At 52.7% G+C, this 115343-nt stretch carries 121 protein-coding genes, 1 tRNA gene, 1 pseudogene and 1 other annotated feature (2 of these 124 cut by a window edge); of the genes and pseudogenes, 12 read left to right on the top strand and 111 right to left on the bottom strand.

All coding sequences use genetic code 11. The features are described from left to right. The 6 genes from ACTID9_RS13760 to ACTID9_RS13735 form a co-directional block, all read right to left on the bottom strand. On the bottom strand, positions 1-891 hold the 5' portion of the coding sequence (locus ACTID9_RS13760; protein ID WP_441072018.1) for a glycosyltransferase family 4 protein. The gene continues 297 nt to the left of window position 1, outside the view; 891 of the gene's 1188 nt are visible here — the first part of the coding sequence; the start codon lies at positions 889-891; its stop codon lies off the left edge, out of view. Next, complete coding sequence (locus tag ACTID9_RS13755; RefSeq protein ID WP_441072016.1) at positions 872-1216, bottom strand: hypothetical protein; 345 nt, start codon at positions 1214-1216, stop codon at positions 872-874. Before ACTID9_RS13755 ends, ACTID9_RS13760 begins: the two co-directional genes overlap by 20 nt. Before the next feature lie 147 nt (positions 1217-1363). Then, a complete protein-coding gene (locus tag ACTID9_RS13750; protein WP_441072014.1) occupies positions 1364-2038 on the bottom strand; it encodes a DnaD domain-containing protein in 675 nt (224 codons plus the stop codon). A gap of 154 nt (positions 2039-2192) precedes the next feature. Continuing rightward, positions 2193-3482 carry an asparagine--tRNA ligase gene (asnS, locus tag ACTID9_RS13745; RefSeq protein WP_441072012.1) on the bottom strand — a complete coding sequence of 430 codons (1290 nt, stop codon included), beginning with the start codon at positions 3480-3482 and terminating at the stop codon, positions 2193-2195. Between the two features lie 155 nt (positions 3483-3637). Then, positions 3638-4870, bottom strand: a complete 1233-nt coding sequence (pepT, locus tag ACTID9_RS13740) for a peptidase T (protein WP_441072010.1) — start codon at positions 4868-4870, stop codon at positions 3638-3640. A 270-nt stretch (positions 4871-5140) separates the two neighbouring features. After that, complete coding sequence (locus tag ACTID9_RS13735) at positions 5141-6049, bottom strand: LysR family transcriptional regulator (protein WP_441072008.1); 909 nt, start codon at positions 6047-6049, stop codon at positions 5141-5143. A 166-nt stretch (positions 6050-6215) separates the two neighbouring features. Here ACTID9_RS13735 and ACTID9_RS13730 point away from each other — a divergent pair, with 166 nt between their 5' ends. After that, the gene (locus tag ACTID9_RS13730) at positions 6216-8396 is read left to right on the top strand and encodes a malate synthase G (protein ID WP_441072006.1); all 2181 of its coding nucleotides are present in this window, start codon (positions 6216-6218) and stop codon (positions 8394-8396) included. Positions 8397-8473: 77 nt separating this feature from the next. Here ACTID9_RS13730 and ACTID9_RS13725 read toward each other — a convergent pair whose 3' ends face one another. The 20 genes from ACTID9_RS13725 to ACTID9_RS13630 all read right to left on the bottom strand — a co-directional run bounded on the left by ACTID9_RS13725 (position 8474) and on the right by ACTID9_RS13630 (position 33028). Beyond that, positions 8474-12994: a WIAG-tail domain gene (locus tag ACTID9_RS13725; protein ID WP_441072004.1), complete on the bottom strand. Its 4521-nt coding sequence runs from the start codon at positions 12992-12994 to the stop codon at positions 8474-8476. A gap of 198 nt (positions 12995-13192) precedes the next feature. Further along, positions 13193-14695 carry an AAA family ATPase gene (locus tag ACTID9_RS13720; RefSeq protein ID WP_441072002.1) on the bottom strand — a complete coding sequence of 501 codons (1503 nt, stop codon included), beginning with the start codon at positions 14693-14695 and terminating at the stop codon, positions 13193-13195. Further along, a complete protein-coding gene (locus ACTID9_RS13715) occupies positions 14688-15218 on the bottom strand; it encodes a hypothetical protein (RefSeq protein ID WP_441072001.1) in 531 nt (176 codons plus the stop codon). The genes ACTID9_RS13720 and ACTID9_RS13715 overlap by 8 nt, the downstream gene beginning before the upstream one ends. A gap of 249 nt (positions 15219-15467) precedes the next feature. Then, positions 15468-16097 (bottom strand): fumarylacetoacetate hydrolase family protein, encoded by a 630-nt coding sequence (locus ACTID9_RS13710; protein WP_441072000.1) that lies wholly within the window; start codon positions 16095-16097, stop codon positions 15468-15470. Positions 16098-16116: 19 nt separating this feature from the next. Then, complete coding sequence (locus ACTID9_RS13705) at positions 16117-16602, bottom strand: cell wall elongation regulator TseB-like domain-containing protein (protein ID WP_441071998.1); 486 nt, start codon at positions 16600-16602, stop codon at positions 16117-16119. Between the two features lie 77 nt (positions 16603-16679). Further along, a complete protein-coding gene (locus tag ACTID9_RS13700; RefSeq protein WP_441071996.1) occupies positions 16680-17384 on the bottom strand; it encodes a hypothetical protein in 705 nt (234 codons plus the stop codon). Between the two features lie 406 nt (positions 17385-17790). After that, entirely contained in the window at positions 17791-19086 is a 1296-nt protein-coding gene (locus ACTID9_RS13695) for an amidohydrolase (protein ID WP_441071994.1), read from the bottom strand. 18 nt (positions 19087-19104) lie between these two features. Then, positions 19105-19743 carry a redox-sensing transcriptional repressor Rex gene (locus tag ACTID9_RS13690; protein WP_441071993.1) on the bottom strand — a complete coding sequence of 213 codons (639 nt, stop codon included), beginning with the start codon at positions 19741-19743 and terminating at the stop codon, positions 19105-19107. A gap of 2 nt (positions 19744-19745) precedes the next feature. Beyond that, on the bottom strand, positions 19746-20666 hold the full coding sequence (locus ACTID9_RS13685; protein WP_441071991.1) for a ComEC/Rec2 family competence protein: 921 nt from the start codon (positions 20664-20666) through the stop codon (positions 19746-19748). 81 nt (positions 20667-20747) lie between these two features. Beyond that, a complete protein-coding gene (gene dinG / locus ACTID9_RS13680) occupies positions 20748-23582 on the bottom strand; it encodes an ATP-dependent DNA helicase DinG (RefSeq protein ID WP_441071989.1) in 2835 nt (944 codons plus the stop codon). Between the two features lie 24 nt (positions 23583-23606). Continuing rightward, on the bottom strand, positions 23607-25109 hold the full coding sequence (locus tag ACTID9_RS13675; RefSeq protein ID WP_441071987.1) for a tetratricopeptide repeat protein: 1503 nt from the start codon (positions 25107-25109) through the stop codon (positions 23607-23609). Positions 25110-25204: 95 nt separating this feature from the next. Then, positions 25205-26071: a pantoate--beta-alanine ligase gene (gene panC / locus ACTID9_RS13670; RefSeq protein WP_441071985.1), complete on the bottom strand. Its 867-nt coding sequence runs from the start codon at positions 26069-26071 to the stop codon at positions 25205-25207. Beyond that, positions 26068-26928, bottom strand: a complete 861-nt coding sequence (gene panB, locus ACTID9_RS13665; protein ID WP_441071984.1) for a 3-methyl-2-oxobutanoate hydroxymethyltransferase — start codon at positions 26926-26928, stop codon at positions 26068-26070. The genes panC and panB overlap by 4 nt, the downstream gene beginning before the upstream one ends. A gap of 318 nt (positions 26929-27246) precedes the next feature. Beyond that, a complete protein-coding gene (locus tag ACTID9_RS13660; RefSeq protein ID WP_441071982.1) occupies positions 27247-28227 on the bottom strand; it encodes a biotin--[acetyl-CoA-carboxylase] ligase in 981 nt (326 codons plus the stop codon). After that, positions 28181-29452, bottom strand: coding sequence for a CCA tRNA nucleotidyltransferase (locus ACTID9_RS13655; RefSeq protein ID WP_441071980.1), 1272 nt, complete (start codon positions 29450-29452; stop codon positions 28181-28183). The genes ACTID9_RS13660 and ACTID9_RS13655 overlap by 47 nt, the downstream gene beginning before the upstream one ends. A 126-nt stretch (positions 29453-29578) precedes the next feature. After that, positions 29579-30700: an N-acetyl-alpha-D-glucosaminyl L-malate synthase BshA gene (gene bshA, locus ACTID9_RS13650; protein WP_441071978.1), complete on the bottom strand. Its 1122-nt coding sequence runs from the start codon at positions 30698-30700 to the stop codon at positions 29579-29581. A 32-nt stretch (positions 30701-30732) separates the two neighbouring features. Then, positions 30733-31434 (bottom strand): bacillithiol biosynthesis deacetylase BshB1, encoded by a 702-nt coding sequence (gene bshB1, locus ACTID9_RS13645; RefSeq protein WP_441071976.1) that lies wholly within the window; start codon positions 31432-31434, stop codon positions 30733-30735. A gap of 8 nt (positions 31435-31442) precedes the next feature. Next, complete coding sequence (gene mgsA, locus ACTID9_RS13640; protein WP_441071974.1) at positions 31443-31844, bottom strand: methylglyoxal synthase; 402 nt, start codon at positions 31842-31844, stop codon at positions 31443-31445. Positions 31845-31867: 23 nt separating this feature from the next. Then, a complete protein-coding gene (gene dapB / locus ACTID9_RS13635) occupies positions 31868-32689 on the bottom strand; it encodes a 4-hydroxy-tetrahydrodipicolinate reductase (RefSeq protein WP_441071972.1) in 822 nt (273 codons plus the stop codon). Positions 32690-32695: 6 nt separating this feature from the next. After that, a complete protein-coding gene (locus tag ACTID9_RS13630) occupies positions 32696-33028 on the bottom strand; it encodes a nucleotide pyrophosphohydrolase (protein WP_441071970.1) in 333 nt (110 codons plus the stop codon). A gap of 169 nt (positions 33029-33197) precedes the next feature. Here ACTID9_RS13630 and ACTID9_RS13625 point away from each other — a divergent pair, with 169 nt between their 5' ends. Beyond that, the gene (locus ACTID9_RS13625) at positions 33198-34058 is read left to right on the top strand and encodes a YitT family protein (protein WP_441071968.1); all 861 of its coding nucleotides are present in this window, start codon (positions 33198-33200) and stop codon (positions 34056-34058) included. Between the two features lie 117 nt (positions 34059-34175). Here ACTID9_RS13625 and ACTID9_RS13620 read toward each other — a convergent pair whose 3' ends face one another. From ACTID9_RS13620 to ACTID9_RS13405, 44 genes are all read right to left on the bottom strand, one after another. Further along, the gene (locus ACTID9_RS13620) at positions 34176-34982 is read right to left on the bottom strand and encodes a sporulation protein YpjB (RefSeq protein ID WP_441071966.1); all 807 of its coding nucleotides are present in this window, start codon (positions 34980-34982) and stop codon (positions 34176-34178) included. Between the two features lie 50 nt (positions 34983-35032). Continuing rightward, the gene (locus ACTID9_RS13615) at positions 35033-35635 is read right to left on the bottom strand and encodes a DUF1405 domain-containing protein (RefSeq protein WP_441071964.1); all 603 of its coding nucleotides are present in this window, start codon (positions 35633-35635) and stop codon (positions 35033-35035) included. Positions 35636-35745: 110 nt separating this feature from the next. Beyond that, a complete protein-coding gene (locus ACTID9_RS13610; protein WP_441071962.1) occupies positions 35746-36531 on the bottom strand; it encodes a c-type cytochrome in 786 nt (261 codons plus the stop codon). Between the two features lie 29 nt (positions 36532-36560). Beyond that, positions 36561-37232 (bottom strand): menaquinol-cytochrome c reductase cytochrome b subunit, encoded by a 672-nt coding sequence (qcrB, locus tag ACTID9_RS13605; RefSeq protein WP_122920738.1) that lies wholly within the window; start codon positions 37230-37232, stop codon positions 36561-36563. A 1-nt stretch (position 37233) separates the two neighbouring features. Further along, positions 37234-37758: a ubiquinol-cytochrome c reductase iron-sulfur subunit gene (locus ACTID9_RS13600; RefSeq protein WP_441071960.1), complete on the bottom strand. Its 525-nt coding sequence runs from the start codon at positions 37756-37758 to the stop codon at positions 37234-37236. Between the two features lie 245 nt (positions 37759-38003). Beyond that, on the bottom strand, positions 38004-38426 hold the full coding sequence (locus tag ACTID9_RS13595) for a DUF2487 family protein (RefSeq protein WP_441071958.1): 423 nt from the start codon (positions 38424-38426) through the stop codon (positions 38004-38006). A gap of 62 nt (positions 38427-38488) precedes the next feature. Continuing rightward, complete coding sequence (locus ACTID9_RS13590) at positions 38489-38662, bottom strand: IDEAL domain-containing protein (RefSeq protein WP_342772415.1); 174 nt, start codon at positions 38660-38662, stop codon at positions 38489-38491. Between the two features lie 42 nt (positions 38663-38704). Beyond that, entirely contained in the window at positions 38705-39823 is a 1119-nt protein-coding gene (locus ACTID9_RS13585) for a hypothetical protein (protein WP_441071955.1), read from the bottom strand. Positions 39824-39922: 99 nt separating this feature from the next. After that, a complete protein-coding gene (locus ACTID9_RS13580) occupies positions 39923-40870 on the bottom strand; it encodes a tetratricopeptide repeat protein (RefSeq protein WP_441071954.1) in 948 nt (315 codons plus the stop codon). A gap of 92 nt (positions 40871-40962) precedes the next feature. After that, positions 40963-41616, bottom strand: a complete 654-nt coding sequence (locus ACTID9_RS13575) for an anti-sigma factor family protein (protein ID WP_441071952.1) — start codon at positions 41614-41616, stop codon at positions 40963-40965. Further along, positions 41613-42206, bottom strand: coding sequence for an RNA polymerase sigma factor (locus ACTID9_RS13570; RefSeq protein ID WP_441071950.1), 594 nt, complete (start codon positions 42204-42206; stop codon positions 41613-41615). The genes ACTID9_RS13575 and ACTID9_RS13570 overlap by 4 nt, the downstream gene beginning before the upstream one ends. A 206-nt stretch (positions 42207-42412) precedes the next feature. Beyond that, the gene (locus ACTID9_RS13565; RefSeq protein ID WP_441071949.1) at positions 42413-43540 is read right to left on the bottom strand and encodes an amidohydrolase family protein; all 1128 of its coding nucleotides are present in this window, start codon (positions 43538-43540) and stop codon (positions 42413-42415) included. Between the two features lie 254 nt (positions 43541-43794). Next, positions 43795-45078: a 3-phosphoshikimate 1-carboxyvinyltransferase gene (aroA, locus tag ACTID9_RS13560; protein WP_441071947.1), complete on the bottom strand. Its 1284-nt coding sequence runs from the start codon at positions 45076-45078 to the stop codon at positions 43795-43797. A 21-nt stretch (positions 45079-45099) separates the two neighbouring features. Then, on the bottom strand, positions 45100-46200 hold the full coding sequence (locus tag ACTID9_RS13555) for a prephenate dehydrogenase (protein ID WP_441071945.1): 1101 nt from the start codon (positions 46198-46200) through the stop codon (positions 45100-45102). A gap of 88 nt (positions 46201-46288) precedes the next feature. After that, complete coding sequence (gene hisC / locus ACTID9_RS13550) at positions 46289-47386, bottom strand: histidinol-phosphate transaminase (RefSeq protein ID WP_441071943.1); 1098 nt, start codon at positions 47384-47386, stop codon at positions 46289-46291. A 27-nt stretch (positions 47387-47413) separates the two neighbouring features. Next, entirely contained in the window at positions 47414-48232 is an 819-nt protein-coding gene (gene trpA, locus ACTID9_RS13545) for a tryptophan synthase subunit alpha (protein WP_441071941.1), read from the bottom strand. 1 nt (position 48233) lies between these two features. Further along, positions 48234-49457, bottom strand: coding sequence for a tryptophan synthase subunit beta (gene trpB, locus ACTID9_RS13540; protein WP_441071939.1), 1224 nt, complete (start codon positions 49455-49457; stop codon positions 48234-48236). Then, the gene (locus ACTID9_RS13535; protein ID WP_441071937.1) at positions 49435-50088 is read right to left on the bottom strand and encodes a phosphoribosylanthranilate isomerase; all 654 of its coding nucleotides are present in this window, start codon (positions 50086-50088) and stop codon (positions 49435-49437) included. Before ACTID9_RS13535 ends, trpB begins: the two co-directional genes overlap by 23 nt. Further along, positions 50085-50891 (bottom strand): indole-3-glycerol phosphate synthase TrpC, encoded by an 807-nt coding sequence (gene trpC, locus ACTID9_RS13530; RefSeq protein ID WP_441071936.1) that lies wholly within the window; start codon positions 50889-50891, stop codon positions 50085-50087. Before trpC ends, ACTID9_RS13535 begins: the two co-directional genes overlap by 4 nt. Further along, positions 50881-51906 carry an anthranilate phosphoribosyltransferase gene (trpD, locus tag ACTID9_RS13525; protein WP_441071934.1) on the bottom strand — a complete coding sequence of 342 codons (1026 nt, stop codon included), beginning with the start codon at positions 51904-51906 and terminating at the stop codon, positions 50881-50883. Before trpD ends, trpC begins: the two co-directional genes overlap by 11 nt. After that, positions 51894-53423 carry an anthranilate synthase component I gene (gene trpE, locus ACTID9_RS13520; protein ID WP_441071932.1) on the bottom strand — a complete coding sequence of 510 codons (1530 nt, stop codon included), beginning with the start codon at positions 53421-53423 and terminating at the stop codon, positions 51894-51896. Before trpE ends, trpD begins: the two co-directional genes overlap by 13 nt. Positions 53424-53716: 293 nt before the next feature. Continuing rightward, positions 53717-54085, bottom strand: a complete 369-nt coding sequence (gene aroH, locus ACTID9_RS13515) for a chorismate mutase (protein ID WP_441071930.1) — start codon at positions 54083-54085, stop codon at positions 53717-53719. Further along, the gene (aroB, locus tag ACTID9_RS13510) at positions 54082-55185 is read right to left on the bottom strand and encodes a 3-dehydroquinate synthase (RefSeq protein ID WP_441072591.1); all 1104 of its coding nucleotides are present in this window, start codon (positions 55183-55185) and stop codon (positions 54082-54084) included. The genes aroH and aroB overlap by 4 nt, the downstream gene beginning before the upstream one ends. A gap of 2 nt (positions 55186-55187) precedes the next feature. Beyond that, positions 55188-56348: a chorismate synthase gene (aroC, locus tag ACTID9_RS13505; protein ID WP_441071928.1), complete on the bottom strand. Its 1161-nt coding sequence runs from the start codon at positions 56346-56348 to the stop codon at positions 55188-55190. 267 nt (positions 56349-56615) lie between these two features. Beyond that, a complete protein-coding gene (locus ACTID9_RS13500) occupies positions 56616-56759 on the bottom strand; it encodes a hypothetical protein (protein WP_441071926.1) in 144 nt (47 codons plus the stop codon). 126 nt (positions 56760-56885) lie between these two features. Then, on the bottom strand, positions 56886-57665 hold the full coding sequence (locus tag ACTID9_RS13495) for a CheR family methyltransferase (protein ID WP_441071924.1): 780 nt from the start codon (positions 57663-57665) through the stop codon (positions 56886-56888). Between the two features lie 135 nt (positions 57666-57800). Further along, a complete protein-coding gene (gene ndk, locus ACTID9_RS13490; protein WP_441071923.1) occupies positions 57801-58244 on the bottom strand; it encodes a nucleoside-diphosphate kinase in 444 nt (147 codons plus the stop codon). An 84-nt stretch (positions 58245-58328) separates the two neighbouring features. Further along, positions 58329-59294, bottom strand: coding sequence for a heptaprenyl diphosphate synthase component II (gene hepT / locus ACTID9_RS13485; RefSeq protein ID WP_441071921.1), 966 nt, complete (start codon positions 59292-59294; stop codon positions 58329-58331). 10 nt (positions 59295-59304) lie between these two features. After that, complete coding sequence (locus ACTID9_RS13480; protein ID WP_441071919.1) at positions 59305-60165, bottom strand: menaquinone biosynthetic enzyme MqnA/MqnD family protein; 861 nt, start codon at positions 60163-60165, stop codon at positions 59305-59307. Between the two features lie 6 nt (positions 60166-60171). Further along, on the bottom strand, positions 60172-60774 hold the full coding sequence (locus ACTID9_RS13475) for a UbiX family flavin prenyltransferase (protein WP_441071917.1): 603 nt from the start codon (positions 60772-60774) through the stop codon (positions 60172-60174). After that, positions 60771-61637 (bottom strand): UbiA-like polyprenyltransferase, encoded by an 867-nt coding sequence (locus ACTID9_RS13470; RefSeq protein ID WP_441071916.1) that lies wholly within the window; start codon positions 61635-61637, stop codon positions 60771-60773. The genes ACTID9_RS13475 and ACTID9_RS13470 overlap by 4 nt, the downstream gene beginning before the upstream one ends. Positions 61638-61679: 42 nt before the next feature. Continuing rightward, on the bottom strand, positions 61680-62399 hold the full coding sequence (locus ACTID9_RS13465) for a demethylmenaquinone methyltransferase (protein ID WP_441072589.1): 720 nt from the start codon (positions 62397-62399) through the stop codon (positions 61680-61682). 6 nt (positions 62400-62405) lie between these two features. Continuing rightward, a complete protein-coding gene (locus ACTID9_RS13460) occupies positions 62406-63239 on the bottom strand; it encodes a heptaprenyl diphosphate synthase component 1 (RefSeq protein WP_441071915.1) in 834 nt (277 codons plus the stop codon). A 97-nt stretch (positions 63240-63336) separates the two neighbouring features. Next, positions 63337-63852, bottom strand: a complete 516-nt coding sequence (locus tag ACTID9_RS13455) for a hypothetical protein (protein ID WP_441071913.1) — start codon at positions 63850-63852, stop codon at positions 63337-63339. A gap of 70 nt (positions 63853-63922) precedes the next feature. Further along, on the bottom strand, positions 63923-64141 hold the full coding sequence (gene mtrB / locus ACTID9_RS13450) for a trp RNA-binding attenuation protein MtrB (protein WP_441071911.1): 219 nt from the start codon (positions 64139-64141) through the stop codon (positions 63923-63925). A 46-nt stretch (positions 64142-64187) separates the two neighbouring features. Next, positions 64188-64880, bottom strand: coding sequence for a lytic transglycosylase domain-containing protein (locus ACTID9_RS13445; protein WP_441071909.1), 693 nt, complete (start codon positions 64878-64880; stop codon positions 64188-64190). Positions 64881-65052: 172 nt separating this feature from the next. Further along, positions 65053-65129: transfer RNA gene (locus ACTID9_RS13440), tRNA-Pro, on the bottom strand. Positions 65130-65265: 136 nt separating this feature from the next. Next, positions 65266-65832 (bottom strand): GTP cyclohydrolase I FolE, encoded by a 567-nt coding sequence (folE, locus tag ACTID9_RS13435; protein WP_441072587.1) that lies wholly within the window; start codon positions 65830-65832, stop codon positions 65266-65268. A 195-nt stretch (positions 65833-66027) separates the two neighbouring features. Beyond that, the gene (locus ACTID9_RS13430) at positions 66028-66300 is read right to left on the bottom strand and encodes an HU family DNA-binding protein (RefSeq protein ID WP_122920708.1); all 273 of its coding nucleotides are present in this window, start codon (positions 66298-66300) and stop codon (positions 66028-66030) included. A 229-nt stretch (positions 66301-66529) separates the two neighbouring features. Further along, positions 66530-68008, bottom strand: a complete 1479-nt coding sequence (spoIVA, locus tag ACTID9_RS13425) for a stage IV sporulation protein A (protein WP_441071907.1) — start codon at positions 68006-68008, stop codon at positions 66530-66532. A gap of 196 nt (positions 68009-68204) precedes the next feature. Then, the gene (locus ACTID9_RS13420) at positions 68205-68888 is read right to left on the bottom strand and encodes a hypothetical protein (RefSeq protein ID WP_441072585.1); all 684 of its coding nucleotides are present in this window, start codon (positions 68886-68888) and stop codon (positions 68205-68207) included. Between the two features lie 61 nt (positions 68889-68949). Beyond that, positions 68950-69300: a 2Fe-2S iron-sulfur cluster-binding protein gene (locus ACTID9_RS13415; protein ID WP_441071906.1), complete on the bottom strand. Its 351-nt coding sequence runs from the start codon at positions 69298-69300 to the stop codon at positions 68950-68952. Between the two features lie 14 nt (positions 69301-69314). After that, a complete protein-coding gene (locus ACTID9_RS13410) occupies positions 69315-69611 on the bottom strand; it encodes a 2Fe-2S iron-sulfur cluster-binding protein (protein ID WP_441071904.1) in 297 nt (98 codons plus the stop codon). 12 nt (positions 69612-69623) lie between these two features. Beyond that, positions 69624-69812: a DUF2768 family protein gene (locus ACTID9_RS13405; protein ID WP_122920703.1), complete on the bottom strand. Its 189-nt coding sequence runs from the start codon at positions 69810-69812 to the stop codon at positions 69624-69626. Between the two features lie 144 nt (positions 69813-69956). Between ACTID9_RS13405 and ACTID9_RS13400 the strand changes: the two genes are divergently transcribed. Then, positions 69957-70505 carry a hypothetical protein gene (locus tag ACTID9_RS13400; RefSeq protein WP_441071902.1) on the top strand — a complete coding sequence of 183 codons (549 nt, stop codon included), beginning with the start codon at positions 69957-69959 and terminating at the stop codon, positions 70503-70505. 134 nt (positions 70506-70639) lie between these two features. Here the strand turns inward: ACTID9_RS13400 and ACTID9_RS13395 are convergent, their stop codons facing one another. The 15 genes and pseudogenes from ACTID9_RS13395 to ACTID9_RS13325 form a co-directional block, all read right to left on the bottom strand. After that, positions 70640-70906 carry a stage VI sporulation protein F gene (locus tag ACTID9_RS13395; RefSeq protein ID WP_441071900.1) on the bottom strand — a complete coding sequence of 89 codons (267 nt, stop codon included), beginning with the start codon at positions 70904-70906 and terminating at the stop codon, positions 70640-70642. 100 nt (positions 70907-71006) lie between these two features. Next, positions 71007-72035 (bottom strand): NAD(P)H-dependent glycerol-3-phosphate dehydrogenase, encoded by a 1029-nt coding sequence (locus ACTID9_RS13390; protein ID WP_441071898.1) that lies wholly within the window; start codon positions 72033-72035, stop codon positions 71007-71009. Positions 72036-72047: 12 nt separating this feature from the next. Further along, positions 72048-72659, bottom strand: coding sequence for a glycerol-3-phosphate 1-O-acyltransferase PlsY (gene plsY / locus ACTID9_RS13385; RefSeq protein WP_441071897.1), 612 nt, complete (start codon positions 72657-72659; stop codon positions 72048-72050). A gap of 16 nt (positions 72660-72675) precedes the next feature. Next, on the bottom strand, positions 72676-73989 hold the full coding sequence (der, locus tag ACTID9_RS13380; protein WP_441071895.1) for a ribosome biogenesis GTPase Der: 1314 nt from the start codon (positions 73987-73989) through the stop codon (positions 72676-72678). 105 nt (positions 73990-74094) lie between these two features. Further along, a complete protein-coding gene (locus ACTID9_RS13375) occupies positions 74095-74277 on the bottom strand; it encodes a capping complex subunit for YIEGIA (protein ID WP_441071893.1) in 183 nt (60 codons plus the stop codon). Between the two features lie 3 nt (positions 74278-74280). Continuing rightward, positions 74281-75189 (bottom strand): YIEGIA family protein, encoded by a 909-nt coding sequence (locus tag ACTID9_RS13370; RefSeq protein WP_441072583.1) that lies wholly within the window; start codon positions 75187-75189, stop codon positions 74281-74283. A 9-nt stretch (positions 75190-75198) separates the two neighbouring features. Further along, on the bottom strand, positions 75199-75834 hold the full coding sequence (locus ACTID9_RS13365) for a YphA family membrane protein (RefSeq protein WP_441071891.1): 636 nt from the start codon (positions 75832-75834) through the stop codon (positions 75199-75201). Positions 75835-75908: 74 nt separating this feature from the next. Further along, entirely contained in the window at positions 75909-76970 is a 1062-nt protein-coding gene (fni, locus tag ACTID9_RS13360; RefSeq protein ID WP_441071889.1) for a type 2 isopentenyl-diphosphate Delta-isomerase, read from the bottom strand. Between the two features lie 122 nt (positions 76971-77092). Continuing rightward, the gene (gene rpsA / locus ACTID9_RS13355; RefSeq protein WP_441071887.1) at positions 77093-78256 is read right to left on the bottom strand and encodes a 30S ribosomal protein S1; all 1164 of its coding nucleotides are present in this window, start codon (positions 78254-78256) and stop codon (positions 77093-77095) included. A gap of 166 nt (positions 78257-78422) precedes the next feature. Beyond that, the gene (locus ACTID9_RS13350; RefSeq protein WP_441071885.1) at positions 78423-79019 is read right to left on the bottom strand and encodes a lysophospholipid acyltransferase family protein; all 597 of its coding nucleotides are present in this window, start codon (positions 79017-79019) and stop codon (positions 78423-78425) included. Then, positions 79016-79693, bottom strand: coding sequence for a (d)CMP kinase (cmk, locus tag ACTID9_RS13345; RefSeq protein WP_441071884.1), 678 nt, complete (start codon positions 79691-79693; stop codon positions 79016-79018). The genes ACTID9_RS13350 and cmk overlap by 4 nt, the downstream gene beginning before the upstream one ends. An 11-nt stretch (positions 79694-79704) precedes the next feature. Next, on the bottom strand, positions 79705-79902 hold the full coding sequence (locus tag ACTID9_RS13340; RefSeq protein ID WP_441071882.1) for a hypothetical protein: 198 nt from the start codon (positions 79900-79902) through the stop codon (positions 79705-79707). A 30-nt stretch (positions 79903-79932) separates the two neighbouring features. Continuing rightward, positions 79933-80619, bottom strand: a complete 687-nt coding sequence (locus tag ACTID9_RS13335; RefSeq protein WP_441071880.1) for a flagellar brake protein — start codon at positions 80617-80619, stop codon at positions 79933-79935. A 105-nt stretch (positions 80620-80724) separates the two neighbouring features. Continuing rightward, entirely contained in the window at positions 80725-82098 is a 1374-nt protein-coding gene (gene ypeB, locus ACTID9_RS13330) for a germination protein YpeB (RefSeq protein WP_441071878.1), read from the bottom strand. Positions 82099-82125: 27 nt separating this feature from the next. Continuing rightward, positions 82126-82494 (bottom strand): annotated as a pseudogene (locus ACTID9_RS13325) (cell wall hydrolase); the annotation flags it as partial. Positions 82495-82639: 145 nt separating this feature from the next. Here ACTID9_RS13325 and ACTID9_RS13320 point away from each other — a divergent pair. After that, on the top strand, positions 82640-82969 hold the full coding sequence (locus ACTID9_RS13320) for a hypothetical protein (protein ID WP_441071876.1): 330 nt from the start codon (positions 82640-82642) through the stop codon (positions 82967-82969). On the opposite strand, the gene ACTID9_RS13315 is transcribed toward ACTID9_RS13320, so the two are convergent. The 3 genes from ACTID9_RS13315 to prsW all read right to left on the bottom strand — a co-directional run bounded on the left by ACTID9_RS13315 (position 82944) and on the right by prsW (position 84740). After that, a complete protein-coding gene (locus tag ACTID9_RS13315) occupies positions 82944-83714 on the bottom strand; it encodes a DeoR/GlpR family DNA-binding transcription regulator (RefSeq protein WP_441071874.1) in 771 nt (256 codons plus the stop codon). The two genes, ACTID9_RS13320 and ACTID9_RS13315, sit on opposite strands and share 26 nt — an antisense overlap. Before the next feature lie 163 nt (positions 83715-83877). Continuing rightward, the gene (locus ACTID9_RS13310; RefSeq protein ID WP_354092162.1) at positions 83878-84039 is read right to left on the bottom strand and encodes a hypothetical protein; all 162 of its coding nucleotides are present in this window, start codon (positions 84037-84039) and stop codon (positions 83878-83880) included. A 41-nt stretch (positions 84040-84080) separates the two neighbouring features. After that, on the bottom strand, positions 84081-84740 hold the full coding sequence (prsW, locus tag ACTID9_RS13305; RefSeq protein ID WP_441071872.1) for a glutamic-type intramembrane protease PrsW: 660 nt from the start codon (positions 84738-84740) through the stop codon (positions 84081-84083). A gap of 84 nt (positions 84741-84824) precedes the next feature. Here prsW and ACTID9_RS13300 point away from each other — a divergent pair, with 84 nt between their 5' ends. Beyond that, positions 84825-85793 carry an asparaginase gene (locus ACTID9_RS13300; RefSeq protein ID WP_441071870.1) on the top strand — a complete coding sequence of 323 codons (969 nt, stop codon included), beginning with the start codon at positions 84825-84827 and terminating at the stop codon, positions 85791-85793. A gap of 70 nt (positions 85794-85863) precedes the next feature. On the opposite strand, the gene ACTID9_RS13295 is transcribed toward ACTID9_RS13300, so the two are convergent. Beyond that, positions 85864-87156 carry a Glu/Leu/Phe/Val family dehydrogenase gene (locus ACTID9_RS13295; RefSeq protein ID WP_441071869.1) on the bottom strand — a complete coding sequence of 431 codons (1293 nt, stop codon included), beginning with the start codon at positions 87154-87156 and terminating at the stop codon, positions 85864-85866. A 232-nt stretch (positions 87157-87388) separates the two neighbouring features. Here ACTID9_RS13295 and ACTID9_RS13290 point away from each other — a divergent pair, with 232 nt between their 5' ends. Further along, positions 87389-88138: a PIG-L deacetylase family protein gene (locus tag ACTID9_RS13290; protein ID WP_441071867.1), complete on the top strand. Its 750-nt coding sequence runs from the start codon at positions 87389-87391 to the stop codon at positions 88136-88138. Positions 88139-88218: 80 nt separating this feature from the next. Here ACTID9_RS13290 and ACTID9_RS13285 read toward each other — a convergent pair whose 3' ends face one another. After that, entirely contained in the window at positions 88219-88815 is a 597-nt protein-coding gene (locus ACTID9_RS13285) for a genetic competence negative regulator (protein ID WP_441071866.1), read from the bottom strand. Between the two features lie 354 nt (positions 88816-89169). Between ACTID9_RS13285 and ACTID9_RS13280 the strand changes: the two genes are divergently transcribed. Then, positions 89170-90009: a polysaccharide deacetylase family protein gene (locus ACTID9_RS13280; RefSeq protein ID WP_441071864.1), complete on the top strand. Its 840-nt coding sequence runs from the start codon at positions 89170-89172 to the stop codon at positions 90007-90009. Between the two features lie 113 nt (positions 90010-90122). Here ACTID9_RS13280 and ACTID9_RS13275 read toward each other — a convergent pair whose 3' ends face one another. Genes ACTID9_RS13275 through ACTID9_RS13255 form a run of 5 tightly spaced genes read right to left on the bottom strand, consistent with a single transcriptional unit; the run spans position 90123 to position 95076 of the window. After that, positions 90123-91061: an NAD(P)/FAD-dependent oxidoreductase gene (locus ACTID9_RS13275; RefSeq protein ID WP_441071862.1), complete on the bottom strand. Its 939-nt coding sequence runs from the start codon at positions 91059-91061 to the stop codon at positions 90123-90125. A 58-nt stretch (positions 91062-91119) separates the two neighbouring features. Further along, positions 91120-91788 carry a LysM peptidoglycan-binding domain-containing protein gene (locus ACTID9_RS13270; protein WP_441071860.1) on the bottom strand — a complete coding sequence of 223 codons (669 nt, stop codon included), beginning with the start codon at positions 91786-91788 and terminating at the stop codon, positions 91120-91122. Then, on the bottom strand, positions 91789-92367 hold the full coding sequence (locus ACTID9_RS13265; protein ID WP_441071859.1) for a lysostaphin resistance A-like protein: 579 nt from the start codon (positions 92365-92367) through the stop codon (positions 91789-91791). Continuing rightward, on the bottom strand, positions 92354-93949 hold the full coding sequence (locus ACTID9_RS13260; protein WP_441071858.1) for a RecQ family ATP-dependent DNA helicase: 1596 nt from the start codon (positions 93947-93949) through the stop codon (positions 92354-92356). Before ACTID9_RS13260 ends, ACTID9_RS13265 begins: the two co-directional genes overlap by 14 nt. Then, positions 93946-95076: a helix-turn-helix domain-containing protein gene (locus ACTID9_RS13255; protein WP_441071856.1), complete on the bottom strand. Its 1131-nt coding sequence runs from the start codon at positions 95074-95076 to the stop codon at positions 93946-93948. Before ACTID9_RS13255 ends, ACTID9_RS13260 begins: the two co-directional genes overlap by 4 nt. A 195-nt stretch (positions 95077-95271) precedes the next feature. On the opposite strand from ACTID9_RS13255, the gene ACTID9_RS13250 reads away from it, so the two are divergent. From ACTID9_RS13250 to serA, 5 genes are all read left to right on the top strand, one after another. Next, positions 95272-96102 carry a hypothetical protein gene (locus ACTID9_RS13250; RefSeq protein WP_441071854.1) on the top strand — a complete coding sequence of 277 codons (831 nt, stop codon included), beginning with the start codon at positions 95272-95274 and terminating at the stop codon, positions 96100-96102. 105 nt (positions 96103-96207) lie between these two features. Then, complete coding sequence (locus ACTID9_RS13245; protein ID WP_122920678.1) at positions 96208-96417, top strand: ferredoxin; 210 nt, start codon at positions 96208-96210, stop codon at positions 96415-96417. 261 nt (positions 96418-96678) lie between these two features. Continuing rightward, on the top strand, positions 96679-97767 hold the full coding sequence (locus ACTID9_RS13240) for an HD-GYP domain-containing protein (RefSeq protein ID WP_441071853.1): 1089 nt from the start codon (positions 96679-96681) through the stop codon (positions 97765-97767). A gap of 258 nt (positions 97768-98025) precedes the next feature. After that, positions 98026-98274, top strand: a binding site (T-box leader). Positions 98275-98340: 66 nt separating this feature from the next. Beyond that, positions 98341-99495 (top strand): pyridoxal-phosphate-dependent aminotransferase family protein, encoded by a 1155-nt coding sequence (locus tag ACTID9_RS13235; RefSeq protein WP_441071851.1) that lies wholly within the window; start codon positions 98341-98343, stop codon positions 99493-99495. Beyond that, positions 99488-101071, top strand: coding sequence for a phosphoglycerate dehydrogenase (serA, locus tag ACTID9_RS13230; RefSeq protein ID WP_441071850.1), 1584 nt, complete (start codon positions 99488-99490; stop codon positions 101069-101071). The genes ACTID9_RS13235 and serA overlap by 8 nt, the downstream gene beginning before the upstream one ends. A gap of 109 nt (positions 101072-101180) precedes the next feature. On the opposite strand, the gene ACTID9_RS13225 is transcribed toward serA, so the two are convergent. The 16 genes from ACTID9_RS13225 to ACTID9_RS13150 all read right to left on the bottom strand — a co-directional run. Then, positions 101181-101546 carry a histidine phosphatase family protein gene (locus ACTID9_RS13225; RefSeq protein ID WP_441071849.1) on the bottom strand — a complete coding sequence of 122 codons (366 nt, stop codon included), beginning with the start codon at positions 101544-101546 and terminating at the stop codon, positions 101181-101183. Between the two features lie 153 nt (positions 101547-101699). Beyond that, positions 101700-102836: an HAD family hydrolase gene (locus ACTID9_RS13220; protein WP_441071847.1), complete on the bottom strand. Its 1137-nt coding sequence runs from the start codon at positions 102834-102836 to the stop codon at positions 101700-101702. A gap of 33 nt (positions 102837-102869) precedes the next feature. Beyond that, entirely contained in the window at positions 102870-104627 is a 1758-nt protein-coding gene (locus tag ACTID9_RS13215) for an ATP-binding protein (RefSeq protein ID WP_441071845.1), read from the bottom strand. 1 nt (position 104628) lies between these two features. After that, on the bottom strand, positions 104629-105345 hold the full coding sequence (locus tag ACTID9_RS13210; protein ID WP_441071843.1) for a response regulator transcription factor: 717 nt from the start codon (positions 105343-105345) through the stop codon (positions 104629-104631). A 44-nt stretch (positions 105346-105389) separates the two neighbouring features. Continuing rightward, on the bottom strand, positions 105390-106619 hold the full coding sequence (ccsB, locus tag ACTID9_RS13205) for a c-type cytochrome biogenesis protein CcsB (RefSeq protein ID WP_441071841.1): 1230 nt from the start codon (positions 106617-106619) through the stop codon (positions 105390-105392). Positions 106620-106636: 17 nt separating this feature from the next. After that, positions 106637-108286, bottom strand: a complete 1650-nt coding sequence (locus ACTID9_RS13200) for a cytochrome c biogenesis protein ResB (protein ID WP_441071839.1) — start codon at positions 108284-108286, stop codon at positions 106637-106639. Between the two features lie 13 nt (positions 108287-108299). After that, the gene (resA, locus tag ACTID9_RS13195) at positions 108300-108833 is read right to left on the bottom strand and encodes a thiol-disulfide oxidoreductase ResA (protein ID WP_441071837.1); all 534 of its coding nucleotides are present in this window, start codon (positions 108831-108833) and stop codon (positions 108300-108302) included. Positions 108834-108933: 100 nt separating this feature from the next. Further along, positions 108934-109680 carry a pseudouridine synthase gene (locus ACTID9_RS13190; protein ID WP_441071835.1) on the bottom strand — a complete coding sequence of 249 codons (747 nt, stop codon included), beginning with the start codon at positions 109678-109680 and terminating at the stop codon, positions 108934-108936. Positions 109681-109784: 104 nt separating this feature from the next. Then, a complete protein-coding gene (locus tag ACTID9_RS13185) occupies positions 109785-110318 on the bottom strand; it encodes a spore maturation protein (protein ID WP_441071833.1) in 534 nt (177 codons plus the stop codon). Positions 110319-110330: 12 nt separating this feature from the next. Further along, a complete protein-coding gene (locus tag ACTID9_RS13180; protein ID WP_441071831.1) occupies positions 110331-110921 on the bottom strand; it encodes a nucleoside recognition domain-containing protein in 591 nt (196 codons plus the stop codon). Then, entirely contained in the window at positions 110914-112092 is a 1179-nt protein-coding gene (locus ACTID9_RS13175) for a D-alanyl-D-alanine carboxypeptidase family protein (protein WP_441071829.1), read from the bottom strand. Before ACTID9_RS13175 ends, ACTID9_RS13180 begins: the two co-directional genes overlap by 8 nt. Positions 112093-112165: 73 nt before the next feature. Continuing rightward, complete coding sequence (scpB, locus tag ACTID9_RS13170; RefSeq protein WP_441071828.1) at positions 112166-112753, bottom strand: SMC-Scp complex subunit ScpB; 588 nt, start codon at positions 112751-112753, stop codon at positions 112166-112168. Next, on the bottom strand, positions 112743-113510 hold the full coding sequence (locus ACTID9_RS13165) for a segregation/condensation protein A (protein ID WP_441071826.1): 768 nt from the start codon (positions 113508-113510) through the stop codon (positions 112743-112745). The genes scpB and ACTID9_RS13165 overlap by 11 nt, the downstream gene beginning before the upstream one ends. Positions 113511-113566: 56 nt before the next feature. Beyond that, complete coding sequence (locus tag ACTID9_RS13160; protein WP_441071825.1) at positions 113567-114241, bottom strand: site-2 protease family protein; 675 nt, start codon at positions 114239-114241, stop codon at positions 113567-113569. A gap of 139 nt (positions 114242-114380) precedes the next feature. Continuing rightward, positions 114381-114809, bottom strand: coding sequence for a peptidylprolyl isomerase (locus ACTID9_RS13155; protein ID WP_441071823.1), 429 nt, complete (start codon positions 114807-114809; stop codon positions 114381-114383). 44 nt (positions 114810-114853) lie between these two features. Continuing rightward, positions 114854-115343 carry the 3' portion of a GGDEF domain-containing protein gene (locus tag ACTID9_RS13150; RefSeq protein ID WP_441071821.1) on the bottom strand. The gene runs 1691 nt beyond the window's last position, so 490 of the gene's 2181 nt are visible here — the last part of the coding sequence; its start codon lies beyond the right edge, outside the window; the stop codon is at positions 114854-114856.

Below are 115343 nucleotides of genomic sequence, written 5' to 3'. Positions count from 1 at the left end.
CGCTTCCAGATTGACGCGGCAAAACGGCTCCTCCCAGGTAGATGGCGTCGCGACGACATGTCCAAGCTGGAAATAGAGCGGCATGTCGTGCGACGGTACAAAATTTTGGAAGATCACCTGCTTTTCGACCGGTTTCGCCAGCGCATGCAGCTTCTTCACATAGTCGTTGAGGCGATTGCTGCCATAGCCGGTTCCCCCCACGATCAAAAGAATCGCTTTTGGATCTTGACGGGCGATTTTTTGGAACGATTCAAGCAAAACGTGTACGCCTTTTGCCGGTATCAGCCTGCCCGCAAAAAACAGGACGCGGTGATTGGCGGTGATGCCCAGCTTTTTGCGCAGCTTGTTGAGTTCAGGCGAATCCGCCTGCTTCTGATACGGTTGTGTATCAACGCCAAGATGCACCGCATGCGCCTTATGTTCGGGAATGCGGTGCTCCTTCATCAAGCGCTGTCGTAAAAAGTGGCTGTTGGTAATAAGGCCATCCATCTGCTTCACGACTTTTTTCATCTTCGCTTTACTGATCAACGGCGCTGTAGCATATACATGCGAATGCATGTTCAGCACGATCGGGATGCGGGGAAACACCTTGCGCAGCGCCAGCACAAAGTGGGGCCGGTTTTCGACCATGATGATGTCGGGCGGCGCCTCTTTTTTGATTTCCTTGATGACCCGCCTGATGTAATCGCTTTGACCCTCGTATCGCAGCCGAAGGTAAAAGATGTTGTCTTTTCGCCCGGATTTCGGATATGTGGAGCATTTGCGCGTATAGATGGTGATGTTGTGCTCACCGGGCATCGCTTTGGTCACTTCATCGATGTCATGCTCAACCGAGCTACCTTTCACCGGGGGTACGGTAAAAGGGCCAGGGCTAACGATAGCGATGTTCATCTCGCGCTCGCTCCCATTCCTGCTTCAACAAAAGAACCATTTGGTAGAGTCGCTCACGCTCGCGTTTATGCTCCAGCTGCACCACTTTCAGACGATCCTCGAACTGCTTCAGCGTGTCTTTCAGTAGCGCGACCTCTGCCACAAGTGCAGCCATTTCCTCTGATTTTGCCGTTTCCATGACGGGATGAGCGGCACCTCCCGTCCACTCTTCCTGCTGCGCTACGACGGCTGGCACGCGCTGGACGGCATCCATCGCCTCCACCTCGCCGTAAAAAACACCGGGAATCGTCCAGTGCGAGCTTTCCTGTTTTCTTTTCTTTTCCATGCGAATCCCTCCTTACAAACCTCGGGCCTGCAGCCTGCAGCCTTCAGCTTCTCCTATAGCGTATGTAGGGAGGTTTTAATGGGTACGTGTGCAGGTGAGAAAATTAGAAAAACCGTTGCGCATGTGCGTAACGGTTTTGGGCTATGGTTATCGCTGCATGGATGGTCGGCGAAACCGCAAGCTGTAGTTGCGCGCTTCCTCCACAGTCGTGATTTTTTGCCTGGTCCATTCCAGCAAAATCCGGTCGATATAGCGGATGTACAGCTTCCCGACCGACTGCGCCTCACGCAGGGCGGTCATGATCAGCTCTTCCGAATACCGGTCCTGCTCCACCCAGCATTGCATCGTCTCGATCTCAATCGAGGAGAGCGGCCGGCCAAACGTTTGCTCGAACTGTGAATAGAGGCTCTCGGGATGTTCGCCCCCGTCTGTATCCAATCGCGGAGACGGAAACGATTCAGAAACCGGCACCACGAACGACTGCTCTTCCATCAGCAAACGGTTCAGCTTGTAATACAAAGGCTGCAAATTATATTGCTCGTAGCGCTTTCCATTTTCAGGGTCAACGATTTCATCGATCGCAATCCAATCTTCCTTGGTCAACTTTTGTAAGGATTGAATAAGGCGAATTCCCGGCATCGACAGCCGCTCCTCTAACTGGGAAAGAGTTGGAAACCGATTTCCTTCCTGTTGAAAGGAAAGCAGATGAATGATCAGCATCATTTCCTCGTCAGAAAGAGACAAGCGCTTGTATCGTTTCAAGAGCAGGTTGGTGATGGTGGTGGCCCCTTCCTGCAATAACTGTAATATTTGTCGATCCATGTCGTTTTTTCACCTCACCCTTCATTATACCAAGCGTGCCTGTCCACGCCTAGATGCTAATGTGCCCACATTTTTGCAGGTTTTCGCCCACCCGAGGGCAAGTAAAAAAAGCGCATCCCCCTGCAAACCGGGAATGCGCTTGTCGTTGCTCTTCTTATGGATAGAGGCGATACAGCAGGCGTGGGAAGGGGATGGTTTCGCGTACGTGATCCAATCCGCAAATCCAGGCGACGGTGCGCTCCAAGCCCAGGCCAAAGCCGGAGTGAGGCACTGTGCCGTATTTGCGCAGGTCCATGTACCATTTGTAGGCATCCTCGGAAAGCTCGTGCTCTTTGAAGCGCGCTTCCAGCAGTTCCGGATCATCAATCCGCTGCGAACCGCCGATGATTTCGCCGTAGCCTTCCGGTGCGATCAAGTCGGCACACAGCACGACTTCAGGACGATCTGGATGCGGCTTCATGTAGAACGCCTTGATTTCGGTTGGATAGTGCGTGATGAATACCGGCTTGTCAAAATGCTCGGCAATCATCGTCTCATCCGGCGCTCCGAAATCGTCGCCCCATTTGATTTCGCTGCCTTTTTCCTGCAACAGCTTGATCGCATCGTCATACGTGATGCGCGGGAACGGCGCTTGCACGTTTTGCAGCTTGGTCACGTCGCGCTCCAGCGTTTTCAATTCGCGCTGGCAATTTTTCAGCACGGACTGAACGATATGGCTGACGAAATTTTCCTGAATTCGCAAGTTTTCTTCATGATCCACAAACGCCATCTCCGGCTCGATCATCCAAAACTCGATCAAGTGTCGGCGTGTTTTCGATTTTTCCGCACGGAACGTTGGTCCAAACGAATAGACGCGGCCCAGCGCCATCGCTGCAGCTTCCATATACAGCTGTCCGCTTTGCGAAAGATAAGCGTCTTCTTCAAAATATTTGGTGTGGAACAGGTTGGTCGTTCCTTCCGCAGACGTTGGTGTCAAAATCGGCGGATCGACTTTGTAAAACCCGTTCTCCTGGAAAAATTCGTATACGGCCCGAATGATCTCGGAGCGGATCGCCATCGCAGCGCGCTGACGTGGCGAACGCAGCCACAGGTGGCGATGATCCATCAAAAAGTCGACACCGTGCTCTTTCAGCGAAATCGGGTAATTTTCCACCAATTGAATGATTTCAATACCAGTTACGGTCAATTCATAGCCGCTTTGCGAGCGCTCTTCTTCGCGCACCACGCCGGTTACGTACAGGGAACTCTCCTGGGTCAGCTGCTTCGCAGCTTCCCACACATCTTCACTAACTTCCGCTTTGACGACAACACCCTGGATGAAGCCGGAACCATCGCGGAGCTGGAGGAATTGAATTTTACCGCTGCTGCGTTTGTTGTACAGCCAGCAGCCCAGTTTTACTTCTTGCCCTACATGCTGCCCGATTCGAGCGATTGTTGTTAACATCAACAATTTCCCTCCATTTACCATGACAATGAAACCCTATCAATTATACTATTGCCGTGATTCAATTTCAACGAGCGGCAAAAAAGTTTTGAATGGATGGTTTTTTGGTTGTCATAATGTATGTTATGTAAACAATCGATAAAAACTTGACGAATCTAGTATCTTTGTTCATACAGCTTCACGATTTCGATGATCGTGTTCACTGCCTGCACCATGTTGTCTACGGAAACATACTCGAACCGTCCGTGGTAATTTTCCCCACCCGTAAACAGATTCGGGGTTGGCAGCCCCATGTAGGATAGCTGGGAGCCATCCGTGCCGCCGCGAATCGGCTGAATCACCGGCGCGATTCCGAGGTTTTCCAGCGCCTGTTTCGCGATGTCCACGACCTCCATGACAGGCTCGATCTTTTCTCTCATGTTGAAGTATTCGTCTTTGATTTCCAGCTCAATTCGCTTTTCTCCGTATTTCTGCTGTAAGTCTTCGACGATGCGGGCCAGCTCGGACTTTCTCTCCTGAAACCGATTCCGATCGTGGTCCCGGATCAAATAGCGAAGCTGTGTCTGCTCGACGTCGCCCTGAATGGAAGACAGATGATAGAAGCCTTCATAGCCTTCCGTCTTCTCAGGGGTTTCATCAGCCGGCAGCCTTCCATGCAGCTCCATGGCTATTTTTGCAGAGTTGACCATTTTTCCTTTGGCCGAGCCGGGGTGAACGTTCTTCCCTTTGCACGTAATGAAGGCTGATGCTGCGTTAAAGCTCTCATACTCGAGCTGGCCCAAAGGACCGCCGTCCATCGTATACGCATAAACCGCGTCGAAAGCGGACACATCAAACTTATGCGGGCCTCTTCCGATTTCTTCATCTGGAGTGAATGCGACGCGTACTTTCCCGTGTTTCAGTTCCGGATGTTGAATCAGATACGCCATAGCCGTCATGATTTCGGCAATACCGGCTTTATCGTCAGCGCCAAGCAATGTGGTGCCGTCTGTCGTCAGTAACGTGTGGCCTTTGTAGCCGGCCAACTCTGGAAAATCGCGCGGCGAAAGGACGATATTCAGCTCTTCATTCAGGACAATGTCCTGTCCGTCATAATTTTCGACGATTTGCGGCTTCACGCCGGCCCCGGTAAAATCGGTGGCCGTATCCATATGGGCAAGAAAACCGATTGTGGGAATCTCTTTGTCTGTATTGGCAGGAAGGGTTGCCATGACATAACCGTTCGAATCCACCGTAACGTCCTGCATCCCTATGGCTGCAAGCTCGTCCACGAGCATTTTGGCCAGCACGAGCTGCCCTGGTGTCGAGGGGCACGTTTCGCTGCTCTCATCGGACTGTGTATCAACTTGCGCGTAAGAGATGAATCGATTCATGATCTCCGTTTTCATCGTCTGCTTTCAACTCCAATACAATTCGTTAGCGAACACGCCTCTTGATTACCTGCAACATGATCGAAGAAAGAGTGGTTTTTCTCTAGTATCGTTTGAACCATTCCCCTTATTCACGAAAGCGACGATCGCATGACAAATTCTACCACGGCCGCCGTCGCCCCTACAAGGATTGCGCAGGGACGTCACAGCTGATGAGGCGTTACGCCAATGGAAAAAGAAGCTGCGCTTGTTTCCGTTTATGCCCAGCCCCCCTTGCTCTGCCCGTTTTCATGCGTCATCCGCCTTTACCGGATCATGAATCTTCTGCTGCGTCATGTCAATAAACTTGCGGACGCAATACGGCACATACTTCTCTTTCTTCCAAATCAACCCCAGCTCCAGGCGAATGTCCGCATCGTGCAATGGCCGTGCAACCACTGCGGGATGGTCCAGCTCGCTGCAGATTTTGCTCGGCAGAAACGTAATTCCCAGCTTTGCCTCCACCAGCTCGATCATAAAGTCTTTTTGGGAACTCTCGCAGACGATTTTGGGAGCGAATCCGTGTCTGGCGAACTCGTCTAAAATACGGTCGTGCAGCGAAAAATCTTTCCGATACAAAATCAACGGTTCGCCTGCGATTTCCGTGATACGGATAGACGGTTGGGCAGCCAGCCTGTTATCCTTGTGAACGACCAGCATCAGCGGGTCCTGCAATAATTTCATCCCTTCAAAACCGTCGTTTTGCAGCGGATAACTGCAGACCAATCCAACATCGAGCGAACCTTCCTCGATTCCTTGTTTGATCATTTTCGTGCCGACTTCACTCAGGCGAATATCAATATCGGGATACATCGCTTTGAACTGGATGATGAGTTTTGAATAGAAGGCCGCACCGACGATGGGAGGGATGCCGATCCGAATTTCGCCCTTTTTGATTTCCATCACGTCGTTTAACTCCGACGTGAGGTTATGAAACGATTCCAGGACGTTTTTGGCGTTTGTCAACACCGCTCTGCCCGCGTCCGTCAGCTCCAGCTGTTTCGTCGAGCGATAAAACAACGGGACACCCAGATCCGCTTCCAGACTCTTGATCGCTTTGCTGATGGATGGCTGTGATACGTACAAGGCTGCAGCTGCTTTGGAAAAGCTCAAATGCTTGGCTACTTCCGAAAAATACGCCAGATGTCGAATGTCCACTAGTCGTCACCCCACTTTATAACGAAAATGCATAAAGAATTTTCCGAATATATATGATTGTCATAATGACCATTATTGTACAATACATACAAGTCAGTTGCATGGGTTTTGTGAATCCCCTTGCACGGTGATGTTGCGTTTTTATGAATAGAAGGAGGAGAGGTAGATGGAGCATTACATGGAGATCGGGAACCTGCGTGTTTCCCGCATTCTGTATACGTTCATCCAAAATGAGGCATTGCCAGGCACAGGAGTGTCCAGTGAACAGTTCTGGTCCGGCTTTGACAAATTAATTCACGACTTCACCCCAAAAAACAAGGCGCTGCTTGCAAAGCGCGACCATCTGCAGCACCAAATTGACAGCTGGCACAAGGAACATAGGGACGCGTTTTCTTTCCCGGAATATAAGGCGTTTTTACAACATATTGGCTATCTGGAGCCGGATGTAGCGGATTTTGAAATTGATACGGCGGGAATCGACGATGCCATCACCTTGCAGGCCGGCCCGCAGCTCGTCGTGCCGGTAAACAACGCCCGCTATGCGATCAACGCTGCAAACGCCCGCTGGGGAAGCCTTTATGACGCACTGTATGGCACCGATGCGATCGAGGAGGATGGCGGCGCCGAGCGCGGCAGCACTTACAACCCGGTGCGCGGCGAGAGAGTCATCGCCTTTGCCAAACAGTTCCTCGACCAATCCGCGCCGCTGCAAGGGGCATCCCATTCAGAAGCCGTACGGTATTCCATCGTCGATGGGACGCTTTGCGTTGAACTTGGCAACGCCAAGACGACAACTCTGGCTGATGCTTCCCGTCTCGCGGGGTATTCCGGCGATCCTGCTGACCCTACCGCTGTCCTGTTGAAAAATCACGGGCTGCACTTTGAAATCCAGATCGACCGCGCCCATCCAATCGGAAGCACGGATGCCGCAGGAGTAAAAGACATCCTGATGGAATCAGCCCTGACCACCATCGCGGACTGCGAAGACTCGGTCGCTGCCGTTGATGCGGAAGACAAGGTGCTTGTGTACCGCAACTGGCTTGGTTTGATGAAAGGCGACTTGTCGGCTGCCTTCCAAAAGGGTGCGAAGACGGTCACCAGAACCTTGCAGCCGGACCGAAAGTACCTGTCGCCTGCCGGCGAAGCGTTTACCTTGCCAGGCCGCTCTCTTCTGCTTGTCCGCAACGTCGGTCACCTGATGACCAACGGAGCCATTCTGGATCAAGACGGCCAGGAAGTGCCGGAAGGAATCATGGATGCCGTCGTAACCAGTCTGATCGCCAAGCACGATTTGCTGCGCAACGGCCGCTTCGTCAACTCCGCCAAAGGCTCCATTTACATCGTCAAGCCCAAAATGCACGGTTCGGAAGAAGTGGCTTTTGCCAACGAACTGTTCAACCGGGTGGAAGACTTGCTGGGACTGCAGCGTCACCAGATCAAAATCGGTGTCATGGATGAGGAGCGCCGCACGTCCCTCAACCTGAAAGCTTGCCTCTTTCCGGTGAGAAACCGGATCGTATTTATCAACACCGGATTCCTCGATCGGACAGGTGACGAAATCCACACTTCCATGGAAGCCGGACCGATGATCCGCAAGAATGAAATGAAAACCACACGCTGGCTGCAAAGCTATGAGCGGTCTAACGTGCGTATCGGGCTCGCCTGCGGTCTGAAAGGCCGCGCCCAGATCGGAAAAGGCATGTGGGCCATGCCTGATCTGATGAAAGAAATGCTGAAGCAAAAAAGCGGCCACCTGCTGGCAGGCGGGAATACCGCTTGGGTCCCTTCTCCGACGGCAGCGACACTTCACGCCATCCACTATCATCAAATCGACGTCAACGAGGTGCAGAACAGGTTTAAAGCGGACATCCGTGATTACCGCGATGACATCCTGGACATTCCGGTGGTCACCAACCCACAGTGGACACAGGAGGAAATCCAGCAGGAATTGAACAACAACATCCAAGGAATCCTCGGTTATGTCGTGCGTTGGGTCGAACAAGGCATAGGCTGCTCCAAAGTGCCGGACATCAACAACATCGGGCTGATGGAAGACCTCGCGACCCTGCGGATCTCCAGCCAGCATGTCGCCAACTGGCTGCACCATGGTGTGGTCAGTGAAGAGCAGGTCCTCACTACGATGAAAGTCATGGCGAAAGTCGTGGATCAGCAAAACGCGGGCGACCCGGCGTATACGCCCATGGCTGCCGACTTTGACAACTCTGTTGCCTTCCAGGCAGCGGTAGAGCTGGTCGTAAAAGGGTGCGAGCAGCCAAACGGATACACCGATCCGATCCTGCACCGGAAGCGCTTGGAGTTTAAAGCCAAGATGGCAAGCAAGGTGTAACCGTTCTGCGAAGACAAAAACTACCCGGCTCTTTCTGACGACGGGTAGTTTTTTTGCCTTGCCGTTCGCTTACACCATTACGCTTCGCCTAATTTCGTAGGGGCTGGATCGCTCGACTCGCTCCACTGGTCTGCATCGCCATCCTCTTCCTCAAGGAAGCTCTCCAAATCTCTTTCCAGTTCCGCCTCATCCAGCTCTTCCCCGATCAAATCTTCTTCATCGAGTTCCTCATCCCAATACTCATCTTCCTGTTCGTTTGAAAACAATGCCTGGTCAACGGTAGTTGACTCTTCGTCCTGCATGATGACCATACCCAACTCGGCTGATTGGGCAGATTCCGTCCATTCGCTCTCGCCTGACTCATTTTCTTCTTCCAGTTCTACAGCAGCCGTTGATTCCTCCAGCTGTGGCTGTTCCATGCCATCGTTTCCATTCTCACCCTCGGTCTCGCTCGCATCCGGCTTGATCGCTTCCTGCCCATCCACCGGCTCGTGCCACTGCGTCTCTACAATCGCGCCCGCCTCATCGGCGTGCGTGATTGGCTCAGCCTGTTCGTCTTGCAGTTCCGCCGTCTCTTCCTCCATGACCTGGACGTCCGTTTTCTCCACAACTTCTGCCGCACGCTCCGTCGGTTGCTGTGTTCCGATCGCGATCCAATACAACAACCCTTGCATGCTCCATCCCGAATCGCGGCGGACGACATACAATCTCGCTTCCCGATTGCTCACGACTTTCAGCGTTGTATAGCAGGTCGGCTGATTGGTCATTCCGACGATGACGACCTCGTCATTTTGATACTCCGTCGGAAACGTGATCGCCACTTCCGCCATCACTTCATCGGTATCCAGTGTAAACGGCACGATCCCGAACTGCTGGAATGTCACTCCTTCCGCCTTATTGGTCTGTACAGGCTGGAAGGCGAGTTTTTCCGGTGTAACCGACTGGTCGGCAATATGCTTCGTGGTCACTGCAGCCTGTGCGAGCTGTTCCCCTGTAACCGCTCCTGCTTGCAAGTGCTGTGTACCGACAGTGCCCATTCCGAGGTGCCGCGACTCCACCGCGCCCAGACCCAAATGTCTGCTTGCAACCGCGTTTGCTGCCAGTTTATCGCTGTTTACGGCGCCATCGCGGAGCTTCAGGCTGGTGACCGACCAGTCTTGCAGTTTCTCGCTGGTTACCGCCTGCATTTGCAGCTTGTTTGTCGAAATGCTGCCATCTTGCAATTTTTCGCCACTGACCGCTTGATTGGCCAGTTTCTCGGTCGTCACGGCCGCATCGACCAGTTTTTTCGACGAGACGGATGCATCCCGCAGCTTTTCTTCCGTGATCGACTGATCGTGCAGCTTCTCCGCGGTCACTGCGCGATCCTGGATGATCGGCGTGGTGACGGCCTGCTCGGCGAGCTTGCTTGTCGTGATCGCTTGATCCTTCACTTTCTCCGTCGTAACTGCGTGGTCTTGCAGTTTACGCGTCGCGACGACCTTATCCTGCAATTTGTCGAGGGAGATGGCGCCATCGCGTATTTTCCAATTGCTCACTGCCCAATCTTGCAATTTTTCTGTCGTGACCACCTGGTTTTGCAGCTTGCTCGCCGATACGCTGCCGTCCTGCAATTTTTCGGCGCTGACCGCGTTGTCGGCCAATTTCTCCTTTGTCACCGCAAAATCTTGCAGCTTCTCCGTCCCGACCGCCTGATGCTGCAGCTTCTCCGCTGTCACGGCTTGATCCTGCAATTTTTCGGTACTGACCGTGTTATCTGCGAGCTTTTCCGTGGTCACCGCTCGATCTTTCAGCTTTTCTGTTCCGACCGCTTGATTTTGCAGCTTCGCCGCAGTCACCGCTTCATCCTGCAGCTTTTCCGCCGTCACCGCCTGGTTTTGGATGGCGGCTGCCGAGACAGCCTGCGCACCGAGCTTGCTTTCGGTGATGGCATAGTCCTGAATTTTCCCGCTTGTTACCGCATCGTCTTGCAGTTTGCTTGTCGACACGCTGCCGTCTTTCAGCTTCTCTGCGCTGACAGCGTGGTTGGCAAGCTTTTCGTTCGTCACCGCATGATCTTGCAGTTTTGCCGTTCCAACCGACTGATTTTGCAGTTTGGCAGCAGTCACGGCTTCATCCTGCAGCTTCTCTTTACTGATCGCGTTGTCCGCCAGCTTTTCCGTGGTGACTGCGTTTTGCTTCAGCTTTTCCGTCCCAACCGACTGATTTTGCAGTTTTTCGGCGGTGACCGCATCATTCTGCAATTTGTCGGCCGTCACCGATTGATCCTGGATAGCGGCTGCAGAAACGGCTTTGGGGCCGAGCTTGCTTGCCGTGATGGAATGATCCTGAATCTTCTCGCTTGTCACCGCATAGTCTTTCAGTTTGTTCGTGGCCACGCTGCCATCTTTCAGCTTCTCTGCGCCAACGGCATGATCGGCGAGCTTTTCTGTCGTTACCGCGCGGTCCTGCAGTTTCGCAGTACCGACCGCCGAATCTTGCAGCTTTTCTGACGTCACAGCCTGATCCTGCAGCTTCTCTGCCGTCACTGCTTTTTTGCTGATATGCTTGGTTCCGATCAAGGACGGGTTCAAATGGTTGGTATGGATGGCCTCCGCCGCGATTTTCTCATGCGTGACGGCTCCATCCACGAGATGGTTGGTATCGACCGAGTGTGACATGATTTTGTTTCCGTCAATGCTTTGCTCCGCTATTTTTGCGGATGTGACAGAACCATCGAGCAACTTCTCGGTCGTCACCGCATGATTGGCCAGTTTATCGCTCGTCACGGCATCGGTGCGCAAATGCTCGGTCTCGACCGCCCCCATTGTCAAATGCTCGGGCAAAATCGATTGGAAATCAATCTTCTCGGCGGTAATCGCCCCATTGATGACGTGATCGGTATCGATCGAATGGGTTGCGATTTTGCTGCTATCGACGCTTTGCTCGGCAAGTTTTTCCCGTGTGATCGCGTGATCCTGCAATTTTTCCGTGCGCACCGCTTTATCGCGCAAATGCTCGTGGTTGATCTCATAAAACCCGATGTGTCCGCCCGCGATCGCCTGCCGCGCGATGTGCTCCGCTTTGATCAAGCCTTTGGCCAAATGTTTGCTGCTGATCGATTCGTCTGCAAGCTTTTGCCCCGTGACGGAGTGATCCAGCAGTTTTTCTCCGGTCACGCTGCCATCTGCAAGCTTATTGACCGTGATGGAATTGTTGGCGATTTTGTTCTCTGTCACCGAATGATCCGAAAGCTTGCTCGCTGTGACCGAGCTGTCGGCAAGGTGCTGCGTTTCGATGATCCGATCGCACAAATGAGAAGCAACGATCGAGCGCCCGCCGATTTTTTCCTTTGTGACGGACCCTTCCTGCAAATGCTCGGTCTGGATGGTTTCCGAATTGAGATGAAATCCATATATATTGCCAGGAGCAATTTTTTCGGCCGTGACCGCATGCTCCGCTAATTTTCTCGTCGTCACTTGCTGATCGCCCAATTTTTTCTGGGTAACAGCCCCATCGACTAGATTGCGCGTCTGAATCGTATTGGATTGAATGTGGAACTCGCTTACAGCCTCTGGTGCGAGCTTGGCGCTGTTGACCGCATTGTCGGCAATTTGCTGACTCGTAATCGCTTGTTTGGCGATTTTCTCGGTTGTCACCGATTCTTTCGCCAGATGCTCCTGGTGGATGCTGTTGGCCGCAATGTTTTCCTGGTGGACGACATTTTCACCCAAATGACGGTGGAGCACCGACTGATTACGGAGATGGTAGCTGTCGACGCTGTCTTCCTCAAGTTTTTCGGAGGTAATGGCCCCGTTCGCCAGTTTTTCAGACGTTACTGCCCCATCCTCGATCTTTGCACTGTCAACGGCCCCGTTCGCCAAATTTGCCGTTTGGATCGAGCCGATCCTGATTTTGCTTGCGGTAATGGACTGATCCTGGATCAAATCCGTCGTGATCGCCTGCGGATGCAAATGCTTCGCTTCGATCGATTGTTCGGCGATTTTCATCGCATCGATCGTTTTGTCCGCCAGCTTGTCGCTGGTAATGCTATTGTTCATCAATTTGTCTCCGGAAATGGAGCGATCCAGCAGTTTTTTCCCCGAGATCGCATTGTCTGCGACATGGAACTCCTCGATCACATGCGGACTCAGCTTGCTGGACGTGACACTGTAGTTGGCCAGTTTTGAGCTGTCCACCGCATAGTCCTTCAACAGATTGGTGCCAATGCTGCCAGGCTTGATCTTGCTTTCGTCGATCGACCGGTTGGCGATTTTTTCCGTCGTAATGATGTTGTCGGAAAGATCATCCGTATACACGACCGGATGCTGCTGTTTTTCTGTTTTGCGTTCTTTCAAGACAGATGAAAATGATTTCTGGTTGGAGGAGATCGTCCCTTTTGGCACCATTTGCAAAGGAGGGAAAGGGGCTACATTCTTCGCAACCGTCTTGTCCTCAGCTTTCGGGCGTGGCGGGGACGTTTCCTTTCGTTCCACCGGTTTCTCCGGTTCAGGCAGTTCGCTCAGCCAATCAAATTCCAGTTCATTATCTAATAAAAACAGGGGCTCCTGCTGTGGCTTTTTTGGTTTCGCGGTTTTTTTGGGAGGTTGTTTCGCCATTTTTGTCCCTTCCTTCATCGTTGTTACTCTCGCCTATGTCATGCCTAGAATATGCAGCGATCATGATGAAGGACACCGCCGGACAGACCAAAATGGGAGAAAACGGGGAAAAAACCTCCTCTGTTGCGCTCTATGGCTTGGATGGCCCAGGCATGGGAAAACCCACCACATTTTTTTATGCAAAAAAAAGATGGGCGTTTAGCCCACCAATTTTTCAACAGGTACCATGGTCTCCAGCATGGCGCGGAACTGGTCGCCATGTACGACCTCCTGATCCAGCAGCTGCTGCAAGCTTTGCTGGAAAACCTCGTCGTGCTGACCGAGCAGCTCGCGCGTTTTGTCTACCAGACGGCTCAAGATGCTGTTTACCTCATCATGCACCTTGCTCTTGTCGACATACTGCGGATGGATGATCCCCAGCGAGGACATGCCGCTGTTGACAATCTCCTGGGCCATGCCCAATGCTTGTTCAAAGTCGTTTTTGGAGCCTGTGCTGCGGCCGCCATAATAAATCTCTTCCGCGACGGCGCCGCCCAAGCAAACCATAATCTGCTGTTCAAGCGCTTCTTTGGTGTAGAGATAACGGTCTTCCATCGGGTTTTGGCGCACATACCCGAGCGCCTGTCCGCGCGGGCTCAATGTCACCTGCGATACAGAGCCAGGGCGCACGCGCTCGCTGACGATCGCATGGCCAAGCTCATGCAGCGCGACCCGCTTTTTCTCCTCTGTGGACGCTTCGCGGTCGACTTTTTCACCCATCATGACTTTATCGACAGCGTACGAGAAATGGCGCATCTCAATCTGATCGCACTCATCGCGCATGGCGTAAATCGCGGCTTCGTTCGCGACGCTTTCCAGCTGCGCGCCGGAAAACCCGAACGTTTCCTGTGCGACGCGTTCGAGATCAACGTCGGACGCCAATGGCTTTTTCGCCGTGTGAATGGTCAAAATTTGTTCGCGCGCGCCTTTGTCCGGCAAGTCGACCGTAATGTGCCGGTCGAAGCGGCCTGGACGCAGCAGCGCAGAGTCGAGCATGTCTTTGCGGTTGGTCGCCGCGATCACCAAAATGCGCGGCTTGTCTTTCGTCGCGATCCCATCCATTTCGGTCAAGAGCTGGTTCAGCGTCTGGTCGTATTCGCGCTGCTGCTGACCATCGCGTTTTCCGCCGATGACGTCGATCTCATCGATGAAGATGATCCCGCTATCTTGGCCGTTCTTCTCCGCAAGCTGGCGCACTTCCTTGAACAAATCGCGCAGGCGCTGCGCACCGACCCCGACATACATCTCCACAAACGATGCGCCGGACGCTGCCACGAACGCAGAATTGGTGTAGTTGGCAGCTGCTTTCGCCATCAGCGTTTTCCCGGTTCCAGGCGGCCCTGTGAGCAGCACGCCTTTGATCGGACGGATGCCATACTGTTCGATTTTATCTTTGTAGATCAAAAAATCGAGCGCTTCCTTCAATTCCGTTTTCGCGCGCTGCTGCCCGCCGATGTCGACGAACTGAATGTTCGACTTCGGCACGGCATGCGCGCCCGCCTTCGCTTTATTGCCAAAGTTCATGTTGCCTTGGCGCTTCATCACAAAAAACAACCCCGCTAGTAAGGCGCCAAACAACAAAAACGGTGTAATGTTAACGCCCAGGAATACTAGAAAAATCAACAGCGCCGGAATCACGCCATAGAGCATTTCTTTAGACATGAAGCGTCACCTCCCCGGTAGTTGCGGTGCGCGGCAGCATCGCGTAAAAATCTTGCTGACCGTTCTTCATGTAAATGTAAATCGTCGAATCATCCATTTTGGCAACCGCCGAGTCGAGCTTGTACGTCTGCTTCCACGCTGCTACAAGCTGCGGGATCTTGCTGTACTCATGCAGCTCGATCGCCTCATTGACGGCAAACTGGCCATCCGTCCAAATCTTTTTCAACTGCTCGCCTTGGTTGGTCACCTCAACATCGATCTCACGGCCATTGCTGTATGCTTGCAATTCTTTTTGCAATTGGCGATATTCTTGCGGAAACGTGTCCGGATTGGTCACGTGTAATTTCACAATCACTTGATCTTTTGCAACTTTCAGGTCTGTCAGCGTTGCGGAGGTCATTTGCTGCACTTCGGTTTTCAGCGGTTCTTTAACCTCCATTTGCTGATAAAGATACCAGCCGCCAAACAACAAGACCATTGTCACGAGAAAGGAAAGCATGATCGGTAATCTGCGTAATGTCAACACTTACTCCCCCTTTGCTGCAACAGCTTTTTGCTATCTGTCATGAGCAAAGTATAGCATGTCGATCCCGCAAAAATGAAAGGTAGTTGTTGACATGGAAAAGCTGGGTGCTACAACCTTAGAAAACCTGGCTACGCCATGTTTTTTGGCGGAGCCGCGGTTGCACTTATACGGGATAAGAATTTTTAAATTCTTATCTGTATGAAAAAAACTCGCAGGATACCCCCACGAGTCTTTTCATCCATGCCTCTAGTTTTCCATATGCAGCGTGCATTCGCCCAGCAGCTCATCGCCCCAGAACAGCTGCATCCGGTCGCCGTGCGCGGAAGCCCCGACGCCTGCCGGTGTTCCGGTATAGATGAGGTCGCCTTCGCCGACCCCATAATGAGTCGCTGCAAAATCCAAAATCGTCTGCAAATCAAAAATCATCTCGCGGATCGTAGCATGCTGAACCCGTTCACCGTTGATCAACAGGGAAAACTCCGTGCGCTCGCATACGTCCATCCCAGGAAACGGCAGCATCCGCGTAATCACCGCCGAGTTGGGGAAGCCTTTGGCCAACAGCCACGGATGGCCCTTCTTCTTCAGTTCGCTCTGCACATCGCGCAGCGTAAAATCGATGCCCAACCCGATCGCATCGATGACGTCCTCCGCCTTCATCCCGACCGCATACGGCTTGCCAATCCGGATCACGAATTCGGCTTCATAATGAACGTCGCCGCGATTGCCTGGCAGCGCGATTGTCTGTCCCGTCGCTTCGACGAGCGCATGTGTCGGCTTGGAAAAAAACATCGGCGACGTCGGTACGTCATTGCCCAATTCCGCTGCATGCTGCGAATAGTTCCGGCCTACGCAATAAATGTTTCGAATGATCGACAATCTGCTCTCCCCCTGTGTGCTATGTTTTTGCTGGCGGATGGATGGTGAATGACTTGGTCACTTGACCGGTCGAAAAATCATAGTACAGATAGGTGTAATCGCCGCTCGGGTTTTTCAGGACGACTTCCCAAAACGGCTTTTTGTCCTCGATGCCAGGCACGATGTGCACGACCTGGTCGTTGGGAAAATGTTTGGTTACTGCATCCGCAACGCTTTCCTTCGTCAATTTGCCATCCATCGTGTCAAAAAACGTGGAATCCTTCGTTTTCCAGGCGATCGCCCGCGTGCCTTGCTGATTTTTTCCGATCACGACGGTACATGTCGTCGTGCCTCTGTATTCATACACTTCGTCCACTTGCGTAATCGCTGTATTGGCTACTGCCCAATCGCGTGCCGCTTGCTCGAAATCGCGCTTTTCCGCCACCACGCTGTACAACAGGTGCGAGGAAAAACCGCCGATCAGCAAAACCACGGCGACGACAATCAATAGAATGCGTACATACACGAGTTGCTGCTCCTTTACATAAAATCAGAAAGCGGGCAAGGACAGGTTCGTCAGAGCACCCTATAAGCCCTTCCGTTTCAAAAACGGAATGTCACCTGCTCCTGTTTGGAATGGCTGCCTTGCTGTTCATTTAGCCCCATGATCGCCATGGTAAACTGTTTCAGCTTCTTCTGCGACGGTTCATACCACAGCTCATAGACGATCTTTGTCTGCTTGAGCGCGTCGGCAATCTCCGCCTCCGTAAAAGCCGGCCCCAGCCACGCGGACATTTCTTTTTTAAGCTCGCCTGCCGGCATCGCCAACTGATAGCCCTGCCAGCCGGAAGCTGCATCTCGGAGCGGTTTGGGCACCAGGCCGTTTAGCTCCTTGTCCAGCAGCCGGGCATGCTCAAACGGTGTAAACAGCGAATACGGCGGCGCTTGCGCATCCTGCGGCTGACCGTCTACCTGAAAATGAAACGCCCCGTCCGAGCGCAGCATCACCAGCTTTTTTCCATCCTGTTCGGTTGAAATCTCGATGCTGTCCTTCTGAAAATGGCCGATCCACAACAGCCCGTCCGTTTCCACGGAAAGCGGCGACTGCTTGTCCGGCGTCAGTTGCGCCAGCAGCTGTCTCGTCAACTCACGCTGCATAGGCAAGTCACTCGGTGCAGCCTCGCGCGCAGCGATCGTCGGCGTCGTCGATTTTTTGCCTTCCTGGAGCTTGGCAATGCTACCGCCCAACAAGAAAAGGGCGATCAAGATCGGCAATGTCCACCATAATTCTTCCCGCTTGATGTACATACTTGTCCCACCCCGCTGTTTTTCCTACATCGTATGTTATACGGGAAGGTTTTAGAACGGGGTGGAAAAGTTACTAAACATAGCGGAACAAGCCGTGGTCATACTACATGTACACCCCCCAAGGAGGTGAGCGCGTGAACCACGTAACTCCGACTTCACCCGACGCTTTGGAGCTACTGATAAAGGAGTACCGCGTCTCCTGGGCTGGATTGTCTTCACCGCTTAGGCAGGTTTCCAGAGAGGCCGCGTTCTCCTTCCGCCATACCCCGCTTACGGAAATATGGCCCCAAGAAGAACTGTCTCACGTCGCTTGCGCTTGTGTATCCCAAAATACCTCTACCTAACCCTACACTCCAACCATTGATGCTCCTGCCGTTCTCGTCAAACGTCAGGAGTCTTTTTTTCCTTATCGCTTCAACAGGTTGAACATCCGATTTGCTTCAAAAATCGCGCGTTCTTCGTCGATGGTCAACAACTCGCGGTTTCTCATCAAAAATTTGCCCGCTACGACCGTATCGGTCACGTCTCGCCCGTTGCCGGCATAGACGACGTGCGAAATCGGATTGTGTGCCGGATGATAATGCGCCTGATTGGCATCGAGCATGATGAAGTCAGCAGCCTTGCCCACCTCAAGCGAGCCGAGCTGGTCTTTTTGGAACACGCCGTCCGCTCCATTGATCGTTGCCATGCGCAAAGCTGTTTCCGCCGGTACGACGATCGGATCAAACGTCACGCCTTTGTGGAGAATGGCAGCCAGCTTCAGCTCCTCGAACAGGTTCAGGTTGTTGTTGCTCGCTGTGCTGTCGGTTCCGAGCGAGACGCTCACCCCTTTTTCCAGCATTTTCGGCACCGGTGCGACCCCGCTCGCCAGCTTCAGGTTGCTGACGATATTGTGCGATACTTTCACATCATATTTTGCCAAGATGTCGATCTCTTCATCCGTCAGATGAACCGCATGCGCCACCAATGTCGGACGGTTGAAGACGCCGAGGTTTTCCAGGTGGGCAACCGGGCGAACGCCATAATCCTGCACGTTTTGCGCGACTTCCCATTGGGTTTCGGACATGTGGATATGCATCGGCAAGTTCAGTTCTTCGGCTTTCTCCAAAATTTGTTGAATGAATGCAGGCGAGCACGTATACGGCGCGTGCGGCGCCATCATGACGGTGATGCGGCCGTCCGCTTGCTTGTGCCACTCACGCGAGAATGCGACGGAATCCGCCAGCTTTTGCTTGCGCTCCTCGTCCGAACACAGGCCGATCATTCCGCGGCAAAGTGCTGCGCGCTGCCCGGTTTCGACGACAAGCTTGGCCACTTCATCCATATGGTCGTACATGTCGACGAATGTGGTGGTACCGGTGCGAATCATCTCGATGATGGACAGGCTGGAGCCCCATTTCACATGCTCCCCGGTAAACTGGCCTTCGAGCGGCCACATTTTTTCTTCCAGCCATTGCTGCAATGGCGTATCATCCGAATATCCGCGCAAAAGGGACATGCCCAAATGGCCGTGCGTATTCACCAAGCCCGGCATGATGTATTTTCCTTTGGCATCGATGACTTCATCGTAGCCGCCCAGGTCGGCAGGAGTCGGCCCTACATAGGTCAGCTTGCCGTTTTCGTAGGCGATCGCCCCGTCGAAAATGACCTCGTTTTGTTCATTGACCGTCAAAACGGTTCCATGGATGACAATTGTTTTCATAGCTGCAGCTCGCTCCTTCTATGTATTCTCTTTTTTTTCATTCAAATAAAACGCCAGACTTTGCAGACTGGACGTTACATCTGCGTTGTAAATTTTGACATCGCGATCGGTACGAATGCTGACCGGTGCAAAGTTAAGGATACCTTCGATTCCTGCGGCAATCAATTGGTCAGCGACTTTTTGTGCGGCAGGAGCGGGTACCGTAATGATGGCCAAGCGGATATGTCTGCTTGCGATCGTCTCGTTTAATTCCTCCAGCGGCTGGATCGTGATCCCGGCGATCTGTGTGCCAAGCTTGGCCGGATCAGCATCAAAAATCGCGGCGATGCGCATATTATCTTTCAAATACGCGTTGTAATTGCTGATCGCATGCCCCAGATGGCCTGCCCCCACCAAAACAACGGCGATTTCTCGATCCAGCTTCAAAATATGGCGTATTTTTTCCACCAGATAATCGACATCATAGCCGATCCCTTTTTTTCCGAACTCACCAAAAGAGGCGAGATCTTTGCGTATTTGCGCCGGATTCAAATCGAGCACCTTGCCGATATGCTGCGAGGAAACGGTATGAATCTGCATCTGCTGCATGTGGAGCAGATAACGCAAATAAATCGGGAGCCGTTTGACAACCGCTTCTGAGATTTTGGCTTGCTTCATGCCTACTCCCTCGCCCCCTTCCCTTTTTTGTCTCTCTTCACGCGATAATCGTCTCCGCTAGAAAAGATCGTAATGGTCCCGTTTTGGCTTGTCAAATACGTTTCCGTCCATGACTCGTGCAAACGCTCGAGCGTCTCCGCTTCGTCATTTTTTATGTCAGGAAGCGATTTACCCGTTTGGATCACCGCCACCTGCGGATCGACAGCCTGCAAAAACGGCTGAGAGGTACTCTGGTTGCTGCCCTGCTCCCCGACTTTCAAAATTTCGGAGGGCAGATGTGCCTTGTCGCGCATGAGCAGCTGTTCCTCTGCCGCCTGACCGATGCCGCTTGTGAACAGAACATGCATCTTTTTGTGTGTCAACCGGAACACCAGCGAGTTGTCCTGCGGAGCGAGATGCAGATTGTCGGTCGGATTGAGCACGAACAGGGAGATCCCCTGATCCAGCGGCAGCGTATCCCCTGCTGCCAGCAACTGAATCTGCTTCACGTCCCCGAGCGGGACAGCGTGTTTGATCGTATAGGCGGTGAGCTTTGGCAGCAGCACGCTATCGATCTGGATCGCCTTGGCAAGCTCCCCGTAACCTCCCGTATGGTTCGGCAAGTCATTTGTAAGAACCAAATAATCGATTCGGGTAATTTTGCGTGCAGCCAGTTCTTTGACGATCATCGGCGCATCTTTTTCCGACCCCGTATCAATCAGCATGGTTTTGCCGTTGGGCAGTCGGACGAGCGAGCTTTCGCCATCCGGCAGCTGGAAGAAATTGATGATGAGCCCGCGGAATTGCTCTTCGCTCTCACTCGCTTTCGGATCGTCGGTTTTGATGGTTTTTTGCACGTGATGATCAATGCTGCAGCCTGCCGGGACAAGCAGCAGCAACAAGAGCACGGCCATTCGAAAGCCCGTCCTGTTAAACCACGCCATATATTGTATCACCTATTTCCATGCCAGACTATTACTTCATCTTATGTGTTCGGGATGGAATGAATGTCCAAACTTGTCTCGCTAGTTCTCGCCCGCAAGAAACGGCTCGATCCGCTCGCGCAATTGAATCCACGGACCCGCTTCCTTCTGAAAAGGCGGGAGGGACTGCAGGAAGGCACGACCGTATCTCGCCTCGATCACGCGCGGATCAAACAGCACGATAACACCGCGATCGCGATGATGGCGAATCAGCCTGCCGACGCCCTGCTTGAAGCGAATGACTGCGTGCGGCAAATGGAGCGACATGAACGCATTTTTTCCCGCTTCCTTGAGCATTTCGGAACGCGCTTCGAGAATCGGATGATTGGGCGGCACGAACGGGAGGCGGACGATGATCAGGCTACTCAACGCATCGCCGGCAATATCGACCCCTTCCCAAAAGCTGCTCGTCCCCAAAAGCACAGCTCGTTCGCTCTGCTTGAACTTTTTAATCAGCTTGCTGCGATTCGAGCTGTCGATTCCATGCCCAAGCAATGTAAACTGGTTTTCGTCGAGCACTTGCTTGAGTCCATCGTACACGTAGCGCAGCATGGTATACGAGGTGAACAAGATCATCGTGCGGCCCTGTGAGGCCCGAATCACATCGGCGCTCCCCTGGATGACTGCATCCAGATAAAGCGACTCCGTCTCCTTAGTGAAGGGAGGGAAGTCTGATGGAATCAGCACCAGCCCCTGATGTTCATAGTCGAACGGGGACGGCAGCGAGAGCGTGCGCACCCGTTCCGGTGGCAGCTGCGTAAGGCCGTACCGTTCCTTCATGTAATCAAAGCTGTTTTTTACGGTCAGCGTGGCCGAGGTGAGCGTCATGCTGCGCTTGCCGGCGAAAAGCTTTTCGCTAAGCGGCACGGACACGTCGAGCGGTGCGGCTGTGAAATACACATATTTGCGTGACGTACGCGATTCCAGCTCCATCCAGTAGACAAAATCTTTGTCGTCGGCAAGAAACAGCGCGTGGATCAGCTCCGCCGCTTTTTTCAGATCATCCGACAGCCCGCGCGCGTCCGTCAGCAAGCTTTTGACCGCAAAGGGAACTTGCTCCTCGCCCTGGATCATTTGCACCGCGGTTTCTTCAATCAGCTTCGCGTAATCGAGAGTCAGCGCAATGACTTTTTCGGCTGCCGCCAAAATTTTGGCCTGCTTGCCTTGAAACTTGCCTTTTTTGTAACGGACGCTGATCCGCCCGATCTCGTTCATCTCTTTCGCTTGCTTGGCCGCATAGTGATACGCATGCAGCGACCATTCGGCAACGGCTTCGCGCAGGTCGGCCTGCAGACGGTCGAATCGCCGTCCCAGCTCTACCGCGAGCGGACGCTCCTCCTCTTTCCACTGGGAAAATTCGGTCAAAAGCTGTGACAACAGCCGTTCGGGCGCTTCGGTCCCCAATCGATCGAGCAAAAACAGCATCTGCACGGTCGAATAATGAAACCCCATGTGCTGGGTCGCGGCATCTTCCAACTGATGGGCCTCGTCAATGATTCCCACTTGATACGACGGCAAAATCCCGCTTTCGGTTTCAAGGTCGCTTACGAGCAGCGCATGATTGACGATAACGATGTCCGCCTCGCGGGCGCGCTCTTTGGCTTGAAAGTAATAGCAACGGGAAAACCATGGGCATTTGCGGTTCAAACAGGAGTTGGTATCGCTTTTTACCTGCTGCCAAAACAGCTGGCCCGAAGGTGGCAGATGAAGCTCCTCCACATCGCCGGATTCCGTTTGCGTCAGCCACGTCACCATCTGCGCCTTGGCCAGCTGGATTTCATGCGAGTATTCCTGTGCGCCTTCATTGATATTTTGCTCGAATTTGCGCAGGCACAAATAGTTCCCGCGGCCCTTCATCTGGGCGGCGGCAAACGGGAACGGCAGCGCCTTTTGCAGCGCGGGTATTTCCTTTTGAAACAGCTGCTCCTGCAGGGTGATCGTATGGGTGCTGATCAACACTTTTTCCTGGTTTTGCTTGGCCCAGACGATGCTTGGCAGCAAGTACGCCAGCGATTTTCCTGTGCCGGTTCCCGCTTCCACCAGCAGGTGGGCGCCATCCTCCATGGCAGACTGAATCGCCTGAATCATCTCCTGCTGCGCATCGCGACGCTGATATTCTCCCAGCGAGCCTGCCAGCACGTCCTCCCAGTTGTGAGTCATCCCCACTGCTCCGGACGATGGCATGGATGCGAGTGGAAAACGTTTTTTCAGCGCGAACTGGCGGTAAATGTCCCAATTCGGATCGGGAGCGTGCTCATCGGACAGATCGGCCAGCTTTTCCATCTCGACATGCCGCAAAAGGGCGGATATATCGCTGCGGAACGTGTGGACGAGCATTTGCAGGCGCTGGATGACCACGAGCGGCAGATCATCGAGTATTTGCAGCAGATGCATGAACAGCTGTGCCGTCGCCTGTGCATCGCTATCGGCCTGGTGCGGGTTATCGTGTGAAATCTCCAGATCGTCCGCCAGCTCTGTCAAGCGGTAGCTCCCCTGGATCGGAAGCAGCATCCGTGCCAGCTCCACCGTATCGATCACGTTCCCGTCAAACGTATAATAGCCCTGACTCAGCAGGGCTTCTTGCAAAAATTGTAAATCAAAGGAGGCGTTATGCGCGACAAACACGCGCCCCTTCAATAACCGCAACAATCCGGGCAACGCTTCTTCCAGCGTCGGTGCATCGGCGACCATGTCATCCGTGATGCCGGTCAGCGTTGTGATGAACGCAGGAATCGGCTGCTCCGGCTTGACGAACGTCGCATAGCGGTTCGTAATTTGGCCGTGATCGATCGTCACGGCTCCTATTTGAATAATGGCGTCGCCCTGGCGCGGGCTTCCGCCGGTCGTCTCAAAATCGACAATACAAAACTGCTCCAATTCATCACCTTCTACAAAACCAATTCAGTGTATCGTCACATTCGGCATCGGGGCTTGATACTCCTGCTTGCTATTTGCCATGCTGCCTGCTTCCTGCATGTTCCGGACGATCGTAAGGAACAGGCTGGCTTCCGGTATTTCCAAAGCCTGGCCGAAATACGCTTCCGCAATGGGCCATTGCTCTTGAATGGCCGCGAGCCGCCCCAAGTGGTAATTGCCAAGCGCGCGCAAATACGCTTCATTGTGGCTGCGCAATGAGTCGGCGAGCATTTCAGCAAGCGGATAGTCCCCCAGACGTTCGCTCGCAACGATCAGTCCCGCTTTTGCCAGATGATTCGACACATCTTTTGTCAGCATGAACCGAAATGCGCTTGCGGCTCGACTTTCCTCGCCATTAAACAGCAAGAGCCAACCGTAGCTGAACAAATAGTCAAGCTTATGCGGGGCAAGCGAAATCGCTTTTTTCAAGAGCGGCAAGGCTCGTTTTGCCCCATGCAACAGCCATACGTTCCACGCCATTCCATGCCAAGCCACATCATCGGCGGGAAAACGCTCGGTCAAATGACGGTAACAATGGTATGCCCGCTGATTTTGCCCATTCGACTCAAAAAACAGCGCGATCTCATACAAAACGGAAGCATCCAGCTGACGGATCGGCAGCTGCAGACCTGGCGGCGTCTCTTTGATCCACGCGGTTTCCTTTGCCGCGATGCGCTTGGCGGCGTGCAGCCATGCGAGATGTGCCTCCCAGTCGTCCGGTATGCTGCTCAAATACAGATCAAGGATTTCAATCGCTTCTTCCGGCTCGCCGTCGCGCAGATGCGTGAGCGCCATGTTGTACATCGCCTGCGTATTTGCCGGCTGATGCGCCAATGTTTCGCAAAACGCCTGGCGCGCTTCCAGCCACTTCTCCTCTTCAGCCAACATGCAGCCGATTGCATTGCAGCTGATCGCCGCCACATGCTTTGATGCGGCCGTCTTGCCGAGCAGCCTGAATTCACGCATAGCCGCCTCGCGATCATCGCAAAACAACAGGCTGTACGCGTAGTATAATCGCCCCGTCTCCCAGTCAGGCGCCTCCGCTACCAGTTCGCGAAAATACCCGCGCGCATTCTCATACAGGCGCAAATGGAAAAACCCTTCTCCTTTGCGATAGCGAATCATCGCATCTTCATCATCCGAACCGGTCGGCCCGGACTTGGCGCTTTTTTGGGTCTTGGAAAGCCCTGTGGTGTCGGAAGCCTCTTTGCCTGCTGGCGTCATGGTTCCATTATAAGCGGACGGTGACTGTTCCCCAAGCGAAGCCATCAGCTGCTCGGCCGCCAGCTCACCGGTAATATGCTTCATCACATGGGACAATTTTTCCTCATACTGCAGCCACAGGTCGACGACCGAATCGCTCGCGTTGCGCAGCTCCCACAGCTTGGACAGCAGCTCCTGCTTGCGGGTTTCCGATGCCGTCTGCCATTCGTTTTCGATCGCCTTGATGCGCTGTGTCAAGGATTGAAACCACTCATCTATATACATAGGGAAACCACCCCCTCGAGAGCTACATGATACTTTTCATTCTCTCTCAAGCAGGGTGGCTCTATTCATTTCGCGTATTCCGGGCCCGTTTCCCGCTAGGAAATCCGCATGATCAAATTGTCCAGCAACCGCGTTTTGCCGAATGCAACCGCAAGTGCGATGCAAATCCGCTGGCCGGATTCGAGCGTCTCGACCGTTTTCAGCGCCGGATATTCCATCACTTCCACGTAATCGATCGCAGCGAGCGGCTTGGCCTCAATCATGCGGACGATCCCATCACGGATCTTCGCTGCGTTCGTTTCGCCGTTTTCGATCGCTTCCCGCGCGTTCCGCAGGCTTTGCGACAACACGAGCGCCTGGTCCCGCTCTTCTGCCGACAAGTACACGTTGCGCGAACTCATGGCCAGTCCGTCCTGCTCCCGGACGATCGGACACGGCACGATCGTAACAGGTATGGACAAGTCCGACACCATTTGTTCGATGACCGCCAGCTGCTGCGCGTCCTTCTCGCCGAAATAGGCCGCATCCGGGCCAACGATATGGAACAGCTTGCTGACGACGGTCGCCACCCCATCAAAATGTCCAGGGCGCGACCTGCCGCACAATGGCTCCGTAACCTGTGCGACCGAGACGGTGGTCAATAGTTTTTGCGGATACATTTCCTCCACCGATGGCGTAAACAAAACGGAAACGCCCGCCTGTGCCGCGATCTCCTTGTCACGCTGCAAATCACGCGGATAGCGGCTGAAATCTTCATTGGGGCCGAATTGCAGCGGATTGACGAAAATGCTCATGACCACGACATCGCACTCCTGTTTGGCCCGGCTGACCAAGCTGGCATGTCCCGCATGCAAATAGCCCATCGTCGGTACAAACCCGATGCGCTTTCCGGCACGGCGCAAAGGCTGCAAATAGTCGCGCAGCGACTGGATCGTTTCACATTGGACAATGGTTTGATTCATGGCTTGGTCACCTCTCCGTATAGTTGTGCGATGGTCTCTTCGCTTGCATGAAAAACATGTTCATCCGCGGGAAACACTTTTGTCCTCACTTCGTTTACGTACTGGACAACCGCTTGTTCCATCATGCTGCCAATGTTGGCGTATTGCTTGACAAATTTGGGCGAAAGCGAGGATGCGAATTGCAAAATATCATGCAAGACCAGCACCTGGCCGTCACAGCCTGCCCCTGCCCCGATGCCGATCGTCGGCACGTCGATGCGATCGGTCACCATTTGGGCAACCTCCTGCGGCACGCACTCCAGCACAATGGCAAACGCACCGGCATCTGCCAACGCTTGCGCATCGGTCAGCAATTTTTGCGCTTGCTCGCGGTCTTTGCCTTGTACCTTGTATCCGCCCAGTTGATGCACCGATTGCGGCGTCAGACCGATATGCCCCATCACAGGGATGCCTGCCTGTGTCAATCGTTGGACAAGTGAAGCAAGCTCCGCTCCCCCCTCCAGTTTCACCGCTTTTGCCAGCCCTTCCTGCATAAGCCGTCCTGCATTTTTCACCGCGTCATCAAGGCTGCCATGGTAGCTCAAAAACGGCATGTCCACGACAACCAATGCCCGTTTGGCAGCGCGGGTGACCGCCTTGGCATGATGGAGCATGTCCTCCATTGTGACAGGAACGGTCGATTCGTACCCCAGCACCACCATGCCGAGAGAATCCCCTACCAAAATCACATCGACACCTGCCGCATCCACAATCTTCGCTGTCGGATAATCATACGCGGTCAAGACAGCGATCGGCTGCTTCTGCTGTTTCCGTTTTTTCAGCTCTGTTGTGGTGATGGGTTGTGTTTGGGTTTGCAAACGAAAGCACCTCTTTCTCGTCTTGCCCAAAACCGCTCGTACGCGCCAAAACAAAAAGCCTTCCCACCCCTAAAAGGCATGAGAAGGCAGACTGCACCCTGTGTAACAAAAAATTCGAATCGGGAGTCTCTCTGTCTCGGTCCTGATAGGCTCTGAGCAGAACTGTACTAGTATGGTGAAAAAAATGAAAAGAAAACCGAAGCAGAGTGCCGTTCACGTCAGTGATACAGCCTCGCTTGGGTTTGAGTATAGCAGATGGTCCGCAATTGTGCACCAGATTTTCCACCGTGGTCCGCATCGCCTTGCGGGGAATGATCGTCAGGCACGGTAATCGAGATCAGCGGAATAGACCTGATGGCGATGGCCGTTGGCGTCTTCCACCAGCAATGCCCCATCCGGGCCGAGTCCGACCGCACGCCCTTCGATCGCGTTTTGCTGATTGTACACTTTTACGATCCGGCCGAGCGTGTACGAATTGGCTTCCCATTCCTCGCGAATCCGCGCGAATCCGTTCTCCAGATAAAATGCGTACTCCCGTTCAAAGGAGCGGCAGTATGCCTGCACCAATTCCGCGCGCTGAATGGACAAGCCGCTTTCGATGCGCAGCGATGTCGCAATGCTGTGCAGCTCTTCCGGAAAATCGGATAGCAGATGGTTAACATTGACACCCGTCCCGATCACCAGGTAATTGACCCGATTTTCTTCCGCGTTCAATTCCGTCAAAATGCCGCAAATCTTTTTGCCATTTACAAACAGGTCATTCGGCCATTTGATTTGCACCTTGACAGAGGGAACCACCATTTCAATCGCCTTGCTCATCGCGACTGCGGTCAGCAACGTGAGCTGAGGCGCATTGGCGAGCGGCATGTCCGGGCGGATAATTAGACTCATAAAGATGCCTGTCCCTTTTGGCGAGTGCCAAGGGCGTCCCATCCGCCCCTTGCCGCTTTTTTGCTGATCCGCGATGATGATCGTGCCTTCCTCTGCCCCTTTAGCAGCCGCTTCATGTGCCAGCCGCTGCGTCGTTTCGACTGTATCGTACGCGTGAATCTGCCGCCCGATTTTTTTCGTCGTCAGGCCCGATAAAATTTGTTCAGCGGAAATACTATCAGGGACGGTGAGCAGCCGATACCCCGACTTGCGCACCGCCTCGAACTGGTAGCCTTCTTCGCGCAGCTCTTCAATATGTTTCCAGACCGCGGTTCGGCTGCATCCGCAATTGCGGCTTAATTCCTCGCCTGAGATAAATTGGTCAGGATGTTCCCGAAACGCGTTCAGTATTGCCTGTTTGATGTTCATAGCGTTCTACCTCTTTCCGTCCTTCCGCAAGCAGCCATTCCGGAGTATTGGGCTTATGGTGAAGCGCCACCTGCTCAAGCAAATGCTGCAAGGTATGCGCAATCCACGGCCCTGCCGTCTTGTCCGTCGCTGCCAGCAAGTCCTTGCCTGTGACTGCCAGCTCTTTCAACGATTTCACTGGCAAACGCTCGTATGTATCGATCACGCTTTGCGAATGCGAATCGGTCGCTTCCTCTTGCTCCCGCCAAATCGCTTGCAAAAGATGGTTTGCTTCCACACATGTCTCTGGCCCGTATCGCAGCAGCGCATGCTCCCAGCCGATTGATTCAGGCTGATCCCAACGCGGGCGCATTTCCGTGACGATATGCAAAAGAAGCGCGATCTTGTCACGCTCCCGGTTCGACATGCGCAGCAATGCTGCCAGCGACAAGGCAGCTTCATTCGTCGCCCCGGCCGCATACAGCAACAGCGTCCACTTTTCCGCAAGAGACGTCAACTTGCGCAGCCTTTGCATGTAAGGCGCAGCCAGCTTGAACAACCGGTCGAGTTCGGGATAGACGCGCAGCAGCTCAGCACGATTGACGATCGCAACGCCATGCCATGGATAGTCGCTGTCAATCAGCTTGCACAGCTCCACACGCACGCGCTCCGGCGCGATATGACGCAACAGGTCCGCACAGTCAGCCAACGCCTGCTCGGTTTTGCCATCCAGGTCAAACTGAAGCTGGGCTGCAAACCGGGCTGCTCGCAGCAGTCGCAGCGCGTCCTCGGTAAACCGCTCCTGCGCGCTGCCAACCGTCCGGACCAATCGGCTCAACAGATCGGTTTGCCCGCTGAACGGGTCGCTCAGCCTGCCGTGCCGATCCATCGCCATCGCGTTGATCGTGAAATCCCTCCGCGCCAAATCTTCCCTGAGGTCGCTGACAAACCGCACTTCATCCGGGCGTCGGTGATCGCTGTACGCCGCTTCTGCGCGATAGGTCGTCACTTCAAAGATGGCTCCGTCATGCTTCACCGAAACCGTGCCATGCTGCAATCCCGTCGGAATATGATCGGGGAAAATCCGCATAATGTCGCAAGGCTGGGCGTTCGTGCATATATCAATATCATGAACGGGACGCTTGAGCAGCCAATCTCTGACACAGCCGCCGACAAAAAAGGCTTCATAGCCGTTCTCCTCCAGCTGTGCCAGCACGTAGAGTGCCTGTTCCTTCAACATCAGCATTCCACTCCTCTCCATTGCCGTAACACTTGCGTAAAACTACATCAGGAGGGTATCCATTATGACCAGAGCGCTGTTTGGTTTCGTCATTTTCTTATCCAAGATCATGCAAACATTCAAAGCTCGTCATTAATGTTCGCCGAGCAGCTTTTCATAAAGCTCTTCATACTGTGTCGTGATGGTTTCATGGCAAAACGTTTTGCAAGACCGCTCGACACCTGTGCGGGCAAAGCGTTCGTACAATGCTTCGTCCTTTAGCAGCTTCAACGTTTTTTCCGCAAGTCCTTTGACATCGCCAAGCTCGCACAAAAAGCCGGTTTCCCCATCGACAATCACTTCTGGCAGACCGCCCACGTTTGTGGCAACGACCGGCACTCCGCACGCCATCGCTTCCAAGGCGACCAATCCGAAGCTTTCCTTTTCCGAGGGAAGCAGCATGACGTCAGCCATGGACAGCACCTCTGCAACGTCCTCCTGTTTCCCGAGAAAACAAGCCTCATTTTCAAGACCGTATTCTTTTAACATCTGCCGGGCGATTGCGGTATCCGGTCCTTCACCGATCAACAGCAGCCGTGTTGGATGCTCGCGCTGCACGAGGCGGAACACGTCGATCACATCGCGAATCCGTTTGACCGGCCGGAAATTGGAGATGTGCATGAGCAGCTTTTCGCCATTTGGTGCGAACATTTTTTTGACTTCTGCCACATCTTTGCGGACATACCGACGTTTGTCCACAAAATTGTAGATGCGCTCGATCGGTTTATCGACTTGCAGCAGTTGGTACGTCTCATTGATCAAATCTTGCGAGACGGCCGTTACCACATCGCTTTTTTCGATGCCAAAACGGATCAAGTCGCTGAGCGTCGGATCATACCCGAGCACGGTAATATCGGTTCCGTGCAGCGTTGTGACAATCTTCAGCTGATCTCCCACCATCTGTTTGGCCAAATAAGCGCATAACGCATGGGGCACCGCATAATGGACATGAAGAATGTCCAGTTTTTCCGTTTTCGCAACCTGTGCCATCCGATTGGCCAGCGTCAAATCATAGGGCGGGTATTTGAACACGTCGTATTGGTTGACTTCCACCTCATGGTAAAACACATTCGGATGGAACTTGCCCATGCGAAAGGGCATGCTTGACGAGATGAAATGAACCTGATGGCCCCGTTCGGCAAGCAGCTTCCCTAGCTCTGTCGCCACCACCCCTGATCCGCCTAATGACGGGTAACAGGTTATGCCGATTTTCATTGAGTTTTCTCTCCTCTTCACGGCGCTAAAGCCTATGATAGCAATTCCGAAAGAACCACTGGTCCCCCATTGATAAATCCTTCTGCATACGTCACACCGGCCTGCTGTCCGAACAACCGCTCACGATGCTCCACCAGTTCGATATACCCGTTGTTAAGCGGTGTCGGCACGCTGTTCTCTTCCGTCTCAAACTGGCTGCGATATGAACGTAAAATCGCGAGTTTTTGTTCGTACACATCGCTGACATCGACGACAAATTGCGGCGCTGCCGTCGAATTGATCAAGTAGTAATGAAACTTGGCCGGACGGTAGCCTGCCAAATCTTCATTGCCACGGTAGCGATGAATGCCGGCGTTGAAAACCGCCTCTTTCACGATCCGGCTCACACTCTCATGGTCCGGATGGCGGTCCTGTCCATAGGGTGCGAGAACGAGCTTGGGACGAGTCGACCGGATCAGATCGACGATCCACTTGATCGCCTCATCGCGAACCGCTTCTAGCCCCCGATCAGGAAATCCGAAATTGTAGCGTTCAGCTAGCTGAAGCAACCCAGATGCCTGCGCGGCTTCCTGCTGCCGGCGCTCGACCGTGCCGTTGGAGGAAAGCTCTGCAAAAGTAAGATCGAGTATCCCCGTTTTCCATCCTTTTAAAGCGGCCTTGTACAAGCTTGCGCCCGCGCCGATTTCCACATCGTCCGGATGTGCGCCAATCGCTAATATGTCAAGCTGTTTCATCGCTATCGTTACTCCTCGTGGACCAGATTGCGCCACGCGATCTGCCCATTTGCTAATGCCTTGAGCAGCACTTCTGCCGTACCCAAGTTTGTCGCCAACGGAATTTTGTGCACATCACACAGGCGGATCAGGGCATTGATGTCCGGCTCATGCGGTTGTGCCGCCAATGGATCGCGCAGGAAAATGACCATGTCCATTTCGTTTTGCGCCACTTTTCCACCAATTTGCTGATCGCCCCCGAGAGGGCCGGAGAGGAACCGGGTAACTTCCAGCGCTGTGTTTTCCATGATGCGCGTCCCGGTTGTGCCTGTTGCAAACAATTCATGCTGAGCCAAAATCGATTCGTAGGCGGTCGCCAATTGAACCATTTCTTCTTTTTTGCGGTCGTGAGCAATGAGTGCAACTTTCATGTTATCTCTCCCTCTCCCCGATCTTAATCCAACAAGTTCTCCAGTCCGTACACAAGCGTATCCAGGTTCATCGCAGCTTTGATCGCCATGTTGACGCCTGGCATGAACGATTCGCGGTTGATGCTGTCATGGCGGATCGAGAGCGTCTGGCCCGTAGCGCCAAACAACACTTCCTGATGCGCCACCATCCCCGGCAAGCGCACGCTGTGGATGCGGAAGCCATGGTATTCGGCTCCGCGCGCGCCCGGAATGCTTTCTTCTTCCTGCGGATGACCTTGCGCGAGTTCTGCGCGGGATTTGGCAATCAGCTCCGCCGTTTTCAGTGCCGTACCGCTCGGCGCATCCAGCTTGCGGTCATGATGCAGCTCGATAATCTCCACATGCGGCATATATTTGGCAGCCATCGCTGCGAATTTCATACACAGAATCGCCCCAATCGCAAAGTTCGGCGCGATGATTCCGCCCAGCTTCGCTTCGGTATAACGGCGCGTCAAATCTTCCATTTGCTCGGTGGACAGCCCGGTTGTGCCGATAACCGGCCGTACTTTATATTGCAGGGACAGCTCCATATGCTGGAATACGGTTTGCGGCGTGGTGAAATCGACCAGTACGTCGGGTTGATACTTTTGGAACGCTTCCTCGACCGATTGGACGAACATGACGCCAAGCGTACGTCCGCCGATCGCTTCGCCGACGTCTACACCGTGCAATTTCGAATCAACCGCAACCACGAATTCAAGCGTCGGGTCCTGGATCAGCATTTTGACGACTTCCTGCCCCATCCGCCCTTTCGCACCCGCTACAGCAACTTTAATGGTTTTCTCATTCCGCTCCACTGTTTCCATCTCTATCTACTCCTCTATTCTCGTCCAGCGATCTTTATCTCTGGTAGTAAATTTGTGCATAATACGATCAAAGGCTTCCTGCAAATCGATGCCGAGCGAGTTGGCGAAACAAAGGACGATGAAAAACACGTCCCCCAGCTCGTCTTCGACGGTTTTCTGTTCTTCTTCCGCCTTTTTTGGCTTCTCGCCATAATAATGATTAATCTCCCTCGCAAGCTCGCCGACCTCCTCGGTCATGCGCGCCATCATGGCAAGTGGAGAAAAATAACCTTCTTTAAACTGCGATATGTATTTGTCCACTTCATCCTGAATGTCTTGTAAGGTTTTCCGCTCGGTCACACGTAAGCTCCTTCCTTATCCATAAATGATTGCCTCTACCTCATCGTACCGCATGATAAAGGTTTTGCCAAATCTTTCGACTCGGATAGTGTATCATAGATGGACAATGGGAAAAAGCTCCGCTATAATGGCATACGAATTTGGTTATGTATGGGAGGAGGGCCGGTATATGAACATGCGCCTGAAAAGTCTTATCGCCATCGTCATCGGAACCGCGATCATCGGTTTCGGGATCAATGCGTTCAACATTCCCAACGGTCTCGCCGAGGGCGGCGTGACGGGAATCAGCATCATCATCAAAATCTTGTTTCCAACGATTGACCAAGGTATTGTCTATTTCCTCTTAAACATTCCGCTCTTCATCATTGGCTGGAAAGTGTTAAGCCGCACGGAATTAGCTTATACGATCATCGGAACCATTCTCAGCTCGGCGTTCTTCTCGTTGTTTGACTACTTGCTTTCGCCAACGCCAATGAAAGACACGCTGCTTGCTTCTTTATTTGCAGGGGTTATGGTTGGATTGGGCCTGGGTCTCATTTTCCGCTTTGGGGGCACCACCGGCGGCGTCGACATTATCGCCCGGATGTTCCAAAAGTATTTTGGCGTCAGCATGGGACGAACGCTGTTCATCTCTGATATCGTCGTCATCGGGATCTCCCTCGTGTACTTGAGCAAGGAAAGCGCCATGTACACGCTGGTCGCCGTCTTTATCGCAACGCGTGTCATCGATTTCATGCAGGAAGGGCTGAATGCAGGCAAAGCGCTGACGATCATTTCCGAGCATCCGCAAAAAATCGCCAAAGAGATTCTTGGGTTGGGACGCGGCGTCACCATCCTGACAGGCAAAGGCGCTTTTTCCGGTTCTCCAAAAGAAGTGATTTATGTCGTAGTCAGCCGCAATGAAGTCATCCGCTTCAAAAATGTGGTGCAGGAGATCGATCCGCACGCGTTCGTCATCGTCAATGATGTGCACGAAGTGCTGGGCGAAGGCTTCACCTTTGATGAGAATAAGCAACCGCTTCATGACTAATGCGATCATGATATGCAAAAACATCCCTCGCCGCTCCAAAGCGTGAGGGATGTTTTTTGTGTCGTTCCAGGTACCCGGGTATGGCGTCTCTTCTTTCATGAATTCAGACTGATCATCCTACACGCCGGCAGCGTAATATTTGCGCCATGCCACATAGGCGAGTGTGATGGACACCAGCGTACCAATCGAGGCGCTCAGCATGACAAGAGAACGCGTGTCGAGCCAATCGCTGATCGCATGCCGGTCATCCCCTAAAAATGCCGCCGAGATGGACGCATTCAAATCCCGTAGCGTTTCGCGCACGACCTGCCAGTCAACCGTTTCATTCCGCACTTGCTTGATCAGCGCATCGTACGAAGCATTGATTTTTTCCATTTCCGGCTCAGGCAGCTGAACGCTCATGGCCGGCTTGATCGCCAAAAACAGCCGATAATTTTCTGCAAACTGGTCGCGCAGCTCCTCTGCATCCCGCTCCACAGACGCCTGCAGCAGATTTTGCATTTGACTCGTGAATGACGTGTAATAATTGCGCCACATCGCCTGGTTCGGATGCGTCAGGGCGTCGATCGCGACGCGCACCTGTGTCGCATGCCAGAGCAGTTTGTCATCATCGGCTTTCCCTGCGGAAAACACATTGCGCGCGGCCAAGATGGATTGCGTGACGGCATTCAAGCTTTCGATCTTTATCGATACGGGCAGCGTTTGGCTTGGAAAAATGTCTGCGAGGTTTTGAATTTTGATGCGCGCTTGCTCCATGTCCCCTTTTTTGGTCAACGCAAGCAACTCTTCCGCCAATTTATCCACCCGTGAAAATTGCTGCTGCTCGTCTGACTTTTCCATGGAAGACAAGATGGTGTACATGGGCCAGGAAAGCGCTAATCCTGAAACGAGAAGCAGCAAAAGTATCTTTATGTTTTTTCGCAAAAGAAAAAACCTCCTTTCCCATACTACAGCCTATGGAAAGAAGGACAAGATTAGACCTCATTTTGTTGACTTTTTACGTTAATCGTCCAAATGGCAGCGATTGAAATGATACTCAGTGCTACGGTGCATAGCCCGACGATTCCGGAATAAGGATCGAGCACCTCAGGCAAGTACGGATGGAGATCCATAACATAGTCGACGAAATCATTGTTCAGCGTCCAAAGGGAAGCGAAGCCGACGACAAGCCAGCTCAATTTGTAGAAACGGGCATACAGCAAGGATTCGATCGCCATCCCCAAATGCGAGCATACGAGCATGACTTCCTGCCATTGCAGCTCGTCTCCCATCGCCCATCCTGCAAAAATGACGGCCACGGCCCAGATCCCGTACTTGAAGTTGGTGATTCCGGCGAGTGCCTCTAACAAAGGTACATGTCGTCCAATGATGTACGTAAGGATGACCAAAGTAAATAGGCCGCTTCCAGTCGGACTATCTGGCACAAATATCCGAAATATGGCCGGTTCCGTTGCTTCCAATTGAGCTTTATACCAAATAAAGCCGTAAATGGTTCCGCCTAGATTGATGAAAAAGAGAATCCACAGGAACCATGATTTCCCCAACGAATCCGAAAACCACTCCCACATCCATCTCATCTGAATCGTCTCCCATGTTGAAGATATGTATTCTTCTGAAAAAAGGCGAAAAAAAAGACAGGAAAGCAAAAGCTGACCGATTTGATCAGGCCAGCTTTTGCGTAATGAGCCTATTTTAAAGAAGCAAGGTATTCGGCAAGTTTTTTGCGGTCTTCATCGCTACCTTTGAACATACCTGGTGGCATTCCGCCCTTACCATTTTTGATCACTTCTTCAATTTGGGAAGCATTCAGTTGGGCACCGATCTTTTGCAAGTTTGGACCCATCATGCCTTCCATGTTTTGCCCATGGCAGCCCTTACAACTTTGCTGAGCAGTCCACAGTTGATCCGGTTTGAAGCTTGGATCAGCTTTGGCAGCTGGTGCTGCAGCAGAGCCTCCGCCGGAATGGCTGGCAGCCGGAGCGTGCTTGTTGTGCTCATCCATCGCAGCCCATGTCAGGTAGAACAGGCCCACCAGGGAGACCAACATGATTCCTGTCGCAACCGGGCGACGGGAAGGACGGCGTTCCTTGCCTGCATCCAGCCAAGGAGCAAGCAGCAAGCCACCGAAAGAAACGAGTGGAATACCGATGATACCGAGGATGACCCAGTCACCGGAAGCCCACGGATATTTCAAGAGCTGGTACAGAAACAGGAAGTACCAGTCAGGCAACGGAACGAACGACGTATCGTTCGGATTCGCCTTATCCGTCAGCGGCGATGGATGGGATACGGTCAAGATCAGGTACGCGACCAGACCAACCGCAGCAACCATCCACTCTTTCAGCAGGAAGTTCGGCATGAATGGTTCCGATTTTCCCGGAAAATCCGCATAGGATGGAGAAATGTTTGGGATGCGCTTCGCTCTCACACGTGAGTCTCCAACGAAGGTAGCATCTTTATCGACTTTTGCCATGCTATTTCCTCCTTATTGTCGAAGACACATTATAGCGGTCCGGAAATACCTTGTACCCGGATCATCACGAAGTGCGCGCCCAGCAAACCAAGCAAAGCGCCTGGCAGGAAGAAGACGTGAATCGCAAAGAAGCGAGCCAGCGTTTGCGCACCTACGATATCGCCGCCGGTGAGTAACACTTTAAGATAAGGACCAATCAGCGGAACCGTGTCAGCGATTTGCAGACCTACTTTGGTTGCAAAATACGCTGTGTTGTCCCAAGGCAAGAGATAGCCTGTGAAACCAAGGCCCAACATGATGAAGAAAATCAGCATACCGACAACCCAGTTCATTTCACGCGGACGTTTGAACGAGCCGGTGAAGAACACGCGCAGCGTATGTAAGAACATCATAACAATGACCAAGCTCGCTCCCCAGTGATGCATGCCGCGCACGATTACACCGAAAGCAACCTCGTTTTGAAGATATTTTACCGATTCATAAGCATTGATAATGTCTGGAACATAATACATGGTCAAGAACATACCAGACAGGATTTGGATTACTGTGATGAAGAACGTCAAGCCGCCAAAGCAGTATACAAACGCGGAGAAATGGTGCGCCGGGTTCACGTGCTCTGGTACTTCATGGTCAGCAATATCACGCCACATCGGGGTAATATTGAGCCGTTCATCCACCCAGTCATAAACTTTCTGGATCATGTTAGCCGTTCACCCCCGGTCGAGGATTTGGAATGATTTTACCTAAATAGAGCTTGCCGTCTTTCACTTCCGTCTCGTATTCGTCAAGCGATTTGAGAGGCGGGGTGTTCAAAATGTGTTCGCCTTTCACGGAGTAACGACCCATATGGCATGGGCAGAAATACTCGTTTGGGTGCTCCGGGCTCGTATTCCAGTCTACGGTACAGCCCAAATGCTTACAGATCGGCGAGAGAGCCAGAATTTGACCCTTTTCATCCTTGGTGACCCAAGCCGTCAATGTTGTTTCGGTTTCATACCAACCGTCCTTGGTGTGAACCTTGAACTCAACACGCTTCGGATCTGCTCCGAATTCATCAGGGCTTCCGACTGCCACTTTATCTCCACCAGCTGAATGCTTCAGCACTGGGTCGATCGCAAAGCGGATCATTGGCGTAATCATGCCAGCAGCAAGAAAGCCGCCCGTTCCCATGAGAGCATAGTTCAAGAACGTGCGTCTCGAAATTTCGCGTTTTCCACTTCCACTCATCCTATTTTCCCTCCTATCCTGTAAAGTTACGCAACGAAGGATTCCACATACACAAGCAAAATTCATATACTAGGTCAGTTCCAATAATAGCTAACGCCCTAGTCGTATGTCAAGAATATCGGGGGACAACACCCCTTCATATGTATGGCTTAGATTAATTTTGTTGAGAAATTGTCAAAATTACCCTCACCATATACTGCTAGTTGGATTGATTTCTTTTGTAGTATGACCCAAAACCGGAAACGCTATCGATTTCCCTGCCAATTTTTTAAGATTGTTTGGCATAATACATCCACCGTGATGTCAAAACGCACGCTCGATTCAAGGTCTTCGTCGCCCACCGTCAAAATCTCTACTTTCGCTTCCGCATCGGTCGCTTCCGGCAGCAGTGAATGCCCGGTGAACCGCAGGATAAAATAGTAGCGAAACGAGCCTGGCACTTTCCACACGCCGCCCTTTTCCCCCGTTTGGTACGCAAGCGGATACAAGAGCACGCGGCCTTTCAGGCGCTGCTCGACCGCCACCGCCAGCTTCATCAAATACCCCATGCGTTTGACATGCTCCGGTATGTCCACATTCTCGTCGTAATAATAAGAAGGGAGCAGCGCGGTGTCCACATATGGCCGCAACTCCTCCCACTTTTCTACATCATCCCATATCCATTGCATCAGGCTCTCCTCATTTCATGAAAATCTGCAGTTAGATTATCATGAATCGGAGTGGCAAGCAATCATCCGGAAACAGATTGTTCATATGCGAGAATCGTGCGCAGTTCGTTGGTGAGGGTAAGAAAATGCTCCCGATTCCGTTTCTCCAGAGCCAGATCGATTTCATCGTAGAGCGATCTCTTGCGGAACTGTCTGACCTGCTCGTCGATAATCATTTCCGATAACAATCCTGACACCAAATTACTTCTCAGGTAATGCGAGCTTTCCATTGCCATCCCTCATTTCAACAAAATAATCGTTTCGGTAAAGCCGTTATATGTCTGTAACCAAGTTAGTGACGATTCTGTGCTTGCATACACCCATTCCTCATCCGCGCGCTGCCCCACCTTCAACAGGCCGAGGTGAACCATCATCTTAAGCACGCGCTGCACGAGAATGGCTTCTGGCTCATCGTAGTAAAACGGTTTGAGCCATGGCAGCAAGATTTGTTTGAAGCTCTCCTGCGACACCCACTTCCCGCCTGACATCCACGGAATGAGCTGGATGAGCATCGGCAAGTTCGGCACCGCCCGCTTGTACACCCGCTGCCAGAAGCGGATGACATCATCATAGAGCGTGGGCGACGGCGGCTGGCTTAGCAGCGCTGCCCCTTGTTCCGTAAGTTGTACCGTCCCGGCTTCTTCCTTGATCCAGCGGTGATAGTAGCAAAAGTCATAGAGCAGGGAAAAACGATCGGGATACTGGTCGAAATGGAGCCCATAGCCAAAGCGCCATTTTTGCGGCGCCAACGGCTCCTCCTTGACGGAAAGAAACGACAGGAGCTGCGTCTGATAACGCTTGTACATCCCCCCGTCACCCGTCAGCGGAACAGGCTCTTTGCCGAGAAACGACAGAAACCGGTAGCAATCATCGACCAGCGCATGGCCTTCATCGCGATACGCCGGCACTTCCGTCTCCTCTTCCGGCTGCGTCAGCTTCCATCTTGAAATCCACTCACGGATGTACGGCTCACGAATGTCTGCAGGCACCTGATACTGGCCGATCGGTTTGTTTTTCGCCGGAAAAATCCACCCGCGCCGTAAAGCATTCGCGATCAGCTTGCGTCCCTGCTCCTGTTTTTTCTCCTTCAGCTGATGGAGGACAACTCCCGTTTTCGCCATCAAGTCTTCCAGCGAAACGACCATGCGTTTGTCAAAAAAGAGCAGGAAGAGAAAATGCGCCTCATCTGGAGTCAGTCGTTCCACCTCATCGGCGACCGTTTGTTTGCGCCGAAGGTTTTGAAGCAGCGAGGTGATCAATTCATTTTTGGAATGAGGGTTGCACTCGCAGCCGTAATGTGCGGCCATCTGATGGAGCTGTCTGATATCCGTAAAGACCAATATCTCAGCCAAGTTCATCGCAAATCCCTTCCCTCCATTTCGGATATACTCCCATTCTTGCCAGTTTTATACATCCTAAACAAAAAGAGAGCATGCATCCCGCAAGATGCACGCTCTCTATACTTGTTCCTCTTCCTCTGCCGCGTTCCAGGAATCGAACAACTGCTGATATTGTTTCGCCTCTTCATAGCGACCCGCTTGCGTCAAGAGGGCGATCAACCGCTTGACATGGTCCAGATCAAAGCCCGACAGCTCGACATACTGCTTTAACGCTTCGATCGCCGCTTCCGTTTTGCCAGCGGACAAATAAATGTCGCTTAACAGCGGATACGCCGTCACGTACTCTTCATCGAGCGCAAGCAGCTGCTCCACATGCTGGCGCGCTTCCTCCAGCCGGCCGATATGAAACGACATCAGTCCAGCGCCATACAGCGCTTCTGCCGTCGGATCGAACGCGACCGCCTGCACGTACGCTTCATACGCCTGCTCAAACTGGCCCATTTGCGCCAACGTTCTTCCATGGAACAACAGCGAAGCTGCGTTCGGCTCATCAAGCTGCTGCAAATATTGCCCCGCCAAACTGAATTGTCCGGCGCGTATGTACATTTCGCTCAACGCTGCTTTGATTTCCTGGTTATCCGGATCTTTGGACAATGCCGTCTCCAAGTGTTTGGCAGCGACTTCATCCAGATCCTGCATCGCATACAAGTCGGCGAGCAGCAAGTACAGCTCGACCCCGTCGTAGCCTGCCTCGCGCAGCGGGAACAGCATATCTTCAGCCAGTTCAAAATTGCCTTCATCCAACGCGATCTCTGCCTGCATCAGCGAAAATTCCGCTCTCATCTCGGCATTCAGTTTCGGCTGCTCCAGCATATCCGCAATCAGATCGCTCGCTTCCTGCAAATGACCCAGCTGGTACCACACATCAGCCAGATACAGCATGACCTCAGGTATCTCCTTGCCATGCTCCTGTACTTTTTGCAGGACTTGAATCCCCAGCTCGATCTCGTCGCTCTCGATCTTTTTTACTGCCTCGTCAATGACTTGCAACCATTTTTTCGGCATTTGTCTTTCACCTCCATCAATTCGCCTTTGCAACATCTTCGCTGCTGGCGGAAAAGACCGTCAGTCGACGGTCTTTTCATCAATGTGTATATTCAGGCTCTGTTTAACCAGCTCATGGACAACACGGTAATCAGTATACCAAAAAAGCTGAGGATTAGACCATGGTTTCCCTTTGACGATTCTGTGTCTTCGTTCGTTGATAACAGCTGCGGGGATGTTGTTTCAAAATCGTTCGGGTTGATCGCCTTCACTTGTTGCGCTTCCGGCTCGACCACATATGTACCATCATCCGTCTGCATGGAAGCCGAGACGACCGGCGCTTTTGCGGAAGCGACCATCGACAGCGTATCGCCAACCGGCAGCAACGAGCCGTTCGCCAAATCTCCCTGGTCACCTGACTGGTGAATCAGCGTAAACGAGCAGATCATCAGCAAAATAACGGCAGCGCTCGCACTCAGCCAACGCATTCTTGCAGTCAGGGTAAACACTTTTTTCCCGATCGGGATCGCCCATTTTTCTTCCGATAAAATCCGCGCCATGACGGCATCTACGATCGATGGGGCTGACACGGTGGCATAATGATCCTTTTCCACCTTGATCCAATCGTTGCTTTCTTGCCAAATCGAATATTCCGCGCGACAAGCCGAGCATCTGCCCAAATGATTGTCAACGCGCCGACGTGTCACCTCTGGCAGTTGATCATCGAGGTATTCAGTTAGCAGCTCCTGTGCTTCATCGCATTTCATGTTTTGTTCATCCCTTCGGCTTCATCCAATCGGTTGTCTAAGAAATAAGATTCCAGTTCCCCCTTGATGCTCTGGCGCGCCCGGAACAACAGCGACTTCACGGAGCTGACGGTCAGATCAAGGATCGTGGCGATCTCATTGTAATCCATTTGTTCATATTCACGTAAGATCAAAGCCGAACGCTGTTTTTCAGGAAGGCTGTTGATCGCCTGGCGAACCAAAACCTCCCGTTCGTTTCTCAAGATTTGCTGCTCTGGCAAGCGTTCATACGCAACTGCCGGAACTTGCAGCGTATCTTCCAGATACATATCGGAATTGCGGCTTTTGCGCAGCTCGCTCAAAACGGTATTGCGCGCAATGGTGTAAAGCCATGTGGAAAAGGTAGCCTCGACATCGCGGAACGATTCAATGCTTTTGTAAGCTTTGTAAAACGTTTCCTGACAAAGGTCTTCGGCGATATGCTCCAAATGGGCTTGCCGCAGCATATGACTGACGAACGCATGAATTTTTTTCTCGTAGCGGCGAATGATTTCCGCGTAGCTTTCAACGTTACCTTCTTTTATAGCACGGATTAACTGGGAATCGGTCATTCTCAGGTATACCCCCTAGGCGATTCCAATCCCCTGTTCGATCTTACTTAATTAGACCAGCAGGGTTTAGAAAAGTTGCGCTTGGTTTAAAAGTTTTTTCTAAAAAGCTATGACGCAGAATGTAGGTGAAATGTTTCGACAAAAAACTTGGCAGATACGAACTATTTTACAATGGCTGATGGGCGAAGAAAAAGCCCCAATTGGGGTTATAGCATGTAGGAAAATGGCTTCAAGCCGCGGAGTAGCTTACCAGACCCCGGGGTCGCTTGGTGGACTCCATCCTGGTACACCCATCTTCCGCGGGACATCACGCGCGCCGGAAGACAGTTTTCGCTAAAATTCAAGTTAGTTGATAAATCAAAATTTGTCAACCATTCATCTTTATGTAAAAATAATAAATCTGCGTCTGACCCAGGCAAAATCGCCCCTTTTTGCGGATAGCAGCCCGCCGCTTTCGCCGCATTGGCGCTCGCAAGCCGCGCAATGAGCGGCAGCACGTCATCAGGATTCCACGCCCTGCGTTTCGGCGGAAGGACGATTTGTTCCGGACCGCACATGACGGGCAAATAATTGTGCCAATGGGCAATCAAATAGGCGAACACAGCGTGGCACTGTTTGACGTCCAGCAGGGTATTCGCATAATACGGTGCGTTTATGGATAGATCAAACGGATTGGCCTGTCCGATCAAGGAATGAATCTTTCCGCGCTGTGTATGATAAAGCCAGCGTCCGATGATTTCGCGGCGCTGTTCTTGCGCAAGTTCCTCCCGATTGACCACATGCAGCTCCAGAGAAAGACGGTAAAAGTGCAAAATCACAGCAAGCTTGTCCCAATCCAGCTTGTCCAGCTCTGCTGCATCTCTCACGCGAATCTGCACCAGCCGGACGCCGCCCACCCCTGCCAGCTCGCGAACGCGCTTTGGCGTGCATTGACCGGCTTCGAGGGAAAACTGGCATGCATAATCGAGCGGGCTATTAAAATGCGTTGCCAGTTGGTAGACTGATTGCTTGTGATCCATCCACGGCTCGAGCGCGATCGTGTCGATCAGCATGGTAATTCCTTTTTGGATGAAGCCGAATATCGTTTCCATATAGTGATGCGCATCGCGAAGCTGTCGCGCCTGCATGCGCGTGAATGACACAAACCCCGGCATGATGTAATAATCGGTCGCATCGATTGTTTCAACATGCGCAGCATAACGAGGTACCACCGCTTCCGGCGTTTCACAAGAAATCCGCTTCACTTTGCCATCTTGTACCCAAAGGTCGGCCACACGCATTCCATAAGCGGAAACAATCGTTCCGCCCCGTATTTGCAAGATGTCTTGTCCCATTTTTATCCCCCCGCTATGCCGATCACGCCTATCATGGTACAAGCATATGAAGGAGATAAAAAAAAAGAACCGCCGTTTATATGTAAGCGCATTCAAACGGCGGCAGCACACCCGTGCTAATTATATTGGATAGGAGTGGAGAGAAACCATACTGTACTTTTAATTATATTCAAATCTTATCAACTGTCAAATATTTTTTTAAAGGACAACCTCGAAAGGTTGTCCTTTTTTTAGGCAGCTTGTATGCCCGCTTCTTATTTGCTTGCAATCGAGTCGAGCAAAGCCGCGAAACCAGGGAATGACACATTGATCGCCTCTGCGTTTGCAATCTGTGTCTCCCCTTCTGCCGCCAAACCGGCGATCGCCATCGCCATCCCGATCCGGTGATCCCCCATGCTATCGATCGAAGCGGCTTTCAACGCTGTTTTGCCCTCGATGATCATGCCGTCATCCGTTGGCGTGATGTTCGCTCCGAACTTGGACAGCTCGGATACGACCGTCGCAATGCGGTCCGTCTCCTTCACCTTCAGCTCCTCGGCATCGCGGATCAGGGTCGTTCCGCTCGCTTGCGTAGCCAATACCGCAATCACCGGAATTTCGTCGATCAGCCGCGGAATGATTTCTCCTTCAATGATCGTGCCTGTCAACTCGGAATGGAAAACGTGCAGGTCGGCAACCGGCTCTTCATTGACCACCCGCTCGTTCACCAAATCGATCCTTCCGCCCATCGCGCGAACGACATCGACGATGCCTGTGCGGGTTGGATTCATGCCCACGTTTTCAATCACAAGCGAACTGCCTGGCACCATCATGACCGCAGCGATCAGGAACGCTGCGGACGAAATGTCCCCTGGGACAGAAATGTCGCGTCCTACCAAACGCTGTCCACCCTCGACGGAAACCGTGAGCCCGTCACGGACCACCTGGACGCCAAAAGCGGCGAGCATCCGCTCCGTATGGTCGCGGGAGAGATGAGGCTCGCTCACGCTCGTCACGCCTTTTGCCTGTAAGCCTGCGAGCAGGATCGCTGATTTGACCTGGGCGCTCGCGACCGGGGATTCATAGTGAATGCCGCTTAGCTCTGTACCGCGAATCGCAAGCGGCGTGAATTCGCCATTTTTGCGGCCGTCGATTTTCGCCCCCATTTGCCGCAGCGGCCCTACTACACGACGCATCGGGCGCTTGGCAATCGATTCGTCGCCTTCGAGCACAACATGGAACGGCTGGGTCGACAAGATGCCGGAGATGAGGCGAATCGTGGTCCCGGAATTGCCGACATCCAGCTTCTCTTTCGGCTCCTCCAGCCCGAACCATCCTTTCCCGTGCACAACGACCTGATCGTCCTGCTGTTCAATGTGAATGCCCATGCGGCGGAAGCAACTGATCGTACTCAAACAGTCTGCCCCCGGCAAAAAGCCGCTGATGGTGGTTGTCCCCTCTGCCAATGCGCCAAACATAACGGCACGGTGTGAAATCGATTTATCCCCGGGAACGCGCACGGTCCCTTGAATGCTCTTCACGTTTTGTATGCGTAACAAAAATTCCACGTCCCCTATCGTCTATTCTCTGCGGTATACATTGTACTCGAAGAAGCGCAGCATCGCTTCCCCTTTTTCCAGCTCGCTCTCGTTGCGGAAGGTGATGCGCAGGACGCCGAGCATATCCTCGCGCGCTTCGAGAATTTGCAGATTGGTGATGTTGATGTTTTTGGTACCGAGCAGCGTCGTAATTCTGCCGATCTCGCCCGGGTGGTCGGGAATGTCGATGTACAGATCGTAGAGTGCGGGCAGCGCACCTTTTTGGCGCTCAGGCAATCCCTCGCGGAAGTTGCGCGCCTCGCGGAAAAATCGTTCGATCTCGTCTCCGTTTCCTTCTGCGACCAAATCGAGGATCTGATCCATCGCCCGCTTCCAGTCGTCCCCCATCTTCAACATGTACTCGCGATTGTTCAACAGAACATCGCGCCACATCCGCGGGTTGCTCGATGCGATCCGGGTGATGTCGCGAAAGCCGCCTGCAGCCAGACGGCGGTGCCATTCGTTCTCCTCGTTGTATCCGCCAACCAGATTGACGAGCAGGGCGGCGATGATATGCGGGAAATGGCTCACGGCGCCGACGACGCGGTCATGCTCGTGCGCATCCATGACGATCACTTTTGCATTCGTCAAGGAGACGAGCGCTGTCAGGCGGGACAGTTTCTCCGCCGGCGTGTTGGGGCCGGGCGTCAAGACGTAGTAGGCATTTTCAAACAGGCGCTCAAGCGCCGCTTCGACGCCTGACTTGTGCGATCCGGCCATCGGGTGTCCGCCGATGAAGGTGATGTCAGAAGAAAACAGCTCGCGGGCATACTCGACGATCCCCGCTTTGGTGCTGCCCACATCGGAAATAATCACCCCAGGTTTTAGCACAAGCGTTGACAATTGATGCAACAAGGCATAAATCTGCTCGACAGGCGTCGCACAGATGATAATGTCGGCCTCGCGCACCGCTGTCTGCAAGTCGGTTGTCCCTGCATGGATCAATCCTTTGTTTAATCCTTTGTCAATAAAGTCCTCCCGAACATCAAAACCGATGATCCGGTTGTCGGGATCATTGCGCAGTGACAATGCAAGTGAACCGCCGATCAGGCCGATTCCCAGCATTGCGATTGTCGTTTTCATCTCCACGGCCTCTTTCTCTCTTTAAAGTGTGTGAGTGCCCAGTGCGAAAAGATGCCGGTCACGATGCCGGCATCCCACTTGGCCTTGCTTATTTGCTGACAGTTTCCTGCAGCAGGTTTTCCAATACAGCGAGCAGCTTGGCGTTTTGCTCAGGCGTGCCAACGGTGATCCGTTGGTAGCCCGGGAAGCCCAGCGCAGCGCCGGATCGGACGATCAGTCCGTTTCTCAACAGCTTTTGGAACAGCTCTGTCGAATCTTGTTTGAAATCGACCAGAATGAAGTTGGTTTGCGATGGGTAATAAGACAAGCCCCACTCATCGAATTTGTCCGTCAGCTGTTTCATGCCTTGGCGGTTCAGCTCACGGCATTTCGCGACGAACTCCTGATCGGTGAGCGCCGCGCGGGCAGCCACTTGCGACAAGGAACCTGTGTTGAATGGCTCGCGCACATGGTTCAGGTCGTTGATCACTTTTTCGGAAGCGATCCCGTATCCGATGCGCATCGCTGCCAACCCGTAAATTTTCGAGAACGTGCGGAGAATGATCAGATTCGGATATTTGTCCAAAAGCGGTACGGTTTGCGGATAGTCGGCATCCACAACATATTCGTAATACGCTTCATCAAGCACGACCAGGACGTCGGAAGATACGTTGTCCAACAGTTGAAGCAGCTCCGCTTCCGTATTGATTGTACCGGAAGGGTTGTTCGGATTGCACACCCAGAGAACACGGGTTTTCTCGTTGACCGCAGCGGCCATCGCTTCGAGATCGTGCACGCCGTTTTTCAACGGAACTTCAATCAGTTCCGCTCCGTCGATCGTTGCATTGGAACGGTATTGGGAAAACGTTGGCGTTGCCATTACCGTATTGACGCCTTCGCCCAAATAGGTGCGGCAGATCATTTGCAGAATTTCGTCAGAGCCGTTACCGAAAATCAGCTGCTCCGGCTTCACTTGCAAAAACTTGGCCAAATCCCAGCGCAGCTCCATCGTTCCGCCATCCGGATACAGAGCCAGATCATTCAAATGATTGACGATCGCTTCTTTTGCTTTCGGGGAGTATCCGTATGGGTTTTCGTTGGAGGCCAGCTTGATCACTTCTGTCAGCCCCAGTTCACGCTTCACTTCGTCGATAGGCTTGCCTGGTTGATACACAGGTACACCCAAGATTCGTTCTTTTGGCAGCATGTATGTCACTCCAAACAGGTTTTTTGGTTATTGTAACGCACTTGCTAAATTTTGTACAAAGGTTTTTACGTTCCCAATTCCTTCTTGGAGGCTTTCTTCCGCTTTCAGCAGCGGCAAATTCCGCTCGATTTCCTGCACGATGGCACTGCCGACAATGACGGCGTCCGCGTGCTGCGCAACATCTTTCACCTGCTCCGGCGTCGAGATGCCGAATCCGACCGCGATCGGTGCGTTCGTGCTTTCGCGCACCTTGCCGAGGAATTGGTCAAGGTCGTTGCGCAAACTTGAGCGCGTGCCCGTCACGCCGAGCGATGATACGCAATAGAGGAAGCCTTCTGCCTGTTGTCCGATTTTGGCGATCCGCGAATCTGACGTCGGCGCGACCAGCGAGATCACGTGAAGGTCATGCTCCTTCGCAAGCCGCACAGCTTCCGCGTTTTCTTCGATCGGCAAATCCGGAATGATGACGCCATCCGCACCGTTTGCCGCCAAATCCGCGAAAAAACGCTCCAACCCGTATTGCAGCACAGGATTCACATACGTAAACAGGATGAGCGGAGCCTCAACGCCAGCCTGGCGAAGCCTTGCGACGAGCAAAATCACATCACGAATCGACACTTGACCAGCCAATGCGCGCTGGGAGGCGCGTTGGATCGTCGGTCCGTCGGCGAGCGGGTCCGAATACGGTACCCCCAGCTCGATGGCATCCGCGCCTGCCGCGATCATTTCTTTCACCAATTCAAAGCTCAGCTCAATCGAAGGATCACCGATGGTCAGAAACGGGATGAACCGTTTCTTCGACCGGTCTGCAAATAGTTGATCAATGCGGTTTGTCGCTTGACTCATCTTAGTGATCCCCCTTCATTTTCTTTTCCAATGCTTCTTGGATCGTATTCACGTCTTTATCGCCCCGCCCGGATAAGCAGACAACGATTGCGTACTCTTTGCTTTTGGTCGGTGCAACCTTGATCGTTTCCGCCAATGCATGCGCGCTCTCCAATGCCGGAATGATGCCTTCCGTGCGGCACAACAGTTCTACGGCATGGAGTGCCTCGTCGTCAGTGACAGAGGTATAGTTGACCCGCTCGGTTTCTTTTAAATAGGCGTGCTCAGGTCCGACACCCGGGTAATCGAGACCAGCCGAGATGGAATGGGCCTCCTGCACTTGCCCGAACTCATCCTGCAGCAAATAGGTCATCGCGCCGTGAATCACACCTGGGCGGCCTAATGTCAGCGTGACGGCATGCTTCGTCGTATCGATGCCATGGCCGGCAGCCTCGACGCCGCGCAGCTTCACATCGTCCTGCAAAAACGGATAAAACATCCCGATCGCATTGCTGCCGCCGCCGACACAAGCGATCACCTCGTCAGGCAGACGTCCCAACTGCTCCTGTACTTGGCGGCGCGTTTCTTCCCCGATAATTTTTTGGAACTCGCGGACCATGTACGGATAGGGGTGCGGACCCACGACGGACCCGATCACATAAAACGTCTCGTCCACCTGTGAAACCCAATACCGGATCGCCTCGTTCGTCGCGTCCTTCAATGTCCGCGTCCCCGACAGCGCCGGTACAACCTCAGCTCCGAGCAGCTTCATCCGGAACACGTTGAGCGCTTGGCGACGAATGTCTTCTTCCCCCATAAACACTTTGCAGGAAAGTCCGAGTCGCGCTGCCACCGTCGCGCTCGCCACGCCGTGCTGGCCTGCCCCGGTTTCGGCGATGATCGATTTTTTCCCCATTCGCTTCGCCAGCAGCCCTTGTCCAAGTGCGTTGTTGAGCTTATGCGCTCCGGTATGGTTTAAATCCTCGCGCTTGAGGAAAATACGCGCTCCCCCGAGCGTTTCGCTCAGCTGCTCTGCGTAATAGAGCGGCGTTGGACGGCCGGAGTAGTAGCGCAGCAGATGATTCAGCTCATTCGTGAACGCCGGGTCTTTCTGCGCATCTGCAAAAGCAGCCTCCAGTTCCTCCAGAGCGGTCATCAGCGTTTCCGGAACAAATTTGCCGCCGAACGATCCGAACCGGCCGTTTGCGTCGGGGACGGTTGTTTTAGGAAATATGGTTTGGGACATTTTCTCTCACCCTTTTCATGAATTCTCGAATCTTCTGTTCATCTTTCACGCCATCGGTTTCGACTCCGCTCGAAACATCGATCGCCTGCGGCGCATAGGAAGCGAGCAGCTCCGCGACATTTTGCCCATCGATTCCACCGGCGAAAATGCTTGCCTGACCGGCGGACACTTCCATCAGCTGCGGAATCGCCGCCCAATCGAAGCGGTTGCCTGTGCCCCCGGCCATGTCGGCTGAATACGTATCAAACAAAAAGCCATCGACACGCGGGCGGTATTGCGCAAGCGAGGTTAGGGAAAATCCGGGCTTGCCCACGGAGATCGCCTTCCACACCTTTTTGCCGAACCGCACTTTCACTTCCGCGCAAAACGCCGGGCTCTCCTGTCCATGCAGCTGGATCACGTCGAGGTTCGCATAGCCGAGCACCTCTTCCAGCTCTTCTACTGTCGGATTGACAAAAACCCCGACGGGAACCGGATGATTTTCGACCGCAGCGAGCAGACGCCCTGCTTCCAAGCCACTGATCTGACGTTTGCTCGGGGCGAACACGAAGCCGACGTAGTCAACCTGCAATTCCGCAAGCAGCTGCAGCGTCTCTTTCGTGCGGATGCCGCAAATTTTCACATCGGTCATCGCGTTTCCCCCGCTTTCGCAGCCGGGCGTTCGCCCATCAGCCCAATCACCGCTTGAGCGATGTCACCCTGCCGCATGAAATGCTCGCCGATCAGCACGGAACGCGCTCCCGCCTTTTGAACAAAACGCAGATCATCCGGCCCGGCGATGCCGCTTTCGCTGACCACCGGAATGCCGGGAATCTGTTTGATCAATTCGGCCGTCGTCGCCAAATCCGTCGTAAACGTGCGAAGATTCCGATTGTTGATGCCCAGCAGTTTTGGCGTGACAGCACGGTAAACTTTTTCGAGTTCCTCTTGATTGTGCACTTCTATCAATACATCAAGCGTAAGAGATTCCGCCGTTTGGTGCAAGTGGCGCAGCTGCTCTTCATCGAGAATCGCCGCGATCAGCAGGATGCAGTCGGCTCCGTTCGCGCGCGCCTCCACCACCTGCAGCTCATCGATGAGAAAATCTTTGCGCAAGAGCGGAACCGATACGGCCTGGCGAATGTCGCGCAAGTAAGCGAGCGAGCCTTGAAAATAGTTCACATCGGTCAAAACCGAAATGGCCTCCGCTCGTGCCGCTTTATACGCTTTGGCAATTTCCACGGGTTGAAAATCGGCGCGGATGATCCCTTTTGACGGGGACGCCTTTTTCACCTCTGCGATTACGCTCACCTCGCGATCACTTTGGGTCAACGAGCGGATGAAGCCCCGCGTCGCTCCCATCGCCTCTGCCTGTGCAAGCAGGTCGTAGATTCCCGTCGTTTTTTTCAACACTGCGAGCTCTTCTTTTTTCGTTTCGACGATTTTATGAAGCATGCGTCATTCCTCCTGCAACCTCGCGAATCTCGTTCAATTTTGCGATGACATCTCCCCGGTCGATCAGCTCTGCCGCACGGATGACGCCGATTTCCAAGGATGGTACCCGATCAGCCAAATACAGGATCGCGCCGGCATTCAGCAGGACGATATCTCTGGCAGCGCCGCGTTTTCCATAAAAAACTTCGCGAATGATCGTGGCGTTCAATGCAGCATCTCCGCCGCGAAGCGCTTCGAGCGGGTAGGTGCCCAGTCCGAACTGAGCGGGTTCAATCGTATAGGTCGTAACCACGCCATCGCGCAGTTCCGCGATTTGGCTTGGCCCGGTGACGGTCAGCTCATCCAATCCATCATTGCCCGCGACAACAAGAGCACGGTCGACGCCAAGCTCACCCAATACCTCGGCAATCACAGGCAACAGCTTGCGATCGTAGATGCCGAGCAGCTGTCGTTTGGCCCGCGCCGGGTTGCACAGGGGCCCCAGCAAATTAAACACGGTGCGAATCGCCAGCTCCTTGCGCGCGCCTGCCGCATGTTTCATCGCTTGATGATAGAGCGGGGCAAACAAGAACGCCAGATTGGTTTGACGCAGGCAATCCGCTGCAGCTTCCGGGGAAAGCGAGATCGGAATGCCCATCGCCTCGAGCACATCTGCGCTCCCGCTTTTGCTCGAAACGGCGCGATTGCCATGTTTGGCGATGTCAACGCCAGCCGATGCCGCTACGATCGCAGCCGCTGTGGAGATGTTAAACGTGTCGGCACCATCGCCGCCCGTGCCGCACGTATCCACCAACCGTTCACTGGCGATTGGAAAGGAAAGCGCACGCTCGCGCATCGCTTGGGCGAACCCGATGATCTCTTCCGTCTGCTCCCCTTTCAACCGCAGGGATGCCAGGAATGCGCCGATTTGCGCCTGTGTCGCAGCGCCGTCCATGATCTCTCCCATCGCCTGGCGTGCCAGCTCGCGGTCCAAATGAAGTCCTCTGATGATTTGGTTGATCGCTACCTGGAGCATACGTCTTCCCCCTCCCGACGAAACAGCTGCTCTGCCTTTTCCAAAGCCCGGAACATCGCGCTCGCCTTGTTCACCGACTCCTGGTATTCCATCTCGGGAATCGAGTCTGCGACAATGCCGCCGCCTGCCTGGATGTGCGCCTGGTTGTCTTTGAACAAAATGGTCCGGATCGTAATGCACGTATCCATATTGCCGGTAAAGCTGAGGTAGCCGATCGAGCCTGCATACGTATGGCGCGCATCCGGCTCAAGCTCCGCGATGATTTCCATCGCCCGCAGCTTGGGAGCGCCCGAAACCGTTCCTGCGGGGAAGGCGGACAGCACGGCGTCGAACGGATCAAGATCGTCGCGCAATTGGCCGGAAACATGTGATACCATGTGCATGACATGCGAATATTGTTCGATCACCATCTGTTCTTCCACTTTGACCGACCCATAGCGTGACACTCTGCCGACGTCGTTGCGCCCTAGGTCGAGCAGCATCGTATGTTCGGCGCGCTCTTTTTCATCGGCGAGCAAATCTTTCGCCAGCTCCTCGTCTTCACGCCGCGTTGCGCCGCGTTTGCGCGTACCTGCGATCGGCCGAATCTCAACCTTGTTATCCTCGACGCGGACCAAAATCTCGGGCGATGTGCCGACCAATGTTGTGTCCGCATATTGCAGGTAGTACATGTAGGGAGACGGGTTCAGCGTCCGCAGCACGCGATAGACGGAAAACGGATCAAGCGCAGTGTCTACTGTGAAGCGCTGCGACAGCACCACCTGGAAGATGTCCCCCGCCGCAATGTATTCCTTGGCGCGTTCTACCATTTGCTCGAAAGCAGCTTTCGACATATTCGACTTGATCGTAAGCCCGCTCGCTTGCGCAGCCTCCGATGTCACATGGCGCTTCTGTTCCGGCTGCACCGCATCATCCGTAATCCGATGAGCAAGTTCCCGAATGCGCTCGCACGTTTGCCTGTATTTTTGTTCCAGCTCTTCAGGCGATTCAGAACCTTCGAGGTGCAAATTCACGATCACTTGAATTTCCTGCTTCAAATGGTCAAATGCGATCAGCTCATCGACGAACAGGAATCGCAAGTCCGGCACATCGAGCACTTCGCGCTTGTGCGCCGGCAAGTCTTCGTAGTAATGGAGCGTATTGTAACCGAAAAATCCGACGGCTCCGCCGCTGAAGCGGGGGTAATCGGCGAGCTGCGGACTGCGGTACTGCTTCATCCGCTCGCGCAACAGCTCAATCGGGTTGCCTTCCTTCTTCACGATTGGCGTATCGCGCCGTGACAACGTAATCGCCGTTCCTTTCGCCTCAAGCGTCTCGAACGGATTCAGCCCGATGAACGAATAGCGCGCCCACCGCGAGCCGCCTTCTACGCTTTCGAGCAAAAAGGAATTGTCGGTGCGAATTTTCTGATACAACCGAATCGGCGTTTCTTGATCGGCTAATACGGTCATGCGAATGGGAATCATGGAATACTGCGGGGCCAAGGATGTGACCTCGGCGAAAGTGGGGGTAAACATGACAAATCACCTCTTCGTTTTGTACGGAAGAGGGTTGGAGGATGAGGGGAAAGCGGAAAGTGTGACATGCAATGCGTTGCCATACAAGCGCATGGCGAGCCTTGCCGCACGAAAATGCAAAAAAATCCAGGGCGAACCCTGGATTTATAGACCGTGCCTATAAAACCTAGCTTCTCCTCTTCTCATCTCTACTCAACCTGACTCTTCTCAACTGAACTCTGCTCAAACACTCTACTCTAAAAAGCTAAGTAACGATTGGTTATTATCTTATCCAAGGGCACGTGAAAAGTCAACTAACGATTTGCCAAATCCGGGCGCAGCTTCACCGCTTCACGCAAAAATACGTGATGGATGTCCTTGTTGCCTTTTTCCGTGTTGATGTGCATCATCACGCGGATGCAACGTGGCAAGCTGCCAGGAACCGGAATCTCTTGCGCACAGGTGAGCGGCACATCCTCCCACCCTTCCAGGTTGCGTGCGCCCTTGGCAGGAAACGCAGCATTCAAGTCCTCGGTCGTTGTAAACAGCACGCTGGCAATATCGTCTACGTTCAGCTCGTTTCTTGCGACGATTTCACGCACCAGTTCCTCTGTCGCCGACCAAATCTCTTCCGCGCTGTTGGTTTCCACCGTGATGGCTCCTCTTACCGCCCTAACGCTCATTTCTGTCTCCTCCCCGCTGATTCGCGCATCACCTGCAAGATCAACGCTTCATCCACGTTTTTTACGATTTCTACTTTTCCGATTGTTCGTGGCACTATCAGGTTGAACCGGCCCGCGACGCCTTTTTTGTCTCTGCGCATCGCTTCCAATACGTCAAGTGGATCGAATCCGTCCGGCCATTCCGTCGGCAGATGATAACGAGCCAGCAGCCGCTTGGTCCGCTCGCTTACACCTTGCTCGCACAATCCCATCTTTTCAGCCAGCTCCGCTGCCAGCCCCATGCCGATCGAAATCGCTTCGCCATGATTGAGCTGGGAATACGCCGCAATCGCTTCAAAGGCATGTCCGAACGTATGGCCCAAATTCAGCAGCGCACGGGTGTCCTGCTCGGTTTCGTCCTCAGAGACGATTTGCGCCTTGATCGCACAGCCGCGCTCGATGGCCGTCGCGATCAATTCCGGCTCCAGCTGATTCAGCGCTTGGGCATGTTCTTCAAGCCAGGCTACGAATTCTTCGGACGAAATCAACCCGTGCTTGACCACTTCGGCAAATCCTGCCGCGACCTCGCGTTTCGGCAAGGTTGTCAGCGTATCGGTATCATAGATGACCGCGAGCGGCTGGTGGAAGGCACCGATCAAGTTTTTCCCCAGCTTGTGATTGATCGCCACTTTACCGCCTACGGAGCTGTCATGGGCAAGAAGCGTGGTGGGCAGCTGGATGAACGGAATCCCGCGCATGAAAGAGGCCGCGACGAAGCCGGACAAATCGCCGACCACGCCGCCACCCAGCGCCAAAATGACCGATTTCCGGTCCAACCCTGCCGCAATGACTTCACCCATTACGCGTTCAAACACATGGAAGCTCTTTGCCTGTTCGCCGCCAGCCACAACGGATGAATGCACCGTGTAACCTGATTCACGCAATGATTGCAAGAGGGGCTCCAAATAAAGCGGAGCCACGTTTTCATCGGTGATGACATACAGCATTTGTTTACCGGTCACGCCAGCTTCTGCCAAAAACGCGGGCACGCGGCTCAACAACTGTTTGCCGATATGAATCGGATACGAACGCTCTCCCAGTTCTACACGCAATGTTTTCATCATTAGAATCGCTCCGTGTACGCTTTGTATTGCGCAACATTCTCCAGCATGTCCTCCAGCGAGTCAGACGGGAACTTTTCGCACATCGCCCGCGCGATCTCAAATGCGACCGCCGCCTCTGCCACCACGCTTGCCGCAGGCACAGCGCAGCTGTCCGAACGCTCGATGCTCGCCGAGAACGGTTCCTTGGTATCGATGTCCACGCTCATGAGCGGCTTGTACAGCGTCGGGATTGGCTTCATCACGCCGCGCACGATCAACGGCATGCCATTGGTCATACCGCCTTCCAAACCGCCTGCGCGGTTGGTGCTGCGCGTATAGCCGTTTTCCTCGGACCAAACGATTTCATCGTGTACTTGCGATCCAGGCTTGCCCGCTGCTTCGAACCCGATTCCGATTTCGACGCCTTTAAACGCTTGGATGCTCAAAACCGCTTGTGCGAGACGACCATCAAGCTTGCGATCCCACTGCACATGGCTGCCAAGACCGATCGGCAAGCCTTCCACACGGACCTCTACGATACCGCCCAAGGAATCTCCGTCTTCTTTCGCCTTGTCGATCAGCTGCATCATTTTTGGCTCCGCGTTTTTGTCCAGGCAGCGAACCGGAGAGTTTTCGGTAATCTCGATCTGTTCTTCGATCGGCAGCTCGATTCGCTCCGCTACTACCTCTCCGATTTGCGTCACCTGTCCGGCAACCTGAATGCCAAAAGCTTCGAGCAGCTGACGAGCAACCGCTCCAACCGCTACACGCATCGTCGTTTCCCGTGCGCTGGAACGCTCGAGGATGTTGCGCATATCGCGCTGATGGTATTTGATCGCACCGTTCAAGTCCGCATGACCCGGGCGCGGGCGGGATACGCGGCGACGGGCTTCGCCCTCTTCCACCGGTTCCACGCTCATGATGTTTTGCCAATGGGTCCAGTCTTTATTTTCAACGACCAGTGTAATCGGCGCGCCTGTCGTCAAGCCGTGTCTTACCCCGGACAGCACCTTCACCTGGTCTTTTTCGATTTGCATTCTTCGGCCGCGGCCGTGTCCTTTTTGACGCCGCTCCAATTGGAAGTTGATTTTCTCCACAGAAAACGGCAGGTTGCTTGGAACCCCTTCAATGATCGCGGTCAGCTGTGGTCCGTGGGATTCCCCTGCTGTTAAGTATCTCATTACTTTCTCCTCCTACCCTCTGCATACCCTTTAATGCTTTTAAGCGTTATCATATCACACCTGTCAGCGTGATGAAAACTGCTATTTAGAAAACTTGGCTGCGCTATGCTTTTGGGCGCGGCCTTAGTTGTGCTTATACTGGATCGGAATCGTCTCAGATTCCGATCTGTATTAGAAAACTTGGCTGCGCTATGCTTTTTGGCGCTGGCTCCGTTTTCATCCAGAAAACAAAAATGCTTCTCGAAATGGAGAAGCATTTGCCTTATTTCAGTTCGTCTGGACCGGACGCTGGAAGCGGTCAACCATCAGCAGATCATGCAGCTGCGTTTTATCCGCGCCCAAAATTTGACCGCACTCTTGCAAGGTAATCAACCCGCGCCGGTACGCTTCGATGACTTTTTGTTTATCCAATGAAAAACCCCCCTTGAAGACTTGGCGAGCCCATTCGCAAGCGAGCCGCTTCCACTCTATAAAAAAATGTCTCGGTCTTCTTATTTTTGGAAAGTTCTTGGAGGTATATACTTCCGCGCATTGGATTTACTCGATTTTTCGGTAAAAAAATGTATCTTCCACCTCAAATTGATACTGCTGCGGCTGAAAAATCTGCTCGGTGCTGCCAACGAACAGGACGCCGCCCGGCTTGAGGGCTCGGCTGAACTTGTGGTACAGCTCATGCTTCGCCTCTTCTGTAAAGTATATCATCACATTTCGGCAAATGATCAAGTCAAATCCGCTATCAAATGGCTCCGCCAGCAAGTTGTGCTTTTTGAACTGGATCGGATTTTTCACCTCATCGGCGATCCGATAGCTGAGCGAATCTTTGACAAAGTATTTGCCGAGCAAATCTTTCGGGCAGTCTTGCAAGGATCGATCCGTATAAACCCCTTGCTTGGCTTTGATCAGTGCCCCTTCATCAATATCGGAAGCGATGACCGTCGCCTCCCGCAATAGCTGATTGCGCAGCAAAATGAGCGCAAGCGTGTATGGTTCCTCGCCTGTCGAGCACGCAGCACTCCAGCATTTCAGGCGGCGCGACGTTTTGGAAAGACGCGGCAAAATTTTCTTCTCCAGCACGTCCCATCGGCTCGGATTGCGGAAAAATTCGGAGACATTGATCGTCATCCGATCCAGAAACTCATAAAACAGTTCTTTGTCTTTTGCAATGGCATCGAAATAGCTCGCAAAACTTTGATAGCCTCGTTTGAGACGGAGGGATGTGAGGCGGCGCTTCATTTGCGCCTCCTTGTACAAAGCGAGGTCGATACCTGTTTTTTGTTTGACACTAGCAATAAATTGTAGAAAATCTCGATCTTCCATCCAGTTACTTGCTCCCCCCAGCATTCATTCCATATCCTGTAGATGCGATTTCGCCTCTCATCGTCATTTCTCCTGCCATTTTGACAAAAAAAGACTCCCGGAATGGGAGTCTTTGTCGATATATTGAACGATTGATTAGATCCAGCGTTGGATTGTTTTCTCGAAGGAAACAAGCTCATCTTGACCAAACCACAGGCCGATTTCACGCTCAGCGCTTTCTGGGGAGTCGGAACCGTGGATGATGTTCATACCTACGGAAACAGCGAAATCGCCACGGATGGTGCCAGGAGCTGCGTCAACTGGGTTTGTTTTACCCATCATGTTGCGAGCGGTTGCGATGACGTTGTTACCTTGCCATACCATTGCGAATACAGGGCCGGACGTGATGAAGTCTACCAGTTCGCCAAAGAAAGGACGCTCTTTGTGCTCTGCATAGTGTTGTTCAGCCAGCTCGCGGCTTACGCTCATCAGTTTGCCGCCAACCAGTGTGAAGCCTTTTTTCTCGAAGCGAGCAACGATTTCGCCAATCAGATTGCGTTGTACACCGTCAGGTTTAATCATGATAAATGTTTTTTCCATTTGTGTAGCCTCCGTCTTGCATATGTATTTTTTGCGAATAACGCCAACGTGAATTGTATCAAAACTGGCGCTGCCAAGCAACCCTTAGAATTTTCGGCCAATGATGTAATGTCCGATCTCAAGCAAAGACTTTTTCGTTTTGCCCGCCGGCAATGGCTCCAACTGTTCGCAGGCACGCGCAATGTAGCGTTCAGCCAACTGGTTGGCATAAGCGATGCCTTCCCCTTTGCGGATGAGGTTGATCGCCTCGTCCATGTGATCGGTCAGCGTATTGTCGCGAATCCAGGCCTGAAGCTGCTCCCGGTCTTTCCCGACCGAAATGCTGTAGAGTGTCGGTAGTGTAACATTGCCTTGGCGCAGGTCGCTTCCCGCAGGTTTGCCCAGCTGTTTTTCCGTCCCGGTGAAATCGAGAATATCATCGGTAATCTGGAATGCCATGCCCACATTATAGCCGTACAAAAACATGCGGCGCACAATATCAGGCGACGCATCCGAGGCGACAGCGCCCAGCTGGCAGGAAATCGCGATCAGCAACGCCGTCTTCCGCTTGATCCGGCGCAAATAGTTTTTCAGCCCTTGATCGAAATTGAACAAGTCGCGAACCTGCTCGATCTCGCCTTTGCACATTTCATTGATCGCCTTGGCCAAAATCTGGTGGATCTGCGGGTTGGTCAGCTCGGACGCGATTTGCAGCGCTTTGGCAAAAATATAGTCGCCCGCATACATCGCAACCTTGTTGTCCCATTTTGCCCGGACCGTCTGGCTGCCGCGGCGCGTCATCGAGTCATCGACCACGTCATCATGCACCAACGTCGCCATGTGGATCAGCTCAAGCGGTACCGCGACGCGTTTGAGCTTTTCCAGGTCGTAGTTTCCCCACTTGCCGCCGAGGAGCACAAAAACAGGGCGAATCCGCTTGCCCCCTGCCTTCAAGAGATGGGTCGACGATTTGTACATCTCGTCGTACGACGTATCGATCGCACGCTCCAGCTCTTTTTCAATATATTGCACATCACCTTTTAATTGGAGATAGATATCAACAAGGTTCATTCATCCACACCTAATTCGTTATCGTCGTTTTCGAATGGGCAGTACCGTCCCATAGCGTCACTTTTACCGGTGAAGGCAAAAGCCCCATTTCGTATGCACATTGAAAATAATGTTCCAACCCTTTGCGGTCCTGCTCCGTGAAATGGTAGGACAAGCCGCGGAAGTAAACGTCCCAACCTTCAGCATCGCCGCCGTATCGCGCGATCGCCCCTGCAATCAGACGATCGAACTGCTCCAGGCTTTTCGTTTTGCTGGCCAAAAAAGCAGCGTGCACATCCGCAAGCAGCGCGGCGTTTTCCTCGATCGCCGCCTTGCGCACCGCCCAGACAGCAAACGTCATCGGGTATCCGGTCTCGTTTTTCCACAGTTCCGCCAGATCATATACATGGTACTCTTTGTGGTTGCGGTATGCAAGCAAGGCGTCATCCCCGATCAATAAACAGGCATCTGCATGCTGCATCATCGTCTGCAAATCCGGCTCTTCGGTCTTGTAGCTGACCTGTAGGCCCAAAAACTTTTGCAAGATGATTTTCAGCAGATTGACGGACGTCGCAGACGTATTGGTGAGCGAAACCGTCGCGCCGTCCAGTTCTTCGATCGGACGCTTGCTGAACAAATAGATGGAGCGCACTTTCCCGTCTGCCGTTACCGAAAGGCCCGGCAACGCGAAATAATCGTCAGCATGCTCGCCATAGCTGAACGACGAGATGGGGCCGACATCAATGTTGCCTGCGGCCATCTCGCGGTTTAGCTGGGCTGGAACTTGCTGAAAAAAATCGATGCGGTCGCAAAACCGTTCCTGGTCAAAAAACAGATAGACAGGCAGCGTGTTGCTGTAGGAAATCTGGCCGATGCGCAAGTGCTTTTTCATCGCGCATTACTCCCCCCAACGTCGGAACAAACTGTGCGGAATATCAAGAGCATCCAGGGTTTTGCCGACGACAAAGTTCACGATGTCATCCAGCGTCTTCGGCTTTTGATAGAAGCCTGGCATTGCCGGCAAAATTTTCACGCCCAATTGACTGAGCGTCAGCATGTTTTGCAGATGAATCGCGTTCAAGGGCGTCTCGCGGGGAACGAGCACCAGCTTGCGCCCTTCCTTGATGCAGACGTCCGCCACCCGTTCCAGCAGATTGCCAGAGGCGCCATGGGCAACGCCGGACAGCGTCCCCATCGAACACGGGACGATCACCATGCCGTCGCCGCGATGGGAACCGCTCGCCGTCGGACAGGAAAAATCACGCAGCGTCCAGTAATGCAAGCGCCCCGGGCGATCGCCCTGAAACGTCTGCGCGATCAGCCGCTCCCGATCGGACGTATCCAGCTCAAGCTCATCGTGAAACACTTGCCAGCCTGCTTCCGTAATGATGAGATGCACGGTGTGTCCGGCGGCCAACAGCTCCTGCACAAGCCGGACGCCATAGATCGCCCCGCTCGCCCCCGTAATCCCCACTGTCAAATTTTTCACCGGACCGGTCATGAAATCACCCGATCGATCATCGTGAATACAAACATGACACAGCTCAAAATGCCGTTCATCGGGAAAAAGGCGATGTTGACTTTGGACAGATCGTTCGGTTTGACCAAGCGGTGCTCGTAAATCAAAATCAAGGCAGAAATGATCACGCCCACCAGGAACCAAACGGAAAGCGATGCCATCAAATAAAACGTGAACAAGCCGATGACGGTAATCGCGTGGCATACGCGGGCAATCATCAAGGCTCTGGAAATGCCGAAACGACTCGGTACCGAATGCAGGCCCGCGTTTTTATCGAACTCGAAATCTTGGCACGCATACACGATATCAAAGCCGGTCGTCCAAAGCGCAACCGAGATGAACAGCACGATCGCAGCCGAATCGACCTGGCCCGTCGTACCGATCCACCCGCCGAGCGGCCCGAACCCGATCGCAATCCCGAGGACAAAATGGCACAGCCATGTGAAACGTTTCGTATACGAGTATAGAATGAGAACAAAAACGGCCAACGGCAACAATTCCATCGCCAGCCTGTTTAATTGCGAGGCTGCGATAAACAGCAAAACAAACGATACGACAATAAAAAGGACCACTGCCTTCACCGAAATCAATCCGGCCGGAATCGCGCGCATCGCCGTCCGGGGATTTCTCCCGTCAATGTAGCGGTCAATCAAGCGGTTCAGCGACATGGCTGCTGAACGTGCCCCTACCATCGCTACCGTCACCCAAAGAATTTCCCACCAGGTCGGCCACGTGCCTTCCACGACCAGATTCCCGAGGACCGCGCCCATAAACGCAAACGGCAACGCAAAGAGCGTATGCTCAAATTTGATCATTTCGAATAGGATCTTCACTTTGTTTATCATGCTTTGCACTTCCGTTCTGTCATAACCATTCTCGTCTGGTTCTTAAGATTTTGTACCGATGTGCAGCGCCGCAACGCCGCCCATGAAAAGCTTGACCTGCACAGGTTGCAAACCGGCAGTCTGAAACATTTCGGCCAATTTCTTGCTGTCTGGGAAATTGGTCAACGACTGTGGAAGCCACGCGTACTCCTGGTATTTGTTTACCGTCAGTTTCGCGATCTGCGGCAAAATCTTGTAAAAATAAAAGTAAAAGAGCTTGCGGTACGGAATAAACGGCGGCTTGGACACTTCAAGGGACACGACTTTTCCACCCGGCTTGACCACTCGCGTCATTTCATTCAGCACGCGCTGAATGTCCGGAACGTTGCGCAGCGCAAAACCGATCGTCGCGTAATCAAATGTATTGTCGTCATACGGCAAATTCATCGCGTCCGCATTGACCAGCTCGATTCCTTCGTGAATCCCGCGCTGTTCGATTTTGTATGCGCCTACATCCAGCATGTTTTGGCTGAAATCGAGGCCGACCACCTTGCCGGTTTTGCCGACGGCATCCGCCAGGCTGATGGTCCAGTCGCATGTCCCGCACGCGATATCGATCGCTGCTTGTCCAGGCTGCACATTCAGCTGCTTCATTGTATAGTTGCGCCATGCCACATGGCTGCCGAAGCTGATCACATTGTTCATGCGATCGTATTCTTCCGCAATGCTTTCAAATACGGAATGGACAAATTCTGCTTTTTGCTTCATCTGTTCTTGATTCACAGGCACCTACAACTCCTCGACTAAGCGTTTCAACCGGCTTACGCGGTGCATGATGCGCGAGGTTACCCAGGAAACCGCCCGTTGATTTTCGATCGATTGGAAGCTGCGCACCATTTGCTCGCATACACCAAGCCATTCCATCGCCTTTGCCTCGACCGATGTCAGCACTTGTGCCACAGGCGAATCGCTTTTTGGTGTCAAGTAGCGGGAAAAGCCAAACGGAAGCCGTTGGCCCCATTGCAGCTGCTCCCATTCGCCAACCATGCCTTCCACTGCTGACGTCTGTTCAAACAAAGACTTCCAAAACTTCTCCACCGACGCATCGATGGAAAAATGCTCGACAAAGCGGATGTAAAGCGCCGTATCAATCGTTTTCCGCAGGGACACATAGCTTTCCCATGTCAATTGATTTGATTTTTCGAGCAGGTAGAGCCGCATCTTCGCCTCGTTCACCACTTGAATCGATTCTGATAAAATGCGGATCGCCATAACTTCCCCTGCTTTCGCCAACAGATGGTAGTAATGGCTGCTGAACAAATCGCCTGCCAGCACCGTCAATTGACGGTTGCGATCTGCCGTCTCGCCCGCTTCGTAATGCGTTTTCACCGTTTCATGGGTATCGAGACCAAGCTGCATCAGACCGGTCGCCGTGCACAATGTTTTCGCGCGCTCCGAACCAAGTCCCGCATCGCATAAAAAAACAAACAGAAGGGCAAGCCGATTTTCCGCCAGTCCGGGATAATCGACATACTCCTTCAAAAACGGAACCGATGCAAGCCGGCCGATCCGCTCATTAATTTCCTGCATGTCTTCCGCTAAAGAGAGTGCATACGTGCTCATGAAGCTCCTCCAAACTGAAAAGGCTTCTCCTTGAAGCCTTTGACCTAAGCTGTTACTGCTTTCCATTCATCAAGTTCCAGTATAGCATACAAATCAATCAGGGACTAATGTTCTCATGAAAAAAGGGATCAATCCGTACCTGAAAACTGCTTTCCACATAACGCTTGATCGCGCTCAAATCGTTCGGATCAATCGGCTCGCTTTCTTGCAGCGGCCGTTTTGCGGAGATGGCGACCAGCAGCTTGGATGGCTGATCGACCGGTTCTTCCATCAACCGGAACTTCAGTTGCTGCACGTTTTTGGTCAAGGCCAGCGCCTGGTACACCAGCAAGTAAAAGTCGCGGTACGCTTGCTCGAGCAGCGCAGGCTGATTTTCTGAGACAATCAAATCGACATAAATCGACTGATCCTCCCACTTTACACGCTTAATATTATAATGAGTTGGCAGGAAAGTAAATAAATCTACCACATTTTGCTTCGTCAGGACAAGCGGCTGGTTTTGTCGAAAAGTAGGCACCGCGTTTGGGTCATTTGAACGGATCGAAGGCAAAAACGACAAGAGCATTGCCAGCAATGCAGACATCATCACGGCCGCCAGGAGATTGCGGGGCATAGACATCCCTCCCTCACTCCCATTCTACAAATAAAAAAGGCAGGCTATGCCTGCTCTTTTTTCATCACTTTTATTCGGTCGTATCGACTACGCCGTGGCGGGTGAGAATGACTGCTTTGCCGCGAACCTTTATGGCGGATGTATGCTCGGTAAACTGTGCCAGCATAACCTCGCCTTTGTCGAGCTTTTCTGTATGGTGGAAACGGGTATCCGTGCCTCTGGTCAGGCCAATCACATGAACGCCATTTTCTTTGGCTTTAATCACAAAAAAATCTTGGTTTGTTGCCATTTGATCCCCATCCTTATTGTGTTCCACAGCTTTTCCCCCTAACGGATTACCTTGTTTCATTCAAGCGGCCGGTGATTTTTGCTACATACTTCTGCGTTTCGAGCGGCAATTCATCGGCTTTGGCGTCAAAGTCGCGATCCGTAGCGATTCCCAGACGGTCGATCCGGCCTGGGCCAGCATTGTAAGCGGCTAATGCCACCTTAACGTTTCCATGATACTTTTGCAGCAATCCGCCGAGATATTTGGTCCCTCCCGTAATATTTTGCACGGGGTTGAATGAGTCATTCACATTCATCGAACGGGCCGTCGCGTCCATCAGCTGCATCAGCCCTTTCGCACCTGCGCCCGAGATGGCGTTCGGGTTGAAGTTCGATTCGGCGCGAATCACTTCCGAAACCAGGTTATCGTCGACGTGAAAGCGTGCAGCAATCCGTTTCACCGCATCCATAATCGCCGATTTGCCTGCCGGTGCTGACTGGCCAAACCCGCTTCCCATAGCGGAAGGCAGGCTGTCATCCGAAAACGTGGGAGACCCATCCAGGTCTGCCAGCACCTCCTCTGCGGAAATGACGCGTTGATATTTCGAAAGTTCGGTGTCCAACAGATCACTGAACATCTGGTCGGAGAAAGCTGCATCGCCGCTCGCGTTTTGCGCAAGATCCGGGCCGAGCGCATTCGCAGTTGTTCCGTTTATGCGTGCATATGTATTTGCAGGTAAAAAACGCAGGTCCATTTTCATCAGTCACCAGCCTGTCCGTCTACTCTACTTTTCATTATAGTGGAATCGCAGTACATCGCCAAGCTCTCTTTTCAAAGACACTTCAACCGCATCCAATAAAAAAGCACCTCCCCTGTACATAAGGACACAGGCGGAGATGCTGGTATCGTCGCAATCGTATGTAAATCGAAAATGGTCGGAATGCAGGGATTCGAACCCTGGACCTCACCCACCCCAAGGGTGCGCGCTACCGGGCTGCGCCACATCCCGACGAACAATTTCAGTATAGGTAATCTTTGCAAAAAAGTCAATATCCATCTGGAGGATTTTCGATGAGAGTGAAAAGAAAGGCACGTTTCTTTTTGTTCGAAAAAACGTACCCTCCTATCGTGCTCCCGTTTGGCGCTTAGTCCTTGATCAGGCTGAGCACTTCTGCACGCTGCGCCGTATCCGTCTCGAACAACCCTCTCGCTGCCGATGTGACGGTTTTGGCACCCGGCTTCTTCACGCCGCGCATGGTCATGCACATATGCTCCGCTTCAACGACCACCAGCACACCATGCGGCTGAAGCTTTTTCATGATGGCATCCGCCACGGTGGATGTGATGCGCTCCTGCAGCTGCGGACGACGCGAAACGGTTTCCACGGCGCGGGCGAGCTTGCTCAAACCTACGACACGGCCTCCCTTTGGAATATAGGCGACATGTGCTTTCCCAAAGAACGGCACCAGATGGTGTTCGCACATCGAGTAGAACGGAATATCTTTAACCAATACCAGTTCTTCATGATTTTCACTGAAGATGGTTTCAAAGTATTGCTCCTCATCCACTCGCAAGCCCTCAAAGGCTTCCGCATACATTTTCGCTACGCGTTTCGGCGTATCCAACAAGCCTTCGCGATCAGGGTCTTCGCCAACTGCTTCCAGAATCATCCGGACCGCTTGCTTAATCTTTTCATGATCTACACTCATGATTCTACCTCCCTAAACTCCCAGCCAAACAGCAAGACACTGCCTTCTCTTAGTAACCAAGCCCATCTTACCATAATGCTACAAAAAAAAGCAAAATTTTAGCGGTTGACCGAAAGTGAAAGAAAAAAGCGTCCGAATGAAATATTCGAACGCCTTTTTTGTATGTAGCCATTTCTGGTTTTTGTGTGAGAACTACAATTACTTGATGGAGTCCTTCAACTGCTTGCCAGGTTTGAACGCCGGGATCTTGCTGGAAGCAATTTCGATTTCTTCACCGGTTTGCGGGTTACGACCTTTACGAGCCGCACGCTCACGAACTTCGAAGTTACCGAAACCGATCAGTTGAACTTTGTCTCCTTCTTTCAGAGCCTCAGCAATCGCATCGAGAACGGCATCAACCGCTTTCGTTGCATCTTTCTTCGTCAGTTCGGTGGTTTCTGCAACCTTTGAGATCAATTCTGTTTTATTCATTTCTTGTTCACCTCCCCTCAAAGAAATGGTATATGGTATTACATGTGTTTACCGAAAAGTGTGTTCTTATACGCATTTCATGCGGTTTTTCGCGATCTGACAAGCTTATAGTAATACACCACTCATTCAAATTCAAGCATTTCATGGTGAAGAGGATGCAAAAAACGCAAAAAAGGACTCCGGTTCTGGAGCCTTTTTCGCGTAAGCACGATGTTTTTGGACGTTGGTCCTATAGGATGATTGCGATCAATCCGCCCGATCCTTCGTTGATGATCCGTCCCAATGTTTCCTGCAGCTTGTAGCGGGCGTTGTCCGGCATCATGGTGATTTTGGCCTGGATGCCTTCGCGCACGATCGAGTGGAGCGAACGGCCGAAAATATCGGAATTCCAGATCGCGAGCGGGTCTTTGTCGAAATCCTGCATCAAGTAGCGGACGAGTTCCTCGGACTGTTTCTCCGTACCGATGATCGGTGCGAACTCCGACTCTACATCCACACGGATCATGTGGATCGACGGCGCGGTTGCCTTCAGGCGAACCCCGAAACGCGGACCTTGGCGGATCATCTCCGGTTCATCCAGCGTCATTTCATGCAGCGACGGAGCGGCGATGCCGTAGCCTGTGGACCGCACCATGTGCAGCGCTTCCGCTACCTGGTCATACTCCCGCTTGGCATGGGCGAATTCTTGCATGATTTTGAGCAAATGGTCTTTTCCGCGAATCTCGACGCCCACGATTTCCATCAAAATGCGGTCGTACAAATCGTCTGGCGCGTACAAGTCGATCTCTGCGATCCCTTGCCCCATGTTCATTCCCGCTAATGCCGCCCTGTCGACGAATTCATATTCGGAGAACAAGCCGACGACGCGGTCCACATCGCGCAGACGACGTATATCTTTCACCGTGTCACGCACGGCTTCTTCATAATTTTGGCGAAGCCAGTGTCCATTTTCTAGTACCATGACCCAACTGGGCAGATTCACATTCACCTCATGAACCGGGAATTCAAACAACACTTCGCGCAGGAGCAACAGCACTTCCGATTCGGACATATGGTCCACCGAGAGCGCCACGACCGGCACATCGTATTTTTCCTGCAGCTCCAGTCGCAGCGCTTGCGCTTCATCCGAGCGTGGACGTGTCGAGTTAACCAGGATGACGAACGGTTTGCCCACTTCTTTCAGCTCGCTTACGACCCGCTCTTCGGCCTGAATGTACCCTTGGCGAGGAATTTCCGCAATGGAGCCGTCCGTTGTGACGACGATCCCGATGGTCGAATGCTCCTGAATCACTTTGCGCGTCCCAAGCTCTGCGGCTTCTTCGAACGGCACCGGCTCTTCATACCACGGAGTGTTCACCATCCGCGGGCCGTTTTCGTCTTCAAATCCTTTCGCACCTTGAACCGTATATCCGACGCAGTCAACGAGGCGAACGTTAATGCTCAAGCCCTCGGCAACATTGATTTGCACGGCTTGATTCGGCACGAATTTCGGCTCAGTGGTCATGATGGTTTTGCCTGACGCACTTTGCGGCAATTCGTCGGTTGCGCGGATTCTTTCGGCTTCGGACGAAATGTTCGGGATGACGACCTGCTCCATAAAACGCTTGATAAAGGTAGACTTACCTGTACGAACAGGTCCTACGACCCCGAGATAGATGTCGCCTCCCGTACGCTCTGCAATGTCTTTAAAGATGTCGATACGTTCCACCTTCGATGACCTCCTTCTGATTGTCTATTTTACTCTATGAGCTTTTTTTTGAATTATCCCTCTCTTGTGATAACGGGAGAGATTCTCGCACTAGAATCTTGGACAATAACAATATATGTGTGTACGAAAAAGATAGAACCGGAAAGAAAACAAAAAAACGATCCCTTGTGTAAAAAGGGATCGCATTGGCTTTGGGTTATTGCAATTTCAACAGTACAGGGTCGCCGTTTTCCATTGTGTAAGGAAACGATTTGACCGGAACGAACAGGGACTCGCGGGCCATGACGTAGCGCGGGTCCGTATCCTTTGGTACCTGCGCTTTCGTGCTGCGCAGGATGCTGGCGATATCGGATGCGTAGTCGATGCCCACCTCTCCTTTCTCGTTCATGATAAGCGGCAGGAACGTCTGGGAGACCAGGCTGTTCACCTGGACTTCCTTCATGCGGATGGCATCATAATCAATCGTGTAATAGCCATTGCCCAGCTCCTGTTTGGCAGGCAGCTTGTTTTCTTTGCCTACATAGCGGTTGACGGCCTGCTGCACATCCGCCACCTGGCTCACCATGCTGAGGTTGATCAAGCGTACGGTCGGCTTCGTTTCGACATCGATCAGAACATACATGTAAACGCCGCCTTTTTCAAACGCATTTGCAGGTACATCGGGTATGTATTTCGGCATCATTTTGGTGAAATCGATCTCATATTTCTCAAAAATCGGGGTATCCAGCTTCTTCGTCACGATCGGAAGCACGCCCGTTTCCTGGTGAAACTGGTCGATCGCCTTTTGCGTCGCTTCCAGATAAAACGTGCTCGGCACCTGATTTTCCGCTCGTCGTTCTTTCGGGTACATGCATCCCGACAACAGGATGGATACCAACATAAGCAGTAATGCTGGGGTTACAAATGCAGCTTTTTTGCGTGCGTTCAACGTCTGAATCCTCCTACAGCCACTCATTGTCTTCCTCGTCTTGCTGCCGCTTCAGCGCAGCAGCCACGATCGATTTTAATTTTGCTTCCGGGATGCGAACCGTACAATCCGCTCCCGTCGTCTGCGTCTGGCACGCAAGGCGCATGCCACAGGCAAGATCAGCTTCGCTCAGTTTGCGCTGCTCAAGCGCTGTGGGCGTGCTCACCGCACCGGCCTCTACAAATACTTTGCACATCAGGCAGGAGGCGTGGCCGCCGCAGCGCTGCGGGATGATGACACGCGCATTTCGCGCAGCCGCGATCAGCGTGAGCCCTGGACGAACTTTGATGCTCTTGCCACTCGGAAGAAAGGTCAGTTTCGCCACCACGTCGTCCCCCTCTAGTACGGTTTGTGCGCCAATTCGACTTTGCCAGGGGAGTGAATCCGGATTTGACATCCCAGCCGGAACCCTTCCTGCCGCTCCGCTTTACGCAACCGAAGCTTCTCCGCATCGGTGATGTCATTGAGAAATTCGGCACCAGCCAGCACCTTTGTCCGGCATTGCGCGCAAATCCCCCGTTCACAAGCGTGTCCCCACGGGATTTTTTGTTTTTTGGCCAGCTGGACGATCGGCTCGCCAATGGTTGCCTCCGTTTCATAGCGTCCTTGTCTCGTATGAAGAATAAGCTGATCCATGTTGCTCCTCCTTTACGCAAACACGACGATGAGAATCATGATAAAGGTGGAAAACAGCATGAGACCGGCCACGATTTTCAATACAAGGCTAATCACTGCTTTTTGCAATTTTCGGGCGTAGATCATCATGAAATTGCAAATGAACATAAAGGCCATGGCCAGGAACGAGATATACATTTTTGTCATGGGATCGATGGTCATCAGTCGCACAGCATCCTTTTCTCAATGTTTACAGACTTTATGGATAAGAGTCGTGTTCATTATAGCACATTTTATTGGGTAAGAACCTAGTTTCAACCAGCGGCATAGACTATCATAACGACTTGCCTATGGAGGGAAGACACGATGAAAGCAAACAAATGGCGCAACCCGTATGCGCCCTTGGGCAAGAAGCCCGTTTCGGCAACACAGGCTCGCATGAGTCAGCCTGCAGCCGCCGCCCCGCCGCCGCGCAAGCTCCCGCTGCTGCCGCTCCCGATCGATGTCCGCGCGTCTGTCATGCGCATGCGCAATAACATTAAAGGAATCAGCTCGACGATCCGCCAAATGGAAGAGACGATGGATACGCTGTATGGCGCTGTGGAGCTGTTCCAATCGATCGGACGGAAATCGACGGACCTACCTGAAGAACTCCAGCCGGCCAAATCCCGGAGAAAAAGGAGTACCGGCAGCGGAAGCACTGGAAACAGTGGAGCCAGCGCGCAAGCACCGCGCAAGCAAGCTGCCGAGTCACCGGAATCCGCTCCGGCGGAAGGCAACGGCCTTGAGAATTTGCTCGCCAACATCGACATCGGGCAAGTGCTCTCGCTGCTTCAATCTCCGCTCGTGCAAAGCCTGATCCAGCAAAATCTCACCACCGCTTCCACTGCGACAAAACGAAAAAAAGAGGGATAATCCCTCTTTTTTTCGTTTGACGTTACACTCAGATCAGCCATGTCCCTGTAGAGCCATGATTGTTCTTAGTCATACTGTATGTGGAATTTGCATACGGGTAACAGGCATATGCGCCCATTTCACTGAACAATCACTCACGACAGCAAATTCTTTAAGGAAGAAAGATCATTCGGATTGAATTTGTTTTCGCGGAAAAGCTGTATGATTTTTTCTTCCTTTTCCGGCGTAACGGGAGTGCCGCTGATCGCTGCCAATGTTTTGATCATTTGACGCAGCTTCGCTTCATCTTGAAATTCGCTTTTTTTCATACCGCTTGCAAGGTTTTTTAACTGGCTTTCATCCATGCCGCCCGGAAGTTTCCCCTGCAGTTTGTCAAACAGTTGACGCGTGATATTTTTCATGAACATCCTCCTCCTTAGAGCCCACACATTTCTTTCGTATCGTATGTAGGCATTGGGGGGAAGGTGAAAAAACCTTTGCCCGAAAGCAAAGGTTTTCGCGCTACATCCGGTAGCGGATAATATCTTCCATCTCAAAGGTGCGTCCGCGGCCCATCAGTTCCTCGACCACTTGCCGCACAGACTTCCCTTCGAACAAAACGCTGTAAATCCCGCGCGTAATCGGCATTTCGACGCCTTCCCGTTCAGCCAGCGTCTTGGCGGCGCTCGTTGTGCGTACGCCTTCTACGACCATGACCAGCTCCGCCAACGCCTCTTCAACCGTCTTCCCTTGTCCGAGAAGATAGCCTGCCCGCCAGTTGCGGCTGTGCTTGCTCGTGCATGTCGCCACGAGGTCGCCCACACCGGCAAGACCGGAAAATGTCAACGGGTTTGCCCCCATCTTCACGCCGAGCCGGCCAATTTCCGCGAGTCCCCGTGTCAAAAGCGCTGCTTTGGCATTGTCGCCGAAGCCGAGACCATCGGACAATCCGGCGCCAAGCGCGATGATGTTTTTCAACGAACCGGCAATCTCCGCGCCGATCATATCGGCATTCGTGTATACGCGGAACGCTCCGTTCATCAGCAAATCTTGCGCCGTGAGCATCGCGTCGTGCGATTTCGAGGAAACCACGACGGTGGTGGGCGAGCGCCGGATCACTTCCTCCGCATGGCTCGGCCCCGTCAGTACGACGATTTTCTCGGCAATCTCCGCAGGCACTTCCTCCGCGATGACCTCAGACATCCGCTTCAACGTATCTTGCTCCAGCCCTTTCGTGGCATGGATCAACAGGACGTCCGGCTCCAAATAGGGAGCCAGCTGTCTGACCACGGCACGCATCGCATGCGACGGTGTGACGAGCAGCACAAACTTTTTGCCTGACACGACTTCCGCCAGATCGGTGCATGCCCGGATCGCTTCCGGCAACACCGCGTTGGGTAAATATTTTTCATTCGTATGCCGTACATTGATTTGTTCAGCGATCTCCGCGCTCCGTACCCAAAGGGTGACGTCATGTCCATTGTCCGCACATACCGAGGCGAGCGCCGTTCCCCAGCTGCCCGCACCAATCACTGCAATTGATTTTGACAAAACGCATCCTCCTTACTGTAATGGCGTTCGTTGGGATTTATCGCCAAGCTTCCGTTCTTTTCCTTGCACCAAATTCACAATGTTGGAGGAATGACGAATGTAGGCAAACACCGTAATCAGCAAGCTGACCAACGGATAGATCGGATGGTCGGTCAAGAACCAGAGCAGCACGGGCAAGAGCGTGACGAACACGAGCGACCCGAGCGAAACGTAACGGGTAATGGCGATCACGATGACGGTGATGACCGCCGCGATCAAAAAAGCCAGCGGCGAAAGGCCAAGCGCGACCCCGAGGGTGGTCGCAATTCCTTTTCCGCCCCGAAACCCGAAAAAGATCGGCCAGTTATGCCCCACAATCGCGAATATTCCGGCAAACGCATACGCGACGGGATCGCCACCGGTGATCCAGTGCGCAATCCCCATCGCGGCGAGGCCTTTCAACGCGTCGAGCACCAGCACCACGATCCCCGGCCCTTTTCCAAGCACGCGGAGCGTATTGGTCGCACCCGCATTTCCGCTTCCGTGGGACCGTATGTCAATGCCGGCCAGTCGTTTTGCAATCAAGTAACTAAAGCTGATGGAACCGATTAAGTAGCTGAGAATGACCGCAATTGCAAACCCCATTTGACTCTTCCTCTCCCTATGTCTTTTTGCGCGTCAAAATACGAATCGGAGTACCTTCAAAGACAAACGCTTCCCGAATTTTATTTTCAATATAACGCTCATAAGAGAAGTGCATCAATTCTGGATCATTCACGAACAAAACAAAGGTTGGCGGTTTGACGGCCACTTGTGTCGAATAGTTGATTTTGAGACGTTTGCCGCGATCCGATGGAGGCGGCGTCATGATCGTCGCATCTGTCACGAGATCGTTGAGCGTCGCTGTAGGAACGCGCATCGTGTGCGCTTCTGCCACCTGGTTGACCTTTGGCAAAATCGTGTGCACGCGCTGCTTGCTTTTGGCGGAAACGAAAAGGATCGGCGCATAGCTCAAGTATTTGAACTCTTCGCGAATCAACTCGGTGAAGCGCTGCATCGTCTTGTCGTCTTTTTCCACGGCGTCCCATTTGTTGACCACGATGATGACGGCGCGGCCCGCTTCGTGGGCATATCCGGCAATTTTTTTATCCTGCTCGATGATTCCTTCTTCACCGTTGATCACGACCAAAACAACGTCGGACTCCTCAATCGCCTTCAGCGCCCGCATTACGCTGTATTTCTCTGTCGATTCGTACACTTTTCCCTTCTTGCGCATTCCTGCCGTATCGACCAGGACATACTCCTGCCCATCCCGTTCAAACGGCGTGTCGATCGCATCGCGCGTAGTACCGGCGACCTCCGAGACAATCACCCGTTCTTCGCCCAAAATCGCATTGGTCAAGGAAGATTTCCCGACATTCGGACGGCCGATAATCGATACGCGAATGACATCGTCCGCGTCCGCCTCTTCCTCTACCGCCGGAAAATGGCGAATCACCTCGTCAAGCAAATCACCGAGTCCAAGACCGTGGGCGCCCGAGATCGGGAAAGGCTCGCCTACGCCTAGCTGGTAAAAATCATAGATTTCATTGCGCATCTCAAAGTTGTCCACTTTATTGACCCCAAGCACGATCGGTTTGCCCGTCCGGTTGAGCATGCGCGCAAGCTCGAGGTCCGCATCGGTCACACCCGTGCGGCTGTCCGTCATCATGATGATGACGTCCGCCTCGTCAATCGCCAGCTCCGCTTGATAGCGCATCTGGGTCAGAATGGCGTCCACGTCGCCAAATTCGATCCCACCGGTATCAATGATGTGAAAATAGCGGTCCAACCATTCCGCTTTGCTATAAAGACGGTCGCGCGTCACGCCCGGCGTATCCTCTACGATGGCGATCCGCTCGCCTACAAGACGGTTAAAAATGGTGGACTTGCCGACATTCGGCCTGCCCACGATAGCAACTACTGGCAATCCCATTGTATTCAACACTCTCTCTCACTACTGATTTACGGACATTCCTGCTAATCATACCACACTCGGGACAGTAAACAAAACCCAACGCAAGCAGGAATTAAGGTACGATCAGCGATGGCGGACGATAACCAGCGTTTCCCCGGTAACTTCGTGAACCATGCCATCGAGAATCTTTTCAAGCGTGAACGCCACTTTTTGCAAGTCATCGGCCGAATCGACGGCAAAAATCGGCGCGCCGCCCCCGATTTTTTCTTTTTGCAGTGTCACAACCGCTATGATCTGGTTTTCCATGCGTCAGCCACCATCCTGTTTTTTCGCCTGTGCCTTTTTCGGCATCCGAATCGCGCTCTCCAATATGGGAACCGAGGAAAGGACTTTCATCGCCATATCCACATCACTGGACATCGGAAGCAGGAACACACCAAGCCTTCCCGTCTTCAAATCACGCTTGATCAGCGGTGTAAGCGATGGCTCGCCCTCATCGGTATACACGCCCAAAATCGTTGATGCATCGTGCAAAATCGCCTGCCTTTGTCCCGGATGGGCCAATGTCACCACGGCGTTGTCGTTTTTGGGGACGAGGATGAATCCCATGCCATGGGTTGCAAGCTGTTGCTGCGCATCGGCCGAGCCTACATTCATGATGTAAATGTCGTCGACAAGCAGATTTTTCCCGTCGACCACCACGTTCGCCGGCACGATTTGTGCGATGTGATGGAGGTTGTTGCCTGTTTTCAGCTTCAAGGCAAGCAGGATGATCAATACGGCTGCGATGATCCCGCCCCACCAGGAAAAAAACACGGTCGCAAACGTGCTGACGAGTGAGGTGAGAATCACCAGGTAATTGCGCCCTTCGAAAACCATGGCGATCCCTTCGATATACGTTCCTCCGCGCGGCACAAGCTCATGCTTGTCGATTTCATTCAACGTGTTGCGCTCCATGTTCCGCACATCGCGGAATTGTTGGGCGGCCAGCGTGATAAAGGTGATCGCCGTATACTCTTGCTTTAAAAGCGACGGGACGAAAACCGTTCCTAACAGCGAGGCGATCACCCCGAGCGCGATATGAATGATCCGCCCGTGCGGATAGGTCGGGTATTGGCGGTAGTCGGTCCGCAGCATGAGCAAGCGGCAGGCGACACCTGCCGTGAAGCCGATGATGATCGGCAGGCTCATGGGACTGGATGCGATTTTGCTCATCATCATAAGGCATCACCTGTGGGATTGTAATTTGGATTTAATCGAGCCGACGAGACGGGAATGGATGATGGCGGCTACGACGCTCCACGCCAGTGACCAGGTCAGAACGGACAGCCACAGGACATCCTGGCAAAACGGGCTGCCGATCGCAAACGGCGTAACCTTTCCCCACAGAGAAAGCGAGTGGGAAATATCAAATAAGGTCACGGAAAAAAACAATAAAAACACCTGTTCTTCCGCATGCCGAGCAAACAAAAAAACAAGCACCGTCAGCAGCAATGGCAAAATGACGGTCTCATCCGCAAACATAAGCACCGGGTCCCAAATAAACAGACGTTTGATACAAAAAAGCACGCTCGTCATCGTGATGACGGCAGCCGCCAAATAACTGGCTTGTCCCGGACGAACCAGACACGTCCACATCCAGGCCGAAATCATCACGGGCACGATCGTTCCGCTGACACTCACTTCAATCGGCAGCACGTACATGCGCCAGTTTGAAAAGCTGGAAAGCAGGCAGGCAGCCAAAACGGCGAGCGTCGTTGCCTGTGTCAAACGAAAGCGCGCTAGCAAGCGGTTATAGCTGCCCATCCAGACGAGACAGATCAAGCACCATTGGACAACCATTGCGGCAATTCCCTCGTTCATCGCATGCTCCTTGGAAACAGTGTGCAACTCTGTTGAAAGTATGCCACATTTGCCAAGCAATCATGAATGAAACCTTACATTTGTTCTTTGCGCAACGCATATCGCCGCAAATCAATGGCGCGCTGTTCGGCCCAGCGCGCCGTTTCACCGCCGATCACGACGGAGGCGCTGCCAAGCTCGCTCAATGTTCGTGCGCCAAGCGCAACCATGGCAATTTTTAATTCATGATGCAGCCGGTCGACACGATCGAGGCACGCTTGCGTGTCCATCGTCTTCACCATGCGCAAAAAAACGCCTGCCATCCCGACCGCAGATGCGCCGAGCGCAATTGACTTGGCGACGTCCAGTCCGTGGCGCAAACCGCCGGAGGCGATCAGCGACGTGCCTTTGAGGTTGACTTCCCCCGCTTCCAGCAGACTTTGCACCGTGCTCAGTCCCCATGTATCGAACATGTCATACGCTTCCGGATTGCGTCTGTTTTCGATTTTGGCAAAATTGGTTCCACCAGAACCCCCGATGTCGATGGCGGCTGCCCCCGCTTCCACCAACTGGCGGATGGAAGTGCGAGCCATGCCAAAACCAACCTCTTTCACAATTACCGGCACAGTAAGCTGATCGGCAATGCGCGCAATCGCCTCCAAATATCCTTCAAACGTACGGTCTCCCTCGGGCATCAAAAGCTCCTGCATCACATTCAGATGGATTTGCAACGCATCCGCCCCAATCATCGCAATGGCGCGCTCCGCCTGTTCCAGTGTACACTCCGCCCCCAAATTGGCGATCACGATGCCTTGCGGGTTGACCTGACGAACGATGCGGTACGTTTTGGTTAAGGAAGGATCACGCAGCGCAGCCATTTGCGAGCCTACCGCCATCGCCAACCCTTTTTCACGGGCAATTAGGGCCAGCTTGCCGTTGATGTCCTCCGCTTCTGCCACACCGCCGGTCATCGCATTAATCAAAATGGGTGATGAAAGCTGTAACGATCCAAGGGACGTCTGCATCGATAAGTTTACATAAGATATATTAGGTAAACTATCAGGAATGAATGAAAGGTCCTCCAATCCGTTTGTGCCTGCTTGTCCTGTAGTCAGCGCGTGCTCCATATGATCCAGCTTGCGTGACGATCGACTCATTTTGCATTGCCTGCCTTTCTGCTCGTTGCCCGTTTGCCACCGGCTTCGTTCACAATCGAGCGATGGTTTTCCAATAGAAAAGGGATACGCGCTTGCGTACCCCTCCCCATTATCGCCGCTTCTTATTTGAGTTTGTCCTTCAGATCGCCGAACAAATCGCCCAACGTAACGCCAAGCGATTGATTGTTCTCCTGTTGGAACTGCTGATGTTCACGGCGGCTCGCTTGTTCCGCCTGCTCCACTTTTTCCTCTTCGAGCGCGCGGATGCTCAGGCTTACGCGTTGCTCAGCCGGATTCACTTCCAGCACTTTCACATTGACCGTTTGGCCTTCTTTCAGCACCTCGTTCGGCGATTTCACGTGACGGTTGGCAATTTGGGATACGTGGACCAGCCCTTCGACTCCAGGAGCGATTTCCACAAATGCGCCAAAGCTTGCCAAACGCTTGACACTGCCGCTGACAATGTCGCCTTTTTTGAATTTCTCTGCGGCAATTGCCCATGGGCCTTGCTGGGTTTCTTTAATGCTGAGGCTGATGCGCTCGTTGTCTTTATCGACCTTGAGCACTTTCACCTGCACCTTGTCGCCTTCCTTGACCACATCCGAAGGTTTTTCAACACGATTCCATGCGAGTTCGGAGATGTGCACCAAGCCATCCACGCCGCCGATGTCGACGAATACGCCGAAATCCGTCAGGCGTTGCACGGTGCCTTCCAATACTTGACCCGGTTGAATGCCACCGATCACAGATTGTTTTTTATTTTTGGCCTCTTCTTCCAGAACCGCTTTATGGGAGAGGATCGCCTTGTTTTTCTCTTTGTCAAGCTCCATCACTTTCAGCTTGAGGGTTTTGCCTTTGTAGTCGGAGAAGTCTTCGATGAACGACAGACCGACCATGGACGCAGGAATGAAACCGCGCAGTCCGACATCGACGACAAGGCCGCCTTTCACGATGTCTTTGACAACCGCTTCGATGATTTCGCCAGATTCCAATTTGGCTGCGAGGTCATCCCACGCTTTTTCGCCTGCAACCGCCTTTTTGGATACAACCAATTCTTCCTTTTCATCATTGAGCTTGGTAACTTTCACTTCGAATTCGTCGCCAACCGCAACGACATCGGATACTTTGTCAACGTGAAGGGCAGCGAGTTCGCTGATCGGAATTAGCCCGTCGTATTTGTAACCTACATCCACCAGAGCTTGCTTGTCTTCTACTTTGGTGACTTTCGCTTTCACCACATCTCCAACCGCGAGAGTTTTTACATCTACACTATTAAACTCTTCCATCAACACGAACCTCCTTGACCATCTTCAAAAATTAGGATCCTGTAAAAAGGTTTACTCTACTAGGATAGCATATATTGGTAGCCTATGCCTATGGCGTACGCTCATCAAAAGAAATTGACAGCTAGACATGTATAGTATACTTCCAAGTCCTGCTTTCAATACCAATTCATTTTGCCTGATGCGCATCAATCAATTCCTTGATATGCTGCATGATCAGCTCTGTCGCTTCCCGCAACGATTCGGAATCGACCTTCTTCTCCCGGAGCGCGGTCATGTCGATCGGCTTGCCGTAAATGATCGTGATCGGCTTCAGGAAACGCCAAGGACCGATGATGGCGACAGGCACCACCTGTGCTTGGGACTTGAGTGCAAACATGGCGGTCCCGCTTTGCCCGCGGCCCAGCTCACCGGTTTTGCTGCGGGTCCCTTCCGGAAAAATGCCTAAAATCTCGCCATCTTCTAAAATTTTCAGCGTCGTGCGGATCGCACTGCGATCCCCCGCTCCCCGTTTGACAGGGAAAGCGCCGAACTTTTTCAACAAAAACGAAAGAACGGGAACGTGGAAAAGCTCTTCTTTCGCCATAAACCGCACCTGGCGCTCGATGCCGCTCCCCAGCAGGGGCGGATCGATATTGCCGATATGATTGCAGCATAAGATGACCGCACCCGTCTTCGGTATGTTTTCGCTCCCGATGACCCGCCAGCGGAAGCATGCCGCAAGCAAAAAGCGGCAGATGCCGCGAAAAAACGTATAATAGCTCATTTCGCGCTCTCACCTGTTTTCTGGCATATATGTAGTATTTGATCAACGATTTGCTCGATCGATCGGCCTGTCGTATCGACCAAAATCGCATCTTCCGCCTGCTTCAGCGGTGCTACCTCCCGCTCGGAATCGCGTTTGTCGCGCTCGGCGATCTCCTCCATCAGCGCTTCCAAGGTTGTTTCCACCCCTTTTTGCTGAAGCTCTGCCAGGCGGCGCGTCGCCCGTTCCTCGATCGAAGCGGTCAGGAAGATTTTCACATCCGCATCCGGCAAAACGTGCGTGCCGATATCGCGGCCGTCCATGATGACGTCGCCTTCCTCCGCCAATGCGCGCTGCAGGTCAAGCATCAACGCGCGCACCCGCGGATGTCCCGCAACAATGGAGGCAAGCTGACTGATTTGCGGCGTGCGAATCTCTGCGGTGATGTCTTCCTCATTCCACCACACATGCTGTGTATCTCCACGATCGTCCCGCTGCAGCCTGATGCGGTTTTTTTCCAGAAGCGAGGAAACCGCATGCTCATCGACAGCTGCAAGTCCCTCCTGCTGTGCCGCCCAAGCCAATGCACGGTACATGGCTCCTGTATCAATATAGACAAAGCGCAACTTGGCAGCAACCAGCTTCGCTACTGTGCTCTTTCCTGCGCCAGCAGGGCCGTCAATCGCAATTTTCATCTGGCTATCACCTATTTCTGCAAAATATGTGCCGATCCTTCCCATTTGACCGTCTCATTGGGCAAGAAGCGGATGGGGAGTAGATGGACCGCACACTGTCCGACAAGTAAAAGAAAAACAAGTCCGATGATAAAGCGTGTAATCAACTTTTCGACGCGCGTGGATAAACGGATGAAGCGCGCCTCGTAATCTTCCGAACGTTTCATCATGATCCCTCTTTTTTTAAAGAGGCCATCTGCTTATTCGGTAATTCCTTTTTTCCGCAGCTCAAGCTGGCGCTCGTAACAGGCTCGTACCACTTTGGCCTGGTCGCTTTCATGAATGTTGACGAATTTGACGGAAATCCATTGCGTATTCGGAACGTCTTCCAGCTTTTTCAGGCGGGTCACTTCCCCTTCGGCCTGCGCATGCATGATCGTGCCGTTTTTCAACGGAATAACCAGCCATAGCATGAGCGGATCGTGCTCCTTCAAACGATATTGGTCGGAGCAGGTAAAAGAAAGACCACCGCCGCTAATATCCGAGGTTCTCGCCAGGAAGTGGTAGTTACGGACCGTATCGGTCGTTTTGACCGAGATCTCCAGCTGTGCATCGACCCGCAAGTAGTTGCGCCGCTGCGTGCGGGTAATCTCCTGCAAGGGAGGCAGCTTCACGAGCAAAACGGGTATGTTGCCGGTTCGATAGCCGCTGATGGCCGATCGAAAATCGTACCGCGAGCCGTCTTCTCCCATAAACCAGATGCTGACTTCCATCCCGTCCGGTATGCGGTATCCGCGTCCTGACCCCTCTTCGATCGGTACCTCTATAGCAAGTAGATCCCCTGTTATATCGGATACTCTCGTTTTATAAACCAGCTTGGCTTTTTCTTCCTGAAGCGTAACGAGATTCATGCGTAGGACCTGTCCTACCTGCGGATAGGTGCTCAATGTACTTCCCCCTTCGTTTCCAATCCCCCTCCCATTATACACGCCTTTTTGTCGATACGGCAAATAGAGGAAGGGGAGTGCTGGCCCCCTTCCCCATCGCGTTCGCTACTTTGCTCCCGGCTGCCCCGTGCCTCGATGAACATCCATTTTGACGACTTCTTCTTCATCCCCGGTGAGCGCATTGATATAGATCATGTACGTGTCTTTCTCAAAACGGCCGGTGAATTCGTAGCACAACACTTCCTTCCCGTCCGCCTTACCTTCGATCAACGCCATCCGCTGATCGGTCACGCGCACTTTCGGATTGATCATCGTTCGCGCTTTTTCCGGCGTCACCTTTGCTTTGGGCAAAATGCGCTGCTTATGATTGAACAGATACTCGGTCGCATGGAACCCGTTGACATCGCCGGTATCGAGCGCGACCTTGACCGTGACGGCATCCGGATAGATCAGCACATTGTCCTGTTTCGGGACGAACGTGAAGACGCCCAAGCCGTCGTACAAATCGCTTTCGACCGCTTCCATGTTTGGATAGTCATGCGCGTGCAAAAACTTTTTCCCGCTCTCTTCCGCAGCCGCGAGCGAGATCGCGGGTTTGCCAATCGTCCGTTCATTCAACAGCCAGACGACTTTTCCCGCTTTCTTGGTCACCTCGACGTTGATCGGGCTTTTCAGTTCCCCGCTCGTCACCCGGACGCTGTATGCGCTGTATTCCTCGGACTTCCCGTTGTTTTCAACATCGACTTTGACGTTTTTCCCATGCATGCCGATGAAATCAAGCGCGATGCGTCCCGCTTCCTCAGGCGTGATCGGTTTGCCGTCGATCCCCTTGATGCGCTGCTTCTTTTTATGATCCAGACTGCTGATCGCAACGCCCCAGTCTAAATCCTGATACTCGTTCACCCGTTTTTCAATCGTTTGAAAGCCGTCGACGATGGTGTTATCCGACTTTTTATCATCCGATGCGAGCGCACTCTCCACATCCATCCAGCGCAGTTGATTATCGATGACTTTTGTCTGAACATTGTTGAGTTCGCTTTGGATTTCCTTGGAGTGCTTGTACAGGCTCTCCAGCGTTTTGTACTCTTTTTCCGTGAGCGGCTGTTTATTCAGATCCCGGACCGCTACCCCGTAGGAAAAGTCGGCGACTTTGGCCAGAAACTCCTCCGTTTTGCTAAACGGCATCAGCGTCAGCGGAAGCTGCCCGACATCGTTTTGCGCCGCATACGCAAGCCGCCAAACGTTCGCAAGCGACGGTGTCATCTGCTTGCGCGTGTTGACGACCAGCGATTTGCCCAGTTCGTCCTGCAATTTGTCGAGATGGTAATTCAAGTCATGGAACGCCCGTTGATATTGGTTTTCCGCTTTGATCAGGACCGAGTTTTTCTCATTGTGCTCCTGGTATCCCCAAACGCCTGCTCCGACCAATGCGACGATCGCAACCGGCAGAAGTACCCGTGCTGTTGCTCCATAGATCACGCTGTTGTCCCCCTATCTCATGTCTTGCTATCGGCAAAAAATATGTTTTCCGATTTTCTTCACCTGCGGCCTGCTCCAGATCCACTGGGAGGTTGCCGTTTGCGGGTTGAAATAATAGGTGCATCCTCCTGTAGGGTCCAACCCTTTGATGGCATCATTGACCGCTTTGCTTGCCGTTTCATTGGGCGTAAGCCAGATCTGCCCATCGGCAACGGCTGTGAAGGCGCGGGGTTCAAAGATCACGCCCGCTGCAGTATTGGGAAACGCCGGGCTTTTGACCCGATTCAAAATGACGGCTGCCACCGCTACTTGTCCCACGTACGGTTCCCCGCGCGACTCGCCGTAGACGGCATTGGCCATGAGTTTGCGGTCATTCGCCGAAAGCGCTGTGGCGTGAAACGCTTTTTGCGTGTTTGCCGCGCCCGCCTTTTGCGCAGGCGCTGCCCATTCCATCACAGGCGCCGCCGATTGCAGCGACCCTTTTTCCCCCTGCTTTGACGCTATGTCATACACGCCGGCCAATCCTCCCAGAGCAAGGCAGGTGACGAGCCCAAGGATTTTCCATCGTAACGAGCGCACGCAAGAATCCCTCCTGTTACAAAAAGTAGCGTCGATGGAAATAGTGTTCGTGACTGATTGGCTTATTATGCAAAAACAGGCGCACGCCGACATTTTCCTGCACATGGGGAAAGACGCGGGGGCAGCGCATTTTTTCGCCATGCTTGGGCCGCGTATCCATGCTGCAAAGAAAAAGAAGCCTCCCAAAAAGGAAGCTCCTTTGATATATGAGCCGGATGTCACGCTGGCGATTCGCCATGACGCCATCACAGGCAGCATATCCGGTATTATTCTTGCTCATGTTGCACGATGAACAGCTCGATTTCATGCTTTCGCAACGCGGCCAAAATGTCCTCATGGGGCGGACGGTCCGTGATGATCAGATCAATCCGATCCAGGCCGGCCACTTTATGGAACAGCTTCAGGCCGAATTTGGTATGATCCGCGAGCACGATCACCTGGTCAGCGCATTTCAGCATTTCGCGGAGCTGGTAGCTCTCTTCCTCTGTCGCGTGAAAAATTCCGTCCGCCGTGAGACCGCAAACGCCGATCAGCAGTTTGTCCACCTGATAATCCGCGAGCATTTCGATCGAGCGCGGCCCAAGGACATAGCGATCTTGCGCCTGCAGCAGCCCGCCGAGCATGTAGATGCTTACAGAAGGTTTCTCCGCCAAAATGTTCGCCGTGGCGATCGAATTGGTTACGACGACATGATCGCGGGTCTGCATCGCCTCCGCCGCAAATTGCACGGTGGTCGAGGCATCCATGATCAGATAGTCGCCATCTTTCAGCAGGGAAGCTGCGCGTTGCCCGATGAGTCGTTTCACGTCGGACTCGAGCTGCATGCGCTCCTTGTAATGGACTGATTTTTTCGTCAATGTGGGCAATATGGCACCGCCCCGCGTCCGCAGGATGGCCCCCTGCTCCTCGAGCTTTACCAGATCGCGCCTTGCCGTATCGCGCGAAACGCCGTAGCGGTCCATGATCTCTTGCACGCTGATGCGCTGGTGCTCCTGCAAATCGCGTACGATCTCGACAAGCCGTTCTTCCTGAAACATGTGACCTTCAACCTCTTTTCGTAACAGCTTGCTGCTTCATCTTCAGAATAAGCGATTGTAAGTGATTTTTCAATATTTTTTAAGTGATAACAAGCAATTGCAAGCAAATAAAAACGACTTTCCGCTGCGTTTCGCGTAAAAGCCGTTTCGTATCGGTTTTTGCCTATGGTAATTCTTCAATGTCAAAATAACGGTCATTGCTGCACAAACACTGCTTAAAGCCCGTTTCCACCTTGCCTTCGCTTCCTTTTTTTCCGCGCAAGGTGAATTTTTCTCCACATTCGTTACACCGTATCATCACTTTTGTTCGCTGCGTCTTAAACACGGTAAGTCTCCTCCTTATTCACTTTCCTAGTATGGACGAGACTACCCGTTTTTAGAAGCGAACTCATGAGCCAAACGCACTTTTTTCAAACCATTCCACCACAAAATCACCATGAACGGAATGATCAGCCACAGCCAATAGTCCGTCGTTAAAAAGATCAGGTTGTAACTCGCGTGCAGCACGATCGGCAACAACAGCGAAACGACAAGCCGGATCGATTTGGCTTTGCCTGGCTTGGTAAACTTGGAGAGCCCCATGTAATACCCCATCCAAATGCCAAACAAAGCATGGCTCGACACAGGCAGCAGCGCACGCCAAAAGGCAACGTCCAACCCGTTCAAAATCAGGTAAAACAAATTTTCCAGGGTGGCGAACCCTAATGATACCGCAACCGAATAGACAATCCCGTCGTATGGCTCGTCAAACTCCACATGTTTGTAGGCCGAATGATACACCACCAGCCACTTGAAAAATTCTTCAATCAATGCGGACGAGATGACCGCTTGAAAAAACGCCTGATTCAAGTCCCATTCATTCTGAATAATATACTGAAGGAGCATGATGGGAAAGACGAGGAGAATCCCGAACAAAAAGGTTCGTACCACCATGGAAATCGGTTCCGGCTGCAAATGATCGCGCAAATACACGTAGCTTAAAATCGCAATGCCCGGCGCGATCGCAGCTCCCACGATTGCAAGCATAGTGAAAATGACTCCTTTACATATACGTGCTTTCATCGTACCATGTAGATTAGTTTTTTAAAACTGGCAACAGGAGAGAATGGAATGAAAAAAGTACTGGTGATCAACACGGGCGGGACCATTGCCATGTCCGTGGATGAAGCAGAGGGCGTAAAACCGCTTGATGATGAAGCCGTTACCAAAATACTCCCTCACCTTCATCAATTGGCAGAAGTGAAAATGATGAACTACGTGAACTTGCCCAGCCCTCACATGACCCCTGCTGTCATGAACCAGCTCCGCCAGTTGATTGAACAAGAAACAGCCGCACACGAGTATGATGGTGTGGTTGTCACCCACGGAACGGATACGCTGGAAGAGACAGCTTATTTTCTCGATCTCACCCTTTCGTTGACACTGCCTGTCGTCGTAACCGGCGCGATGCGATCCAGCAATGAGCTGGGAGCGGACGGGCCTGTCAATTTGATTTCCGCCGTTCGTACCGCGATTGACCCGGCGAGCGCAGGAAAAGGCGTCCTCGTCGTCTTCAATGATGAAATCCACGCCGCTCGACATGTGACCAAAACGCATACGAGCAATGTGGCGACGTTCCAGTCACCGCAGTACGGACCGATCGGTACCATCAGCAAAAAGCACGTCCACTACCATCATGCGCCATTGGATCGCGAGCATTATACAATTGCTCACGCAAATGCGAATATTCCGCTTTGCAAAGCGGTTGCCGGAATGGACCCGCGCTGGCTGCAATTTTTGCTTGATGACGCGATTGACGGCGTCGTCATCGAAGCGTTGGGACTCGGCAACCTCCCGCCTGCGATCGTCCCTGTCCTCGCGCAATTGATTGCAAAAGGAACGCCGATCGTCATGGTTTCGCGCTGCTTTAACGGACAAGTGCAAGATGTGTACGATTACGAGGGCGGCGGCAAAAAGCTGAAACAATTGGGCGTCATCTTCTCCAACGGGCTGAATGGCCAAAAAGCGCGCCTGAAGCTGATGGTGGCTCTCCAGACGACAAACGATTTCAAGCAACTGCAAGAAATGTTCGAGCACTGATCCTTTTATATGAACGGCAAACAAAAAAACCTCTCAGGATCACGCCATGAGAGGTTTTTTTCGTTCAGGTTTAGACCCAGCCGCGGAAGCGGGATGCTTCTGCCATTTTGCGGGCGCCCACCATGTAAGCAGCCAAACGCATGTCGACACGACGAGTTTGGGAAAGGGAATATACGTTTTCGAAGGATTTGACCATCACTTTCTCCAACTTCTCTTCCACTTCTTCTTCCGTCCAGTAGTAGCCTTGGTTGTTTTGTACCCATTCGAAGTACGAAACGGTTACGCCACCAGCGCTTGCCAGTACGTCAGGCACCAGCAGGATGCCGCGCTCGGTAAGGATTTTGGTTGCTTCCAAAGTCGTCGGGCCGTTTGCTGCTTCGCAAACGATGGAAGCTTTGATGTTATGCGCATTTTCCGCAGTGATCTGGTTCTCGATCGCTGCAGGGACCAAAATGTCGCAGTCCAGTTCCAACAGTTCTTTGTTCGTAATCGTGTTGGTGAACAGCTTGGTGACAGTGCCGAACGAATCGCGGCGGTCCAGCAGGTAATCGATATCCAGGCCGTTTGGATCATGCAAGGCACCGTACGCATCGGAGATACCGACCACTTTTGCACCTGCATCGTGCAGGAACTTGGACAGGTAGCTTCCGGCATTACCGAACCCTTGTACCACCACGCGGGCGTTTTTCAGGTCGATGTTGCGGCGTTTCAGCGCTTCGCGGATGCAGATGGTTACCCCTTTTGCCGTAGCCGTTTCACGGCCGTGCGAACCGCCAAGTGCGATCGGCTTGCCGGTGATGAAGCCTGGCGAATCGAACTCGCGAATGCGGCTGTACTCGTCCATCATCCACGCCATGATTTGAGAGTTTGTAAATACGTCTGGTGCAGGAATGTCTTTGGTCGGGCCAACGATTTGGCTCACCGCACGAACATAACCGCGGCTCAAACGCTCTAATTCACGGAAAGACATCTCGCGAGGATCGCAAATGATGCCGCCTTTACCGCCGCCGTATGGCAAATCAACGATACCGGCTTTGAGGCTCATCCAAATAGAGAGCGCTTTCACTTCATCCTCTGTAACCTCAGGATGGAAGCGAATTCCTCCTTTTGTTGGGCCAACAGCATCATTATGTTGTGCGCGATAGCCTGTAAATACTTTTACCTCACCGTTATCCATGCGAACTGGGATACGAACAGTTAGTACGCGCAACGGCTCCTTCAACAGTTCGTACATCGATTCTTGGTAACCTAATTTCTCTAACGCCTCTTTGATCACCGTTTGCGTCGAAGTTAGGAGATTCAGACTCTCCGGTTGCTTCTCCGTACCTTGGGTGTTTCCGGTTACCACTTCGTGATTACCCATTTTGTACCACCTCAAAAATGTAATCGGTCAATCCATCGTTAAGTATACACGCTTGCTTGGGGAAAGAGAAGCATTAAATTACACCGCACATAGTTTCGCTCATTTCAGAAAACTCTTGCAATCACAAGGGTTTTCGCCAGTTCGGTTTTCCCTGCTGGCCTGCTTCCAATCTTGTATAATACAGTTATAGCATAACCTACATCCTTTCCATTCTTGCATAGGAGGTTCGTAAATGATGTCCGCCAAACGCATATTGCTTGTGTTCGCACACCCTGACGACGAAACATTCGCGACCGGCATCACGATTGCCAAATACCACACCGAACACCAAGCGGAGATTACCTTGCTGTGTGCCACGCGAGGCCAGGCAGGCAAGCCGGGAGAGCCTCCGCTCTGTACACAAGACGAACTCCCGCTGGTTCGGGAGAGGGAGCTTTTGACCGCAGCGCGCCTGCTTGGCATCAACAACGTGCAGCTGCTCGATTATGAAGATAAGCGTTTGTCCGATGTGCCCCGCGCCGAGCTTGCTGCGCACATCGTCACCGCGATTCGGTCGACAAAGCCGCAGGTGGTCATCACGTTTGCCTCCCACGGCATCTCCGGGCATCCGGATCACAAGGCGATCTCTGCCGCGACGGATGAAGCCGTTTTGTCCATCCCTGCTGGCGACAATCCGGTGCGCAAGCTCTATCATGTGACACGCTCATCCGCCCTCCCGACTCCTGCGGGCAGACAAGTATATACCGATTCACCCGACGCGATTACCACCGAGATTACTTCTGCCGATGCAGCGGTCGTGGTTGGGGAAGCGCTGCGCGCCCACAAAACCCAGCACCTTTCTGTGAACGCGGTTTTTCCCGGCGTTTTGGAGGGAGATACGCGCAATGTGCCGATAACCAACTTTTACTTGCTCAAATGGACGAACATGCCGCATTACTCGCTTATTGGCAAGGAAGACGATTTGTTTGCGGGAATCGAATAAGACATTGAAAAAGGAAAAGCATCCCGGGCACACTGCGTTGGCAGCGGCATGGGATGCTTTGTTTTTGTGCAGGCTTGCTTTTATCGGAATCGTCTACAAATTTCTTTGACAGCATCATCCGCAATGACGACCTTCCCGTACTCTTCCAGTACGTAGATCGTCGTCGGCGTCGCTTCGCCATATTCGGATAGGATTGCAATAAGCTTGTTGTAGCGCTCCTCATCGAGGTCGACCTCTTCGAGCACAAGATAATATTTCCCTTGATAGAAGTAGGCGGAACCACCATTTGTCAGCATCGCGTTAATGCGGTGCGAGGCTTCGACCATATGTTCAAAGTCACGGAAGGAATAAAGAATCAAATCGCTCTCTTCAAGCGTTACTTCCATCTCGTAGACATCTTCGTCGTATTCTTCCTCTTTCTCGTTTTTGGCACCCGATTTGCCACGGGTGACAATCACGACCATCCCCTGTGCCGGCAAGGCAAATACCTCTACAGCGACCGGTCCGGACACCTCAAAGCCCAGTTCATGGTACGCCTGTTCCATCATGTCGTTGAACAGTTCATGTACTTTCGGAATGTCACGCCACATGTCTTCTTTCTCGATACCTCGCTCCGAAAGATCGTCAAACGTTAAAAAGATCCGTATCTTGTCTTGGCCAAGGCGTTCTACACGCATGACTGTCCCTCCTCGCCATCCAGTCGTATTACAGGGTATGAATCTTCTCCTGTAATGGTTCTCCGCATCTTCATCGGTATGCTTGTTTCATCGTGCGCATCTGAAAAAGAGAGAACGAATTTTCTCCTATCATACCATAATTTTGGACAAGACAATAGGGCAACCACCCCATCACGCGCGTCCAAGTGTTTCGCCAATGGATTTGGCGATGATTCGACGATTGTCGTTTTTTGCGCTTTCCCAGGAAACATGAGCCATGTTTCCCACGAAAAGCTCCTTCTTCTAGGTTTATGTGTGATTCCCTACAAATAGGCAAGACTAAAGCGGTGATACGATACGTAGGAGGGACTTCCCATGCAGCCATCTGATCGCATGCTGCTCATGCTGGCTTCACTTTGCTTTGCTGCAGGCTGTTCGCAGCAAACCGTTCCTGTATACAATGAACAAGCGCCACCGCTTTCCGTCCGTCAGACAAAAATAACGCCGCTTGTTCCTCAATCTGTTCAACCCGTTGCGCACGATCTTGCGCAGCGATATGTGGTCCGCTCTTCCGATTACCGCATCCATGCGCGCGCCACCGGCCATCAGCAAAAAATCGCGCTTCTCACGTTTGACGACGGACCTGTGGGAACGACGACGAAACAAATTCTCGATGTGCTCGATCAGCACAACGCAAAAGCAATCTGGTTTGTCAACGGACTTCAGCTTGCCAAAAGGCATGCGGATGGCAGCTTCACGATCAAATCGGACAAGGCTGACCTGCTGCTTGCTATCGAAAAACGCGGCCATCTTATCGGGAACCACAGCTTTACGCATCCGAATCTGCGAAAAATTTCTGCGGAAAGACAACGTGAGGAAATCGAACGTACCAGCCAGATCATTGCAGACATTACCGGTAAAAAACCTCTCTATTTTCGGCCGCCGTTCGGCGCCTTCACTCCAGTCTCGGAGGAAGTATGCCGCCACAGTGGCATGCAGTCCATCAATTGGTCTGTCGGTTCACTTGACTGGGAACCCCGCGTCTACAAAAAGCCGCATGCGATCTCGAAGCAAGTCGCAGCCAACATCCACCCTGGAGCCACAATCTTGTTTCATGACCGCACGTGGACAGCTGACGAGCTGGATGAAGTCCTGACCGAGTTGGAAAAGAAGGGGTACCGTTTTGTCATCCCCACTGACCAAGAGCCGCAGTGATGGTTGCCCGGTTCGCCCAAATCTACTCCTCCCTACAAATATATGGTGTTTTCACGAACGGGTGCCAGCCCACACGAAAAACAAAGAAGAAAATCCAGCAAAAAAGAACGGCCTCAGCCGTTCCCTTTTGCCATCTCTAAAAGACGCTTATGTATCCAGATCGCTGCTTGCGAACCGTCGCCCAGCGAGATCGTGACCTGCTGCGAATGGGCCACCACATCTCCGGCTGCCCAGATGTTGCGGCAGGTGGTCTCTTTGGTCCGGGGATTGGCCAAAATATGCCCGGTATCCAGTCGCTGCAGATCGAAACCGGCGAGCAACGACGTTTGCAGCTTGGCTCCCGGAAATGCGAGAAACCCTTTTTCCACCGCAATGACGGTTCCCGAGGCCAATTCGACTCGTTTTAATCTGCCTCCCTCCTGCTCGATGCGAACAATGGGTTCATGGTGAATGGGGATCGCTTCCTGCACGAGATAGGCTTGCTCCGGTTCTTCGACTTTCGCCCCGTCATGATTGACTATCGTGATCGTTTTCGTGAAATAGCGCAGCGTTTTTGCCATTTGGACCGCGTGACTGCCCGAGCCGATCACCAGTGCATGCTGATTGACGATCTCATAGCCATCGCAATCCGGGCAAATAAAAATACTTTCCCCGAGGCAAGGGTCCAACCCTTGAATGGTCGGGAATGGGTCCTTGATCCCGCTGCTGAGCAAGATCGTTTTGGCCAAAAATGCCGTTGGCTCCTGATCCAATCCCGTCAGTTCAGCGCGAAACCGTCCATCTTCATTTTGTGTCAGCGAGGTGACCGTACCGGAGAAAAAGGAGACACCAAACTGCCTCGCCTGCTGCTCTCCCAATGAGCGCAGCTGCTGCCCGCTTACCCCGTCCGGATAGCCCAGGATGTTGCGGTAGTTTTTCGCGATCGACGATCTTCCGCTTCCGTTATCCGCCACGGCAACGTGATGCAGGCTGCGGCCTAACTGAATGGCCGCTTGCAAGCCAGCCAATCCGCCGCCGATAATCAAGGTGTCGAACTCCAGAACTGTCGCCATGTTGACCTCCGTTTTTCGCGATTCTCCTTTAGGATTGCCGGAACCGGTCAACTTATGATCATTTGGACACAGGGATGTACAGCACTTTGCCGACCGGCAGCGCATTGTCCGGAGATAAACCGTTGAACGCGGCGATCTTGCGTACGCTGCTTTGGTTGCCATAGTATTTGCGGGAAAGCTGGATCAACGTTTCGCCTTTCTGGACGACGTGCCGGATCGACTCGACTTTTGGTTTTGGTTTTTCACTTGTTTCTGCATGCTGTGTTTTCACAGGTGTGGGTGTTGGGTTCGCTTGCTGCGGTGTTGGTGCTGCAGCTGTTTGTGATGCGGGCTTTGCCGCAGGTGCAGGTGTCTTTGGTGCAGGAGCTGTCTTCACATCGGTTGGTTTTGGGCTAACTGGAGTTGTCGTCACTATTGATTCGCTGTTATTGACTGCTTGCTGATCGGTGTTTGTTTTTTCTTCGGTGTGTTCGGTCACGTTAGCTGAGGCTGGCACAGCTTCCGATCCTGCCGGGTCCGCCCGCACACCGGTACCTTCCACACTGCTTTGCGCGCTTTGCACGATCTGCAAGCCTTCTTTTGTGTCGCTGTTTTGGGCGAGCAGCAATTCATACAGAATGAAAACGATAAAAATGCTGCCAAACAGGATCACCCCCAGCGTAAGCAGCCGGCTGAGGGGTGATGCTTTGCGATTGCTGTGCCGCAGCTTTCGCGATGGTAACGTCATCTATGTCATCCTCTCTTTTTCCATCCTCTGTTTTACGTAGAGAGCTTGAATCAGGTCAATCAAGGCATGGGCCACAACGGGAACGATCAATCCGCCAGACGCGTCAAACAGCATGCCCAATACGTAACTGATGGCAAATACACCGATAAACAAGACCGGCTTTTTCATGTAACGAATGTGTAGCAGCGTGAAGACTCCGCTTGTCCATCCATTGCCGATCAGCGGCTGCAGCCCGCCGCGAAACAGCCATTCTTCGCAAAGTCCGACCAGAAAGCACAACAAAACGATCTCTTTGCGCGATAACAGGGAAAAAACGAATTTGTTGATTCCGCCATCATCCATCCAATTCTCCGGCAGCAGCCGCTCCAGCATCATGCTGCATGCAGCGACCGCAACTGCGATGAGAACGGCCCAGACGATCTGCGAAAACGCAGGGATATGAAAATAGGCTGCGTTTTGTGCGAGCCCATGCAATGATAGGCTGAGCGAGAGCGCCACCGCCAGTATGATGACCTGCGTCAAATACAGATTGAGCCGGATCATCCGAGGCTCTCGCCCTTGTTGATTATCGAGTGACATTGCCTTCTTCCTTCCCCGGTGGGTAAACAGGCAAAAGCAGGCGCAGCGCTTCTTTCATGTCCCATGGGCGGACCGCTTTTGCTTGTACCGGTTCACGCACAGATTCATACAAACTACGGTCAACGCCACAGATGCTGCAGCAAGGCAGCGTCCCTTCCTGCCGGCCATCCTCGTCAAAATAGCGCAGCAATCCTTGCCGCAAGCACTGTGTAGACGATAGCCATTCCGTCATCTGCTGCAATTTGCGCAGCTTGCTCCATTTGGCATGGTGGATGTGTCTTTTAATGTGTTGAACCGTTTCTGGCGTTACCGTTTTTCGCATGTTGAATTGGAAGCCGGCCCGGTTTGGCGCAAGCCCGTCGAGTAGACCGCATTGCTCGGCATAAAAGAAAATCAACTCGGCCTGGTTTTCTGACAGGTCAAATCCTTCGGCCAATTCCTGCAGACTGATGCTCTCGCGCTGGTGCGCGCCAACCCAGTTGAGCACCTGGGAAATCCGGTTTTCGTCCGGATATTCAGCCCCTACCATATGATAGTGGATCTGCACATCCTCTTCCAGCATGTACAATCTCGCATAGCCCGGCCGACCGTCACGTCCGACACGGCCCACTTCCTGCACATAGGCTTCCAGACTTGCCGGCGCATGATAGTGAAGCACATAGCGAATGTCCGACTTGTCAATGCCCATCCCGAACGCGTTCGTGGCGACAATCACATCAAGCTCGCCGCGCAAAAACTGCTCCTGGACCAGCATCCGGTCCAATCCGTTCATCCCGCCATGGTAACCGTGCACCCGCTCGATGCCAGCCAGCCTGCACTGCAAAACAAGCGTTTCCACTGCCTGCCGCGTCGAGCAATAGACGATTCCCGGTCCTGTCAGCTTGCGCAAATCATCGAGCAAAAGCTCTCTTTTTTGCGCTTCGCTCTCCACCGAAACCCGCTCGAACGCGATGTTCGGGCGGTTCACGGACTGTACGATGCGATTGTCGGGATGAATCGAAAACAGCTCGGCAATCTCCCGCTGTGCTTCCGATGTGGCAGTGGCGGTGACAGCCAATACGGGCGGACTTCCCAACTGCTCAACAATGGCGGGCAAGCGCAAATAGTCGGTGCGAAAATCGTGCCCCCATTGCGCAATACAATGCGCTTCATCCACGGCAAACAACGAGACGCCCCGCGCCGTCAGCATTGCCCGCACATACGGCTGCTGCAATTTTTCCGGTGACAGGTACAACAGCTTGTATTTGCCACCCCGGATCTCCTGCAGCGTTTGTTTCATCTCGGCAGCATCGCACGCACTGTTGAGATAGACCGCATATTGCTTGCCGTTTTGCCTCAATCGCTGCACTTGATCGATCATCAATGAAACAAGCGGAGAAATGACGACCGTCAAGTGCGGCAAGGCGAGCGAAAGCAATTGGTACAAGACCGATTTGCCACCACCTGTCGGCAATACCCCCAGTGTATTTCGGCCAGAAAGAACACTGCCGATGATCTCCAGCTGTCCGGGCCGGAACGAGGAGTGGCCGAATGACTGCCGAAGCATCTCGGTTAATCGGCGCTCGCGCACATCATCCATCATCCCGTTCCTCCTTCCCCGCGCCCCGTGAGCGCCAATCTGATTTGCAAGTAAGTGTATTTGGTCCCAAAATGGTCCTTGATCATCCGAAGGCGCCGCGTCTTCAACTGCCGGGCGGCTTGGATGATTGCCGCCATGTCTTCCGGCTGCAAATAATCGGACATGTCCCACTCGGGAACGCGCAAAGCAATTTCGACCAAATGATCTTCAATCGTATTCGCTCGCAGTTGCCGGGCCGCAGCAATTTCGGCGATGCCAAGCCCTTGCCCAAGCATGGCCAAGGTTGCCTCCGCGCTTGAACTGAGAAGTGTGGAGCCTTTTCCTGCGCTTCCGCCTTTTTTCTGTTCCACCAGGCAGGAAAGCAATGGAAATTGCCGGGCACCTCCTGCCTGGAGCTGTTTTTTGCACAATGCCAGCGCCGACATCATCATCACGATGACAAGCGAAGGCGGGCGTTCCTCGGATAAAGCGATCTGCTGCATCGTCATGCCTGTTTTCCGCGCCCCGCTCCACTGTCCAATGAGGAGCCTTTGCAGCTGCGGCTCAAGTCCGTCCAGTAACAGGGCAAGCTCGTCATACAGCCCCCGTTTCCAGTCCTCCCGCTTTTCTTTGTCGCGCAGCTGCAGCTTCACCCATGCTTGTATGGTGCGCTGCCCAACCTGCGGAAAAAACGAAAGCGCATCATCAATGAGCTGGGACACGGTTTGAATCAACAAATGGAGACGAAGCCACATTTCCTGCAGTTCAGGTCCCTGGATACTTTCCTGCAAAGGAGCCAACCATTTTGACAATTCGTAGCGTTCCCACCCTTCCGCACGGCATGCCTGTCCTTTTTCCGTCAACGCAAACGTCATTTTCGGCGTGGTCCCGCTCATTTTTTCCAACACGATCAGATTATGCTCGACACAAGTTTCCATCGTTTTTTGCCAATGCTCTCTCGAAAGGCGCGGAAATAACCGATAATACGGGTAAAGCTGAAAAATCTCCACATCCTGATACGTTTGATTCGCCCGTCTGCCCTGAAAAATATGATAGAGCGCCTGTGTCGTACGTTCACCAGCCAAAGGAGCCAGTCCGCCTATGACGAATGTTTGAAAAAAATCAGCTTCCGCTTGATCCAAATCCCACATAATTACTCCTTTGTATTCACGAAACCTGAATTTGTACGCTATACTAGAACATGATTCTTGACGCACGGATGCGTTTTATTGAGCACGGAGGTTCTTATGTCCAATCGACTAACTCGTTCTGAATACCTTGTCACGTATATGATTATCATAACACTTGCCTGCTTTGTTGGTGGATTTTTTTTAGGCGCAGGCGTGATGAAAACCCGCATTCAATCGGATTTGCAGGCATCGGCGAAGGCCGAGCAGGAAGCGCTCGAGAAAGAACGTCTGCTGAAGGAACAGAAGCTGTACCGCGACCAAGATTTTATCCGGTACTATTATAGCGTCACCGTACATATTCAAGAGCTGAAGGACAAGCATTTCAGCACTGCGGCGCAATTTTCGGGCAAAACAAAATCGGAGCAAAAGGCGCTCATCAAGGAACTGCAGGCATTGGCCGTGACGACGCGAAAAGAGCTGGAAGGAGCCACCATCGCATCGACCTCACAGCTTCTTGTGGATGCGAAATATGCATACATCAACAGCCTTGACGCGTATCGGGCAAGCCTCGATCAGTTGCTGGAAAAACTCTCGCTCGGGTCGCTTACGCCGGACGACTTGTTGACCATGCGCAACCAGATCAGCTTCATCAACCAATGGAATACAGCTACTGCGCTGCAATACCAGGCGATGGCCACATGGGAAGCCGTATATGTTACGAAGCAGCGAGCGGTACCAAAAGTGCAGCCTGCCCAAGTGTCCCCCGCCCAATGGAAGTCGTACCCTTACCATATGCGCAATTTTTTGGCGGCGGAAGCCTTGGTGAAAGGCCAGCAATTTTATCCGTTTTATCCGGAAGATTTAACCGCCCGCATTGATAGCGTGCTGCAAGGGGAAACTGCTACTACGCTCGGATGGAAGGACATCGATCAGGCTGCGCGCATGCTGGAAGCAACGGATGCTGTTCGACTCGGCGATTTTCAGTCAATGCGGGCGCAATTATACCCTGATTTGAAAGCTCCAGAAATTCCGACCTTTTCAAAATAAATACTTTCTTGCATTTGTGACAGATTCATTCTTGAAATCTGACTAAACAAGGAATACAATGGGATGTGCAAGGGACGTACCTTTGGATTGGGAGGTGAATTCGCAATGACTACATGGGTAGATAAAGATACCTGTATTGCATGCGGAGCTTGTGGTGCTACAGCTCCTGACGTGTTTGATTACGATGATGAAGGCTTGGCTTTCAACAAAATTGATGATAACTCCAATACAGCGGAAATTCCGGATATCCTGTTTGACGATGTTCGTGATGCTGCAGATGGTTGCCCAACCGACTCCATCAAGGTTGAAGAGTAATCTTCTAGAAAACCACTCATGGCTTTTGGCATGAGCGGTTTTTCTCTATCGACGCTTTTCTTGCAGGAAAGTGTACATACCGGTTTTTTGAAAAAACACGCGCCATTCAAGCTCGTGTTTTTTCGTCTTGCCCAAAACCACGCCCCTGTCCCCCGGCACGTCACAATCATGACCAAATTTTACACCAAGCAAATGTTCAAATATGGTAAAATCATTGAATAAGATGAATTGAATAATGGACGATAAGGCAGGGACACCAGGATGAAAAAATTGAATATCAACGCTGTGAAACCGGGTGATATCATTGCCAGAACCATTTTTACCGAGAGTGGAAATGTGCTGCTTGGCCATGGCATGGAATTGTCCGACCGATATATCGAGCGCTTGAAGCGGATGGGGATTGACACCGTGTATGTAGAGGACAAGCATACCGGAGACATCATCCCGGAAGAAGTGTTGCGTGATGAAACGCGCAAGCTGGCAGTGGAAACCGTTTACAAAACCATGACCGGACTCATGGATCAGCCCAAAATGGCCGGCAGGTGTTCATTGCCTGATCTCGGAACGTCGTTTCGTAAAATATTTGGCGAAATCATGGTGGATGTCAGCGCCCAGAAAAACGTCGTAATCAACCTGAGCCACCTGTACGGCATGGATGGTTACTTTTTTCACCACGCCGTCAATGTCGCTGTTTTGGCCGGAATCCTCGGCATGGCAAAAGGCTACAACCGCAATCAAATGATCGATTTGGGTGTCGGCGCCCTCTTGTTTGACATCGGCATGACGCAGCTTCCCAAAGAACTATGGAACAAGCGCACCAGCCTCAATGACGAGGAACGCCAGCGGATTCGCTTTCACTCCGAGGAAGGCTTCAATCTGCTGCGCAACCAACCGAATATTTCGGTCGTCTCTGCCCATTGTGCGCTGCAGCACCACGAGCGCTATGACGGTTCAGGCTATCCGCGCAATTTGAAAAAAGACGAAATTCACGAATTCGCCCAAATTGTCGGCCTGGCCGATTTTTATGATGCACTCATCTCCCCTCGTCCATTCCGTTCGGGTTATGCGCCGAATGAGGCTGTCGAGTACCTGTTCGCTTGCGGGAACCAGTTATTCGAGTTGGAACTGGTGAAAAAGTTTCTGGGACACATCGCCATCTATCCGGTAGCCACGACCGTGCAGCTCAATACGGGACATGTAGGAGTCGTATCCTTTGTCGATCCTCTCGCCGTGCATCGGCCTACGATCCGCATCATTGTGGAGCCTGACGGATCACCTACCTCTTCTCCCTACGAAATTGATTTGAAAAAGCGCGAGAATATGAGTATGATAATCAGTAAAACATTGTGAGGCTACAAAAACATGACGGTCACCTCGGGAGAAACTGGCACGGAAGCGCTTTTCATATTTCACCGTGCGTGGGACATTCTATATACACCACCGTTGGCAAAAACGCAACAATACCCATGGCTACATTTGTGTCATTTATGTAAAAACCGAACAATAAATTATTTTTTTTCGATATTGTTAAGATTTTTTGGGTGCAACTCTATTGACGCGGTAAAAACTCCGTGATAAAGTAGGTAGCACATCAAGCAAAACAAATACAACGTAACGTTGAAGAAGAGAAGCTGGAGCAAGGAAACCCTCAGAGAGCCGATGGTCGCTGCGAATCGGTGGTTCCTCTTACAGATAAGCACTTCTGAGTTTTCAACCGAACGCGCATCTGCGCAAGTAGGCTTGAACGGGTGATCCGTTATCTCACAAGGTCTTGAACCTGTTGAGGTTTTCTCTTGCGAAAGAGAAAACAAACAGAGGGTGGTACCGCGGAACTGATGATTTCCTCTCGCCCCTCACTACAGCCGTAGTGGGTGGATCGAGAGGTTATTTTATTTTCTAGACAAAAATGGAGGTTGAGAAATCATGTTTCAAGACAAATTGATTTTGCGTATTCCAGGTCCTACACCCATTCCCCCTCGCGTACAGCAAGCGATGAATCATCCGATGATCGGTCACCGCAGCGGCCAATTTTCCAAGCTGTTCGCTGATGTTGCCAAACGCCTGAAGCCGTTTTTCGGCACGGCGCAAGATGTGTACATCCTCGCAGGCAGCGGTACGAGCGCTTTGGAAATGGCTGTCGTCAACACGGTTGGGGCTGGCGATGAAGTCGCTGTCCTGGTAAGCGGCGCTTTCGGCGAACGATTTGCAAAAATTTGTGAACGTTATGACATTACCGCCCATCGTCTGAATGTTCCGTGGGGAGAACCGATCCGCGGCGAGCAGCTGGAAGCGTTCCTGGCTGAACATCCGAACGTGAAAGCAGTTTTTGCGACTCAATGCGAAACGTCCACCGGTATCCTCAACCCGATCGCAGAGCTTGCGCAAGTGGTTCGCGCGAAATCGGATGCGCTGTTCATCGTTGACGCGGTAAGCTGCCTTGGCGCGGTGCCAATGGAAATGGACGCATGGGGCGTCGACATCGTTGTGACCGGCTCGCAAAAAGCGTTCATGCTCCCTACCGGCCTCGCGTTCATCGCTGCGAGCGAACGTGCCTGGAACGTGATCGACAACCGCAAGCCGCAAGCCTTCTATCTCGATTTGAAAGCATACCGCAAAAGCCTGGCCGAGCAAACGACGCCTTACACTCCAGCTGTCTCGCTCATTTTCGGCCTGGAAGAAGTGTGCAACATGCTTGAAGAAGAAGGATTGGAAAACATCTTCAAACGCCACGAGCTGATGCGTGACATGACGCGCGCTGCCATGAAAGCATTGGGCATCCCGCTCATGACTGCGGATGAATTCGGTGCGGCAACCGTCACCTCGCTCGATCCGCAAGGCAAATTTGATGCTGAGGAATTGCGCAAAATTTTGCGCACCAAATACAACATGATCGTCGCAGGCGGTCAGCAGCACCTGAAAGGCAAAATCTTCCGCATCGGCCACATGGGCTATTGCGAGCCACTCGATGTAATCACCGTCATTTCGGCAATTGAAATGGCACTGAAAGAAATGGGCGTCGACATTCCGTTCGGAGAAGGCGTCAAAAAAGCACAGGAGGTATACATCAATCATGTTTAAGGTACTCATTAGCGATCCACTCAGCGAATTCGGGATTCAAAAACTGTTAGATGCGCCAGACATTGAAGTCGTACAAAAACCGGGTCTCTCCCCTTCCGATCTGCTCGCGGAAATCGGCGACTACGACGCACTCCTCGTGCGCAGCCAAACACAAGTAACCGCTGACGTTTTGGCGGCAGGCAAAAAGCTGAAAGCCATCGGCCGCGCCGGCGTCGGTGTCGACAACATCGATATCAATGCCGCTACGCAAGCCGGTGTGGTTGTCATCAATGCGCCAGACGGCAACACGATGTCCACTTGCGAGCATTCGTTCGCCATGCTGATGGCGGTTGCCCGTAACATCCCGCAAGCGCACAAAAAGCTGACTGATGGCAAATGGGACCGCAAAAGCTTCCAGGGTGTTGAATTGAACAACAAAGTGCTTGGGATCATCGGTATGGGCCGCATCGGTACAGAAGTGGCAAAACGCGCAAAAGCGTTCAACATGACCGTCATCGGCTACGATCCGTTCTTGACCGAGGAGCGCGCGCAAAAATTGGGCGTCATCCACGGTACGGTGGAAGACATCGTTTTGCAAGCTGACTTCATCACCGTGCACACGCCATTGATCAAAGAAACCCGCCACATTCTCTCGACGCGTGAATTCGAGAAAATGAAAACAGGCGTCCGCGTCATCAACTGCGCACGCGGCGGCATCATCGATGAAAAAGCGCTTTATGAAGCGATCCTGACCGGCAAAGTGGCGGGTGCCGCCCTCGACGTATTCGAGGTAGAACCACCGGTTGATAACCCGTTGATCGGTCTGCCGCAAGTTGTTGTGACCCCTCACCTGGGCGCATCGACATTGGAAGCACAAGAAAACGTCGCGATCGACGTTTCGGAAGAGATCATCAAAATTTTGCGTAACGAGCCGTTCAAAAACGCGGTTAACCTGCCATCGATCCCGGCGCACGTCATGGAAAAAGTGCAGCCCTATTTCGTCCTTGGCGAAAAGCTTGGCCATTTCATCGCACAAGTGACGGTCGGCTCGATCCAGGATGTGACGATCGCATACAGCGGCGAGCTGGCTGAATTCGATACAGCGCCATTGACCCGCACGATTCTCAAAGGCATTCTGTCCTTCCACCTGGGCGAGGAAGTAAACTACGTGAATGCGCCGCATTTGGCAAAAACCCGCGACATTCATGTAACCGAACAAAAATCGTCCAGCAACAAAGGCTTCACCAACCTGATTACCGTGAGCCTGAAAACGAATCAGCAAACCCGCCTCGTCGCAGGCACGCTGTTGAACGGCTATGGCGCGCGCATCGTCAAAATCGACGATTTCGCGATCGACGTGGCACCGAACGGTCACCTGCTCTATGTGCACCACAACGACCGCCCTGGTGTCATCGGCCGCGTCGGTACGATCTTGGGCACAAACGATGTCAATATCGCAACCATGCAGGTAGGACGCCGCGATGTAGGCGGAGATGCGATCATGATGCTCACGATCGACAAAGCCGTTACTGCGGAGATTCTCGATACGCTTGGCGAAATGTCCGAAATCAAAAGCGTTACCCAAATCGATCTGTAAACATGTCAAAACCCCGGACGCTGTGCCGGGGTTTTTCTTTATCGGATCGACTTCAAATGCGCGGTCTCGTTCAATTTGCTGATCGTTCGTTCTCCCCATTCGTTGATCGTCAATCGCGTAATGCTACCCCTGGATACGGTATCCATTCGAGCACCGGTGACGTCATCGGCAGCTCTAGCGCTTTTGCCGCTTCTTTCGTGCGGTTTGCCGCTTCACCATTGTTCATTTCCCGCAGCCGTTCAAGCATGACGGGTTTTTGGCCAATGATGTCGCCGATCGTGTTCGCAGTCTCGGCCGCCCGTTTTAAATCACTGCAATAAAATCCGATCGTCCCTGAACCAAGATACGCACCGAGCCGCTCGCCTGTCGCAATGGCTTGCTTCACGCCATGCGCTGTCAAACAGGTGTCTGTCCAGCCACCTACGGTCAAATCGGAATCGTCCTCGCCGTGACGGATGATTAACAATTCCTTCACTCTTCCACTCCCCTTGGCTTTTCTTTTGCCTGTTGGTCAATGTCGGTCGGGGAAGCATGTCACTTTCCTTCCAACTTCGGCAGAACGGTCCAAGCCGGCTCTAACGCGACTCAAAAAAGCCCTGCGGCATAAAACCACAGGGCATGTCTGAACTCAGTTAAAAATTTGCATGATTTCGCTCACATCATTGAGGATGTAATCGGCTTTCTCTTTTTCCATCGTCGAACGAGCCGCCTGACCGGACAATCCGGTCAACGTCGCAGCGAATTGACAGCCGATGGCGCGAGCGGCCAGAAGATCGGCGAGGGAATCGCCCACAATCAAGACCTCTCGCGGGTTTTCGATAGGCAGTTTTTGCAGTAAAACCGCTTTGTCATCCGAATCGAGCCCGGCCAACCCTTTCAAATAACAGAATGGGTGGGGCTTTGCCAATGGCGCATACTCCGGGTACGAGGTTTCCGCATCCAGCACGTGGGAGGCGGAAATGACGCGATTCGGGTCGAAGACGTCCAGCAGATGCAATTCTGCGAGCGGCACGTGCGTTTCAATCGTCGGGCGGCCGGTTCCGATGCCGAGCGTAATCCCTTTTTCCTTCAGCTGCAGCAGCAATTCGCGCAGCTTCGCTGGGTCCACGAGCGGAATTTCATCGGCCAGAAACCCTTTTTTGCCTTTCTGGAAGCTTTCCCGACCGATCGATGACGTCACGCGCGCATCACCCAAATACCACTCCTGGAACGTTTCCTGGCACAGCTCCCACAGGTCGCTGTTGCGCGAAAACATCTGCGTATCGACGCCGATCCGCTCTTTCGCGATTTGGTTCAAGTATGTCAACATTTCAGCCTTTTGCGCGTTTCCTTTGGCAAAATCGTCGGTGAATGCTGCGTAATCGATGACAAAATCAGCCGCCTCATGCCGTGCCCAATCGCGCAGCAGCGCAAGAGCGTCCCGATCCAGCTGATTGCGCAACAACTCCTTCACTTCTGCTCCTTTTGCCGGCAGCAATCGTTCGCACAGACGAATGATCTGATAGGCGTAAGCGAGGAACACCATGTCCCAGTTGCTGTTGATTCCGCGCGATTTGATCAGATCCAGCACGTTGTCCTGGTCAAATACCGTATCGCGCACACGGCGAATCACCGGCTCTTGCGGAGCGGGATCAAAATCATCGCCAGAAAGGCCCAGGTACGCATCGCTGTGAATCATTTCCCACACGGTCAACGCGGAGGCGTCAAAATAACGCTCCTCGCTCAAAATAACCCCATCCACATCAAACAGAATTGTTTTGATCATCGTCTCCACCCTATTCCATTGATTTTTCTTTCTCTATCTAGGAAGCATTATGGTAAATGTGGTTCCTTCTCCTCGCTTGCTTTGCACGTTAATCGTCCCGTTGTGCGCCTCGACAATGTTTTTGGCGATCGCGAGGCCAAGTCCCGTACCGGCCCGGCCGCGTGTCCGCGCTTTGTCGGCTTTGTAAAAACGCTCGAACACGAATGGCAGATCCTCTTCCGGAATGCCGCTGCCCGTATCGCTCACTTCCAGCCACAGCTCATCCTCGCCATAAGCGCGGATTTTGACGACTCCGGCTTGCGGGGTATGGCGCAGCGCATTATCGATCAGATTGGTCAGCACCTGCTCCATCCGGTCCGGATCGAGATCGAACATCTCTTGTGTCGTGTCTTCCTGCAGCTGGATATGGACGCCCTGCTCCCGTGCCAGGTTCGTGAACTTGCGCAAAATGCGTTCGAGATACGGACGCAGCCGGATCGTTTCCTGATGCAGCTCGATATGCCCCGCTTCCATCCGCGCCAGATCGAGCAATTCATTTACCAGTTTGGTCATGCGGACCGATTCGTCGTAAATGATTTGCGCCAGTTCCTTGTGCTCCTCCGGCGAGGAAGCGATGCCGTCCACAATCGCCTCGCTATAGCCTTGCAGCATCGACAGCGGTGTGCGCAGCTCATGGGAGACGTTTGCGACAAAGTCTTTTCTCAATTTATCCATTTTGCGCTCTTTGGTGACATCGCGCAAAATGGCGACCGCCCCACGGATTTGATCCTGATCGTAAAGCGGCGCCATGACGACGTGCCAGATGCGGCCTTGGATTGGCACATCCGCCGACACCTCATGCGCAAAGCGGACAACCTGTTGATACAGCTCATGCATCGGCAGGATTTGCCGTTCATACTTCCAGTCGCGAAGAAAGTGATCTGCAGGCGGATTCGTCACAACGATCTCGCCCTCTGCATTGATCATGATGACCCCGTCCACCATGCTGCGCAATACGCTCGAGAGCTGCTCTTTTTCATTTGAAACCGCGCGAATGAGATTGTTCAGCTTGCTTGCCATCGTATTGAACGAGGATGCCAGCTCACCGATTTCATCCGTCGTCCGGGTTGGAATCGCGGCATGGATATCTCCTTCCGCGATCCGATGGGCGGTCTCTTTCATTTTCCGCAACGGATACGTGATCCGCGATGACAGGAAGAATGCGAACACGGTCGTCAGCACGAAGCCGATGACACCTACGACATAAATCAGCTTGCGGACTTCTGCTACCGTGCCATCGTAATCTTCGCTCGCCTGATACATGATCACGGCACCGTTTTTTCCTGACGAAAGCGGGTGCGGCACGGCAACCGCCAGCACCTGCACCCGATCTTTCGCGTTCGCATTGCTTGGAAAATTAATTCGTTCGGGATCAGGGTGCTTGCCTGCGAGCGCCTCCTCGATTTTCAAGCCCGAACTGTTCAACAGCTGCTCCAAAGTGACATCCGGCATATTTTCATCCGGCTCCGTGCTGGCAATCAGCTGTTTCTTCTCATCCACCAAAAACATCCTTGTATGATACGCCTTGCCGATCGCGGACGCCGAATTGAGATAGCTGTCCTGGTTGGTCGCGTGCTGCAAATTGACCGAAATTTGCTCGGTCATCGCTTTTAATCCTTCTGTCTGCTTGCGAAAATAGTAGCTGTCGAACGATTGCACCAAAAGCAAGCTGAACAGCGTCAAAATAAAGGCAAACAGCGCGATGATCGTCAACCAAAGTTTGCCGACAACACTGCGGAACATCATATCCACGTTATTTCGGCACCTCTAGCTTGTAGCCGACGCCCCAAACGGTCGAAATCATTTGGGCGGCATCAGACGATACTTTGTTCAGCTTTTCGCGCAGACGCTTGATATGAGTATCCACCGTACGGAGATCGCCGAAAAAGTCGTAATGCCAAACATCTTTCAGCAGCTCTTCGCGGGTGAACACCTTGTCAGGCGATTGCGCCAGGTAATGCAGCAGCTCGTATTCCTTCGGCGTCAAATTGACCTCTTGCCCGCTCGCCAGCACCTTGTGCGCGTCATGGTCGATCGTCAGCTCCGGGAATACCAGAATGGAATGGCTGGTGATCGTATCGGTCTTAAGGTACGCGGTAGCCGACGCACGGCGCAAAATCGCCTTTACCCGATACACGACCTCACGCGGGCTGAACGGCTTGACCACATAGTCATCGACCCCGGCTTCAAAGCCTTGGACACGGTTCATCTCTTCCCCTTTTGCCGTCAGCATCACGATCGGTGTCGCTTTATGCTCGCGAATGCGCTGGCAGACTTCCACCCCGTCCATACCAGGCAGCATGAGATCGAGCAGAATGATATCGTAATCGGAGTTAAGCGCCATTTCCAGCGCTTGTTCCCCACGCTCCGCCTCATCGATCAAAAAGTTTTCACGTTCCAAATACATTTTCAGCAGACGGCGAATGCGTTCTTCATCGTCCACCACTAAAATCTTATGCGTCTTTTCCATGTGCCACCTCTTCTTCTCCCTTACATGGTATTTCGATACGCTTATTATACACCAGCATAAGAGTGAAGGCCTACTAGAACCAGATTCACTACGACGAGCGTGATCAAAATGATGACAAAGCCGACTACGGAGAGCCAGGCCGATTTGGTCCCGAGCCATCCGCGCGAAAGGCGCAAGTGCAAGTACGCACTATAATAGAGGAACACGATGAGTGCCCATACTTCTTTCGGGTCCCAGCCCCAGAAACGTCCCCATGCTTCCGCCGCCCAAATCATCGCGAACACAAGTGCACCAAGGGCAAATACCGGATAACCGATCGCAATTGCACGATAGCTCATTTCATCCAGAAGCTCCGGGTCGATGCTCGCCAGAGAAGGCTGCATCACCGCTCCGAGCCGTTTGCGCAAAATCAGGCGCAGCAGGCCGTACAGGACAAGTCCGGAAATCACGGACCAGATCATCGTGTTCAGCTTGCGTGCCGCATCTTTGCCTTCCATCCAGCCGGGCGCTTCGAACAGCGGCTGCATCGGACCCGGCTTGGTGATCGTCGCCTCGGTCGGAGCCACGATCGCCGGCATGGTGTATTCCACGGACAATGTTTTCTCTACCGTTTTGGTTCCTTGCGCATATTGCGGGAATTCAAAGCCGGTTTTCATATCCAGCTTGCTAAACGTGCTTTCCATGATGATGAAGCCGACCAGCATCAGCAGAACCGCCATGACGAATTCCAGCCAAAAGGTGCTTTTGCTCGGTTTGCTCTGGTCGATCGTGCGCACCAGATACATCAAGCCGGCAGCGAAGCCGACCGCGAGAATCCCTTCGCCAAGCGCAGCGGTCGTCACGTGAATGTGCAGCCAGTAGCTTTGCAGCGCCGGGATCAACGGCGTTACCTCATGAGGGAATACATACGCATAGGCGAGCATGATCAGCCCGAGCGGCATGACGAATGCGCCGAGCACGTTGATTTTGTAAATGCGATAAATCAGCAAATAGCCCAAAATGATACAGAAATCAAGGAAAGCCATGAACTCGAACATATTGCTGGTCGGACTGTGCCCGCCAACGATCCAGCGCGTTACGATGTAGCCTGCATGTGCCAGAAAACCGATGATGGCAAGCACGTAGGCGCGCTTTCCGATGCGCATTTCCGTTTCGATCGGGTCCGCTTTCGACCATTTTTTACCGGTAAGGGAGACGATGAAAAAGATGGACGACAGCAAGTATAAAATAAAGGCAATATCAAGCAGCCAGTCGCTCACATGAAGCAGAGTCATAGCTTTTTGCCCCCTCTCTATTCTTTATTTTTCTTTGCTTTCAATTCAAACGTGACGGGCAAGCCGAGATGCGCCGTCAGCGCTTCCAATTCTTTGGTGATGCCAAACCAGTTTTTATTCGTGTGGGCAGCCACGTGCAGCTGCGCATCCGTCACTTGCAGCCAAATCCGGCGATGCTGCCAGTACGAGCCCATCGCAACCCCGATGATGAAAATGACGCAGCCGAAATAAATGTACGGAATCGCGGTATCCCTGCGCACATTCAGCCCGCTGATGTTGATCAGGTCCGGCTTGTGGAAATCAAGCGTGTACCGCGCCGCATCCGTCTGCGTGATCACCGAACCGGAAACGTACACCATTTTCTCCGGGGCCGCTCCGTTTGCCATCACTTCAAACGCCACCATCGGGTTGTTCGGAATACTTGTTTTCGTAGCAGGTTTTTTCGTCGTTTCATCCATGAAAAAGTCCGGGTAATAATCCAGCACTCTGATGACGACGCCATGATCGAGCTTGACTTCCTTTGGCGGATCATACAAGTCGATCTTGAACGATCCGACGGCTTTATTGCCGGCTTGCTTGTCCAGCAGCTCGAAGTTAAGCGCTCCCAACATCATCTCTTGTCTGCTTGATTGATAAAGCAACAGCCCCTCGTATTCCATCGGATGGTTCACGATGATCGGTCCGCGCTTCACTTCTTCCAGCTTCGGCTTCGCTCCCGGCAAGCCTGCATTTTTGTTCAGGTACAAAATCGCATCGGTCTGGAAGTTTTTCGGGATGACCTGTCCCTTCAGATCCAGCTTCTGCGCCATTTCGTCCTCTGAATAATACTCGGTGGTATATTTCAGGTTTTTGACATAGTAAGGGGTATCGGGGACCGGAACCGTCTGCCCTTCCCGCACCCAGATGAAATTGTCCAAATAAAAGCCCGGCACATTGCGGACAAGCACCGCGCCAAGGAATATGATCAGGCCGATATGATTGATATAGGGACCCCATCGGCTGAATCTTGCTTTTTCCGCCAGCAAGGAATCGCCTTCCCGGAACACGCGGTACCCTTTTTTCTTCAAAAAGGCGCTCGCCTGGACAAACGTGTCATCAGACACGCCAGCCTCTGCCGCTGCAACCTCCGCATGCATGCGCTGGCCGCGCAAAAAGGACGCGTGCTGATTCAGCCTCGGCTTGCTCAGCGCTTTGTAGAGCGGAATGATCCGGTCCAGGCTACAAATCACCAGGGACGTCCCCAGCATCACCAGCAGCGTGACGAACCACCAGGAGGAATAAAGCTCGTGGAAGCCGAGCGCATAGTATACTTTCCCAAGCCAACCGTATGTCGTTTCATAAAAATGTTGTACGTCGGTTTCAAGCGGAACCGGTACAGGTATGTACATTTTTTGCGGAAAAATCGTGCCGATCGCCGACGCGATCAATGTGACGAGGATGATATAGATCGCGACTTTGACAGATGAGAAAAAATTCCAGGTTTTGTCTATGATTGTGCTTGAATACGTTTGCGACCGCCGCGCCATCCCCTCGTACCGCATGTCGGGGAAAGAAGGTGCGTTTTCATTTGCCTGTTCCAGCTCGCTTTCCAACGGCCTCCCGCACGATTCGCACAGCTGGGTGCCTATCGGATTCGGATGTCCGCAGGCACACTTTCGATCGTCCATGCTGTTACCTCGCTTACGGTTTGATTTTGTTGATTTTTTGGATAATCGTCGATTCGCTCATCTGGCCGATGAATTGGTCCTGGACGATCCCATCCTTATTGATGAAGAACGTGGTAGGAATCGGGCCAATTTGGTAAATGCGCGTAATCTCGGATTGACGGTCCATTAAAATTGGGAAGCTGACGCGATATTGGTCAACAAATTGCTGGATCGCCAGTGGTGTTTCACTGATGTTGACGCCCACAATCACAATGCCATCGGCTTTATACCGCTGATACTGTTTCTCCAGTTCCGGGAATTCCGCCTTGCACGGTTCACACCAGCTTCCCCAGAAGTTCAGCACGACCCCTTTCCCTTTCAGATCGGACAGCTTCAATTCCTTGCCATTCGCATTCAGCTGCTCCAGACTGAAGTTGGGAGCCTGCATGCCGATCTTGATTTCTTTGTTGTCTTTGGCAAAACTCGAATAGACAGCAAACACAAGCGCCCCTAAAAGGACGCCTAAAATTGCCACCCGCATCCACAATCGTTTCCGTTTATCCATCATCTATGTCCCCAGTCAAAATGAATGTCCGATTTTATTATAGCGCTACAATTTTCCTTCTATCGTGTCATTATTTGAACAGATTTTGAACGATGTGCTAGGTTCATGATTTGACCTGGCGCGGTTTGCGCGTTTGCAGGCTGTTTTTCAGCTGCTGCACTTCTTCCGGCGTCAAATGGCGGTATTCTCCCCGCCGCAGCTTGCCAATCGTCAAAAAAGCGATGCGGATGCGCTCCAATGTGACCACCGGATGACCGATCGCTGCGCACATGCGCCGGACTTGCCGGTTGCGCCCTTCATGGATGACGATTTCGAGCAGCGTTTGGTCTTTTTGCGGATCATAGTGGACGATGCGCGCCTCCCCCGGCGCTGTCATACCGTCGTCCAGCATGATGCCCTTGGCCAGCATCTTGACCTCTTCCGGCTCCGCTTTCCCTTTGACGCGCGCGCGATACACTTTATCCAGCTCATAGGAAGGGTGTGCAAGCCGGTTGGCCAGATCGCCATCATTCGTCAAGAGCAAAAGGCCGGACGTATCGTAATCGAGCCTCCCGACCGGATACACCCTCTGTTCAATGCCAGGCAACAGATCGGTCACTACCTTGCGTCCTTCCGGGTCTGCCAAGCTCGTGATCACGCCGATCGGCTTATATAAAAGCAGATAGACCAGCTTCTCCCGAGCGATCGGTTGCTGATCTACGGTAATGACATCCGATGCGGGGTCGACTTTTGTGCCCAATTCGCGGATTGTTACCCCATTTACTTGTACGCGCCCCGAGACAATCAATTCCTCGCAGCTGCGGCGCGACGCCACCCCTGCTTGGGCGAGCACTTTTTGCAAGCGTTCCATAGTTGTTTCACCTCTTTACCATCATACCCATTTCTGCCTGGCTGGACAAGGAAACGTGAAAAAACTTCCCAATTTCGCTGGGAAGTTTTGTCGAATTTTGCAATTTAATAGAAGATCATGTAAACGACGATCAGGGAAGCGACGACCCCGAACAGGTCTGACCAGAGGCCGACCTTCAAGGCATAGGAGCTGTTGCGGATACCGACGGCGCCGAAATACACCGTCAGCACATAAAGCGTCGTGTCCGTACTGCCCTGGATCGTGGAGGCGAGTCTGCCAATGAGCGAATCGGGCCCATACTGGGCGATCAGATCGGTAGCGAGCGCGAGCGAGCCTGTCCCCGACAGCGGGCGGAGCAGCGCGAGCGGGACCACCTCGGCAGGCACGCGAATATAGTTCAACAGCGGCGCCATCCAACCGAGCAGCAGATCGAGCGCTCCTGATTCGCGGAACAGCGTAATCGCCACCATCATCGCGATCAAATGAGGCATGATCCGGATCGTCGTCACCAAGCCGCCTTTTGCCCCATCGACAAATGTCTCATACACCGCTACTTTGCGCACATAGCCATACACCAATATAAACGCGATCAAAAGCGGAATGCTCCAAACGGAAAGAAGCGAGACAATCTTGTACATGCCGCTCCCCCCTTAACCCGTCTTTTGCTTATGCACCATCCGGTACCAGCGGTCCAGAACCAAGGCAAAGATCGTCGCGGCAAACGAGGCGATCAAGGTCGTCCCCACGATTTCCGCCGCATTGGCCGAGCCGAACTGAAAGCGGATGGCGATCATCGTCGTGGGGATGAGCGTAATGCTTGCCGTATTGATCGCAAGCAAGGTGCACATGGCAGGTGTCGCCCGCTGTTTGTCCGGGTTGAGCTTCTGCAGCTCCTCCATCGCTTTGATGCCGAATGGTGTCGCAGCGTTGCCCAGACCAAGCAGATTGGCGCTCATGTTGGACAAGATGTAGCCGATCGCCGGATGCCCTTTTGGCACATCGGGAAACAGCCGCTGCACAAGCGGAGACATGGCTCTGGCGACAAGCTCCAGCAGGCCGGCCTTTTCCGCGATCCGCATGATTCCCATCCAGAAGGCGAGGATGCTGAGCAGGCCAAAGCATACCGTCACCCCTGATTTGGCCCCCTCGAACATCGCCTGGCTGATCATTTCGATCCGTCCATTGAACATGGCGACCCCGATGCTTGCGACGATCAGCGCGAGCCAAATGACGTTAAGCATCCCACAGGCCCCCTATCATCAGCGTCCACAGCACGCGCCAGAACGACCCGGCTTCAACCGATTGCGCCACTGTCGCCATTGAAGTCTCCTGTTTGCTTGCCGTGAGCGGAATTCGGCCGATGAGCTGCTCTCCCATGTAAAACTCCACGAACCCAATATGCTTGCCCACCAGTTTGGCGGTCAATTCCTTTTCCAGCATCTGCACCTTCGTGTGCACCTGGTTCTTTTCGCTGTCCATCAGCGGGTAGGCGAAATCGTTGAGCGCCGTCACGCGCAAATGGTCTTCGTTTTTTATCCCTGCGAACTCGCCTTGAACCGCGTCGCCTTTGTGAATGAGCGGGGTCGTTTGAAAATTGGCAAAACCCCAATCCATCAAGGCCATCGAATCGTCCCAATCATCCGGCGCGTTCAGCGTGACCACGGCAAGCTGCCGGCCGTCGCGGGTGGCCGAGGAAGCGAGGCAGCGCTTTGCCAGCTTGGTATAGCCTGTCTTGACGCCATCAGCCCCTTTATACAGGTTGAGCATCTTGTTTTTGTTTTGCAAACGGCGCTCCCAGCTTTCCCCTTCCCATGCGATGTTTTTCACCTTTGTCGAAACGATTTGGCGGAAGACCGGGTTTTTCAGCGCATAGGCCGACAAGCGGACCATGTCATCCGCGGTGGAATAGTGCATGTTGGAATCGTCCAGACCGTGCGGATTCATAAAATTCGTGTGGGTCATGCCGATCATCGCCGCTTTTTCGTTCATCATCTGCACAAAGCCCGGCACAGAGCCGCCGACATGCGTCGCAATCGTCACCGCCGCGTCATTGCCGCTCCTCAGCATGAGTCCGTATAGCAAGTCTTCCAACGTCAGCTTTTCGCCATTTTTCAAATAGATGGAGGAGCCCTCGACCCCTACAGCCTCCGGCGGCACGGTCACCATATCCGAGAGGTTGGACGATTCGATGGCGACGATCGCCGTCATCGTTTTGGTCAGGCTGGCGATGCGCATCTTCTGCTCGCCCTTCTTTTCATACAGGATGCGGCCAGACGCGACATCGATCAAGGCTGCCGCCTCCGCTGAAATCGATGGCGGCTTCGGACTGGCCGATGCCCGCTGCATCGGAACCAAGAGCTGGAGAAAAAGAAAAACGACGAGTCCGCCGGAAAAAAGCTTCGATACTTTCATAACGTCCTCCCCATTACCTGTATACAGTGGTTTGTACAAGTATATGGGGACGAGGCTTCCGATAGTACCTGAACTATTCCGGTGACTGGTCGTTTCCGTCTTTGCCAAACAGCGCGGAGGCTTCCTGGCGAATTTCTTCCATATTGAGATGAACGGGCGGTTCTGGCAGTTCGGACAACTCCCGCAAACCAAAATGCTCGAGAAATTCCCGCGTCGTCCCGTAAATGATCGGACGCCCGATCCCTTCCGCCCTGCCTGTTTCGCGGATCAGCTGCTTGGACAGCAGCGTTTGCAGCGCTTTTTCGCATTTCACGCCGCGAATTTCTTCAATGTCGGAGCGTGTGATCGGCTGCTTGTACGCGATGATGGCGAGCGTCTCCAACGCTGCCTGGGACAAGGTGGAATGACTCGGGGAGGTTGCCAGCTTTTCAAAATAGCTGATATGTTCCGGCAGTGTCGTCAATTGGTACGCTTTCGCCACCTCGACGATCTGGATGCCCCTGCCGCTTCTACGGAAATCCGCCTTCATGTCTTCCAAAAGGTCGATCGCGGTTTCTTCATCCACTTCGATGATCGCGGCGATTTCCTTGGCCTCAAGCCCTTCGTCGCCTGACAAGAACAGCAATCCTTCGATGACGCTTTTCAATTGATCATAATCCACCCGGCTCCCCTCCTTTCCCCTTGGCCTCGATGATCATGATGTCCTGGAACAATTGGTTCTGCACGCAGCTGATCTGCTTTGTTTTCATCAATTCCAGCAATGCCAGAAATGTCGTGACGATCTCGGTCCGGTTCGCCGCTTTGGTGAACAGCTGGGTAAAGCGGATCATCCCGCCGCCAAATGACAAAAGCTGGCGAATTTCTTTCATCCGGTCCTTGATGGAAATCTCGTCGCGAGACACTTTGGCCATCGGCTCTTTCACCTTCAGCCGGCTGACCAGCTTTTCCAGCGATGCGATCAGATCGTAGAGCGTCACGTCTTTAATCGTGTTCTCTTCTTCTTTCACATATGGGCTCAAATCTTCTGGCGGGCGCGTAAAAATCTGGTTGCGCCCGATTTCTTTTTCGCGCAATTCCTCCGCCAGCATTTTGAACCGCTTGTATTCCAGCAGGCGGGCGACCAACTCGTCGCGCGGGTCGATCTCATCCGCATCCATATCCAGGTGCGGCTGGAATACGTGCTCTTCTTTTTTCGGCAACAGCATTTTGCTCTTGATCGAGAGCAGCGTCGCTGCCATGACCAAAAACTCGCTCGCCACATCCAGCTGCAGCTCCTGCATCTCATGGATTTTGGCCAAATACTGCTCGGTGATCTCTGCGATCGGGATGTCGTAAATATCTACCTCGGCTTTGTCGATCAGATGGAGCAAAAGATCGAGCGGTCCTTCGAATGAATCCAGTTTGATTGAATATGCCACGCTTCTATCGCCTTCCTGCGGTTATGTAAAGGCTGTTTTTCCTTGCCGTTCCCATTTTACCCGATTCCAAGGGTACGCAAGGCTAATGCTTGAATCGCACTCAACAGCAAAACGAGCGGCGTCCCCAAAATATAGGTACTGAGTCCCGGGATGAAAATCATCAAGAGCAACACCCATGGACCATACATTTCAAGCTTGTAAAAAAACGGCTCCCAGCTGCGAGGTGCGAGAAAACGGAAAATTTTCGATCCATCCAAAGGTGGAATCGGCAGAAGATTGAACACAAACAACCCGCAGTTAATGGTAATACATGCTCGTAGCGTATAAATAACCGCCTCTGCCCATTTATCAGAAAAGCCATCGATCCATCCGTATACATTCACCGCTATGTATAGCACACAAAACAAAAACGCCAAAACAAGGTTAACAAGCGGGCCGGCAACTGAAACATACACAATCCCCAACCGTTTGTTCCCGCGAAAATGGAGCGGATTAATCGGCACCGGCTTCGCCCATCCGAATGGCCCGAACAAAATCAAAATCAATCCAAACGGGTCAATATGCGGAATCGGGTTGACCGTCAGCCTTCCTTCATTTCTCGCCGTGTTGTCACCCAACCGCCAGGCGACAAAGGCATGTGCCCACTCGTGGAGCGAAAAAGCAATCACAAACGCAATCATGCGAAAGGGAACGGTGCTCCAATCAAAATGAAACAGGTTGGAAAAATCCATGGAAAACCTCCTGACCAAAAACGACTACCTATTAGCATACCAAGAGTTCCGTATGGAAACAAGCAGGAACCCGTTGCGTAAAACAGCGAAGGCACCCGCTGTTTGCCGCAGATGCCTTCACCCATTCTCGCAACGATGATTAGAGAACTTTTACTTCTTTCATTTTGTCGCCTTGCTTGATGGCATCTACGTGCTCAATGCCTTCTCTCACTTGGCCAAATACGGTATGTACGCCATCCAGATGCGGGAATGCATCGTAGCAAATGAAGAATTGGCTTCCGCCTGTGTCTTTCCCGGCATGTGCCATGGAGAGAGCACCTTTTACGTGTTTGTGCGGGTTGCCAGCTGTTTCACATTTGATCGTGTAGCCAGGGCCGCCTGTGCCTGTACCATAAGGGCATCCGCCTTGCGCGACGAAGCCTGGGATGACGCGGTGGAAAGAAAGGCCGTTATAGAAACCTTCGTTTGCCAGTTTTTCAAAGTTGGCTACGGTGCCAGGAGCCGCTTCATCGAACAGATCAAGCGTTACTTCTTTGCCGTTTTCCAACGTGATTTTTGCCGTTTTCATGGATAAACCTCCCTTTGCTTTCACATCCTCTCTATATTAGCCGACTACTCGCCCGCAAGCAAGCCTGCTTCGACGCTTCGCCGGCATTCCGGATAATCCGTGACAAAAGAAGTGCCTGGCAACTGTTTGGCCCTTTTCTTTAAAACCGCTGCCTGCTCCGCGATTTCCTCCACACTCCGATAGCGCTCCGGATGGACATACAGCCCGGCCAGAGAAAGGGAGAGGATTGGCAGTTCGCCCGTGCAATGGCGCCTGCGCTCATACAAGTCGGCCATCGATGCATCGAAGCTTTCCATCAGATAGCTGGTGACTTCAAGCATCCGCTTGTCCGTGGTGATGATGATGAAGTCGTCGCCGCCGATATGGCCGATGAAATCGTCGCGATTGCCGACGGCTTGAATGGTGTTTTTCAGCAGCTGTGTCGTGCTCCGGATAATTTGGTCCCCTGTTTCAAAGCCGAATTGGTCGTTGAACCATTTGAACCGGTCGAGATCGCAATAAATGACGATGAACGGCTCACGCCCATACAGCCGT

It is taken from the genome of Brevibacillus fluminis (genome assembly GCF_052072235.1).
Taxonomy (GTDB): Bacteria; Bacillota; Bacilli; order Brevibacillales; family Brevibacillaceae; genus Brevibacillus_D; species Brevibacillus_D fluminis_A.
The sequence above is the reverse complement of the archived record's forward strand: the minus strand, read 5'-3'. Positions and strand labels throughout refer to the sequence as shown.

Excerpts from the sequence above, each read along its gene's own strand:
- ccsB (WP_441071841.1), bottom strand. The coding sequence starts at position 106,619 with ATGACTCTGCTTCATGTGAGCGACTGGCTGCTTGATATTGCCTTTATT.
- ACTID9_RS13755 (WP_441072016.1), bottom strand. The coding sequence starts at position 1,216 with ATGGAAAAGAAAAGAAAACAGGAAAGCTCGCACTGGACGATTCCCGGT.
- ACTID9_RS13245 (WP_122920678.1), top strand. The coding sequence starts at position 96,208 with ATGACTACATGGGTAGATAAAGATACCTGTATTGCATGCGGAGCTTGT.
- ACTID9_RS13300 (WP_441071870.1), top strand. The coding sequence starts at position 84,825 with ATGAAAAAAGTACTGGTGATCAACACGGGCGGGACCATTGCCATGTCC.
- mgsA (WP_441071974.1), bottom strand. The coding sequence starts at position 31,844 with ATGAAAGTTGCACTCATTGCTCACGACCGCAAAAAAGAAGAAATGGTT.
- trpB (WP_441071939.1), bottom strand. The coding sequence starts at position 49,457 with ATGTCCCAAACCATATTTCCTAAAACAACCGTCCCCGACGCAAACGGC.
- resA (WP_441071837.1), bottom strand. The coding sequence starts at position 108,833 with ATGATGGATAAACGGAAACGATTGTGGATGCGGGTGGCAATTTTAGGC.
- ACTID9_RS13555 (WP_441071945.1), bottom strand. The coding sequence starts at position 46,200 with ATGAAAACGACAATCGCAATGCTGGGAATCGGCCTGATCGGCGGTTCA.
- ACTID9_RS13565 (WP_441071949.1), bottom strand. The coding sequence starts at position 43,540 with ATGGGACAAGACATCTTGCAAATACGGGGCGGAACGATTGTTTCCGCT.
- ACTID9_RS13180 (WP_441071831.1), bottom strand. The coding sequence starts at position 110,921 with ATGCTTAACGTCATTTGGCTCGCGCTGATCGTCGCAAGCATCGGGGTC.
- ACTID9_RS13685 (WP_441071991.1), bottom strand. The coding sequence starts at position 20,666 with ATGGCGTGGTTTAACAGGACGGGCTTTCGAATGGCCGTGCTCTTGTTG.
- ACTID9_RS13250 (WP_441071854.1), top strand. The coding sequence starts at position 95,272 with ATGAAAACCCGCATTCAATCGGATTTGCAGGCATCGGCGAAGGCCGAG.
- ACTID9_RS13535 (WP_441071937.1), bottom strand. The coding sequence starts at position 50,088 with ATGACCGATGTGAAAATTTGCGGCATCCGCACGAAAGAGACGCTGCAG.
- ACTID9_RS13410 (WP_441071904.1), bottom strand. The coding sequence starts at position 69,611 with ATGGATCAGCTTATTCTTCATACGAGACAAGGACGCTATGAAACGGAG.
- ACTID9_RS13260 (WP_441071858.1), bottom strand. The coding sequence starts at position 93,949 with ATGATGGATGATGTGCGCGAGCGCCGATTAACCGAGATGCTTCGGCAG.
- ACTID9_RS13445 (WP_441071909.1), bottom strand. The coding sequence starts at position 64,880 with ATGAAAATGGACCTGCGTTTTTTACCTGCAAATACATATGCACGCATA.
- trpA (WP_441071941.1), bottom strand. The coding sequence starts at position 48,232 with ATGAGTCAAGCGACAAACCGCATTGATCAACTATTTGCAGACCGGTCG.
- ACTID9_RS13400 (WP_441071902.1), top strand. The coding sequence starts at position 69,957 with ATGAAAGCAAACAAATGGCGCAACCCGTATGCGCCCTTGGGCAAGAAG.
- panC (WP_441071985.1), bottom strand. The coding sequence starts at position 26,071 with ATGAATCAAACCATTGTCCAATGTGAAACGATCCAGTCGCTGCGCGAC.
- ACTID9_RS13155 (WP_441071823.1), bottom strand. The coding sequence starts at position 114,809 with ATGAAAACGGCAAAAATCACGTTGGAAAACGGCAAAGAAGTAACGCTT.
- plsY (WP_441071897.1), bottom strand. The coding sequence starts at position 72,659 with ATGGGGTTTGCAATTGCGGTCATTCTCAGCTACTTAATCGGTTCCATC.
- ACTID9_RS13610 (WP_441071962.1), bottom strand. The coding sequence starts at position 36,531 with ATGGCAAAAGTCGATAAAGATGCTACCTTCGTTGGAGACTCACGTGTG.
- ACTID9_RS13200 (WP_441071839.1), bottom strand. The coding sequence starts at position 108,286 with ATGGACGATCGAAAGTGTGCCTGCGGACATCCGAATCCGATAGGCACC.
- ACTID9_RS13295 (WP_441071869.1), bottom strand. The coding sequence starts at position 87,156 with ATGGGTAATCACGAAGTGGTAACCGGAAACACCCAAGGTACGGAGAAG.
- der (WP_441071895.1), bottom strand. The coding sequence starts at position 73,989 with ATGGGATTGCCAGTAGTTGCTATCGTGGGCAGGCCGAATGTCGGCAAG.
- ACTID9_RS13340 (WP_441071882.1), bottom strand. The coding sequence starts at position 79,902 with ATGATGAAACGTTCGGAAGATTACGAGGCGCGCTTCATCCGTTTATCC.
- hepT (WP_441071921.1), bottom strand. The coding sequence starts at position 59,294 with ATGAACCTTGTTGATATCTATCTCCAATTAAAAGGTGATGTGCAATAT.
- ACTID9_RS13315 (WP_441071874.1), bottom strand. The coding sequence starts at position 83,714 with ATGTTTCAGGAAGAACGGCTTGTCGAGATCGTACGCGATTTGCAGGAG.
- dapB (WP_441071972.1), bottom strand. The coding sequence starts at position 32,689 with ATGGAAACAGTGGAGCGGAATGAGAAAACCATTAAAGTTGCTGTAGCG.
- ACTID9_RS13395 (WP_441071900.1), bottom strand. The coding sequence starts at position 70,906 with ATGAAAAATATCACGCGTCAACTGTTTGACAAACTGCAGGGGAAACTT.
- ACTID9_RS13575 (WP_441071952.1), bottom strand. The coding sequence starts at position 41,616 with ATGAAATGCGATGAAGCACAGGAGCTGCTAACTGAATACCTCGATGAT.
- asnS (WP_441072012.1), bottom strand. The coding sequence starts at position 3,482 with ATGTTAACAACAATCGCTCGAATCGGGCAGCATGTAGGGCAAGAAGTA.
- ACTID9_RS13625 (WP_441071968.1), top strand. The coding sequence starts at position 33,198 with ATGAACATGCGCCTGAAAAGTCTTATCGCCATCGTCATCGGAACCGCG.
- trpC (WP_441071936.1), bottom strand. The coding sequence starts at position 50,891 with ATGCTTCATAAAATCGTCGAAACGAAAAAAGAAGAGCTCGCAGTGTTG.
- ACTID9_RS13270 (WP_441071860.1), bottom strand. The coding sequence starts at position 91,788 with ATGACGTTACCATCGCGAAAGCTGCGGCACAGCAATCGCAAAGCATCA.
- ACTID9_RS13660 (WP_441071982.1), bottom strand. The coding sequence starts at position 28,227 with ATGAACATCAAACAGGCAATACTGAACGCGTTTCGGGAACATCCTGAC.
- ACTID9_RS13185 (WP_441071833.1), bottom strand. The coding sequence starts at position 110,318 with ATGTACAAGATTGTCTCGCTTCTTTCCGTTTGGAGCATTCCGCTTTTG.
- mtrB (WP_441071911.1), bottom strand. The coding sequence starts at position 64,141 with ATGGCAACAAACCAAGATTTTTTTGTGATTAAAGCCAAAGAAAATGGC.
- pepT (WP_441072010.1), bottom strand. The coding sequence starts at position 4,870 with ATGAAAACGGAGATCATGAATCGATTCATCTCTTACGCGCAAGTTGAT.
- ACTID9_RS13460 (WP_441071915.1), bottom strand. The coding sequence starts at position 63,239 with ATGAGCACGTATGCACTCTCTTTAGCGGAAGACATGCAGGAAATTAAT.
- ACTID9_RS13655 (WP_441071980.1), bottom strand. The coding sequence starts at position 29,452 with ATGCTGATGTTGAAGGAACAGGCACTCTACGTGCTGGCACAGCTGGAG.
- ACTID9_RS13220 (WP_441071847.1), bottom strand. The coding sequence starts at position 102,836 with ATGATCAAAACAATTCTGTTTGATGTGGATGGGGTTATTTTGAGCGAG.
- qcrB (WP_122920738.1), bottom strand. The coding sequence starts at position 37,232 with ATGATCCAGAAAGTTTATGACTGGGTGGATGAACGGCTCAATATTACC.
- ACTID9_RS13675 (WP_441071987.1), bottom strand. The coding sequence starts at position 25,109 with ATGTATATAGATGAGTGGTTTCAATCCTTGACACAGCGCATCAAGGCG.
- fni (WP_441071889.1), bottom strand. The coding sequence starts at position 76,970 with ATGAGTCGATCGTCACGCAAGCTGGATCATATGGAGCACGCGCTGACT.
- ACTID9_RS13160 (WP_441071825.1), bottom strand. The coding sequence starts at position 114,241 with ATGGATTTTTCCAACCTGTTTCATTTTGATTGGAGCACCGTTCCCTTT.
- ACTID9_RS13350 (WP_441071885.1), bottom strand. The coding sequence starts at position 79,019 with ATGAGCTATTATACGTTTTTTCGCGGCATCTGCCGCTTTTTGCTTGCG.
- bshA (WP_441071978.1), bottom strand. The coding sequence starts at position 30,700 with ATGAAAATCGGCATAACCTGTTACCCGTCATTAGGCGGATCAGGGGTG.
- ACTID9_RS13600 (WP_441071960.1), bottom strand. The coding sequence starts at position 37,758 with ATGAGTGGAAGTGGAAAACGCGAAATTTCGAGACGCACGTTCTTGAAC.
- ACTID9_RS13290 (WP_441071867.1), top strand. The coding sequence starts at position 87,389 with ATGATGTCCGCCAAACGCATATTGCTTGTGTTCGCACACCCTGACGAC.
- ACTID9_RS13475 (WP_441071917.1), bottom strand. The coding sequence starts at position 60,774 with ATGACCGGTCCGGTGAAAAATTTGACAGTGGGGATTACGGGGGCGAGC.
- trpE (WP_441071932.1), bottom strand. The coding sequence starts at position 53,423 with ATGTTTACCCCCACTTTCGCCGAGGTCACATCCTTGGCCCCGCAGTAT.
- aroH (WP_441071930.1), bottom strand. The coding sequence starts at position 54,085 with ATGAGCGTTAGGGCGGTAAGAGGAGCCATCACGGTGGAAACCAACAGC.
- ACTID9_RS13615 (WP_441071964.1), bottom strand. The coding sequence starts at position 35,635 with ATGAGATGGATGTGGGAGTGGTTTTCGGATTCGTTGGGGAAATCATGG.
- ACTID9_RS13175 (WP_441071829.1), bottom strand. The coding sequence starts at position 112,092 with ATGAAAGTATCGAAGCTTTTTTCCGGCGGACTCGTCGTTTTTCTTTTT.
- ACTID9_RS13210 (WP_441071843.1), bottom strand. The coding sequence starts at position 105,345 with ATGGAAAAGACGCATAAGATTTTAGTGGTGGACGATGAAGAACGCATT.
- ACTID9_RS13585 (WP_441071955.1), bottom strand. The coding sequence starts at position 39,823 with ATGAACTTGGCTGAGATATTGGTCTTTACGGATATCAGACAGCTCCAT.
- prsW (WP_441071872.1), bottom strand. The coding sequence starts at position 84,740 with ATGCTTGCAATCGTGGGAGCTGCGATCGCGCCGGGCATTGCGATTTTA.
- ACTID9_RS13240 (WP_441071853.1), top strand. The coding sequence starts at position 96,679 with ATGAAAAAATTGAATATCAACGCTGTGAAACCGGGTGATATCATTGCC.
- ACTID9_RS13580 (WP_441071954.1), bottom strand. The coding sequence starts at position 40,870 with ATGCCGAAAAAATGGTTGCAAGTCATTGACGAGGCAGTAAAAAAGATC.
- ACTID9_RS13420 (WP_441072585.1), bottom strand. The coding sequence starts at position 68,888 with ATGTTGGTATCCATCCTGTTGTCGGGATGCATGTACCCGAAAGAACGA.
- ACTID9_RS13725 (WP_441072004.1), bottom strand. The coding sequence starts at position 12,994 with ATGGCGAAACAACCTCCCAAAAAAACCGCGAAACCAAAAAAGCCACAG.
- ACTID9_RS13430 (WP_122920708.1), bottom strand. The coding sequence starts at position 66,300 with ATGAATAAAACAGAATTGATCTCAAAGGTTGCAGAAACCACCGAACTG.
- ACTID9_RS13285 (WP_441071866.1), bottom strand. The coding sequence starts at position 88,815 with ATGCGTGTAGAACGCCTTGGCCAAGACAAGATACGGATCTTTTTAACG.
- ACTID9_RS13720 (WP_441072002.1), bottom strand. The coding sequence starts at position 14,695 with ATGTCTAAAGAAATGCTCTATGGCGTGATTCCGGCGCTGTTGATTTTT.
- aroC (WP_441071928.1), bottom strand. The coding sequence starts at position 56,348 with ATGAGATACTTAACAGCAGGGGAATCCCACGGACCACAGCTGACCGCG.
- ACTID9_RS13265 (WP_441071859.1), bottom strand. The coding sequence starts at position 92,367 with ATGTCACTCGATAATCAACAAGGGCGAGAGCCTCGGATGATCCGGCTC.
- ACTID9_RS13730 (WP_441072006.1), top strand. The coding sequence starts at position 6,216 with ATGGAGCATTACATGGAGATCGGGAACCTGCGTGTTTCCCGCATTCTG.
- aroB (WP_441072591.1), bottom strand. The coding sequence starts at position 55,185 with ATGAAAACATTGCGTGTAGAACTGGGAGAGCGTTCGTATCCGATTCAT.
- bshB1 (WP_441071976.1), bottom strand. The coding sequence starts at position 31,434 with ATGAAACAGCTTGACATATTAGCGATTGGCGCACATCCGGACGATGTG.
- ACTID9_RS13365 (WP_441071891.1), bottom strand. The coding sequence starts at position 75,834 with ATGAACGAGGGAATTGCCGCAATGGTTGTCCAATGGTGCTTGATCTGT.
- ACTID9_RS13190 (WP_441071835.1), bottom strand. The coding sequence starts at position 109,680 with ATGGAACGCTTGCAAAAAGTGCTCGCCCAAGCAGGGGTGGCGTCGCGC.
- ACTID9_RS13700 (WP_441071996.1), bottom strand. The coding sequence starts at position 17,384 with ATGTACATCAAGCGGGAAGAATTATGGTGGACATTGCCGATCTTGATC.
- ACTID9_RS13470 (WP_441071916.1), bottom strand. The coding sequence starts at position 61,637 with ATGATAAACAAAGTGAAGATCCTATTCGAAATGATCAAATTTGAGCAT.
- ACTID9_RS13255 (WP_441071856.1), bottom strand. The coding sequence starts at position 95,076 with ATGTGGGATTTGGATCAAGCGGAAGCTGATTTTTTTCAAACATTCGTC.
- ACTID9_RS13595 (WP_441071958.1), bottom strand. The coding sequence starts at position 38,426 with ATGCAATGGATATGGGATGATGTAGAAAAGTGGGAGGAGTTGCGGCCA.
- ACTID9_RS13280 (WP_441071864.1), top strand. The coding sequence starts at position 89,170 with ATGCAGCCATCTGATCGCATGCTGCTCATGCTGGCTTCACTTTGCTTT.
- ACTID9_RS13275 (WP_441071862.1), bottom strand. The coding sequence starts at position 91,061 with ATGGCGACAGTTCTGGAGTTCGACACCTTGATTATCGGCGGCGGATTG.
- ACTID9_RS13455 (WP_441071913.1), bottom strand. The coding sequence starts at position 63,852 with ATGCCCCGCAATCTCCTGGCGGCCGTGATGATGTCTGCATTGCTGGCA.
- ACTID9_RS13235 (WP_441071851.1), top strand. The coding sequence starts at position 98,341 with ATGTTTCAAGACAAATTGATTTTGCGTATTCCAGGTCCTACACCCATT.
- ACTID9_RS13495 (WP_441071924.1), bottom strand. The coding sequence starts at position 57,665 with ATGGAAGATCGAGATTTTCTACAATTTATTGCTAGTGTCAAACAAAAA.
- serA (WP_441071850.1), top strand. The coding sequence starts at position 99,488 with ATGTTTAAGGTACTCATTAGCGATCCACTCAGCGAATTCGGGATTCAA.
- hisC (WP_441071943.1), bottom strand. The coding sequence starts at position 47,386 with ATGCTGCCAAAAGAACGAATCTTGGGTGTACCTGTGTATCAACCAGGC.
- ACTID9_RS13480 (WP_441071919.1), bottom strand. The coding sequence starts at position 60,165 with ATGAAAAAGCACTTGCGCATCGGCCAGATTTCCTACAGCAACACGCTG.
- ACTID9_RS13695 (WP_441071994.1), bottom strand. The coding sequence starts at position 19,086 with ATGAAAACAATTGTCATCCATGGAACCGTTTTGACGGTCAATGAACAA.
- trpD (WP_441071934.1), bottom strand. The coding sequence starts at position 51,906 with ATGCTCCAGGTAGCGATCAACCAAATCATCAGAGGACTTCATTTGGAC.
- ACTID9_RS13750 (WP_441072014.1), bottom strand. The coding sequence starts at position 2,038 with ATGGATCGACAAATATTACAGTTATTGCAGGAAGGGGCCACCACCATC.
- ACTID9_RS13405 (WP_122920703.1), bottom strand. The coding sequence starts at position 69,812 with ATGACCATCGATCCCATGACAAAAATGTATATCTCGTTCCTGGCCATG.
- ndk (WP_441071923.1), bottom strand. The coding sequence starts at position 58,244 with ATGGAAAAAACATTTATCATGATTAAACCTGACGGTGTACAACGCAAT.
- cmk (WP_441071884.1), bottom strand. The coding sequence starts at position 79,693 with ATGAAAATTGCGATTGACGGCCCTGCTGGCGCAGGAAAGAGCACAGTA.
- ACTID9_RS13570 (WP_441071950.1), bottom strand. The coding sequence starts at position 42,206 with ATGACCGATTCCCAGTTAATCCGTGCTATAAAAGAAGGTAACGTTGAA.
- ACTID9_RS13370 (WP_441072583.1), bottom strand. The coding sequence starts at position 75,189 with ATGATGAGCAAAATCGCATCCAGTCCCATGAGCCTGCCGATCATCATC.
- ACTID9_RS13375 (WP_441071893.1), bottom strand. The coding sequence starts at position 74,277 with ATGGAAAACCAGATCATAGCGGTTGTGACACTGCAAAAAGAAAAAATC.
- rpsA (WP_441071887.1), bottom strand. The coding sequence starts at position 78,256 with ATGGAAGAGTTTAATAGTGTAGATGTAAAAACTCTCGCGGTTGGAGAT.
- ACTID9_RS13690 (WP_441071993.1), bottom strand. The coding sequence starts at position 19,743 with ATGAAGCAAGCCAAAATCTCAGAAGCGGTTGTCAAACGGCTCCCGATT.